The organism is Microbispora sp. H10836 (assembly GCF_012999525.1).
Lineage (GTDB): Bacteria > Actinomycetota > Actinomycetes > Streptosporangiales > Streptosporangiaceae > Microbispora.
Genome location: NZ_JABBWU010000006.1, coordinates 57,672 through 173,014, shown reverse-complemented (window position 1 = coordinate 173,014; position 115,343 = coordinate 57,672). Strand labels below are relative to the sequence as shown.

Genomic DNA, 115,343 nt, shown 5'->3' with positions numbered 1-115,343 from the left:
GGTCGTCCACGAAGACGAGGTCTCCGGGGGCGACCCCGAGCCAGGCCACGGTCTCGTGGAAGATCTCCGGCTCCGGCTTCACCAGGCCCATCCTGCCGCTGTAGAAACGCGGGCCGATCGGCCGCATGAACGGCAGCCCGTCGATCCCCTCGGCGACGCAGACCGGCATGTTGGACAGCAGCGCCATGGGCACGCCGACCCCGGCCAGCTCGTCGACGATCGCCACGGTCTCCTCGTTGGGCCGCGACCAGCTCGCCACGTCGAGGGCGACGACCGCGTCCAGGTCGGCACCGGCCATCGGCCTGCCGTACACGTGGGACCAGTACGCGGCCGGGTCGAGCGAACCCCGGTCGAAGTCGAGCCGCACCTCCCAGTAGCGGTCCTCGAACCCCGGATCACCTCCCGCCATGCGCGCGACGTCCTCGGGGGCCTGGGGAAGCGACACGACGTTGCCGTAGTCGAAAAGCACAGTCTTCATGGTCGTACGATCATAACCGGTGTTCGGAAGTCAGGCCACGTAGGTCTTGAGGTACTCGTTGGCGCTTCCGCAGCGCAGGTAGTTGCGCACGGTGTGGAAGTCGAGCCAGTCGATGTCGCAGGAGACGTCCCGGTCGACGCCGTCGAAGCACGACGCCAGCACGGCCGGGATGGCGGCGATGTCGTCCTTGTCGGCGATGTTGACCCAGCGGCGCACCCCCGGCGGACGCGCCCCCCTGCCCCGCACCGGGACCGGCGCGAGCCGCTCGAAGACCACGTCGCGCATGCCGAGCGGGCTGCCCAGCGTCACGAGCAGGTCGACCGAGAGATCGGGATGCGCCCACAGCGCCTCGTACGCCACGACGCTGCCGAGAGAATGGGCGACGACCACCCGGGGACGGCGCCTGCGCACGACGCCGGCCACCGCGTCGCGGGCCCGCACGCGCGGGTCGCCGCCGCCCAGGTAGGCGGCCACCTCCGGGCAGAAGTCCTGCGCGAAACGCACCGCCTGCGGGCCCATTCTCGTCAGCAGCCACTCGGCCAGCCGGTGGGCGATACCCGTGAGAGACTCCCCCGCCAGGTCCCGGAAGGGCCCGCCGAGCTGGGCCGCCCAGTCGGCGAGCACCAGCTTGGCCGGCGCCTCCATCTGCCGGGGCGGCTTCGGCGGCCCGCTGTGCAGATGATGGGCGTAGTAGGCGATCTCGGCGAAGTACTCTCCGGTGCCGTCCTCGCGCCCCGTGAGGCCCTGGTGCAGATAGGCGTTCCACTTGGCCCGCATGGCCTCGGCGGCGCCGCCCGCCGACCGGCCCGCCTCCTCGTAGTAGTGGTACTTGCCGATGCCGTGGACGCCCACGATCGAGGTCATGCTCCCGCCATCCCTTCGCCGGAATACCGTGGGTCACTGTGCACGACCCGATGGACCGCGACAAGCGCAGGCGATGTTCACGGTGATAAATGGCGAGCGGTGGTGATATTCACGGAGATAGGTTGGTCATCCCGATCGAGGAAGGAACGTCATGACAGGCCCCTTGCACGTGCGCGGCTCGGTCGTCGTGCCCGAGGCTGAGCTCGCCTGGCGTTTCTCCCGGTCCTCGGGCCCCGGCGGCCAGGGCGTCAACACCACCGACAGCCGGGTCGAGCTGAGCTTCGACCTCGCGCGCACGACCGCCCTCGGTCCGGCGTTGAAGGCCCGTGCGGCCGAACGGCTCGCCGCCCGCCTCGTGGACGGCGTGATCACGGTTACGGCCTCGGAACATCGCTCGCAGCTGCGCAACCGTGAGGCGGCGCGGGAACGGCTCGCCGCCCTGCTCCGCGACGCGGTCGCGCCGCCGCCGAAGCGGCGCCGCCCGACCAAGCCGTCCAAGGGCGCGGTCGAGCGCCGCCTGGCGGCCAAGAAGCACCGGTCCGACCTCAAGCGCCTGCGCCGCACCGAGGGCTGAGCCCGGCCCTGGAGTACCGCTCCTGGCGGCGAAAACGGCCATATCAAACGGCGTCATCAATGAAGCGACAATCGGTGGGATAAGAGCTCGCCGAGGTTCGTTTGCCGCTCCGGCCGCCGAGGAAATTCGGCGTACATCGATCCGTCCACGGATTGCAGAGCGGACATTCTCGCCACCAGGAAGAACTCGGGCAGTCTGGCGAGAATTGATTAAAGGGGTGCAATTGCCCACAGTCAGCGACTTCGTCAGAGCCTTCGCGATAGGTGCCGCGTTGACCGTCATCTCCCCCCTGCTCGACGGCGCCGCCACGGCCGCCGTGGCAGTGGATTCCGGCGGCACCGCCGCTTTCTCTCCCGCGCCGCCGTACGGCGGGCCCGGCGGCACTTCGCATGGCGGGGGGAACAGGAACAAGAACAAGAAGAGGCAGCGGCAGTATTCGCACCAGAAGAACGCGCAGCGGCAACACGCGCTGCGCGATCTCACGCAGATCCTGGCACCGCTCCAGAAGGCCGGCACGGACACCCGGGCGCTGCCCTACAACTGGCAGGCCGCGGACGCGAAGACGGCTCCGTGGACCAGCCTGAACGGCGTTCACAGCGTGGACAACAGGTCACGGGACACGCAGGTCGTCCGCGACCCGGCGGCGGGGACCGCCACGGACGCGGCGGCGGGCCCGGCGGCGGACTCCGCCACGGATCCGGCCGTGGACCCGCCCGCGAACCCGCCCGCGGACCCGGTGGTGGGGGCTCAACCGGTCCCGACCCCGGTCCCGATGCGCACCACGGGCACCGGCGACTACACCCTGAGCTGGAACGACCGCAACGCGCAGGGGAACACGTACGGCGACCTCATCCGGCAACTTCGCCAGGATCTCCAGTTTTCGCCGCCTGGCTACAGCTACACGAAGGTGTCGGAACTGCTGGCCGGCTCCCTGCCGGGCGGCCCCTTCGCCAACCGGAGATGCCCTGCCCCGATGCAGGACAGCGGGGCACTGGTCACTCCCCAGGGTGAGCGGGTCCGCAACGTCGTCGACTGGTTCTGCCTGGCCCCCGACGACGCCACAGGCATGTGGACGCCGCAGGGGATCAGCGGCACCTGGGACTCGACCGCGCAGGGAACGGCCTATGAGGACACCGCGCAGGCGTTCGTCTTCTCATGGCACGGGCCCGCCAACAACGCGTCGCGTGTGACCTTCCTGAACGAAGTGGGTGTCGGGCCGTTCAACCACTACCAGCACGTCCTTCTGGTGAATCCGTTCAAGGACGCGAGCGGCCCCGTCTCCTTCGATCCCATGCGGATCCACGCCGGCGGAGTGGTCTGGTATCACCAATATCTGCTCATCGCCGACGACAACAGGGAACATCCGGAGAACAACGGGATTCTCGTCTTCGACCTGCGCGACCTCTTCGATCTGGGATTGAGCGCCGTCAGCGACATCACCAACACCGGAAGGCCCATCGGCCTTCACAACGGCACCTACTATTCGCAGGGATACCGGTACATCCTGCCCCTGCGAGGCATATGGCGGCCGCAGGTCACCGGCGTGCGGTGCGCATCGATGAGCAGCCCGCCGTGCTTCGGATATCTCGGTCTCGACCGCAGCACGAGTCCGCCGAGCGTGCTCACCGGTGAATGGTGCGACCCCCGTCAGCCCACGCCCACCTGCAGGCCGGCCACGCCGCAGGCGGCGGCCCCGACAGGCCGCGTCGCGCGGTACAGGATGGCGCCCGACACCAGCGCATGTGACCGCGGTTGCCTCGCGTACGGCACGGACAACAGGGCACGCGCGACCGCGGCGTACACGCAGCCGACCCCCTGGACGCAGGGCGGCATCTCGTGGAACGGCCTCTACCAGTTCACGATGAGCAACAACAGGACGGCCACCCTGGGCCGGCGGTACGAAGCCGTCCCGGGCGGGCAGCCGGTGGCGCACTTCGCGGCCAGGGGGGTGCAGGAGCTCTACTGGCACCGATCCGGGGGTCCGGCCCAGCCTCCGATCCTGTGGTCGATCACCGAAGGGGAAGGGGTGAAGAACCGGGTGTTGTACGGAGTCAATCCCTGGATCCCGTAGGCCGGCGCGGCTAGTCGCGACGGCGGCCGCTCTCCCCGGAGGCTCCGTCTCCGGGGAGAGCGCCCGCCGCCCGCGCGAGATGGGCGGCGATGGCGTCCTCCCAGGAGCGCAGGAACGCGGGGTACCCGGCCGCGAATCCGGCCAGTTCGGCCTCCGCCGCGGCGGTCAGCGGGGTGAGGTCGTAGGTGACCGTCACGTCGCTGTGGCCCTGCGGGACGGGCGCGAGCGTCACGCCGACGGTCCCCGCGTGGGCCCCCTCGCGAACGCGGGCGTAGGAGACCGACCGGCCGGGCTCGCGGCGCAGGACGATCCACGTGGTGTTCGCACCGTCCGCATGGGTCTGGAACACCGTCCCGGGCGCGGTGTCGTCCTCAGCCGCCTCGGGGAACAGCGGCTCCCATCCCTCCACCCAGTCCCGTTCGCCGTACGGGGTGAACAGCCGGAACGCCTCGGCGGGCGGGAGCGCGACCCGCAGCCGGCCGGTCAGGCGGCGACGCCGCGGCCCGGCGCTCACCTCTCCTCCAGCCGGTGCGCGTCTGCCGCGGTGAGCGTCAGGCCGTAGACCTCCTTGAGCTGCCCGATCTTCGCGAGGGTCTCCGGCCCGAACGGCGCCTTGCCCTCGAAGGCGTGCAGGACGATCCCCTCGACCAGGTCGCCGAGGGACATGTCCAGGTATTCGGCCAGGCCCTTGAGCACCTTCAACGTGTTGCGCTCGATGCGCAGACCGGTCTGCGAACGCTCGACTGTTACCATGTTACCAAGTTACCAATATTCACATTCGCCGGTCCTCCATCTCCCAGATGTGGTCGGCCACGTGCCAGATGACACGGCGGGCGGCGTACCGGACCGGCCATCCCTCGCCGCCGGGAGGAAATGCGTCCGAAGGCTGCGAGAGCACCCGCGTGATGTCCGCGCGCAGGGCGGCCAGGCCGGCCTCGTCCGTGAAGCGCTTGTGCCGCACGCCGATCTTCCGGGCGTACGCGCGCTCGGCCTCCACGACGTGGGCGACCATCTTGTCCCGGTCCCTGCCCCCGCCCCTCGGGCCCTTGCGCAATTCCTCGGGGGACGCGGCGGCCACCTCGGCGAACACCGCCCACGCCGCGCGGGCGAGGGCGGCCGTACGCGCGGCCTCCGGCGCGTCCACCGGCTCCCGGTCGAAGTCCGGGACGGCGGAGATCGCGCCGAAGTCCGTCGTGCTGTCGCCCTTCACGCGCTCGACGACGGCCGGGTCCCCCGGCGCGAAGTCCAGCCCGGCCCGCTCGGCGATCACCCGGTAGCGCGGCGCGTATTCCGCGAGGGCGTCGAGCGCGGCCTCCTCGGTCTTGGCGCTCCTGCACCAGCCGGGCCAGTCGACCGAGCAGGCGAAGACCTTCTTGGCCCCGATTTCGAAATAGACGCGGTGGTTCATTCCACCAGACTGGCAGCCATACCTGACAGGCTCCGGCAGGTTCAGACCAGGTCGATGAGGTCGGCCACGGAGTTGACCACCTGGGTGGGCCGGAACGGATACCGGTCGATCTGGTCCTTCTGGGTGACGCCGGTGAGCACGAGGATCGTGTGCAGGCCGGCCTCGATGCCGCAGACCACGTCGGTGTCCATGCGGTCGCCGATCATGGCGGTGGTCTCGCTGTGCGCGTCGATCTGGTTGAGCGCGCTGCGCATCATCATCGGGTTCGGCTTCCCGACGAAGTACGGCTCCACCCCGGTCGCCTTGGTGATCATCGCGGCCACCGCGCCGCAGGCCGGCAGCGAGCCCTCCGTCGAGGGGCCGATGGGGTCGGGGTTGGTCGCGATGAATCGGGCACCGTTGTCGATCAGCCGGATCGCCCGCGTTATCGACGTGAAGCTGTAGGTGCGGGTCTCGCCCAGCACGACGTAGTCAGGGTCGAGGTCGGTCAGCACGTAGCCGACCTCGTGCAGGGCCGTGGTCAGCCCCGCCTCGCCGATCACGTACGCCGAGCCCTCGGGCCGCTGGTCGGCGAGGAACTTGGCCGTGGCCAGCGCCGAGGTCCAGATCGACTCGGGCGGCACGTCCAGCCCGGCCGCGCGCAGCCGTACGGACAGGTCACGGGCGGTGTAGATCGAGTTGTTGGTGAGGACGAGGAACCGCTTCCCCGACTCCTTCAGCCGCCTGATGAACTCGTCGGCACCCGGCACCGGCTGGCCCTCGTGGACCAGCACCCCGTCCATATCGGACAACCACGACTCGATGGGCTTACGCTCGCTCATGCGTCCAAGCATGGCAGGTGGCGGAGGGGTGAAGCACATCACGCGCCGCATCCGGAAATATCCGGATCCGACCTCAGGTTGGGCCGAGCATGAGCGATGACAACATCCGTGGGGTGCCGCGCGGGACGGCCGAGGTGCCACTGTCGATCCTGGAGCTCGCGACCGTCGGGGAGGGCTCGACCCCCGGCGAGGCGCTGCGCGACGCCACCGGACTGGCCCGGCGGGCCGAAGAGTGGGGCTACCACCGCATCTGGGTCGCCGAGCACCACGGCATGCCCGGAGTGGCCAGCTCCTCCCCGGCCGTGCTCATCGCGCACCTCGCGGCGGCGACCCGGTCGATCCGGATCGGTTCCGGCGGCGTGATGCTGCCCAACCACGCCCCGCTGGTGATCGCCGAGCAGTTCGGCACGCTGCACGCCCTGCACCCCGGCCGGATCGACCTCGGCCTCGGCCGCGCCCCCGGCACCGACATGGCGACGGCGAACGCCCTGCGCCGCTCGGCCGAGGTGGACCCGGACGAGTTTCCCCAGCAGGTGGCCGAGCTGACCGGCTTCCTCGACGGCGCCTTCCCGCCCGGCCACCCGTACGAGAAGATCCGGGCGGTGCCGCGCGGTGACGACCGGCCGCCGATCTGGCTGCTCGGCTCCAGCGGGTTCAGCGCCAGGCTGGCCGGGCTGCTCGGGCTGCCGTTCGCCTTCGCCCACCACTTCAGCGCCGCCAACACCGAGCCCGCGCTCGACCTCTACCGCTCCTCGTTCCGGCCCTCGGCGGTGCTCGACCGGCCGTACGCGCTGATCGGCGTGGCGGCCGTCGCGGCCGACACCGAGGAGGAGGCGCTGCGCCAGACCATGCCGGGCGCGCTGTCGTGGCTGCGCCTGCGGCACGGCAGGCCCGGCCGCACCCCCACCCCGGAGGAGGCGGAGGCGTACCCGTACACCCCTATGGAGCGGGAGTTCGTCCGCGAACGGCTGTCGACCGTGGTGCACGGCGATCCGCAGACCGTGCGGGCCGGGCTGGAGGAGCTGCGCAAGCGCACCGGGGCCGACGAGCTGATGATCACCACGCAGGTCCACGGCGGCGCGACACGCCTGCGCTCCTACGAGCTGATCGCCCAGGCGTACGGAATGATCTAGTCGATCCTGCCGGTCATGCCCTCAGCGTGCGTTGATCCAGGCCCTGATCTGCTGTGAAGACACGTCGCTCAAGCAGACGGAGATCGGTCAGCTGAAGCGGGAGGTCCGCTCCGGTACGGTCATCGCCGCGCTGTCGCCTACCCGGTTGCCTGCTGACACCCCTGCACGTCAAGAACGCGGGGGCTCATCGAGCCCCCGCGCCTTTTCCTACGGCGAGTTGCCAACCAATTGCTCCCGGTTATCATGCTTCCGGCTGAACGGGAGGACCTCCGCCTACATGCAGCAGCCGCCCATCTCCATCAACGTGCGAATGGCTCGCCGCCACCATTAGAGGGGGGCGCCGATTCGCCAGCCGCCTCGTGAGGCGAACCGATGACTACCGGTTGGAGTTTGACCTGAAGGCGCCGAAGCGTGCCCGGTCGTCACTTATTTCTACTTGGGGAGGCCGGTCAACTCCTCCGCGTCCGCCTCCGGCAACCCGTATGCCGACGCCACGAATCAGAAGTCTTCGGCGATCGCCTCTCGTGCGGAAGTCTCGATCTCACTGCCGGCCGCCTCGAACCGTTGAACTCCTCCGTCGCGGTCTCCGTGAGCACGTACAGCGCCGCCAGGTGCGGCCATGAGCCGGATCCTTTTGCGGTTGTGCCGACATATGCCGATACGCCAGAGTCTTCCCGATCACTGTTGTGGATCTACGTCGACACGGGAGGAAACGGGATGGCGGGTCGCCCGTACGCGCGGCTGAAGAGTCCGGTCCGGCGGACGCGGGGACCCCTGGCGCTGTTCTCGGCGGCGCTGGCGTCGTCCCTCATCGTCGCGGTCCCCGCGGCGGCCGCCCCGGCGACCGGTGCCGGGACGGTCCTGGCGAAGTCCGCGGCTTCCACGGCCGGGATCGCCGAGGACGACCTCCTGGCGCGGCTCAGGGCCGTCCCCGGTCTCCGGGTGGTGTCGGTGAAGAAGGGGCGGGCGAAGGGCTACAAGGACTACACCCTCACCTTCACCCAGCCGGTGGACCACCGGAACCCGCGCGGCGGCACGTTCCAGCAACGGCTCACCCTTTCGCACCGGTCGGTGGACCGGCCCGTGGTCCTCTACACCAGCGGATACTTCATGCCGGAGAAGGTGTGGCTCCAGGAGCCCGCCTACGCGCTCGACGCCAACCAGCTCTCCGTCGAGCACCGTTTCTTCGGCGCCTCACTTCCGAAGCGGAAGGACTGGGCGAAGCTCGACATCTGGCAGGAGGCGAGCGACGAACACGCGATCGTCGAGGCGCTCAAGCAGGTCTACGGCGGCGCCTGGATCGGCACCGGGGCCAGCAAGGGCGGCATGACCGCCGTCTACCACCACCGGTTCTATCCGGGCGACCTCGACGGAGTCGTGGCCTATGTCGCGCCCAACGACGCGGTCAACGCCGACGACCGCGTCTACGAGCGGTTCTTCACGACCGTGGGCACGTCGTCGTGCCGGGCCGCCCTGCGTACCGTGCAGCGGGAGGCGCTCAAGCGTCGCAAGAGCCTGGTCCCCCGGCTTACGGCCATGGCCAGGCGCGAGGGCCTCACCTTCCGCCGCACCATCGGCACGGCCGACCGCTCCTTCGAGCTGAGCGTGCTCGACTCCGCCTGGACGTTCTGGCAGTACTTCCGGCAGCAGGACTGCAAGGACATCCCCGGTGAGAAGGCTTCCGACGCCGCCATCTTCCGATGGGTGGACAAGATCCAGACCTGGGAGCTGTACACCGACCAGGGTCTAGAGCCGTACCTGCCCTACTACTACCAGGCGGCCACCCAGCTCGGCTGGGCGTCCCTGAGCTTCGCCCACCTCAAGGGCCTGACCCGGTATCCGGGGCTCTACCAGCCGAACTCGGTGCTGCCCGCGTCCCTCCGCTCCGGCTTCGACGGCAGGGCCATGCGGGACGTGGACGCCTGGGTGACCCGGCAGGCGAGCCGGATGATGTTCGTCTACGGCGGGCGGGATCCCTGGAGTGCCGAGCGGTTCACGCCGAAGGGGACGGACTGCCATGTGTTCGTCGCCCCGCACGCGAACCACGGCGCGAGCATCAGCCGCCTGTCCTCTCGCGACTTCGCCGAGGCCACGGACACCCTCAGGCGGTGGGCCCGGCTCACCTGAGCGCCTCCGGACACGGACGGATCGGAGGCCTGGCCGATTCCCAGCGCGTGCACAGCAGCTGTGAGCGGCGGGTGTGCGACAGCGCGGCCGGCGACCAGGAGACGGTGCTCCACCTGCAGGTACGGCGGTTTCGGTGCGGCAACGACGCCTGCGCCGCGGAGACTTTCGCCGAGCAGGTGCCCGGGCTGACCGTCCGCTACGGCCGCTACACGTCCCGCTCCGCACGCTGCCGCAGACGATCGCCCCGGCCTTGGCGCCCGGGGCAACCCCGACCTCCTGCGCGAACGCGTCCTCCTCGCCCGCTGAGGCGGGTCAACGCACGGAATCAGTGCCAGAGCCGTTTCCGAGCGTCGTTGACAAAAACGTGCCCAGCGGACGGCCAGGCCAAGGTGACCTGGCGTACGAGCAGGTAAGCGCCCCACTCGTTGCCGGCGATCCCATCCCCAGGCCCCCCGGGCCAGGCGTACTTCGCGGTCCGGACGCGAGGTGCCTGCTGAGTACTGACAAGAGGCCTTTATCCAGGCCCTGCGTAGCTTTCATCGGTCCACTGACAAAGTTTACTCATGTTAGCGCTATCTTTCGGTGGGGCTGGAGGTTAGTGTCTGCATCCAAGACCCGGACACCTGCGACATATAGCCCCATCCCCCAGTTCACGCCGCCCCCCACATCTCACAGCGAGGTGAACCTTTGTCTGTGCTGCCCTCGTCTCGTCCGAGCGCTCAGCGAGGCCTGATCACGCCGGGCCTCGCCGGCACGCTGACCACCCTTTCGGGCTTCGCCTCACCCGCGCGTGCGGTCGGCCCCGCCCCGAACGGGGCCGTGCCCCACGTGCCCACAGCGACCGGATCAAGGAGGATCAATTGAGATTGCGACAGCAAGGGTCACGTCACAGGCTGAGTCGCAAGGGTAGAGGTGTCGCGGGCCTGGCCCTGGGTGCGCTTCTCTCGGTCTCGTTAGCAGCGACGCCCTCGCACGCTGCCGAGGAGAATCTCAACGAGGGTCTGGTGCATCACTTCGCCCTCGACGAGACCGGTGGGACGACGCTGGTCAACACGGGTAGCGCGGGCTCGGCGGCGAACGCCACGCTCGTGAATCCGGGGAAGGCGACCTTGACCGGCGATGGAGTCAGGTTCAACCCCGACTCCTACGAGAGCGCCCTCGACGGTGCGTACGTGGCGCTGCCGAAGAACATCACCGCCGGCATGTCGAACCTCACCGTCGACTACGACGTGTGGATCGACCCGGCGAACGTCGGCGAGCACCAGATGTGGGGCTTCGGCGCGAAGTCCGGCTCGTGCGACGTCGACACCGGCGCCCAGGGCTCCATCTTCGCCTCGAACACCCAGCGGTTCCGCGTCGCGGTGGGTTCGGCGAACCTCCAGCAGAACCGGGTCCGCATGCCCGAGGGAGCGTGGACGCACGTCACCTACACCCAGTCGCAGAACCCGAACGGTACGAGCTGGACCGGCAGGCTTTACCTCGACGGCGTGCTGCACGCGACGTCAACGAACCTGACCACGCCGCCGTCGGTGAACGCCGCGGGGACCAACTGCAACTTCCTCGCTCGCTCGCAGACGTCGGGCCACTACTCATTCCGCGGAACGATCCGGGACTTCCGGGTCTACGACCGGGCAGTGAGCCTCGACGAGACACTCGCCCTGGCGGAAAAGACCGTCTCCAATGGCGTTCACGCCGACGCCGCCGCCATCGACCTCGGCCTGACCAGTGCGATCGTACGTGACATCGTTCTGCCCAAGGTGGGCTCCGTGGCGGGCTCGACCATCACGTGGACGAGTTCGGACCCGTCGGTCGTCGAGGTCTACACCCCGCCAGCCGTCGCCAGCGCACGCAAGGTCGCGGTGACCGGCAAGATCACCCGCCCCGCGCAGGGGCAGCCCGACGCGACAGCCACGCTCACGGCGACTGTCCGCAAGGGCGCCCAAGAGGTCACCACACGGGAGATCCCCATTGTGGTGAAGGCCAAGTTCGACGACGCGCAGGCGGTCGACCGTGACACGTTCGACCTGACCCTGTACGCCACCGACGACGTGCGCGGAAACATCAACCTTCCTGCCACCGGCGAGTTCGGATCCACGATCACCTGGAAGTCGACCAGCGACCTCGTCACCCCGACGGGTGAGGTGACCCGCCCGGCCTTCGGCCATGCGGATGTCACCGCCACCCTGACGGCGACCATCACCAAGGGTTCGGCCTCGAAGACGAAGTCGTTCCCGGTGACCATCACCGCCAAGCCCCGTTCCGAGAAGCACGAGCGGTACTTCATGGGGTACTTCAAGGGCGAGAACCTCGCCGACGGCGAGCAGATCATGTTCGCCACGTCCAACGGAAACACCGCTCTGGACTGGACCGGTCTGACCGGAGGCCGGCCGTCGCTCATCTCCCAGCTGGGCGACCAGGGCCTTCGTGACCCGCACATCGTCCGCTCACCCGACGGCGACACGTTCTACATGATCGCCACCGACCTGAACTGGTACGACCAGGGCGGATACGCCATCAACGACACCCAGTACATCGAGGTGTTCGAGTCGCACGACCTGGTGAACTGGACTCCTCAGCGGCACGTGAAGGTCGCGCCCGACAACGCGGGCAACGCCTTCGCGCCCGAGTCGCTGTGGGTCGAGGAGATCGGCGCCTACGCCGTGTTCTGGGCGCAGTCGATGTGGAACGACCCCGTGAACCGCACCGGTCAGGGGAACGCGCAGATGTGGTACACCACGACGCGCGACTTCCAGACGTTCTCCGCTCCCAAGGTCTGGCAGAACCCGGCCCCGCTGTCGCGGATCGACACGACCGCGATCCGGGTCGGTGACCACTACTACCGCGTGACCAAGAACGAGGCCGGCAACCAGGGCTCGGACATCTTCTCGGAGAAGCACACCGACTTCCTGGACAGCAACATCAACAACTGGACGTTGCTGGCTCCGGCTCTGGGGCGCACGACGTGGGTCGCCAACCAGGGGTACGAGGGGCCGGTCATCTTCAAGGCCAACCCTGGTGACACCTCCTGCCCCGGCCAGTTCTACCTCTGGGGTGACCGGTACACGAACGGTGGTGGATACCAGGCCGCGTGCCACGAGAACATCGAGGCTCCGACCTGGAACGCCAAGGCGATCACGATGACCAACGCGGGCGTCGTCCGTCCGCGTCACGGCACCGTGATCCCGCTCACCCTCCGCGAGTGGAACGACATCCGCAAGATCCCGAACAGCGACGTCGCGACCACCACTGAGGTGGCTGTCGAGCCGTACGCGAGCGGGGCCCAGACGACCACGGCCACCGCCACAGTCGAGGCAGCCGACGGGTTCGAGACCGGCGGTCAGGTGCGGTTCAGCATCGGCTCGTGGTCGAAGCTCGCCCACGTGAAGGACGGCGCGGCCACGGTCACGCTGCCGGCGGATCTGCCCGCGGGGACCCGGACCGTCAAGGCCGAGTACCTCGGCTTCGACTACCTGAAGGCGTCGGAAGGTACGGCGTCGTTCGAGGTGCCCTCCGGCCCGGACGCCGTCAAGGTCCATGCGAAGACCGCGCCGGCGTCGGTTGTCCGCGGGGACACGTTCGAGCTGAACGTGACTGTTGGGCCGGCGGGCGGGCAGAAGAAGAACGCTCCGACCCCGACCGGCGAGGTCACCGTCACCTTCGGCGGCACCGAGCAGGTCGTGCCACTGGCGGACGGCGAGGCCGTCGTCACACTGCAGACTGCCGATCTGCAGCGCGGGAACTACACGGTCCACGTTGCCTACTCCGGCAACCCGACCTACCAGCCCTACGCCGCCAACTACCAGAACTTGACGGTGCGGTAGCCGGCAGGTGGCGGGCCGGCGAGGTCATCCTCGTCGGCCCGCCACGAGCGGCATAGAGCGTTTCGGCGCAGGTGGCGGCGGTTCCAGCACCACCCACTGCGCATCGGGCAGGTGGAACCGCCTCGTCACCGCCAAGGTGGCCAGTTGCCGATCTCCTACGCGCACACGAGCGTCAGAGCGGCGGGACCGCCGCAGCGGACTTCGATACAGGCCCCAGTGCCTCCAAAGCCTCCTCCGCGCGGCGCATGGAGTCGCGGGGGTCGGCCTCGGGGTTGCCGATCTCCGGGTCGAAGTTGAGGTCGTGGAAGACCTCGGTGACGCCCTTGGCCGCGAGGTCCTCCACGTCCCTCCGGATCTTGTCGTAGGACCCGGTCAGCGGGCCCTCGTCCCGCGCGCGGACGCGGGTGACGCCGCGGACGACGAACCGCAGCGCGTCCGGATCGCGGCCAGCCTGCCTGGCCGCCTCCTTCACGATGGCGATCTGCTGGTCGATCGTGCCCAGGTCGGCGCGGCTGGAGCTGATCCAGCCGTCGGCGATCCGCCCGGCGCGCTCCAGCGCCACCCGGGCGGTGCCGCCCAGCATGACGCTCGGCGGCGTGGCCGGTCTGGGGGCCTGATGGGATGGCGGCACCTCGTAGAACTCGCCCTTGTGCTCGACGACGTCCTCGGTCCAGAGCCGCCGCAGCAGGCCGACGTACTCCTCCGCGCGTCTGCCGCGCCGCTCCATCGGCACGCCGGAGGCGGCGAACTCCTCGGGCAGCCAGCCGAGCCCCAGGCCCACGTCGAGCCTGCCGCCGGACACCTCCTGCAGGGAGGCGAGCTGCTTGGCCATCAGGACCGGGGAGACGAACGGCAGGTTGAGCACGGCCACCCCGAGGCGTACCCGCTCGGTGACGGCCGCCACGTACGCGAGCGCGACGACGGGGTCGTGCACGCTCCGGTAGACCGGCCCCATCGGGTTGCCGACGGGGTAGAGCAGCCGTTGGAACGCCCAGACGCCGTGATAGCCGAGTTCGTCGGCGCGGCGCGCGATCCGCTTCATGTTCTCCGGCGTCGCCCACGAACCCGACACCGGTACGGAAAACCCAATCCTCATAGCCGCACCCTAAGGGTGCCCCCCTTCGATCTTCCGCCTACTGCGGTCACCCAGGTCGATCCTCGCTACGGCGAGATCGGCGGGGCACACCCTAGGGTGTCCCCCGTGATCGAGGAACTGGCGCGGCTGGCGCGCCGCGACGGGCCGGTGACGGTGCTCAAGCAGGGCCGCGTGCTCGTGGTCAGGGCCGGGGACGTCGTCGTCAAGGCCCACCCCCCGGACACCGACGAGCACGCCCTGCGCGCCCGCCTGGAGGCGGCGGGAAACCTGCCCGGCGTCATGCTGGCCCCTCTCGGCCTCGAACGGCTCGACGGCAGGCTCGTCACGATCTGGCCGGCGGGCGAGGCGCTGACCATCGCCGACGTGGACGCGGGGACCACCCCGTGGGAGGAGGGCGGCCGGCTGCTCGCCCTGTTACACGCCCGGCCGGCGCCTCCCGGCCTCCCGCCCGCCGGCGGGCCGTCGCGGCTGCCGCGCGCCATGGCCGATCTGAGGGCCGCCGGCGTTCCGGACGCCGTCGCCGCCCCCGTCCTGGCGGCGTACGCGACGCTGCCGCCCGCCCGGGACGGCGGCACGCTGACGCACGGCGACTGGCACCTCGGCCAGATCGTCCGGCACGACGGCGCGTGGCTGCTGATCGACCCCGACGACCTGGGCGGCGGGGACCCCGCCTGGGACCTGGCCCGCCCGGCCGCGTGGTACGCCGCCGGCCTGCTCGATCCCCGGGACTGGGAGCGGCTCCTGACCGCCTATCTCGCCGCGGGCGGGACGGCCGTGTCCGCCGACGATCCGTGGCGGGAACTCGACGCGCCCGCCCGGGCGTTGACCGTCCAACTGGCCGCGACGGCGGTGGCCACGGCGGCGAGAGCGGGGGACCCGCCCGACGACGCCGCCATGGCCCTGGTGTCCGCCTGCGGGAGGATCGTCGCGGCCGCGAAGGCCGAGACCTGACATAGGGAGAGTTGTCGGATGCAGTGCCCCAAGTGCCGTGGCAACATGCGGACGTTCGACCGCAACGGCGTTCACATCGAGCAGTGCGACAACTGCCGCGGCATCTTCCTCGACTACGGCGAGCTGGAGACGCTGACCCGGATGGAGTCCCAGTGGGCCCAGCAGCACTACGCTCCCCCGCCGCCCGCGCACGGTGGGCCCGCCTGGGGCGGCCACCACGGCGGCGGCCACTACGGCCACCGCCGCAACAGCTGGGTCGGCATGCTGTTCTCCAGCTGAAAGCCTTTCCGCGGAGGCCGCGGCCCGGATCGGGCCGCGGCCTCCCGCGTGCTCAGCGCGCGGGTTCCAGACCCTCCGGGCCCAGCGTGAGCCACCTGGTGATCCCGATCGACTCCAGGAACGGCAGGTCGTGGGAGACCACCACGAGCGCTCCCCGGTAGGCCGACAGCGCCTGCGCGAGCTGGCGGACGCTGGCCAGGTCGAGGTTGTTGGTCGGCTCGTCCAGCAGCAGGAGCCGCGGCGCGGGCTCGGCCAGCAGCAGCGAGGCCAGCACGGCGCGGAACCGCTCGCCGCCCGACAGCGTCCCCGCCGGCCGCTCGGCCCGCCCGCCCCGGAACAGGAACCGGGCGAGCCCGGCCCTGACGGCGTTCACCGACGCGGCGGGCGCGACCGCCCGCACGTTGTCCACGAGGCTGAGCGCGTCGTCGAGCACGTCGAGCCGCTGCGGCAGGTACCGCACCGGAGCGTTCAGCCGGACCGAGCCCTCGTCCGGTGCGAGGTCCCCGAGGATCGTGCGCAGCAGCGTCGTCTTGCCCGAGCCGTTCGCCCCCAGCAGGGCGACGCGCTCCGGGCCGCGCACGACCAGGTCGCCGATCGGCCCGGCGGCCGTGCGCAGGCCGTCCACTTCGAGCACGGTGCGCCCGGCCGGCACCTCGGTCGCGGGCAGCTCCACCCGGATCTCGGCGTCGTCGCGCACCGCCTCCTCCGCCTCGGACAGCCGCTCGCGGGCCGCGGCCACCCTGTCCTCGTGCATGAGCCGGTGCTTGCCCGCCGACACCTGGGCCTGGCGCTTGCGCTCCTGCATGATGATCTTCGGCTCGCGCTTCTGCTCGTACATCTTGTTGCCGTAGCGCACCCGCCGGGCCAGCTTGGTCTGCGCCTCGGCCAGCTCGCGCCGCTGACGGCGCAGGTCGCCCTCGGCCGCGCGGACCATCCGCTCGGCGGCCTCCCGCTCGACCGCGAGCACCTCCTCGTACTCGCTGAGCGTGCCGCCGAAGGTACGGCGGGCGGGCAGGTCGGCGATCTGGTCCACCAGGTCGAGCAGCGTACGGTCGTGGCTGACGACGACCATCGTCCTCGTCCACGAGGAGACGGCGTCGTACAGGCGCCGCCGCGCGTCGAGGTCGAGGTTGTTGGTCGGCTCGTCGAGCAGCAGCACGTCGGGCTCGGCGAGGAACCGCGCGGCGAGCCCGACCATGACGGTCTCGCCGCCCGAGAGCGTCGCGACGGTCCGGTCGAGGTCGACTCCCGCGAGCCCGAGACGGGCGAGCTCGGCCCGGGCGCGCTCCTCGACGTCCCAGACCACCGCGTCGTAGTTCGCCTCGCTCAGGTCGCCCCGCTCGATCGCGTGCAGCGCCTCGCGCGCGGGGGTGATCCCCAGCAGGTCGGACACCGTACGGCTCGCGCCGAGCGGGAGGTTCTGCGGCAGGTAGCCCAGCCGGCCGGTGACCGACACCGAGCCGCTCGCCGGGGTCAGCTCTCCGGCGATCAGCTTGAGCAGGGTCGACTTTCCGCTGCCGTTGACGCCGACGAGCCCGGTCCGGCCGGCGCCGAACGTGAAGTCGAGCTCCTCGAAGACGGGCGTCCCGTCGGGCCAGGAGAACGACAGATCCGTGCAGACGATGGAATAAGACATGAGGCGGCTCCGGGTATCCCAAGGGCGAGATGAGAACGTACGCGTGGGACACCGCGGGCACGGGCCGCGAGAGGACACCGGAGAGAGCTCCGCCGAGGTCGCTGCGCCGGACCACCGATGGCGGCCGTGGGCGCGGTGTCGAGACCTCAGAGCTCCAAGTGACCCTCCGGGGGTGCGGCGGCAGGACGTCCGACACGGTAACCGGAGGCCGGGGACGGACGCCACCGAATTAATCCGCCGGGGGCTCGGGCGGGGCCGTAGTCCCAGGCGTCCCCGAAGGTGACAAAGGGCCTACCCCGCTCCACGTGTCGCGCGTCTTGTCGCTAAGGTGAACCTGTCCTAACTTAGGTAAGGCTTACCGTCCGCCCGGAGGGCGATGTGTTCGCAAGTTATCTCATCGGCCTTCGAGAGGGTCTGGAGGCGAGCCTCGTCGTCTCCATCCTGGTGGCCTTTCTCGTCAAGAGCGACCGCCGCGAGCGGCTGCCCCTGGTCTGGGCCGGCGTCGGCGTCGCCGTCGCGCTCTCCGTGGGGTTCGGGGCGCTGCTGACCTTCACCGCGGCCCACCTCGGCACGCAGCAGCAGGAGCTCTTCGACGCCGTCACGTCCCTCGCCGCGACCGTCTTCGTCACCTTCATGATCTTCTGGATGCGCACGGCCGCCCGGAAGATGTCGGGTGAGCTGCGCCAGAAGATGGGCGATGCCCTGGAGCTCGGCGCCACCGCCGTCGTCGTGGTGGCGTTCCTGGCGGTCGCGCGGGAGGGGCTGGAGACGGCGCTGCTGTGGTTCGCCGCCGTCCAGGGCGCGACCAGCAGCGCGAGCCCGCTGATCGGCATCACGCTCGGACTTCTCACCTCGGTGGCGCTGGGCTGGGGGCTGTACCGCAGCGCCCTGCGGATCAACCTCACGAAGTTCTTCACCTGGACGGGCCTGCTGCTGATCCTGGTCGCGGCCGGGATCTTCAAGTACGGCGTGCACGACCTGCAGGAGTCGGGGCTGGTGCCCGGCCTGAACACCCACGCCTTCGACATCAGCGGCGTGCTCGACCCCAGCGCCTGGTACTCCACGCTGCTGAGCGGGATGTTCAACATCACCCCGCAGCCCAGCGTGCTGGAGGCCGTCGCCTGGCTCGTCTACCTGGTTCCCGTCCTGGTCCTGTTCCTGCGGCGGCCCTCGGCGAAGGCGCCCGCCAGCCCCGCCCCCAAGTCCGCCCAGCCCGCTTCCTGACCGGAGTCGACCCAATGCGCACCCCCATCGTCCTGGCCACCGCGGCACTGGCCCTCGCCGGCCTCACCGCCTGCTCGTCCACGGAGTCGGGTTCCGGCGGCACGACCGAGGCGACCGCGGCCGGAGACGGGAAGATCGCCGTGGCCGCCACCGACACCGAGTGCAAGGTGGCGAAGTCCGATCTGGCCGCCGGCACCTCGACCTTCTCGATCACCAACAACGGCTCGAAGGTGACCGAGTTCTACGTGTACGCGGCGGGCGACCGCATCATGGGCGAGGTCGAGAACATCGTCCCCGGGCTGACCCGCGACGTCGTGATGGAGCTGCCGGCGGGCATGTACGAGACCGCCTGCAAGCCCGGCATGACCGGCAAGGGCATCCGCGGCGCCCTCAAGGTCAGCGGCGAGAGCAAGCCGCTGACCAGCGACGCGAAGCTCGCCGAGGCCGTGGCCAGCTACAAGCGCTACATCAAGAGCCAGTCGGACACGCTGCTCGGCAAGACCAGGGAGTTCACCGAGGCGGTCAAGGCCGGCGAGGTGGACAAGGCCAAGGAGCTCTACCCGGTCGCGCGTACGTACTGGGAGCGCATCGAGCCGGTGGCCGAGGTCTTCGGCGACCTGGACCCGGCCATCGACGCCCGTGAGAACGACGTGGCGGACGGCGAGGAGTGGACCGGCTTCCACCGCCTCGAGAAGGACCTGTGGGTCAAGAAGGACGTCAAGGGCGACGGCCCGATCGCCGACAAGCTCATGACCGACGTGACCACGATCGTGGAGAAGTCCGCGGCGCTGGAGCTGTCTCCCGTGCAGCTCGCCAACGGCGCCAAGGGTCTGCTCGACGAGGTCGCCACCGGCAAGATCACCGGTGAGGAGGACCGCTACTCGCACACCGACCTGTGGGACTTCGACGCCAACCTGCAGGGCTCGAAGGCCGCCGTCCAGGCGCTGCGCCCGGTGCTCGAGGAGCGCGACCCCGACCTCGTGAAGACGCTCGACGCGAAGTTCTCCGACGCCGAGACCACGCTCGGCGCGCACCGCAGCGGCGACGGGTGGAAGCTCCACACCGAGCTGTCCAAGGACGACCTGAAGGCGCTGTCGGACGCGATCAACGCCCTGGCCGAGCCGATCAGCAAGGTGGCCTCGGTGGTGGCCCGGTGACTCGGAAGAGCACAGCGAGCGGAGGCATCAGCCGCAGACGCCTGTTCGGCCTCGGCGCGGCCGGTGTGGCCGCCGTCGGGGCCGGGGCGGTCGCCGGCCGGTCCCTGACGCAGGAGCCGGTCGCCCATGCCGCCTCCTCCTCCGACCCCGTGGCCTTCTACGGCCCGCACCAGGCGGGCATCACCACTCCCGCCCAGGACCGGCTGCACTTCGTGGCGTTCGACGTCATCACGAAGAAGAAGGCCGAGCTGGTGGAGCTGCTCCAGGAGTGGACCGCCGCCGCGGTCCGGATGACCCGGGGCGAGGACGCCGGCACCTTCGGGGCCGTGGGCGGGTCGCCCGAGGCGCCGCCGGACGACACCGGCGAGGCGCTCGGCCTGCCCGCCTCCGGGCTGACGCTGACCATCGGCTTCGGCCCGTCGCTGTTCGACGAGCGGTTCGGCCTCGCCGACCGCAGGCCGCCCGCGCTGGCCGACCTGCCCGCCTTCCCCGGCGAGGACCTGCAGCCCGAGATCTCCGGCGGGGACATCTGCGTGCAGGCCTGCGCCCACGACCCGCAGGTGGCGGTGCACGCCATCCGCAACCTCGCCAGGATCGGCTTCGGCAAGGTCTCCGTCCGCTACTCGCAGCTCGGTTTCGGGCGCACCTCGTCCACCTCACGCTCCCAGGCGACGCCGCGCAACCTGATGGGCTTCAAGGACGGCACCAACAACCTGAAGCTCGAGGACACCGCCATGCTGCGCGACCACCTGTGGGCCGCGCCGGGCGACGGCCCGGCCTGGATGGACGGCGGCACCTACCTGGTCACCCGCAAGATCCGGATGCACATCGAGACCTGGGACCGCGCCCCGCTGTCGGAGCAGGAGGCCATCTTCGGCCGCGACAAGGGCGAAGGCGCGCCGCTCACCGGGCACAAGGAGTTCGACACGCCGGACTTCGCCAAGAAGGGCCCGGACGGGCAGCCCGTGATCGCCGGCGACGCCCACGTACGGCTCGCGCACCCCGACGCTCACGGCGGCGCGCGGCTGCTGCGGCGCGGATACAACTTCGTGGACGGCTCCGACGGCCTCGGGCGGCTCGACGCCGGCCTGTTCTTCATCGCCTACCAGCGCGACCCCCGCAAGCAGTTCGTCCCCATCCAGCGGATGCTGTCCCAGAAGGACTTGCTGAACGAGTACATCAAGCACGTCTCCAGCGGCCTGTTCGCCTGCCCGCCGGGCGTGGTCGACGGCGGCGACTACTGGGGCCGCACGCTGTTCGCCTGACCGTTCGCGCATTTCGCGCGCGGCTTCGCTGGCACTGGGCGCCGCCGTCGTCCTCGCGCTCGTGCTGGGCAACGGCGGGGGCGGCGGCGGCGGTGAACGGCCGGCGGTCACCGCGATCCGGGGTGTGATCGGCTCTGAGAAGAAGCCCTTCTTCGACGATCCCGCGGTGAAGGCGGCGTTCGCCAGACACGGACTGCGGGTCGAGGTCGACACCGCGGGGTCCCGCGAAATCGCGACCACGGTGGACCTGCGCCCGTACGACTTCGCCTTCCCCTCCAGCGTCCCCGCCGCGGAGAAGATACGGCAGGCACACAGGATCGCCCGGACGTACTCGCCGTCCTACTCGCCGATGGCGGTCGCGACGTTCCAGCCGATCGCGGACGTGCTCGCGAAGGCCGGCGTGGTCCACGACTCGGGTGCCGGCCGCCATGTACCTGGCGGCGACCAGCTACGTGGCCAACGGCGACGACGTCGTGACCTCGCGGGCGCAGGTCGCCGAGGTGGCGCGGACGGTCGCCCCGCTGTTCCTCGACCAGGGCTACTCGGAGTCCTGACCTGGTGCTGACTCCGCCCACCCCGGTGGCGGCGGTGCCGGTGGAGAAGGCGGCCGGCATGCTGCCGCTCCCCGGCGAGCGCGGCGCCGAGCTCGCCCGCAAGGCGTCCGGCTTCGCCGAACAGCTCGCCACGCTCGACCACCGGTCGCCGGACTTCACCAGGAAGGTGCACGACATCACCTCGATGGGCGACTCGGAGATCCGCGCCTCCTCCCGGGTGGCCAACCGAATGCTCAAGCGCCCGGTCGCGGCGCTGGCCTCGGCCAAGGGCGAGGGCGCCGACGGCCAGGCCCGGTCGCCGGTCAGCTCGTGGCGCTGCGCCGCGCGATCGTCGACCTCGACCCCAAGCAGGCGGCCGCGGGCACCCGGCGGCTGCTCGGGATCATCCCGTTCGGCGACCGGCTGCGCGACTACTTCGCCAAGTACCGCAGCGCGCAGAAGCACATCGACGACATCATCCGGGCGTTGAAGTCCGGGCAGGACGAACTGCGCAAGGACAACGCCGCCATCGAGGGCAAGAAGGCGAACCTCTGGGAGTCGATGACGAAGCTCCAGGAGTACGCCACGCTGGCGGCGGCGCTGGACGCGGAGCTGCAGGCGCGGATCGACCTGGTCGAGCTCACGGACCCGGACAAGGCGAACGCGCTGCGGTCAGACGCGTTGTTCGGGGTGCGCCAGAAGCACCAGGACCTGCTGACCCAGCTCGCCGTGTCGGCCCAGGGCTACCTCGCGCTCGACCTGGTCCGCAAGAACAACCTGTCAAGGAGATCCGTGGCTACCAGTGAGCGGATCCTCGCCTACCTCGGCTCGCTGAAGAACATCGTCGGCTCGGCCCTCGCGCTCGGCGGCCTCGGGCTGCACTTCCTCGGCCTCGCCGGGTCGTTCTGGCCCGTGGTCGTCGCCGGGTTGTACGGCGTGGGCTCTCTGCTCACCCCGCCCGACCGGGTGCGACTGACGATCTCCCACGCCGAGGTCGAGGCACGGGCGCTGCGAACCGATCTGGACACCCTGGTGGCCAACGTGTCGCCGCCCCGCTTCCCCGAGGACGTCGTGGCCAAGGTCGGGATCCTCGCCGCGATCCTGCGCGACGTGCTGGCGAGGGCGGAGGCGCTCACCTCCGCCCCCGACCACCTGCACGTCGTCTCGCAGGCAGTCCGCGACTACCTGCCCACGAGTTTGGAGGCGTACGCCAACCTGCCCAGGTCGTACGCGCTGACGCGGCGAGGGCCCCGCGAGCGCAGCGCGCACGAGGAGCTGATGGCCCAGCTCGGCCTGCTGGAGTCGGGGCTGTCGGCGATCGCCGAAGCCGTCTACCAGGGCGACGAGCAGGCCCTCAGAGACCAGGGCCGGTTCCTGCGGGATCGCTTCGGCGGGTCGTCACTCGACCTGTAGTCACACGCGGGACTCGTACACGGCCCTGGCCTTCTCGACCAGGTCGAGGTGGTCGCGGAGCTGGGCGCGGGTCCGCAGGCGGGCCCTGGCCCTGACCAGTTCGTCGAGCAGGTCCAGCCACCGCAGGCACCAGCGCACGTCCTCCTCCCTGGCCACGTGCCGTCCGCGCACGTCGAGGTAGACCGGGCTGGTGTGGGCGTACGCCCGCCCGCGCGGGGACCGCGGATGGGGGCCGCCGCGGACCACCGCGACCACGTAGTCGGCGTCGTCCACGGGCAGAGACGCGGTGATCTCGGGGCCCGGCCCCTCGGCGAGCACGCCGGCGGCGGTCCTGATCTCGATGTGCTCCACTTCGGTCCCGACGGCCCGCGCCCGGACCGCCACCGTCTCGCCTCCGTCGAGGTCGAGCGTCTCCCCCGGCCCCAGGCCGTTCACCGTGAGCTCCAGCCAGGGGCCGGTGGTGGCGAACGTACGCCCCCGCCGTACGGCCTCGGCGAACGACTCGGCGCCGAGCGGCCCGGCCACCCGGGCGTAGACGCGCTCCCAGCCCGGCGGGCTGGAAACCGTGTCCTGGCGGGTGAACGACAGCATGGTGTCGGTCCCCGCGAGGGCGGCGAGCCGGTTGCCCGCGCCGACCAGCCTCCGGTAGACCTCGGCGGTGCCCGGCACCGGCGACAGGTCGCTGAAATGGAGCACCTCCACTCCGTCGACCAGACCGAGCGCGGCGTCCACGACCAGGGCGCGGCCGGTGCAGTTCCTGGTTCCCTCACCCACGACGTCCTCAGGGGAGGAGATCGGGCCGTGGAAGGGATGCGCGTACCCGAGCACGGCCCGCGGCTCCCGCAGGTCGCCGCAGATCGCGGCGTTGGGCGGCCAGTCGGCGTCGGCGCCGAAGCCCGTGTGGTAGACGGCGGGCGGTACGGCCACCCCGAAGACGTGGACGTGCCCGAACAGGTCGTTGCGATACTCCACGCCCATCCGGGCCACGTGTCCGGCGTCCGACCACGGCAGGTCGCGCCCGGCCCAGTGCTGGAGCGCCTCCCGGTCGTAGACGCGCTCTCCCGCGATGTTGCCCGCGACGAGGTTGAGCACGTGCAGGTCCTCGCCGAGCTGCGCGGCGGCCGCCGCCGCCGGGGCGGCGACCAGGTCCCCCGCCCAGTTCATGTGGACGTGCAGGTCGGCGCCGTACCAGCCGAGGGCGGCCGCGTCGTACAGCCGCTGCGGCGCGAGCCCGACCAGGGTCTCCTCCCCCGTCCTGGGCACGACCGTCGTCTGCGCGACGCCGTACTCCATGCCGCGCGTGACCCGGATCGTCACCGGCTCGGCGGGCACGGTCAGCACGACGTCGTCGCCGTGGAAGAACGGCACGTCGTCGTTGTCGCGCCGTTCCGGCACTCCCTCCGGATACCACCCATGGCCGCCCGGGGAGGTGACGCTCCACCGGCACGGGAAGCCGGCGCGCAACCGCAGCCTCGCGGCCGGCGCGGGCCGGGCCAGCCCCGACAGGTCCACCGCCGCGCCGTCCACGGTGAGGACGGTCGCGGTCGTCACGTCGAGGAGTCTGGCCCCGCCCGCCGCGATCCCGTACGGCACGCCGTCGGCGGTCACCTCCACCGGGTGCGGCAGCGCGGAGTCGACCAGCAGCGTCACGGGCACCGGCCCCGGCGACAGCAGCGGCCTGGCCGGGCCGTGCTCCAAGCGGTGCTCCAGGCGGTGCTCCGGGCGGTGGCCGTCCGTGGTCAGCCGCAGCGCCACCAGACCCCGGGGGACCTCGCCGTCCAGGGCGTCGCGGAACTCCGCGTCGAGGTCGGGCCGGATGCTCATCCGGTCGGCCTCCTCGGGAAATCGGAGGAACGGCATCATCCGGACGTATCCCAGCGGCGGCTCTCCCCAGGTCATGCCGTGCGCGGACAGCAACGCCCGGTACTCCCGCAGAGCGCGCTCCACCTGCGGCGGCATCATCGGATCGTGGTTCATCGCACCTCCCCGTAATCGAAAGCGCGCACATCGTGGCACGGTTTCGGCCGGGGAAAACACGCAACAGTGCATTCCCGGTTACAGGGGTAGCGATCTTTCTCACTCGGGAGGAAAGGTGATCTCCCGAGTGTCAATCGCGCCGCCGGCGGACAGGAAGGCCGCCAGGATCCGGTCGGCCGCCAGCGCCGGGGTGAGGGTGCCGTCCAGGACCTGCCGCTCGATCTCGGGGGCGATCCCCGCGGTCGTGGCGCGGAGCATGGCCAGCAGCCGGTCGCGCACCAGCGCCCACGTCCACTCGACCTGCTGACGGCTGCGCCTGGCGGCGAGGTCGGCGCCCTCCTGGTGGCGCACGACGTGCCGCCACAGGTCCTCCAGCCCGGCGCCGGTGAGGCCGCTGCAGGTGAGCACGGGCGTGGCCGCGCGCAGCAGCCGCAGCGCCCCGGACAGCTCGCGCGCCGCCTTGCGCGCGGCCATCTCGTGCTCGCCGTCGGCCTTGTTGACCGCGATGACGTCGGCCAGCTCCAGCACGCCCTTCTTGATCCCCTGGAGCTGGTCTCCGGTGCGGGCGAGGGTGAGCAGGAGGAACGTGTCCACCATGTCGGCGACCGCGGTCTCCGACTGGCCGACCCCGACCGTCTCGACGAGCACGATGTCGTAGCCCGCCGCCTCCACGACGACGATGGCCTCCCGGGTGGCCTTCGCCACGCCGCCGAGCGTCCCGGCCGTGGGGGACGGCCGGATGAAGGCGTTCGGATCGGCCGACAGCCCGGCCATCCGGGTCTTGTCCCCCAGGATGCTGCCGCCCGAGCGCCGCGACGAGGGATCGACGGCCAGCACGGCCACCCGGTGGCCCTGCCCGGTGAGGTAGGTGCCGAGCGCCTCGATGAAGGTCGACTTGCCGACTCCGGGCACCCCGGACACGCCCACCCTGCGGGCCTTGCCGGAGTGCGGGGTGAGCTCGACCAGCAGCCGCTGCGCCATCTCCCGATGATCGGCCCTTGTCGACTCCACCAGCGTGATCGCCCGGGCGGTCCACCGCCGGTCGCCCGACAGCACGCCCTTGACGTAGTCCTCGATCGCCGGTGCGGTCACTGCTGGCCCAGCCGGGCGGACAGCTCGCGCAGCAGCTCCAGGGCCGCGTCGGCGATCACCGTGCCGGGCAGGAAGATCGCCGAGGCGCCCGCGTCCCGCAGCTCCTCGACGTCGCCCGGCGGGATCACGCCACCGACCACGATCATGATGTCGTCCGCGCCGAGGCAGGCGAGCGCCCGCCGCAGCGCGGGCACCAGCGTCAGGTGCCCGGCCGCCAGCGAGGAGACCCCCACCACGTGCACGTCTGCCTCGACGGCCTGCCGCGCGACCTCCTCGGGCGTCTGGAACAGCGGGCCGACGTCGACGTCGAAGCCGAGGTCGGCGAAGCCGCTCGCGATCACCTTCTGGCCCCGGTCGTGACCGTCCTGGCCCATCTTCGCGACAAGGATCCGGGGCCGGCGGCCCTCGGCCTTCTCGAACTGCGCGCACGCATCGCGGACCCGGTCCGCGGCGTCGCCCACCTCCGCGCGGTACACGCCCGATATCGTACGGATCTGCGCGGAGTGCCGTCCGAAGACCTTCTCCAGCGCGGCGGAGATCTCCCCGACCGTCGCCTTGGCCCGGGCCGCGTTCACGGCGAGGTCCAGCAGGTTCTCCCCGCCGGCCGCGCCCTTCGTCAGCGCCTCCAGCGCCCCGGCCACGGCATCGGCCGAACGCTCCTCGCGCAGCCTGCGGAGCTTGTCGATCTGCTGGTCGCGGACGGCTGTGTTGTCGACCTTGAGCACCTCGATCGGCTCGTCCGCCTCGGGGCGGTACTTGTTGACGCCGATCACCGGCTGCCTGCCGGAGTCGATGCGGGCCTGGGTGCGGGCCGCCGCCTCCTCGATGCGCATCTTGGGCAGCCCCTGGTCGATGGCCCGCGCCATGCCGCCGGCCCGCTCGACCTCCTGGATGTGACCCCAGGCCGCCCGCGCCAGCTCGCGGGTCAGCCGCTCGACGTAGTAGGAGCCGCCCCACGGGTCGATCACCCGCGTCGTTCCCGACTCCTGCTGGAGCAACAGCTGGGTGTTGCGGGCGATCCGCGCCGAGAAGTCGGTCGGCAGCGCGAGCGCCTCGTCCAGGGCGTTGGTGTGCAGCGACTGCGTGTGGCCCTGGGTGGCCGCCATCGCCTCGACGCAGGTCCGTACGACGTTGTTGAACACGTCCTGCGCGGTCAGCGACCATCCGGAGGTCTGGCTGTGCGTGCGCAGCGACAGCGATTTGGGGTTGGCCGGGCCGAAGCCCTTGACCAGGCGGGCCCACAGCAGCCGGGCGGCGCGGAGCTTGGCGACCTCCATGAAGAAGTTCATGCCGATGCACCAGAAGAACGACAGCCGCGGCGCGAACTCGTCGATGCCCAGCCCCGCCTGGACGCCCGCGCGCAGGTACTCCAGCCCGTCGGCCAGCGTGTAGGCGAGCTCCAGGTCACAGGTCGCCCCGGCCTCCTGGATGTGGTAGCCCGAGATCGAGATGGAGTTGAACTTCGGCATCCTCCTGGAGGTGTACTCGAAGATGTCGGAGATGATCCGCATCGACGGGCCCGGCGGGTAGATGTAGGTGTTGCGGACCATGAACTCCTTGAGGATGTCGTTCTGGATGGTCCCCGCCAGTTTGTCGGGCGTGACGCCCTGCTCCTCGGCCGCGACGATGTAGAGCGCCAGGATCGGCAGCACCGCGCCGTTCATGGTCATCGACACGCTCATCCGGTCGAGCGGGATCCCGTCGAACAGCTGCCGCATGTCGTAGATCGAGTCGATCGCCACGCCCGCCATGCCGACGTCGCCGGCGACGCGGGGATGATCGGAGTCGTAGCCCCGGTGGGTCGCGAGGTCGAAGGCCACCGACAGGCCCTTCTGGCCGGCCGCCAGGTTCCGCCGGTAGAACGCGTTGGACTCCTCCGCCGTGGAGAACCCGGCGTACTGCCTGATGGTCCACGGCTGGGTGACGTACATCGTCGGGTAGGGGCCGCGCAGGAAGGGCGCGATGCCCGGGTACGTCCCGAGGGACGGACCGTCCGCGAGGTCGGCGGCCGTGTAGAACGGCTTGACCGCGATGCCCTCGGGGGTCTCCCACACCTCGTCACCGGAGTGGACGTCCGGCGCCGCGACGCTCGACCCCAGGTCAATTTCCGAGAAATCCGGAATCATCGGTTCACTCCCAGGTCGTCGAACGTCGTGCGCAGCACCTCGATCGCGTCGCATCCGGCGTACAAGGTGGCGTCCACCCCCTCATACTCTCCCTTGCCGGCCAGCCAGACCGTGCGCGCCCCGGCCTCCCGCAGCGCCGCGGCGACGGGCGCCGCGTGCTCGCCGTACAGCCGGTCGCTGGAGCACAGGCAGGCCACGGGGGTGCCGCAGTCGCGGAAGGCGGCCGCGATCGCGGCCGGGTCGGTGCCCGGGCCGCCGGCGACGGTCGCGACGCCGCCCGCCGCGAACAGGTTGGCGGCGAACGCCGCCCTCGCAGTGTGCGCGGCGACCGGCCCGATCGTGGCGAGGAACACCGTGGGCCGGTCCGGCCGGGCGTCGGCGAGGTCGCGCAGCGCCTCGAACTCCTCGGCGTAGCGCATCACCGGCAGCCCCTCACCGGAGGTGACGGCGAGCCCGGGGCCGGGCCGCCGGGACACCGGCCTCTCCTTCAGGTCGGGGAACTCGCTGACCCCGGTGACCGGGTCGCGCCGGTGGGCGAGGTTGTCCGCGCGCCTGGCCCTGGTCGCCGCCAGCCGCTCGGGGACCAGCCGCTCGAGCGCGGCCGCCATGCCACCGGCCCGCTCGATCTCCTGGAACCACTCCCAGGCCCGGGCGGCGAGGTCGTCGGTGAGCCGCTCCACGTACCACGAGCCGCCGGCCGGGTCGGCCACCCGGGCGACGTTGGCCTCCTCCACCAGCAGCGACTGGGTGTTGCGCGCGATGCGCCGCGCGAACGCGTCGGGCAGGCCGAGGCCGGCGTCGAACGGCTGGACGGTCACCGCGTCCGCCCCGCCCACCCCGGCCGCGAAGCAGGCGAGGGTCGTGCGGAGCATGTTCACCCACGGATCGCGGACCGTCATCATCGCCGACGAGGTGACCGCGTGCTGGAGTTGGGCTCCCGGTCCGCCGACCACCTCGGCGACCCGCGCCCACATCCGCCGGGCGGCCCGGAGCTTGGCGATGGTGAGGAACTGGTCGGCGGTCGCGGCGTACCGGAACTCGAGCTGCCCGAACGCCTGCTCGGCCGTCAGGCCCGCGCCGGTCAGCGCCCGCAGATAGGCGACGCCGGTCGCGATCGAACAGCCCAGCTCCTCGGCGTCGGCGCCGCCCGCGTCGTGGTACGGCAGGGCGTCGACGATGATCGCCCGCAGGCCGGGGTGATCCGCGGCGCAGCGGCCGGCGAGCGCGGCCGCGGCACCCGCGTCCACGCCGGCACCGGTGCGGGCGGCCAGCCCTATCGGGTCGGCGCCCAGGTTGCCCCCGGGCAGCGCGACTCCCCCGGCGGTCTTCTCGACATGGCGCAGGAACGCCTCCGCCGCCTCCGCCGTACGCGGGCCGGCGTCGAGGACGACCGGGGCGAGGTCGAGCAGGACGCCGTCCAGCACGGCCGGCAACGCGGCCGGGTCGATCGCTTTCAGGTCGAGCCACAGGGACGTGACGCCGTTCTCCAGGTCGGCGTGGATCGCCTCCCGGGTCGCGGCCGGATCGGGGTCGGCGTGCCGCTGCCGCACGTCCCAGGGGCCGGGGCCGCGCACCACGCGGGGCGTCCGCGGCAGGTCGGCGGCGTCGTACAGCGGCGCCACGGCGACGGCGTCGTAGGTCGTGGTGGACAGGGCGTCCTCGACCGCGTCCGGCGGGCCGTCCCAGCCGGATCTGCGCAGCACGTCGGCCGCGAGCGCCCGCCACTGCTCGCGTGTGGCCTGCGGGAACCCCGCTGCGGGATCGGCGAGATCGTCGAGTTCAACAGGCGGCACCGTCATGCACCGGATGCTAGATGCACCGGAGCGGCTCAGGGCTCCCGGGGTCCCGGTCTGTGGACAACGCGGACCGAGTGACTACTCGCGCGCGAAGGCGGCGTTCCAGGTGTCGGGGCCGACGACGCCGTCCACGTCGAGGTGCCGGTCCTTCTGGAACCTGCGGCACACCTCCTGGGAGTCCGGCCCGTACGCGCCGTCGACGGCGATGTCGTAGCCGAGCTCCTTCATCCGGGCCTGCCACGTGCGCACGTCGTCGCCGCGCATGACGGGCGGATACCTCAGCAGGCGGCCGGGCCACTTCGTGGCGGGCCCCGGCTCGGGCTGGGGCTCCGGCTGGGTGGCGCCGGGGCGCGGCGCGCCCTTCTTGATCCAGGCGTAAAGGGGGTCGCCCGGGCAGTCGGTGGAGTAGCCGTCGCGGTGGCCCTTGATCTCCTTGCCCGCGCCGCCCTTGGCGCGCAGGTATTCCACCGCGTCCAGAATCGCGTGCAGGATGCCGTCGGTCGGCTGGACCAGCCCGGCGTTTCCGACGAGACCGAGCACGGCGTAGTGGCCGGAGTTCAGGCCGGGGCCGTTGGCGGCCGGCAGGTGCCCCGGCCCACGACCGACGAAAACCTTCCGATGCGGACAAGCCACCATGGAGTATCCGATATCGATCCAGCCATTGCCGTCGATGTGGAAGTCCTGAATCGACTTCACCATGGCCACGCACTTGGCGTGGTCGCCGACGATGCCCGCATCCACGCGGCCGCCGGTGTAGTGGACCTTCACGCCGCGCGTGGATGCCAGCGACGAGTACGAGCCCCTGGGAGGACGCGCGCCCCAGTCAGCGCGGGACACGAGATCGATGGCCACAGTGCTCTCCGTTGCAAACCGTATGACTGGACACCGAGCGTAGCGGTAACGCCCCAGCAGGTACTGCCTTTTGCCCATATGAAACCGGTTAAACGGCAAGCAACCCGAATAGCACATAAATCCATTCGACAGAGCGAGATGTTCGTCGAGATCATGGCTATATGTCCGTTGTCAAGGAGGTCGATTTCACTCCTCACTCCACGCCCACGCCGTCGGTGCCGATGCGGATCTGGCTCGACGACTCCGACAGCCCGGCCGACGTGATCGACGCCATGGCTCTGTCGCCGTTCGCCACCGGGGAGCAGCCCTGGTCGCGCACGGCCAACCTCACGCGGGTCCGCGCCGGCGCCCCGCTGGCCCCCGAGGGCGGCCGGCTGCTGCGCGTCGCGCAGCACACCGACGGGTACGAGACACGGCTCATGGCGGGCGAGGGATGGACACTGCGGGTGGTGCGCAACTCCAACCGGTCGGCGACGCTGACCGCCACGGCCGTCAGCGAGGAGCTGGCCGGATCGGTCCTTGAGCAGGCGACCAGGGACGCGGAGGAGGCGGCCCCCGACTCCGACCACGTGCGGATGGGCTTCTGGTGGCGGTCGAGCCACGGCCCCCACCGCTCCGCCAAGCCCATCACCACCTCGTCCTGGCAGGAGATCAGGCGGAACTACCCCCTGGCCGCCGCCGGCCGCCTGGACGCCCTCATGGCGACCACCGCGGCCGACGTGACGGGCCGGCTGGTCCTCCTGCACGGCCCGCCCGGGACCGGCAAGACGACGCTGCTGCGCACGCTCGCCCGCGAGTGGGCGTCCTGGTGCCAGGTCGACTGCGTGCTCGACCCCGAGCTGCTGTTCAACGACCCCGGCTATCTCATGGACGTCGCCGTCGGCTGGGACGGCCCGGGCGAGGACGACGAGCCGCGCTGGCGGCTGCTGGTCCTGGAGGACTGCGACGAACTGATCCGCGCCGAGGCCAAGCAGTCCACGGGCCAGGGCCTGTCGCGCCTGCTCAACCTGACCGACGGTCTCCTCGGCCAGGGCAGGGACGTGCTCGTCGCGATCACGACGAACGAGGACCTCAGCCGGCTCCACCCGGCCGTCGTACGGCCCGGGCGGTGCCTGGCCCAGGTCGAGGTCGGCCGCTTCGAGGCGGACCAGGCGGCCCGCTGGCTGGGCCGGGCGGACGGCGTGAGCCCCGGCGGGATGACGCTCGCCGAGCTGTTCGCCCAGCGCGACGGCCGCCCGGCCACCGCCGCAGAACCCACCCCCGCGATCGGCCTCTATCTCTGACCGGACCACGGCGGCCGATGCCGTACTGTCCCCTGTGTCGGATACGTAAACCATCCGATGTGCCAGGTCGGGGCGGTAACAACAATCGGCGAGGTGGTCACCCTGCTGTCGGCCGGACCGAGCCCCCAGGCTAGCCCCGTCGTCCTCCACCGGTGGTCCGTCGAGGCCCGGGAGACGGGGACGGCGAAATACCTGGACCCGTTCGCGCCCGGCGGCGAGCGGGAGTGGCCCTACACGCGCTGGACGTCCCCGGAGCGGGAGATCGGCTTCGCGGCCACCGAGCTGGTGCCCTCGTGGACGGCCGCCGCGCCGCCCGGCGCCTGGCTGGAGATCGAGATCCAGGCGCGCACCGTCACCGGCGCCCTGACGAAGTGGTACGTCATGGGCCGGTGGGCCGAGACCGACGCCGACATCCACCGCACGTCGCTGCCCGGCCAGGGGGACGCCGACGGGGACGTCGCCGTGGACACCTTCCTCGCCGCCCGCCCCGTCACGTCGTACCGCGTGCGCGCCACCCTGTACGGCAGCGGCGGCGGCGTGCGCTCGCTGACCGTGATGGCCTCGGCGGTGGGGCAGGCCGGCAGAGGCGGCCGGCCGGGGCCGCGGGCGGTCGAGCTCGACGTGCCGCGCCGTTCGCAGAAGGCCCACGCGGGGCACTATCCGCAGTGGGACGGCGGCGGGGAGTCCTGGTGCAGCCCCGCGTCGTTCACGATGGTGCTGGACTACTGGGGGTGCGGGCCCGCCCCGGCGGACCTCGCCTGGGTCGCTCCCGGCGACCCGTGCCCGGCGGTCGACCACGCCGCGCGCGATATGTACGACCACAGTTACCAGGGGACCGGCAACTGGCCCTTCGGCGTCGCGTACGCCGGGCGGTACGGGCTGGACGGCTTCGTCACGCGGCTGCGCTCGCTGACCGAGCTGGAGCGGTTCATCGCCGCCGGGATCCCGGTGATCACCTCGCAGGCGTTCCGCGAGCACGAGCTGCCGGGTGCCGGATACTCCACCAGCGGGCACATCATGGTCGTCACGGGATTCACGGCCGGCGGTGACGTGATCGCGAACGACCCGGCCGCGCCGGACGACGACGACGTGCGGCGGGTGTACCCGCGCGCGGCGTTCGAGAGCGTCTGGCTGCGCGCCACGAGCAGCGGGGGGATCGCGCACATCGTGCATCCCCCCGGCACTCCGCTTCCAGACTCCGGGGGGAACTGGTGACCATTCGGGCCGTCGACGTCGCACGGGTGGACGACCGCCCGCTGTGGGTGGAGATCTCGGGAGACGAGGTCTGGTGGGACGAGCCGCGCCCGCGGGAGGGCGGCCGGCGTTGCGTGGTGCGGTGCAGGGCCGACCGTGTGATCGAGGACGTGCTCCCGCAGGGCTGGAACGCCAGGAACCGGGTCATGGAGTACGGCGGGCGCTCCTGGCGCGCGCACGAGGGCCGTCTGGTGTTCACCAACTGGGCGGACGGGCGGATCTACCTGTGCTCCCCCGGCGGGGAGCCGGTCCCGCTCACGCCCGGCGGCTCCGCCCGCTACGCCGACCTGGTCGTCCACGGCGGCGAGGTGTGGTGCGTGCGGGAGCGGGGCGACGCGCGCAGCGGCGAGCGCGACATCGTCGCGGTGCCGCTCGACGGCTCCCCCCTGCGCAGCGTGGTGAAGACCCATCATTTCCTGATGAACCCGCGCGTCTCGCCGGACGGGCGGTCGCTCGCCTGGATCGGCTGGAACCACCCGGACATGCCCTGGGACGCCACCGAGCTCTGCGTCGGGCCGGTGGAGGGCGGCCCCCACCGCGTCCTGCTGTCCGGCGCGTCCACCTGCCAGGCCGAGTGGCGCGACGACGACAGCCTGTACGCCGTCGCCGACCCCACCGGCTGGTGGAACATCCACCTCGTCGGACTGGACGGCACGGCACGCGACCTGACCCCGGTGCCGCTGGAGTTCGGCGACGCCACCTGGAAGATCGGCGGGACGTTCTTCGCCGTCGCCGGCGGCCGCATCGCCGCCGTGTACGGCACGGCCGACGAGCGGCGGCTCGGGGTCGTCGACGACCCCGCCGGAGCCAATCCCATCCGGGACGTGGGCGGCGACTACACCCACTGGGTGCCCGCCCTGTCGGCCCGAGGCTCCCACGTCGTGGGCGTGGCGGCCTCGCCCCACCGGCCGTACGAGGTGGTGCGGGTCGACCTGGACACCGGGGCGCACGAGGTGCTGTCCCCCGGCAAGCCGGTGCCCGGGGACGCCGAGCTGCCCACACCCGAGGCCGTGGCCGTCGAGGGAGTGCACGCGCACCTGTACGCCCCGGCCGGCGGCGAGCCCGCGCCGTACGTGGTGTTCGTGCACGGCGGGCCGACCAGTTCGGCCGCGCCGGTGCTCGACCTGGAGATCGCGTACTTCACCAGCAGGGGGATCGGCGTCGCCGAGGTCAACTACGGCGGCTCCACCGGCTACGGCCGGGCCTACCGCGAGCGGCTGCGGCACAACTGGGGCGTGGTCGACGTCCGCGACTGCGAGACGGTGGCGCGGTGGCTGCTGGACACCGGGCGGGCGGAGAAGGTGGCGATCAGGGGCGGCAGCGCGGGCGGCTGGACGTCGATGGCCGCGCTCGTCCACAGCGACGTCTTCTGCGGCGCGGTGTCCCACTACGGCATCTCCGACCCCGAGCACTGGGCGGCCGAGACGCACGACTTCGAGTCGCGCTACCTCGACGGGCTGATCGGCCCGCTGCCCGAGACCCGGCAGCGCTACCTGGACAGGTCGCCCGAGCTGCACGCCGGACGGGCGTCCGGCCCGGCATTGCTCCTGCACGGTCTGGAGGACAAGGTGGTCGATCCGGCGCAGTCGGAGCGCTTCGCCGCCGCGCTGGCCCGCCACGGGCACCGGTGGGCGTACCTCACCTTCGAGGGGGAACAGCACGGGTGGCGGCGTGAGGAGACCATCGTCCGGGCCCTGGAGGCCGAGCTGGCCTTCTACGGGATCGTCTTCGGCTTTCCGACGCCCGAGGTCCCGCCCCTGAAGCTGGAAGGTGGGATGTTGTGAGTGAGGTCGCGGCGATCTGCTCGGAACTGCTGCGGATCGACACCACCAACGACGGGTCCGGCGACGGGCCGGGCGAGCGGCGGGCCGCCGAATACGTGGCGTCCCTGCTCGCCGAGGTCGGCATCGAGCCGGTGGTGTTCGAGTCGGCGCCGCGCCGCACCAGCGTGGTGGCGCGCATCCCCGGCGACAGCCCCGACGCGCTGCTCCTGCACGGGCACCTCGACGTCGTGCCCGCCGACCCCGCCGAATGGCGTACGCACCCGTTCTCCGGGGAGATCGAGGACGGCTGCGTACACGGCCGGGGCGCGGTCGACATGAAGGGCACGCTCGCCATGACCCTCGCATGGGCCCGCGAGAACGCGCGCAGGGGCGTGCGCCCCCGGCGCGACCTCGTGCTGGCGTTCCTCGCCGACGAGGAGTCCACCGGCGAGTACGGCGCGGGCCACGCGGTCGAGCGGCACCGCGACCTGTTCGAGGGCTGCACGGAGGCGATCAGCGAGTCCGGCGGCTTCTCCTGGTACGAGGGCGACGTTCGCATCTACCCGGTGGCCGTCGGGGAGCGCGGCACCGCCTGGATGCGCCTGACCGCCCGCGGCGTGCCCGGTCACGGGTCCAAGCCCGCCGTGGACAACCCCGTCGCCGAGCTCGCCCGGGCCCTCGCCCGCCTCGCCGACCACACCTGGCCGGTACAGCTGACGCCCGAGGTGGCCCGGCTGATCGAGGAGCTGTCGCGGGCGCTCGGCCGGCCGATCGACGCCGACCGGCTGGAGGAGGAGATCGAGCGGATCCCGCGCGCGGCCGCGCTGTTCAAGGGCGTGCTGCGCAACTCGGCGAACCCGACCATGCTCGACGCGGGATACAAGGTCAACGTCATCCCCGGCACGGCCGAGGCCCACGTGGACGGCCGGTTCCTGCCCGGGCAGCGCGAGGAGTTCCTGGAGACCGTCGACCGGCTGCTCGGCCCGAAGGTCACCCGCGAGTTCGTCAGCTTCGAGGAGGCCGTCTCCTCCCCCGCCGAAGGGCTGTTCGACGAGCTGACCGCCGCCCTGCTCGCCGAGGACCCCGCCGGCAGGCCCGTGCCGTACGTCATGACCGGCGGCACCGACGCCAAGTGGTTCGCCAGGATCGGCATCAGGGGCTACGGTTTCGCGCCGCTGCTCCTGCCGCCGGACCTCGACTACTTCGGCATGTTCCACGGCCTCGACGAGCGGGTGCCCGTCGAGGGCCTGGAGTTCGGCGTACGCGTCCTCGACCGGCTGCTCGTCGCGGCCGCGTAGGAACGCTCAGCCCTGGTAGAAGGTCATGTCGACGCCGGAGACGGCGAGCCGACGGCTCAGCCTGGTCAGCCCGGCCGAGTCGGAGACCACGCTGTACCCGGTCGTGACGTGCGCGCACGTTAGCTCGCCCTCCGTCCCATCTTCGTCACTTCTCGTGACAAAGCTGGGGTCTCAGCGCAGGCGGGGGTCGAGGGCGTCGCGCACCACGTCGCCGAGCATGAGGAAGCTCAGCACGGTCGCGGTGAGGAACAGCGCGGGGAAGACCAGCAGGTGCGGGTGCTCGGCGAAGAACGTCTGGGCGATGTTCAGCTGCAGGCCCCACGACACGTCGGGGTACTGCAGGCCGACGCCGAGATAGTCGAGGGTGGCCTCGCCCGCGATGACGTTCCCGACGTTCAGCATGGCCACCACGATGACCGGTGCGATCGCGTTGGGCAGGATGTGCCGGAACATCAGCCTGCGATCGCTCGCGCCCAGCATGCGGGCGGCGGCGACGAAGTCCATGTCCTTGACGGCGATGACCTGGCCGCGCATCAGCCGGGTCATGGTCGTCCAGCCGAGCAGCACGAGCACGAGCGTCATCGCCCATATCCCGTGGTCGGGGAAGGCCACCAGCACGACGGTCGCGCCCAGCACGAACGGGATGCCGAAGAACACGTCGGTGATCCGGGAGATGAGCGCGTCGGCGACGCCCCCGTAATAGCCGCCGATCAGCCCGAGCACGATGGAGATCAGCAGGGCGAAGACGGTGACCGCGACGCCGACCACGATGGACGCCCGGGTGCCGTGCACGATCTGCGACCAGTAGTCGCAGCCCTGCAGGTCGTACCCGAACAGCGCGCCGTCGGCCGGGCCGCGTTTGGACATGCGCAGGTCGCAGGCCTCGTTGGGGCCGAGTCGGGCGAACAGCCCGGGGAAGGCCGCCATCGCCAGGGCCACCAGCAGGACGGCGGTGGAGAACCAGAAGACCGCGCGGCCGCGCAGTTCCGCCCATGCGTCACGCGCGAGCACGGCGGATCCTCGGGTCGAGCACGCCGTACAGCAGGTCGACGGCCAGGTTGGCGAGAATGAAGATCATGACGAGCAGGGTGACGACGCCGACGACGACCGGACCCTCCTGGAGCTGGATGGACTGGAACACCTGCTGGCCGATGCCGGGCAGGTTGAAGATGCCCTCGGTGACGACCGCCCCGGCCATGAGGTTGCCGAAGTCGACGCCGAGGTAGGTCACGACCGGGATGAGCGAGTTGCGCAGCGCGTGCAACCCGATGACCCGCCGCCGGGCGAGGCCCTTCGCGGTCGCCGTACGGACGTAGTCGGCGCGCAGGTTCTCCACGAGGGAGGTACGGGTGAGCCGGGCCACGTACGCCAGCCCGAACGAGCCGAGGACCATCCCGGGCAGCAGGTAGCTGCCCGGCCAGCCCTCGTCGGTCCCGGCGGTCGGGAACAGCCCCAGATTGAGGCCCAGCACGATCTGGGCCGTGTATCCGACCACGAACACCGGGACCGCGATGACGAACGTGGTGCCGGCGAGGACCGCCGTGTCGGCGGCCCCGCCGCGGCGCAGCCCGGCCAGGACGCCGAGCCCGACGCCGACGGCGAGTTCGAAGACCCAGGCGGTCAGGGCGAGCTGCGCGGTGACCGCCCACCGGTCCTGGAGGAGCTCGCTCACCGGCTGGCCGGTGAAGGTCTCCCCCAGGTCGCCCTGGAACACCCCGAGCATGTAGCGGCCGTACTGCACGAGCAGCGGCTCGTCGAGGTGGTAGCGCGCCCGCATCACGGCGAGCACCTGCTCGGGCACCGGCTTGTCGCCCGCGAGCGCCAGGATCGGGTCGCCCGGCAGCGCGAACACCATCGTGTAGATCAGGAAGGTGGTCGCGAAGAACACCGGGATCGCCTGGGCCAGGCGCTGCGCGGCGTACCTCACCCTCGGGTCACCCCTGCTTGACGCTGATCGCGTCGAGGTTGGCGCTGTACGGCGTGACGTTCACGCCGCTGAGCCGGTTGGAGTAGCCGATCTGGTCCTGCCAGTTCCACAGCGGGATCATCGGCATCTCGGCGAGCGCGATGTCCTCGGCCTTCTGGTAGAGCGGGAGGCTGTCGTCGAAGGTCGGGGCGGAGTTGGCCTGGCCGATGAGGTCGAGGAACTCCTTGTTCTCCCAGCCCATCCGGTTGCCCTCGCCCCACATGGACTCCAGGTAGTTCTGCGGGCTCGGGTAGTCCATGACCCAGTTGTTGCGGTACGGCCCGTCCTGCTTGTGGGCGCGAAGCGTCGACAGGTAGTCGGACGCCGGGATCTTGCGGAACTTGATGTCGGAGATGCCGAGGTTCTGCTTGAGCTGGTTGGCGACGGCCGTCATCCACTGCTCGTAGCTGGGGTCGGCGTTGGAGAACCACAGGTTCAGCGTGCCGCTGAAGCCGCCGGCCTGGTCGAACAGCGCCTTGGCCTTGGCCGGGTCGTACGTGCACGCCTCGCCGCAGGCGTTCTCGCGGTAGCCGGGCACCAGCGGCGCCAGCAGCGACCCCATCGGCTTGAACGTGCCGTTGTAGACCGCGTCCACGATGGCCTGCCGGTCGATCGCCATGGAGATGGCCTTGCGCAGGTCGGCGCTGGCGAACCGCTTGTCGAAGACCGGGAGGCCGAGGTAGTCCATCGTGCCGCCGGCCGTCGCCACGAACCGGTCGCCGAGCAGCTTCTTGGCCTCGGGCGCGCTCGCCGGGGGAATCGTGAGCTGCAGGTCCACCCGGCCGGCCCGCAGGTCGGTGTACGCGGTGTCGCGGCTGGCGTAGATCTTGAAGGTCACCGCGTCGGCCTTGGCCGCGCGCTCGCCGCTGTAGGCGGGCGACCGCTTCACCTTGATCTGCTTGTTGTGCTCCCAGGCGCCGTCGAGGACGAACGGCCCGTTGCCGATCGGCGCCTGGTCGTACGCCTTGAGGTCGCCGAAGGCGGCCTTCGGCATCGGCGCGAACGCGATCCACGCCAGCGTGATCGGGAACTGGCTGAACGGCGCGGTGAGCGTGACCTCGAGGGTGGTGTCGTCGACGACCTTGAGACCGCTCAGCTTGTCGGTGGAGGGCTCCCCGCTCTCGGGGTTGAGCTTGTCGTAGCCCTCGATCTTGTCGAAGTAGTAGTTGTTGGTCCACGCGTTCGGCCCGTACGCGGCCGCGTTCCACGCGTCGGCGAAGCTCTGCGCGGTCACCGGCTCGCCGTTGCTGAACTTGCGCCCCGGCTTGATCTTGATCGTCCAGACCTTCTGGTCGGTGCTGGTGACCGACTCCGCCGCCCGCATCTGCGGCTTGCCGGTGGCGGGATCGATCGCGACCGGTGTGTCGAACAGCGCGTCGAGCACGGTGAGCGAGTAGCTGCTCGAGGTGTTGCCTGGAGTGAGATGGTCGGGTTCGGTCAGCGCGACCGAGAACGCGTTCGCGCCCTTGCCGCCGCCGCCGTCGGACGACGATCCTCCCCCGCATGCGCCGCTCAGCATGATGGCCGCCACAGCGAGGGCGGCCGCCCGGCTTCTCGTGACCCTCACTGGTCCTCCGCCTCTCCGTCGTGTTGCGGGTGAGGGTAGGTAACAGGGCCGCCGTCTGCATCGGAGACTTTACGTATTCCTTGCGGAACCTTTACCGGGCAGGCTGAGCATGGAGGATCCATGGACGCAATCAGCCTCAGCGCGCGGAGCCTGCACGCCGTCGCCGAACTCGGCTTCCAGGTGGCCCGGCAGGGGGCGCACGGGGCGATGACCGCATTGGGCGAGGTCATCCCCGTGGAGGCCTACGAGTTCGTCGCGTTCGACCCGGCGACCGGCCGCCACCGCTCGCTGGTCTCCGCCGGCTACACCCGGGTGGACGACGACGCCGCTGAGGAGTACGCCCGGCTCGACGCCTACCGCCGGGCCATGTCCCGGCGCACGCCCGTCGTCATGGGCTCCCCCGGCACCGAGCGCTACTTCCGCCGCCACCTGGAGCCGTACGGCTGGCGCGCCGGGATCACCACGCCGCTGTTCCTGACCGGCGGGCGCTACACCGGGCTGCTGCACGTCGGCTCCCGCGCGGAGCTGCCGCCGGAGGCGCCCGCGGTGATCAGCGCGGTCTCCCCCGCCCTGGCCCATCTCACCGACGTGACCCGCTGCGTCATCGACCCGCTCGGCCTGCCGCCCGGTTTCCACGCCGTCGCGTACGAACGGGGCGGGCGGCGCAGGGACGTGGCCGGATGGCCCCCGTCGGAGGCGCTCGCGGCCGAACCGGCGATGGCCGAGCTGGCCAGGGCGTTCATCGACTCCCGCGAGCTGTCGCGGCGGGGGCTGTGGCTGGACGGCGCCGGCCAGTGGCGCGAGCTGCGCCTCCACCGGGCCGGCGTGGGCTTCCACGGCTCCATCCAGGGCGCCGTCATCGCCGAGCGTCCATGCGCCCTGCCGTACGATCTGACCGCGCGGGAGATCGAGGTGCTCACCCGGGTCGCGCAGGGCGACTCCAACCCGCAGATCGCGGCCGCGCTCGTCCTGAGCGTGCGCACCGTGACCACTCACCTGGAGCACATCTTCGCCAAGCTGGGCTGCGACAGCCGGACGCGCCTGACGACGAAGGTCCTCGCCGAGGGACTGTGCCGGCTCGACATTCCGTGATTCCCGTAATGATCGCCCTCGCGGGACGTGCCGAGGCCGGTTCCGACATTATTGGCGCATGTCGGTTCACGAGCGTCGGCGGCTCCCCACGGGTCTGGAGCTGCTGTTCGGTGACGGCGGCGACGGGCGGGTGCTGTCCGTCGACCTGCCGTCCGGGTCCCTCGTGTGGCCGGACCCCGACTACGACAAACTGCGCACCCATCACCGTCCCTCGTTCTGGCTGAGCGACGAGCCGGTGCCGGCCGGCCTGTGGGCCCGGCTGCGCGCCGAGCACCCCCGGTCGGGCCTGTGGCCGGTGCTGCTGGAGGACGGTGTGCAGCCCTGGTCCGCCGGGCAGATCGCGCCGGACTCGCCCGACCATGTCGACTACTACAGCGCCGCCGGGTTCATGGCCGAGGCGTGGCAGGACCTGCTGCTGGGCCACGACGCGTACCTCGCGCCTTTCGGGGCCGAGTGCCCGGGGATCGCACCGCCCGCCGCGCTCGTGGCCGACCCCGATGTGGTCGCCGACTGGTACGCCGACGTGGTGGCCGAGCGGATGACGCCGCTCGGGCTCGCCGCGGTGAACCGCGGCGCCGACGCGATGGTGGCCATGGGCTGGCAGGGGGCGCTGCACCACAACGAGTGGACCGTGCCCCTGGCGGCCGTCGTGCGCAGCTGGGAGGAGCGGTTCGGGGCGCGGGTGGTCGGCATGGGATTCAACACCCTGGAGCTCAGCGTCGCCGCGCCGCCCGCCACGCCCGCGCACGCGCTGCACGTCGCGGCCGAGCACTGGACGTTCTGCCCCGACAGCATCCTCCAGGGCCCGGGCACGCTGGTTGACTACGCCGAGCAGATCGTTGGTCAGAATGCCTGGTCGTTCTGGTGGGATTAGGGCGATAATAACCGGCGGACAATTGTGAGCGAGGGAGACGGCTTGGGCGGCACGGAGCTGGACGGGGGCGAGCGGCCCGCCAAGGTGGCGGGCCTCAGCACCGGCACCGCGAACATCGCCAGGATGAGCGACTACCTGCTGGGAGGCAAGGACAACTTCGCCGCCGACCGGGCGTTCGCCGAGCGGCTGATGACCATCGCGCCCGAGGTCAAGACGATGGCCGTGGACACCCGCGAGTTCCTCGAGCGGGTCGTGCGCTTCCTCGTCGGGCAGGGCGTGCGGCAGTTCCTCAACGTGGCGTCCGGGCTGCCGACCCGGCGCAACACGCACGAGGTCGCCCAGGAGCTCGCGCCCGACGCCCGGGTGGTGTACGTCGACGACGACCCGGTGGTGCTCACGCACGCGCGGGCCATGCTCGCCCGCGACCGCGGCACCGGAGTGGTGGACGGCTCCATCCTGCGCCCGGCGGAGATGCTGGCCCACCCCGAGATGCTGCGGCTCATCGACTTCGAGCAGCCGGTGGGGGTGCTGATCCCGGCCCGGCTGCAGTACCTCCCCGACGGCGCCGAGCCGTACAAGTGCGTGGCCCATGTGCGCGACCACCTCGCCCCGGGCAGCTACCTGGCCATCGGCCACGCCGTCTTCGACAGCCGTCCCGAGCTGGCCGCGCGGATCGTCGAGCTGTTCCGGCAGATCGTGCCGCAGGCCGACGACGTGCCGCGGAGCCGGGAGAAGGTGATGCGCTTCTTCGACGGCACCGAACTCGTCGACCCCGGCCTCGTCTACATCCGCCAGTGGCGGCCGGAGGCCCCGCAGAGCGCCGGCCAGGCGCAGCGGGTGTGGATCGTCGGGGGCGTCGGCCGGGTCACCGGATGAGCACGCAGGACGGAGTGCCCACCGCCAGCGCCTGTTCGGCGGGCCCGGGCAGCCCGTCCTTCAGCGCCAGCACCGCGACCGCGTCCGAGCGCTGGTTGGCGACGTAGAGGCGGTCGCCGTCGACGGCGAAATGGCGTGGCCAGCTTCCGCCCGCCGGCGCCTCGGCCGCCATCGTGAGCCGGGGCCCGTCGACCTCGAACGCGCTGATGGTGTCCGGCCCGCGGTTGGCGACGTACAGGTGGCGGCCGTCGGCGGACAGCGCGATGTGGGAGGGCAGATTATCGCCCTCGGCGCCGCTCGCCCGCACCACGCCCGCCTCCCGCCACTCGCCGTCGTAGACGCGCACGGTCCCGTCCAGCTCGCCGGTGACGTACCAGTGCCCCTCGTGGTGCAGGAAGTGCCGGGGGCCGCTGCCGGAGGCCAGCCGTACGGGACCGCCGGGGTGCGGGCGCATGCCGGGCAGGAAGCGGCGCACCTCGTCGGTGCCGAGGTCGGTCACGTACAGCACGCCGTCGGGCCCGAAGACCGCCTGGTGCGCGTGCGGGCCCTCCTGCCGGTCGGGGTGGGGGCCGCGCCCCTCGTGGGGGAACGTCAGCGGGCCGGGCTCGGGCATCCCGTCCTCACCCAGCCGGTAGGCCGTGACGGTCCCGTCGCCGTAGTTGGCGATCGCCAGCCACCGCGCCTCCGCGTCGAGCGCCAGGTGGCACGGTAGCGACCCGCCGCTCGGGTGCTCGGCCAGCGGCCGCGGAGCGGGCTCGTCGGCGAAGACCGCGAGACCGCCGTCCCCGGCGCGTTCGAGCACGGCGTACAGCAGCGGCAGCCGCGGGTGGGCGACGACGAACGACGGCCCTGACCCGGCCGCCTCTGCCACCGCCTCCAGCCGCCCGTCCGCCTGCGCCCGGGCGACCGTCAGGCCGGGGCCCGATCCCTCCGTGTCCGGGGTGTATCCGCCGATCACCAGACCGGGACGGGGCATTGTCACTCCAAGGATCAGATCGTCGGGACACCGAATGGTATCGGCCAGACGGGAGCCGGGTGGACGACCGCGACCGGGCAGGCGGCGCGCCACAGCAGGCCCTGCCCGACCGAGCCGAGCAGCCGGGCCCGGCCGCCCGCCCCGCGAGCCCCGACGACCAGCAGCGGGGCGTTCCCTGCGCATGACAGCAGGGCGGGCAGCGGCGGCGCCTCGACGACCCTGGTCTCGATCGTGACCCCCGCCCGGCAGCGCAGCCGCCACGGCTCGACGATCCGCGTCAGCGCCCGCTCGCCCTCCGGCTCGCCCCCCCGCGTCGCGTAGACCGCGGTCAGCGGCAGCGACCGGTTGCGCGCGACCTCCACGGCGAAGCGCATGGCGCACTCCGCCTCCGGTCCGTCCGGCCGCGCCACATCGATCCCCACCACCACCCCGCCGGCGGGCGGCGCGGGCGCCGGCGCGCCGACCACGACGACCGGGCAGGCGGCGTGCGCCGCGGCGTACGCGCTGACCGAGCCGAGCAGCAGCCCGGTCAGCCGCCCGTGCCTCCGATGCCCCACGACCAGCATCGCGGCCTCCCGGCTGAGGGCGACCAGCGTGTCCTTGGGATCTCCCCGCACGAGCACGGGACGGACCTCCCGGCCGGGCAGCAGGCGTTCGGCCAGCCGTACCCCCTCGAACAGCCGCAGCGCCGCCAGGCGGCGTTCCTCGGCGGCGACGGCCTCGGCGCGCTCCGGGTAGGGGCCGTCCCACACCTCGCAGACCGTGACGCCCGCGCGGCGCCGGACCCGGCACTCCGCCGCGGCCCACTCGACGGCGGCGCGGCTCTGCCGCGTGCCGTCGTAGGCGACCACGATCTCCTGCCTCATCTCACTCACGTCCCGGTGTGGCGCGGCGCAGCGCGTCGCACAGCGTCACGGTGAGCACGGCCGCGCCGAGGGCCATCGCCCAGCCGAGCGGCGGCAGCGGCACGAGGGCCAGCGGCGCGCCCAGGAAGGGCACGGCGGTGACGAGGGTCTGCAGGACCAGCGTGGCCGCCACCGCCACGAGCACCGAGCGGCCCCGCCACCAGCCGCGCTCGAAGGTCATCCGGCGCGCCCGGGTCACGTACGCCAGGGTCAGCCGGGCGAAGACCAGGGCGAGCACGGCCTGGGCGCGGACCTGTTCGTCGCTCCAGCCGAGCCGCCGCGCCGTCTCCACGGCGGCGAAGACGAGCACCGCGACGACCACCGCACGCAGCCCGATGCGGGTCAGCGCCGTCCACGCCATCAGCCTCTCGCGCCGCCGCAGCGTGAGGGGGTCACCCGCCGGGCGGTCGACACCGAGCGCGATCGCGGGGATCCCGTCCAGGGCCAGGTTGATCCAGAGCAGGTGCACCGGGAGCAGCGGCACGACCAGGTCCGGCCAGACGATCAGCCCGGCCAGAACGATGAGGATCTCCGCGAGGTTGCCGGCGAGCAGGTAGCCGATCATGGAGGCGACGTTGTGGCGCAGCCGCCGGCCCTCCCGCACGCCGGTCACGATCGTGCCGAGTTCGCCGTTCGTCACGACGACGGCGGCGGCCTCGCGGGCCACGTCGGTGCCCTCGTCACCGGCCATGGCGACGCCGACGTCCGCGTGCCGCAGGGCCGGGGCGTCGTTCACGCCGTCGCCGGTCATCGCCACCACCTCGCCGCGCTCCTTCAGCTCACGTACGAGGCCGAGCTTGGTGGCGGGATCCACCCGGGCCACCACGGCGTCGGCGTCGATGCCGACCTCCGCGGCGACCGAGCGCGCGGTCTCCGCGTGGTCGCCGGTCACCATCACGACCCGGATGCCCGCGGCCCGGCAGTCGCCCACGGCGCGGCGCGCGGAGGGCCGGATCTCGTCCTGCAGCGCGACCAGGCCGAGCGGGCGCAGCCCGGAGGCGTCCAGATCGTCGGTCTCCCCCTCGGCGAGCGCGAGCACCCGCAGCCCCCGCTGGGCCAGCCCGGACACGGCCTCCGCGAGCCGGTCGGTCCGCTCATCGGGCGCACAGCGGGCCAGCACCGCCTCGGGGGCGCCCTTGACCGTCAGCAGCGGGCGCGCGCCGTCCACGGCGGTGACCACCGCCATCGAGCGGGTCTCGGCGTCGAAGGGACGCGTGCCGATCCGGGTCTCCCCGGCCGGCAGCCGTGCGTCCTCGCGGGCGGCGGCCGCGGCCAGCGCGACGTCCACCGCGTCGCCCAGCCCGTCTTTGGCGTCGTTGCAGCGCAGCGCGGCCCGCCACAGATCGGTGCCGGAGACGGCGAGATGGTCGGCCACGGTGAGGTGGCCGGTGGTCAGCGTGCCGGTCTTGTCGGCCGCGATGACGGTCGTGGCGCCCAAGGCCTCGATGGCGGGCAGCCGGCGTACGATCACCCCGAGCCGGGCCATGCGCTGGGCGCACAGCGCCAGCGCGGTGGTGACGGCCGCGGCCATGCTCTCGGGCACCGCGGCGATGGCGAGCGCCACCCCCGCGAGGATGATGTCGACCAGCGACGCCTCGCCCCGGCTGACCCGGGTGAGGCCGATGAGGATCATCAGGGCGCCCGCCGCGACAGCGAGCAGGCCGATCCGCCGCGACACCTGGGCGAGCTCGGCCTCCAGCGGTCCCCTGCCGCCGCCGCGCAGGGCCGAGGCGATGCGGCCGACCTCGGTCGCGGCGCCGGTACGCAGCACTTCGGCCGTTCCGCGGCCGTGCACGACGAGCGTGCCGGAGAAGATCTCCCCCGCGCGGTCGCCCAGCGGCACGTCCGGCCCGCCGGGGCCACCCGCCCGTTTGGCCGCGGACAGCGACTCCCCCGTCAGCGGCGCCTCGTCCACCGCCAGCGCCTCGGCCTCGACCAGCCGGGCGTCGGCGGGCACCCGGTCCCCGGCCGCGACGACGACGAGGTCGCCGGGGACCACCTCGGCCGCGGGCACCCGTCGTACGGCGTCGCCCCGCACGACCGTGGCCATCGGCGCGGTGAGCGCCCGCAGCGCACGCACGGCCTTGTCGGCCCTGGCCTCCTGGCCGGTCCCGATCAGCACGTTCACCAGCAGGATGGCCAGGATCGCGATGCCCTCGGGCACCTCGGCGAGGACGACGAGCGTGACCAGGCCGGCCACCAGCAGCAGGACCGACAGCGGATCCGCCAGCTGACGCGCGGCCCGGACCGGCAGGGCCGGCGGCCGGGGCTGGGGGATCTCGTTGGGCCCGTGCTCGGCGAGCAGGCGCGCGGCCTCCTCCTCGGGCAGTCCACGCAGCGTGCGCACAGCGGATGTCATGTCACCAGCAGATCATCCGGCCTCCGGCGGCTGCGCCGGGCGAAAGCCATCGGCCGCCGGGACCTTCGGCCCGCACCAGGCAGGGTAATCATCCGTGCCGGAATCCCCCAGGACGCAGGCCCGGCCACAGCGATACGGGCATATGCCCTATGTCGCTTATATCCACAGCTGAACGGGCAGGTGGGTGCCAGGTGTCTCGTCACTGCGCGGACGTTCCCGGGAGGGGTCTCGTCACGACGGTGCGGCGGCTCGCGGTGGCCGCGCTCGTCGTCTCGCTGGCGAGCCTCGCCGTTCCGGATGCGGCGGACGCGGCCTCCGCGCCGCTGCGCCGCAAGCCTCACGCGGCCGCGGCGGCCAAAGCAAAGGCCAAGGCGGCGAAGGCGGCGAAGGCTGCGAAGGCGAGAGCGAGGGCCAAGCCCAGGCCCGGCCCGCAGAGTTACCAGATCGCCCGGGACTCGCGGACCAGTGCCACGCAGTACAGTTCGGGCAACGGCCGGGACGTCCAGAACCTCAACGGCGTCAGCACACCCTCGCTCCTGAGCGGCCCGCAGTCGACCACCGTCACGTCCGCCGGGAAAATCACCAGTCAGGGCGCGTACTGCGCCCCCGGCAGTCCCTCCTGCAACATCTCCCAGAACATGAGGTGATCAGCGCGGATGGCGGTCAGATGTGATGGCGGCGCCACCTCCGGTCGGCCGCCGCCCAGGCCGCCTCCCACTCGCGGTAGCGCCTGCGGTCCAGTCGATGACGCCCCAGAACGAAGCTGGCCCAGGCCAGGACGGCGGCCGCCGACACGACGCCGAAGGCGGCCAGCCACGCCCTGGTCACCGTCTCAGCCCGCTGCTGCGGCGCCACGGCCGGCCTGCCCTCGGCGTCGACCCACAACCGCGCGTTCGCCGGGCCGTCCCGCAGGAGGAGAGCCACCGGGACCATGCCCTCCCGGACCTCGCCGCCCGGCAGCGTCCACCGCACCGGACTCGCCCCCAGCAGCCCGCGGCCGTCAACCGCGACAGCCGACGTGTCCTGGATCAGGGTGGCCTCGACCAGCTGCCGCGCTCCCGGCCCCATCCGCTCGGCCCTGACGCCGCCGTCGTACACCGTACGAGCGATCAGCGAGGCGGGCCACGCGGCGAGCAGGACGACGGCCAGCGCCGCCACCACGAGCGCCGCCTCGATCCGGTCGGAACGGCGGCGCAGCGGGTTGCGATCAGGCCGGTAGCGGCGTAGCCACGACACGACCCAGCGGGCGACCGATCTCATGGGCACACCTCCTGACGACCACAGGAGATCCCACTTCCCCCGGCGCGCCCGTCCACGCGCGTTCCGGCTGCCCGAGATCGGCCTACCTCACTCCATGACCTCGGAGGGGGCGCGTCGCATGCTCTCGCTCTCGTCGATGACGAACCCCAGCCGCATGATCATCTGCGGCGGCTCTCCCGAGCACAGATGCGTGCGGATGAACTCGCGCAACTCGGGCATCTCAAGTGCCTGTGTGTGGAAGGCGACGCTCACTCCGTACGCGGAGGCGTGCAGCAGCATCCGCTGCAGCGCCTCGCCCGCGCGCAGCCAGTCCTCGCGGCCGTCGCCGTCGGTGCTCAGCAGCGCCACGAGACCCGTCGACGCGGACACCCGCTCGTCCGGCGCCATCCCCCACTCGTGCCCCCGGGCGTAGTCCCGCTGCGCGAAGTGCTGGGGGTGCATACGCCGGGGATCGGTCGGATAGCCGGCCGCCGGTACCCCGTCCCGGCGCGAGCTGCCGGGCGGCCGGGCCCAGCGCATGAGTTCCAGGACGAACAACCGGTCCTGTGACTGCACGTCCTGGGCCGCGCCGGTGAGCGCGGCGAGCACCCGGGCGGCGGCGTCCGACGTGATGGGCATCATGTGGCCGCCCTCGGGCGCCGCTTCCGATACGAGGGCGTCGACCAGACGGTCCGGCACCGGCAGAGCCGTGAACCCGGACCGGTGGGTGCGGCGGCGCTCGATCTCGGCGTGCAGCAGGCGGATGTGCTCGCCCGGCTCACGCCCGGGCCGCACCCGTATCCTGGCCAGCAGCAGCGGACGCTCCGGGTCCGGGAAACGGCGGACCTCGGGCTCGTAGCCGAGCGCCAGCAGGGTGATACGCACATTGAACAGCGCGGCGCCGCAACTTATCGTCATCTGCCGGCCGGTGGGATCGGAGACCCGCAGCTTCCTGTCGGGGTCGGCGCGCAGGCAGATCTCGTCGCCGGAGACGCCGAACGACCAGGGCTGGGTGTTGTGGATCGAGGGCGCCCACAGAGCCGCCTCCACCGCGGCCTGTGCGGCCTGCGCGATCCCCTCGGAAGTACGAGTGTTCACGATCTCCTCCCCTGGCTCGGCTACAGCAACGGCGGGGCGATGAGCAGGTCGTCCACGAGGAAGGCGACGTCGGCTTCCACCTCGACGACCCCCTCGACCCGGCGTACGGCGTGCAGCAGCGGCTTGACGTCCGACCTGCGGGGCACCTGTCCGCTGATCCCGACCACGCCGCCGGAGACGGTGATCCGCAGGTCGTCGGGGCCGAGGTTCAGCCGGGCGGCGATTTCCTCGATCTCGGCCAGGATGTCCTCCGCCGGGCGGACGAACACGCGCAGCAGGTCTCCCTGGTGCACCGTGCCCATGATGCGGCCGGTCATGGCGTCGATCACGGGCAGCTGCTTGATGCGGTTGCGGTGCATCAGCCGGGCCGCGTCCCGCACCGACGTGCCACCGGTCACCGTGATCGCGGGGCGCGACATGATCTGGCCGGCCTTCGTGCCCACCGCCTTACGGTGCTCCTCACGCCTGCGGGGACCGTCGAACACGCTCTCGTCCAGGACGAACTCCTTCAGGAGGATGTCGTCCTCCGACACCACACCCACCGGGCGCCGGTCGGCGTCGATCACTGTGACCGCGCCCACCTTGAACCGCTGCATGGTGGCGACAAGGTCCGCGAACGACGCGTCCATCGGCACCGCGATGGCGACCTTGCCCATGACATCCTTCACCTTCGTCGTCATGACGACGCCTCCCATCTCCTCATTGCCAGCGTGCCTCGCCGCGTCCTTCCGGGTCAGCGGTGAAGGTCCTGACCACCTGGGACTTTCGGCCACCCGTCGCGTCTGCGTTCCTCCCGTGGCGAAGGACCCGGTCAACAGGGCCCTCAGTCCCTTCGCAGGCCGCCCGATCGGCGGTGCGATGGAAGCGAAGGCCACGGCCCGGAAAGGAGCCGATCATGCACATGAAGGTGCGAGACGTCATGACCAGCGAGGTCGCCTCCGTCAACGGCAGTACGCCGTTCAGGGACGTAGCCGAGGTGCTCATCGCGCACGAGGTCAGCGCGGTGCCCGTGGTCGACGGCGAGGGCCATGTCATCGGCGTGGTATCCGAGGCCGACCTGCTGCGGAAGGAGGAGTTCCGCGAGCAGTTCTACCGCGAGGGCTACCGGCCGCCGCTGCGGGCCCGCCTGCGTGAGGCCGTGGGGCACGGGGCCTCCAGGACCCAGGAGCGGGCCCACGGTGTGACCGCCGCCGAACTCATGTCCGCCCCCGCGGTCACCACCTGGCCCTACACCAGCGTGGTCAGCGCCGCGCGCCAGATGAGCCGGCACGGGGTCAAACGCCTGCCCGTGGTGGACGACGAGGGCGTGCTCGTGGGCATCATCAGCCGCCACGACCTGCTCAAGGTCCTCGCCCGCGCGGACGCCGACATCGCGAGGGAGATACGCGAGGACGTCATCGGCAACTGCCTGTGGGCCGACCTGTCGGGCGTCGAGGTGTCGGTGTCGGAAGGCGTCGTGACGCTCACCGGCGCACTGGAGCGCCGCTCCCAGGCACGCGTGCTCACGCGGATGGTCGAGCGGACCAACGGCGTGATCGGGGTCGTCGACCGCCTGGAGTGGAAGGATGACGACGCCGGCCCCTGGGAGGGCGCCTGATCGGCCCTGCGGGGTGTGATCATGTCTGCGCTCGCCGGGCTCTGGGGTGGTAGGTGAAGACCCAGCGGTCTTCGCCGACCCTCCGGCGGGTGTAGCGGTCGGGGTGCTGGTAGCGGTCGCGGTTGTGGAACTGGCAGGCCGGGCCCAGCAGTTTGAGGTCGGTCAGGCCGCCGCTGCTCCAGTTGTCGGCGTGGTCGATCTGGCACCGGGTGGCGGGCAGGGGGCAGCCGTCGATCCAGCAGGTGGCGTAGCGGGCGTAGATCGCCCGCCGCTGGGCCGGGGTGGCCAATCTGACCTTGCGGCCCATGTCCAGAACCTGCCCGTCGGCGTCCATCACCAGGCGCACCAGGGTGGAGGTGCGGGCCAGCCGGTGCACGCCGGAGACGGGCAGCACCTGCCCGGTCGCCGGCAACAACCCCGGCGCCGTCCCCAACACCGCCCCCGCCAGCCCTCCGGCCGACGCTCCCGGTGGCGACCCCGGCTCTCCTCCCGGTGGCCTCTCCGGTTCTGGTCCCAGCACGCCCTGCGGCGTCCCCTGCTCTGGTCCAGGCTCTGGCCCCAGCACGCCCTGCGGCGGCCCCGGCTCTGGTCCCGGTGGTGGCCCCGGCTCCGTTCCGGACGTGCCGGACGTCCTCGGCGCTGCGGACGAGCACCGCGCCCTACTGCCGCACCCGCACCCGCACCCGCACGCGCCCTCGCCATGCCGCTGGCGCTCGTGGCCGTCGCCCTCACGCGTGGCCTGCGCATCGCGGCAGTCCCCCGCAGGCAGGTCGGCGCTGTTGATGGCGCTCTCGGCGGTGCTCTCAACGGCGGCCTCTGCGGCTACATCGGCAGCGGCGCCTACTCCGGAAACGGCTTCCTCGGCCGCCTCGGCGTCCTGAGTGTTCTCGGGCTCTTCGGTGTCCTCAGGGCCTTCCGGGCCTTCGGAGGACTCGGCGCTCTCGGAGTGGTCGGTGGCAGGGCCCGGGTCGGGGGTGGGGTCGGCAGGGAGGGATTCGACGTTGACCAGCACCAGGAGCTCTGCGGCGATCTTCTCCTCCAGCAGCGCCATGAACGCATCCGCCTGACGCACCCTCAGCGGCCGGTCATCACCCTCCGCCTTCGGCCTGGCATACGCATCCAGCAACGCCTGCAACCGGGCGGCATGCTCACGCGGGAGATAGAACTCCCCCTCCAAACCGCCGCCCTTACCGGGGCGCACCCGCAGGAACCGCCGCCCGTAATCGGCCCGCTCATCGCGGTCCTCACCATCGGGGTCCAGCACCGCCCGCAGATAACGGCCCGCCCTGGCCACCTCCGCCGCCCCCGCCCTCCCCGCCAACTCCAGCAGAATCGGCTCAGCCACCGCAGCGTGCTCATCGGACAGGCCGGCAACGGCGGTGCAGATGGCCTCCACCACCCCCGCCGCCAACCCACCCACCGCGAACTTCTCCCGCACCCGCGGCAGGCGCGCCAACTCGATCCCCAGGGTCAGCAGCCGGCTTGCTCCGGCGACGCTCATTCCTCCGGCGGTGCGCAGCCAACTGCGGGTGGAGGCATGCCCATGCCGCCGAGCCTGCCCCGCCCGATGCACCCGCCCCACCCGATCCGCCAGAGCACACGTGATCCGATCCCGCGCGAACACCAACTCCTCAGCCTCAGCCAGACAAACATCCACATCATCCGGAACCGGCGCCAACGCCAACGCCCGCGCCGACTCACGAACAGAACCCACCAGCACCCACGACGACCGACCCCGGCGATCACCCGCGCCGGCCCCATCCGCCCCGGCAGAACCCGCCCCCGCATCATCGGCAGCACCAGACGCACCAGTGGCACTGCCAGCGGTGGCACTGTCAGCAGCCGCACTTGGACGCGGGGGCATTTGCCCAAGGAGGAATTTCCACCTTCGCGCGACACGAGGATCACGGGCCGGGTCGCCAGGGATATTTGTTTGGCTTATTCCCCAGATTCGCCCATCGCCGGTTCGCGCGCCTTCCGATGACCAGAGAGGCGAGCAGGCAGTGAGTCGCTCCCACCAGGTCTCATCCGGCATGTTCGAACGGCCGAAGCGGTCAGGGTCGATAAGTGACGACGCCATGACACTCCCTCCAGCTCATTCGAATACTTGTATGAATTCTTTCACGCGGTTCTCGCCCGCTACAAGCGCGAAGCCGAATTAGATGGGGTCACAGGCAGCCGGATAATTCCGGCCAATATCAGCCAAAAACGATTCTTATCGGCTCGCTCCACGTTTCCGCTGCCCGGCGGCCCGAGGCCGGGCGGTTCCGCCGGCAGGTGGCCGCCCCTCCCGCCGGAACCCCCGCAGCCCGCCAGAACGCCGCAGACCACCGGAGCGCCCTCGGCCCGGCCGATCGTGACGACGATTTTCGCGACGGCGGCTGGCGCCGCGCTCACGGTGCCCACCTGCGGCGATGCCGAGGCAGCGGTGCCATCGCACCCACCGCGGCAGCGGCGATTTTCCGGAGAGGTGGTTTTCGTTCTCCCATCGGCGGTAGCCCAGAAAGGGACCGACCAAGCGAGAGACAAGGAGAAGCACGTGATCACTCACGAGCAGATCCCCATGATGCTCGACAACCCGGTCCACGACCTCAACGGCGACAAGATCGGCGAGGTCGCGCAGGTCTTCCTGGACGACGCGACGGGACGGCCGAAGTGGGTCTGCGTCAAGACGGGACTCCTCCACACCAAGGAGACCTTCATCCCGCTGCACGACGCGAACCTGACGGCCGGTCATGTCGAGGTCCCGTACGCCAAGGAGCACGTCAAGAACGCTCCCGACGTGAAGCTGGACGCCGACGGGCACCTGTCCGCGGAGCAGGAGCGTGAGCTCTACCGTCACTACGACATGAGCTGGGACGCCGCCTGGGAACGCGCGAACCGGTCCGACAACATCACCGGCTGGGCCGACAGCGGCGGGCGGCGCGAGCGCGAACGCCTGGGGGCCGGCCCCGAGGACCCTGCGGACTACAGAGACCCCGCGGACTACAGGGACTACGCCGTGACCCGCGGCGGGGAGCGGTACGGCACCGACGATCCCGCGCTCGGCTCCGGGGACCGGCTGGACGCCGAGATTCCCGGTACGCATCCGGGTGAGCCTCTGGCGCCTCGCGACCCCGCGACCCGGTCCGGTGAGCTGTTCGGCGGCGGCGATCCCTCGATCACGTCGAGCGAGCGGTACGGCACCGAGGATCCGGCGGCCCGGTCGCAGGAGCGGTTCGGCACCGGCGACCCGTTGACGCGGTCCGGCGACCGGTTCGTCACCGACCCGGACGCCCGTGACCGGGACATCCGCCGCCGGGACGTCCCCGGCGAGGACGAGCCGCGCCTGTAGACCGCGCTTCGTCCTTCACCAGCCCCGTTGCCCCGGTGCGCCTCCGCCGCCGGGGCAACGGCGTGCCCGGCCGCTATCAGTCGTCGTCGACGATCTCGCCGTGCACCACGCGGCCACGGCTCGCCCCGGCGGGCCCACCGAAGCCCTCCGCCCCGTCGAAGCCCGCCCCGCCGAATCCCGCGGTCCGGTCGAAGAGCGGCGCGTACGGCGAGCGGGCGGCGAGTGAGCGCACCCGGCGGCCGAGGAACCACGACAGCCAGCGGCGGGCGATCGGCCGGGTCAACGGCAGGATCATGAAGAATCCGAACACATCGCTCAGGAAGCCGGGGGTCATCAGGAGGGCGCCACCGGCGACGATCAACGCGCCGTCGGCGAGTTCCCTGTCCGGCATGCGCCCCGATTCGATGGTCGTGCGCAGCGCCGCCCAGGCCCGCCGTCCCTCCCGGCGCACCAGCCAGGCGCCGAGGATGCTGTCGGCGATGAGCAGAGCGACCGTCTCCCACCCGCCGATCACGGACCCCACCCGGATCAGAAACCAGATCTCCAGGACGGGAACCAGGAGGAACCCGAGGAACAGCCCGATCCGCATGTCTTGCCCCACTCACCCCGGCACTCGTACGTCTGCGTCAACGTCCCCGCGGCCGCTGGGGTTCCTGTGGATCGCGCCTATCGCCGCGGGCGAAACCGGTCGGCGAACCCCGTGACCCCCCAGACGGCCACGCGCCAGAAGGCCTCGATGATGATCCTCCGGCTCATCTTGCTGCTGCCCACGGTGCGCTCGACGAACGTGATCGGCATCTCCCTGACCCGCAGGCCCTGCCGTACGGTGCGGAGCGTGAGGTCCACCTGGAAGCAGTAGCCCTGCGACTCGACGTCGTCCAGCCCGATCTTCTCCAGCGTGGCCGCCCGGTAGGCACGGAAGCCGGCGGTGGCGTCGCGGACCGGGATGCCGAGCACCAGCCGGACGTAGGTGTTGGCGCCCCGGGACAGCAGCTCACGCGAGAACGGCCAGTTGACGGTCTTGCCGCCGGGCACCCACCGGGACCCGATGGCCAGGTCGGCGCCGTCGGTCACCGCGTCGAGCAGCTTGTGCAGTTCCTCGGGCTGGTGGGACCCGTCGGCGTCCATCTCCACCAGCACGTCGTAGCCCTCGGCCAGGCCCCACCGGAACCCGGCGATGTAGGCGGCGCCCAGCCCCTGCTTGCTCGTCCGGTGCAGGACGTGGACTTGGTCGTCGGCCTCGGCCAGTTCGTCGGCGATCCGGCCGGTGCCGTCGGGGCTGTTGTCGTCGGCCACGAGCAGGTGAACGTCGGGCAGCGCCTCACGCAGCCGCCGCGTGATCATCGGGAGGTTCTCCCGCTCGTTGTACGTGGGGACGATCACGAGCACCCGCCCTGGGGTCCGCTCCATCAGCTTTTCCTCCGCCCAGAGATGGCCGCCACCGTCGCTCCGGCTCCCATGAGTATCAAAACCCACTCCGGCAGCGCACCTACCCCTGCCGCCACCGTGTTCTTCGTCCTGACGGGGACGTCCAGGACGTTCATCCCCGCCACCAGCTCGCCCGTACGCCAGCCGACCCGCCCGTCCGGGCCGACGTACGCGGAGATGCCGGTGGTCGCCGCGGTGACCACCGCGCGGTTGAACTCCACCGCGCGCAGCTGCGACATCGCGAGCTGCTGCGGCGGCAGGTTGGTGAGCGCGTAGCTGGCGTTGTTGGTCTGCACGACCAGCGGGGTGCCGCCCGCCAGCACGGTTTCACGCACCGTGCTGTCGAACGCCACCTCGTAGCACTCGACGGTCCCGATGGTCACCGGGCCCATCCGCAGCGCCCCCGGCCTGTTTCCCGGAACCGACTGGCGGCCGACCAGGTTGGCCCGCGACGACAGCGCGAGGAACAGGTCCTTCATGGGGGTGTACTCGCCGAATGGCACGAGCCGCTGCTTGTCGTAGTACGCGCCGGGGCCGGTGACGGGGTCCCAGACCACGCCGCGGGTGGCCCGCTCCTCGGTGCCGATCTTGACCACCGCGCCGACGAGGACCGGCACGCCGATGTCCTTCACGGCGGAGTCGATCACCTGCCGGGCGAACTCGCTGCTGTAGGGGTCGATGTCGGTCGAGTTCTCCGGCCACACCACGATGTCGGGCCGCGGGAGCTTCCCGGCGCGTACGGCCTCGGCCATCCGGTGCGTCTCGTCGGCGTGGTTGCGCAGCACGACGGCGGGCTCGTCGCCGAGGAAGTACATCCCCCGCCCAGGGACGTTGCCCTGGATGACACCGATCCGCACTGTCCTGCCCTCGTCGCCGGGCCGGGGCACGACCAGCCCCAGCACCGGTACGGCTATCGCGGCGAGGAGCGTTCCGGCAACCACCCGGTCGGCCCGCCACCTCGGCGGACGCCGTGTGACCAGCGCGGCGAGCAGCATCCCCGTGAGTGCGACCGTGAAACTTACAAGTGGGGCGCCGCCCAGCGCGGCGAAGCCGGTGTACGGCGACTCGCCCTGGCTGAAGGCCAGCCGCGCCCAGGGAAAGCCCCCGACGGGGAACAGTCCCCGGGCCCACTCCTGTGCCACCCACAGGCAGGCCACCCAGAGCGGCCACAGGCGCAGCCGCATGACGAGGGCGGCGAGACAGGCCAGCGCCGCCCAGAACAGGCTCTCGATGCCCGTCAGGGCCAGCCAGGCGTCGTCCCCGATGGGGCGGACCCAGGCCAGCGTCGGCAGGAGGAACGCCAGCCCCCCGGCGTATCCGATCCAGGCGGCCCGGCGCGGCCTGGTGCCGCGGACGGCGAGGGCGAGCAGCGCCAGGCCCACGGGCGCGCAGAACCACCACCCGAGGGGCGGGAAGGCGAGGTAGAGCACCAGGCCGCCCGCGACGGACGCGACGAGGCGGATCAGCGCGCCCGGCACTCGCGCCCGGGGCGCCGCGGCGGCGGCCGGCTCCGTGTCCTGTGCCGTCTTCAGTGCCACGGGACAGTTTCTCCTCGCGTGTCGATGGGCCCGCGTCCTGGTGCGGAAAATCACCCCAGGTCAGGGTCGCAGACGGCGGCGGGAGCCGCCAAACCGGCCCTCGGCAACTCTACGAGGAAGTGAAGGGGGCCCGGGCGGCCCTTCGGACCGGTTCCGTCCCGTCGGCGGCGGGCGCGGAGCTCCGTTGTCTACTGGGTGCCCGGGCCCCTCCTGGGTCCAACCCCCCGGCCGGCTGGGGTGCCCCGCCTCGGCGGAACGCCGCCCTGCGCCTGGTGTGCTGACGGGATCACGCTCCGTCATCGACGCAGAGGCCAGCGGCGCCATAGAACGGCCAACCGGTCAGTCCCGTGCTGGACTTTGCAGCAAACTACCGACCTCAGCGCAGATGTCAACCGCGTCCCGATCAGCGGAAACACCACGTTTCCGCAGGTGGGAGCGGTGTCGGTTCAGCGCCGTTCCAGGCCGGTCAGAGCCCCCGGCAGATCGCCGGTGTGGACGACCCCGAGGCGGCTCGTGGCCCGGGTGAGGGCCACGTAGAGGTCGCTCGGGCCGCGCGGCGACTCGCGCAGGATCCGGCCGGGCTCGACCACGATCACCGAGTCGAACTCCAGCCCCTTGGCCTCGGTCACCGACAGCACCGCCACGGGCGCGTCCAGCGCGGCCGGGCCGGGCCCGGTGGCGGCATCGGGCACGACGGCCCGGACCATCCGCCCGGTCTCCCCGACCATCCCCGCAGGGGCGATGACCACGAGGCGGCCCCCCTCGACGACCTCGGCCGCGACCGCGGGACCCGCCTCCACCAGGGACGCGACCCGCAGGGCCCACGGCCGCTCGCCGGTCTCCCGCACCGACTCCGGCGCCTTCAGGTCGGGGCCGACCAGTTCGAGCACGCGGGCGGCGACCTCCATCAGCTCGGCGGGGGTGCGGTAGTTGACGCTGAGCCGCTCCTCGCGCCAGCGGCCCGCGACGTACGGGTCGAGGACCCGCGCCCAGCTCGCCGCGCCGGCGGCCGACCCGGTCTGGGCGATGTCGCCGACGATCGTCATGGAGCGGCTCGGGACGCGGCGCATGATCACCCGCCAGGCCATCTCCGACAGCTCCTGGGCCTCGTCCACGATCACGTGACCGAAGGCCCACGTGCGGTCTCTGGCGGCCCGCTCGGCCGTGGTGAGATATGTCTCCTCGGCCTGCTGCCGTTCGGCGAAGCGCTCGGCGTCCATGATGTCGGCCAGGCCGGTCAGTTCCAGCACCTCACGGGCGTAGGCGATGCGCTCCTCACGCTCCTGCTCGGCCCGGCGGGCCGCCCGCAGCACGCCCTCGTCGATGTCCCCCAGCAGCTCGGCGGCCTCGTCGAGCAGCGGCACGTCGGCCACGCTCCACCAGTTCTCGCCCGGCTTCTCCCCCGCTTTGGGCGGCTCGCGCAGCAGCAGGTCGCACTCCCGCGCGCCCAGCCCGGCCGCCGCCATCCGCTCGCGGTCGGTGAACAGCCCGATCAGCAGCTGCTGTGGGGTCAGGTACGGCCACAGCCGGTTGAGCGCCACCCGCACCGGCTCCTCGGTGCGCAGGTCCTCGCGCAGGTCGGCGAAGTCGGCGTCGTCGAGCGCGCCGCGCCCCAGGTGCCTGGCCGCCTGCCGGGTGAGCGCGGTCAGCAGGTGCCGTACGAACACGGCCCTGGCCTGGTTGTGCGGCCGGCGCGAGCGGTGGGCCTTCGACCTGGCCGACTCCAGCGTCTGCCGGTCGAGCTTCAGCGTGAACTTGTCGAGCCGGATCTCCACGGGCGTGCGCGGCATCCGCTGGCGCTCCCGTACGGCCCGCGCGATCACGTCGGCCATCCCGATCCGGCCCTTGACCGCGGCGGCCTCGGGCGGATCCTCCCGGGTCGCGGTCAGACCGGGGTACAGCTCGCCCACGGTGGACAGCAGCACGTCGGTCTCGCCGAGGGACGGCAGCACCTGCTCGATGTAGCGCATGAACGTCGGGTTGGGCCCGAGGATCAGCACGCCCCGGCGTTCCAGCCGCTCGCGGTAGGTGTACAGGAGGTAGGCGGCGCGGTGCAGGGCCACCACGGTCTTGCCGGTGCCCGGCCCGCCCTGGACGACGAGCACGCCGTTCAGGTCGCTTCTGATGATCTTGTCCTGCTCGGCCTGGATGGTCGCCACGATGTCGCGCATGCGGCCGGTGCGCTTCTCGCCGAGCGCGGCCAGCAGGGCAGCCTCGCCGTTGAGCGAGGCCCGGTCGGCGTCGGTGAGGCCGTCGAGGTCGAGCAGGTCGTCGTCGATCGCGGTGACCCTGCGGCCCCGCGTGTGCAGGTGCCGCCGCCGGGTGACGCCCATCGGGGCGGCCGGGGTGGCCCGGTAGAACGGCTGCGCCACCGGGGCCCGCCAGTCGATCAGCAGCCGGTGCTGGTCGTCGTCCGACAGGCCGATGCGGCCGATGTACAGCCGGCTCGCGTCGGCGTGATCCAGCCGGCCGAAGCACAGGCCGTTCTCCACCGCCCACAGGCGGGCCAGCCGCTGGGTGTACATGACGGCGAAGCTGTCGCGCTCCGAGCGGTTCTGGTGGGTGCCGAAGGCCCCCTGGGCCAGCACGGCGTCGAGCTGCCCGCGCGTGCGCTCCCGCAGCACGTCGAGGCGCTCGTACAGCGCGGCGACGTACTTCTGCTCCCGGGCCAGCTCGCCCGTCGAAGACTGTGGCATAGGCCGCCAGATTCTACGTGCCGTCCCGCTCTTTGCCCGCATCGGGCACGAGGGGGTCACAGGTGGATCTCGGCGTCCAGCGCGCTCTTGACGGCGTCCGGGCCCGTTCGTACGGTCGCGTCCATAGTTAGGAAACTTTCCTAACGCATGGCGGTAGGAGAACGCATGACCCGGCCCATCGCGGGGACGCCGAGCCTGCTGCGCGCGATCAACGACCGCGCCGCGCTGATGGTGCTGCTGGAACGCGGTCCGCTGACCCGGCCCGAGCTGGGGGCGCTGACCGGCCTGTCCAAACCGACCGCCTCCCAGCTGCTGGCCCGGCTCCAGGAGGCCGGCCTGGTCGTCCTGGACGGCATCCGCGAGGGCCTGCCGGGCCGTACGGCGGAGCTCTACCGGATCAACCCCCGCGCGGCGCACGTGGCGGCGCTGGACGTCACCCCGGCGCGCATCGCGGTCGCGGTCGCGGACGTCACCGGCGCGGTCGTCGCCGAGCACCGCCTGGCCACGCCCGGGCGCACCGGCGGCGACGTGGTGGAGCGGGTCAGAGCCGCGCTCACGGGGGCGTGCGGCCCGGCCGGCCTCGACCCGACGGAGCTGAGCCGGGTGGTCGTCGGCATCGGCGGCGCCGTCGACCCCTCGACCGGCAGGCTCGGCTACGCCGCCCACATCCCCGGCTGGCACATCCCCGACCTGATCGGGACCCTCCGCGACGGGATCGGCGTGCCGATCGACGTGGAGAACGACGTCAACCTCGTCGCGCAGGCCGAACGGTCCCGGGGCAGCGCCCGCGGCCACCAGGACTACGTGCTGCTGTGGGCCGACGAGGGCATCGGCGCCGCCCTCGTCATCGGCGGCCGCCTGCACCGCGGGGCGACGGGCGGCGCGGGCGAGGTCGGCTACATGCCCGTGGTCGGCGCCCCCACCGCGCGGGACGTCGGCAGGCGGGCCAACCACGGGTTCCAGGCGCTGTCGGGCGGCCCGGCCGTGCTCGCCCTCCTGCGCGCGCACGGCGTGCGCGGCTCCACCCCGGCGCGCGCCGTACGCAACGCGGTCGCCGCCGCGGGGCGCGGCGGCCCGGCCGGCGAGAGCGCGCGCGAGGCCCTGCGCGACCTCGCCGGCCGTCTCGCGCTGGGGCTGGCCGCGATCACCGCCGTGGTCGACCCCGAGATCGTCGTGCTGTCCGGCGGCGTGCTGCTGGCGGGCGGCGAGGTCCTGCGGGAGACGGTCGAGCGCGAACTGCACGCGCTGACCATCCCCCGGCCCCGCGTGCTGCTGTCCACCCTGGAGGGCAACCCCGTCCTCGCCGGGGCCCTCGACCTCGCGCTCGGCGCCGTACACGAGGAGCTGTTCGGCGCGGTGAACACATCCCCTTCTATGCGCTAGGGAGGCACCCCCCATGAAACGCCTTCTCCTCGTCTCCGCTGTGACCGGGCTGGCCGCGCTCACCGCCTGTACGGCCGGCACCGAGAGCGGGCCGCCCAAGGTGGCCCAGAGCAGGGCGAGCCACGACCCGGTCACCATCGAGTTCTGGCACGGCTTCAGCGCCGACAACGAGCTCAAGGCCTTCGACGAGACCCTCGCCGGCTTTCGGAAGAAGTTCCCCTGGATCACGGTCAAGCCGACCAAGGCCGTCCAGGACTCCCAGATCCTCCAGTCCGTGCGCGGCGGCAACCCGCCCGACGTGGCCCTGTCGTTCACCACCGACAGCGTCGCCGAGTTCTGCAAGGCCGGGATCTTCCAGGACCTCAACCCGTACCTGAAGGCGAGCGGCATCGACCCGGCGGCGCTGTTCCCGAAGGTGATCGCCGAATACACGCGGTATCAGGGCAAGCGCTGCGTGATGCCCATGCTCGCCGACGCGTACGGCCTCTACTACAACAAGGCGCTCATGAAGGGCCACGAGCCCCCGAAGACGATGAGCGAGCTGGCCGACCTCGCCAAGAAGCTGACGGTCAAGGACGACAAGGGCGACATCAAGGTCGCCGGGTTCGTCCCGACCAGCCAGATGTACGAGAACGCGCCGATCCACACCGGTGTGATGGTCGGCGCGAAGTGGACCAACCCCGACGGCACCTCGGCCATCGGCTCCGACCCCCAGTGGAAGAAGCTGATGACCTGGCAGAAGGACCTCACCGACTGGTACGGCTACGACAGGCTCGAGAAGTTCCGCAAGAGCTTCGGCGACGAGTGGTCGGCCGAGAACCCGTTCACCACGGGCAAGGTCGCCATGGCCGTCGACGGCGAGTGGCGCACGGCCATGCTCGCCGCCGACGCCCCGGACCTCGGCTACGGCACCGCGCCGCTGCCGGTGGCCGACGACCAGCCCCAGCGGTACGGCGCGGGCTTCATCACCGGCACCGTCATCGGCATCCCGCGCGGCGCCGGGCACCCGGAGGCCGCCTGGGAGCTGGTGAGATACCTCACCACCGACACCGGCACACTCGTCACGCTGTCGAACGCGATCAGGAACGTGCCGAGCACGCTGCCCGCGCTCCAGTCGCCCGATCTCAAGAAGGACCCGAACTTCCAGACCTTCCTCGACGTCTTCGCCAACCCGAACAGCACCACGCTGCCGGCCCACGTCAACTCCGTCTTCAACCAGCAGACGCTGCAGGAGGCGCAGATCAAGTGGGAGTCGGGCCGCGCCTCCGACCTGGACGCGCTGCTCGCCGAGGTCGACAAGAAGATCGACGAGAAGCTCAAGCTGACGGCGGGCGGCTGAGCCGATGCGTGGGAACCTGCGCGCCCTGCTCTACCTGTCCCCCTGGCTCGCCGGGTTCGCGATCTTCTTCGTCTACCCGCTGCTGTCCACGGTCTACTTCTCCTTCCAGCGGTACGACCTGTTCACGCTGGAACCGGTCGGGCTGCTCAACTGGGAGTACTTCCTCAAGGACCAGGCGGCCTGGACGGCGATCCGCAACACCCTGTGGCTCGTCGTGGTGATGGTCCCGCTGCGGGTGCTGTTCGGCCTCGGCGTCGCCCAGCTGGTGACCCGGCTGAAGGCCGGCGTGGGGGTCTACCGCACGATCTTCTACCTGCCCGCCCTGGTGCCGCTGGTGGCCGGGACGCTCGGGTTCGTGTTCCTGCTCAACCCCGGCACCGGGCCGGTGCAGGCGATCCTGTCGGCCGTCGGGCTGCCCGCGCCGGACTGGTTCGGCGACCCTGCGTGGTCGAAGTGGGGGCTGACCCTGCTCGGCCTGTGGTCGGTCGGCGACCTGATGGTCATCTTCATGGCCGCCCTGCTCGACGTGCCCAAACAGCTCTACGAGGCCGCCGCCATCGACGGCGCGAACGGCTGGCGGCAGTTCACGTCGATCACGCTGCCGGTGATCCGGCCGGTGCTGATGTTCGCCCTCGTCACCGGGGTGATCCAGACGCTGCAGTACTTCACCCAGGCCGAGGTGGCCGCGCGGGTGGCGTCCGGGGCGACCGACTCGGCCGGGTCGGTCTTCACCCCCGGCTACCCCGACCAGTCCACGCTGACGTTCCCGCAGTGGCTGTTCCAGCAGGGCTTCCGCGACTACGCGATGGGCTACGCCTGCGTGCTCGCGCTGGTGCTGTTCGCGGTGGCGATGGCGTTCACGCTCATCCTGCTGCGGCAGTTCCGCTTCACGGAGGAGGAGTCGTGACCCGGACCGCGCTGCTGTGGGTCGCCCGGCACGCGCTGGCCATCGCGCTCGCGCTGGTGTTCCTCGGCCCGCTGGTGTTCATCGCGCTCACGGCCCTGATGAGCGACCGGCAGGCGCTCACCTCCGACCTGTGGCCGCACACCTGGAACTGGGGCAACTTCGCCGAGATTTTCGCGAAGGCGCCGCTGCTGACCTGGATCCGCAACACGCTGCTCTACTCGCTGCTCGCCACCGCGTTCATGCTGGTGTCGTCGATCCCCGTGGCGTACGCGCTGGCGCGGTTCCGCTTCCGCGGGCGGCGGCTGGCGTTCCTGCTGGTGATCACCACGATGATGCTGCCGCCGCAGGTCGTGGCGGTGCCGATCTACCTGATCTGGGCCCGCTTCCACCTGACCGGCACGCTGTGGCCGCTGATCCTGCCGATGCTGCTCGGCGACGCGTTCTCGATCTTCCTGCTGCGCCAGTTCCTCGTCACGATCCCGCGCGACTACTCCGACGCGGCGAAGGTCGACGGCTGCGGCGAGTTCCGCACGCTCGTGCGGGTGATCCTGCCGATGGCCCGCCCGGCCATCGCCGCCGTGGCGCTCTTCCAGTTCTTCTACTGCTGGAACGACTACTACGGGCCCCTGCTGTACGCGGGGACCGACCTGGACAACTGGACGCTGTCGCTGGGGCTGGCGGCGTTCCGGTCGGTGCACCGCGTGCAGTGGAACCTCACGATGGCCGCCACGCTGCTGGCCATGGCCCCGGTGATCGTCGTGTTCTTCTTCGCCCAGAAGGTCTTCATCGAGGGCGTCAAGCTGACGGGAGTCAAATGAAACTGGCCGTTGTCGGGGGCGGTTCCACGTACACGCCGGAGCTGATCGACGGTTTCGCCCGCCTGCGCGGCGAACTGCCGCTGTCGGAGATCGCGCTCGTCGACCCCGACGAGCACCGGCTCGCGACGGTCGCCGGGATGGCCCGGCGGATGCTCGCCCGCGCCGGGCACCCGGCCGCGCTGACCACAGCCACCCGCGTGGAGGACGGCGTCGCCGGGGCCGGGGCGGTGCTGCTGCAGTTGCGCGTCGGCGGCCAGACCGCCAGGAACGTCGACGAGACCCTGCCGCTGGAGTGCGGCTGCGTCGGGCAGGAGACCACCGGGGCCGGGGGCCTCGCCAAGGCCCTGCGGACCGTGCCGGTGGTGCTCGACATCGCCGAGAAGGTGCGCGCCCTCGCGCCCGGCGCGTGGATCGTCGATTTCACCAACCCCGTCGGCGTCGTCACCCGGGCGCTGCTCGACGCCGGCCACCGGGCGATCGGGCTGTGCAACGTGGCCATCGGGTTCCAGCGCCGCTTCGCCGCCCTTCTCGGCGTGGCCCCCGGGCGGATCACGCTCGGCCACGTCGGGCTCAACCACCTCACCTGGGAACGGTCCGTCCTGCTCGACGGCGTCGACGTCCTGCCCCGCCTGCTGGACGACCACGGAGAGGAGATCGCCGAGTCCGTCGGCCTGCCGGTGGAGCTGGTCCGCCACCTGCGCGCCGTGCCGTCGTACTACCTGCGGTACTTCTACGAGCACGACCGCGTGGTGGCCGAGCAGCGGACCTCGCCGTCGCGCGCGGCCGAGGTGGCCGCGATGGAGGCGGAACTGCTGGAGATGTACGCGGACCCGGCGGTGGACACCAAGCCCGGCCTGCTGGACAGGCGCGGCGGCGCGTTCTACTCCGAGGCCGCCGTGGCCCTGGTCGCCTCGCTCGCCGGCGACCGCGGGGACGTCCAGGTCGTCAACACCCGCAACAACGGCACGCTGCCGTTCCTCGACGACGACGCGGTGATCGAGGTCCCGGCCGCCGTCACGGCCGCGGGCGCCGTCCCGCTGCCCGCCGATCCCGTGGAGCCGCTCCACCGGGGCCTGATCGCCCACGTGTCGGCGTACGAGTCGCTCGCCCTGGAGGCGGCGCTGCACGGCGGCGCGGACCGCGTCAGGGACGCCCTGCTGGCCCATCCGCTGGTCGGCCAGGCGTCCCTCGCGGACGGCCTCGCCGCGCGCCTGGTGGAGGCCAACCGCGCCTTCCTGCCTTGGGCGGTGTCGAGGTGACCCTGCCGCGCACCGTGCTGGCGGTGGACGGCGGCAACAGCAAGACCGACGTCGCCCTCGTCCGCGAGGACGGCACGGTGCTGGCCGCCGCGCGCGGGCCCGCGTTCCTGCCGCAGAGCGCCGGGACCGGCGCCGCCGTCGAAGTGATCGGCCGGACCGTACGGCGCGCCCTCGCCGGCGAGACCGCCGCGCCGCCGTACGCCGACCACGTCGCGGCGTACGTCGCGGGGGCGGACCTGCCGGTCGAGGAGGAGCGGCTGCGGGCCGAGCTGCTGGCGCGCGGGTACGCCGCGAGCGTGGTCGTCGGCAACGACACCTTCGCCCTGCTGCGGGCCGGGTCGTCCACCGGATGGGGCGTCGCCGTCGTCTGCGGCGCCGGCATCAACGCCGTGGGGGTCTCCCCCACTGGGCGGGTCGCCAGGTTCCCGGCGCTCGGCCGCCTCAGCGGCGACTGGGGCGGCGGGCACCACCTGGGCGAGGAGGCCCTCTGGCACGCCGTACGCGCCGAGGACGGCCGCGGCCCCGCGACCGCGCTGACCGAGGCCGTGCGTGCCTGTTTCGGCACCGCCACGGTCGAGGAGGCCGTCGTCGGGCTGCACTTCGGGGACCTGCCGGGCGACCGGCTACACGCGCTCGTGCCGCCCCTGCTGGCCGCCGCCGCGGACGGCGACGCGGTCGCCGGGTCGCTGGTGGAACGACAGGCCGAGGAGATCGCGCTGCTCGGCGTCGTCGCCATGCGGCGGCTCGGCCTGCTCGCCGCGCCCTGCGAGATCGTGCTAGGCGGCGGCGTGCTGACCGCCCGCCACGCCCTGCTGACGTCGCTGGTCGAGCGGCACTACGCCGAGCGAGCGCCGCTCGCCCGGCTCGTCGTGGCCGGCGTGCCGCCGATCGTGGGCGCCGCGCTGCTCGGCCTCGACCGCCTCGGCGCGCCCCCCGAGGCGTACGCCCGGCTGCGGGCGCACTTCGCCCAGGAGGGGGACGGCGCTCAGCCGGTCACGTCGCCGTCCAGCTCCTTCTCGATCACCGGGGACCGGTAGTCGTACGGCGTGCTGAGGACGACGGTCGTGCGCGTGCTCACGTTGGCCGACGCGCGGATCTGCTGGAGGAGCTCCTCCAGGGCGAGCGGAGAGGCGACGCGGACCTTGAGGATGTAACTTTCATCGCCCGCGACGCTGTGGCACGCCTCGATGGCGGTCAGATGGCTCAGCCGTTCCGGCGCGTCGTCCGGCGCGGAGGGGTCGATCGGCTTGATCGAGACGAACGCGGTCAGCGGAAGGCCGATCTCGTCGTAGTCCACGAGAGCGGCGTATCCGCGGATGACACCACGCTTCTCCAGCCTGCGTACCCGCTGGTGAACCGCGGAGACCGACAGTCCGGTCTCCTTGGCCAGATCGGTGAAGCTCATCCGGCCGTCAGTCGCCAGCAGAGTGACGATTCGGCGATCGATCTCCTCCACCCGAGCAACGGTAGCGGCGGCGGGACCTTCCCGGGGAATCGCCACCGGACGGCCGCCCCGCGAACGGCCCCGCCCCGTCCGCGGCGGCCGATTCCGTGAACGCGCGGAACCGCCGTTTCCCGAGAGCACGCGACGCGGCAGGCCCGCGCACCCTGATGACAACGCCGGTGCCGTGACCTACGCTGAAAAAGCTCCTCTCCGGTACCCCTCCGGCGTCCGCCCGATACCCAGGAGGAAACGGTCGTGAATGACGGTCGAATAGGAATCCCCGATTTGCGGGACGTGTCGCTCGCGGAATTGACCGCGGACGCGGACGGCGCCGTGAACCGCCTGGTGACGCATGTGCTCGGGGAGACGGAAACGACCGGGACGGCGGTGTTCAATTCGGCCATCTGACGGCGCCGCGCCGCCTTTGGTCACCGAATACGTCCTCAAGATTCACAACCGGTGCGACCTGGCCTGCGATCACTGCTACGTCTATGAGCACGCGGACCAGAGCTGGCGCCGCAAGCCGCGGGCGATCGGCGGGGCGACGGTACGGTGGGCGGCCCGGCGGATCGCCGAGCACGCGGCCGCGCACGGTCTCGGCGAGATACGCGTGGTGTTGCACGGCGGCGAGCCCCTGCTGCTCGGGGCCGCGGGGCTGCGCGAGGTCCTGGCCGTGCTCCGCTCCCGCGTCGATCCCGTGTGCCGGCTGGATCTACGCCTGCACACCAACGGCGTGCTGCTCGACGAGACGCTGTGCGCGCTCTTCGACGAGTACGCGGTGCGCGTGGGGGTGTCCCTCGACGGCGACCGCGCGGCCAACGACCGGCATCGCCGGTTCGCCGACGGGCGGAGCAGTCATCCCCACGTCCGCCGTGCCCTCGAGCTGCTGAGGCGGCCGGAGTACCGGCACCTCTACGCCGGGCTGCTGTGCACGGTCGATCCGGCCAACGACCCGATCGCGGTCTACGAGGCACTGCTCGCCGAGTCGCCGCCCAGCCTCGACCTGCTCCTCCCCCACGCGACCTGGGACCACCCGCCGCCCCGGCCCGATGGGGGCACGCCGTACGCGGACTGGCTGGGCCGCGTCCACGCCCGGTGGACCTCCGACGGCCGTCCGGTCGCCATCCGCCTGTTCGACTCGATGCTGTCCGCCGCGTCCGGAGGGCCCAGCCTGGGCGAGTCCGTGGGCCTCGACCCGGTGAACCTGCTGGTCATCGAGACCGACGGCGGCTGGGAGCAGGCCGACTCGCTGAAGACCGCCTTCGACGGAGCCCCTGAAACCGGGCTGAACGTCCGCACGCACGCGGTCGACGCGGTGGCGGCCCTTCCCGGCCCGGCGGCCCGCCGCGGCGGCCTGGCCGCGCTGTGCGAGACATGCCGATCGTGCGAGGTGGTCCGCGTGTGCGGCGGCGGCCTGTACGCGCACCGTTACCGCACGGGGAGCGGCTTCTCCAATCCCTCCGTCTACTGCCCGGACCTCAAGGCGCTCGCCGGTCTCGTCGTCCCGGCCGCGAAAGCCGCCCCCACCCCGGACGCCGGCTCCACGGGGACAGCCGCTCACACGCTGTCCCCGGCCGCCTTCGACTCGCTCGCGCGGGGCCCGGGCGATCCCGCGGCGGTGGCGGCGCTCGCGCAGGCCGGGCTGTCGCTGACCCGGGCGCTGGTCGCCCGCGTCGCCTCCGGCCTGCCGGACGGAGCAGGCGAACTGGAGCAGGCGGCCCGGGAGGGGCTGGCCCTGCTCTCCCGGGTGGACCTCGAACGGCCGGCGGCCGTGGCGGAGGTCCTCGCCCATCCGTGTACGGCCGTGTGGGCGTCACGCTGCCTGCGTCCGCCGCGCGCGGCCTGCGCCACGCTGGACCTCGCCCACCTGGCGGGGATCGCCGCCTCGGCCGCGCTGCACGCCGGAATGGAGGCCGAGCTGCCGCTCCCCGTCCGCGACGGCTCCCTGCACCTGCCGGCTCTGGGCGTGCTCCGGCTGGGGCGGCAGGCGGGCCGTACGATCCGCGTCTCGGTCTCCTCCCGGGGGCTGTATGCGGCCGGACGGCGGGTCACCGGGCAGGACCCGCGCTGGCTGCCCGTACGGTCGGCCAGGTTCGGTGATCGCACGGTTCTCGTGGACGACCTCGACGCCTTCCGCGGCCGGTCCGGATGGCGTCCGGCGGGCCGTCTCACAGGCAGCCGCTGGGAGGGCTGGAGGACCTGCCTGGACGGCGCGGGCAAGCGCCTGGAACAGGACGCTCCCGCCTACGCCCGCGCGCTCGGGGCGGGACTGCGGGCCGTGGTGCCGCTGCGCCCCGGGCCGCCCCGCGGGCACCGCGCGGGCGGCCTCCGGCATCCGCTGGGTGCGGTCGGGCTGCCGCCGCCGGGCTCCGGCGATCTCGAGGTCGCACTGCTCCGCGAGTTCCAGATCGCCAAGCTGGACGCGCTGACGACCCTGCACGGCCTCGTCGAGGTCACCCCCCAGGCCCCCGGCCGAATCCTCCGGGAGGCCTACGCGCGGCTGGCGCAGGCGGAGCTGTGGCGGGTCACGCCCGGCGCGGACGCCCGAGACAGGTTCGGCAGGCTCAGCGCGCGGATCCACGAGGCGATCGACGTCCTGACCGCCTCCGGATCCCTGACACCGCACGGCGTCCGGTTCGTCGCGGGCATGCGGGCGACCGTCGGCGCGTGGGCCGGGGACTGACCTCGCGAACCCCGGAAGTTCTCCGTGAGAAATGGTTACCATCAAAGCGATATAAGAAAGCGGGGTGTGCGGGTTGGGCGATCGGGCTTTCGCCGATCTTGATCCGCGGGCGCCGCTGTTCTTTATGAGTTACGCGCACACGGAGAAGAACACACCGCCGGGCCCCAACGAGCTCGCCATGCGATTCTTCAATGATTTGTGCGTGGACCTGGCGGTATTGGTGCCCCGCATCCCGGGCGCGCCGTACGGCTTCATCGACAGGTCCATGGGCGGCGGCGAACGCTGGGAGGGCGAGCTGCTCGACGCGCTCGGAACCTGCCAGGTGTTCATCCCCCTGCTGATGGCGCCGTACATGCGGAGCAAGTGGTGCGCGATGGAGTGGCACGGCTTCTCCCGCCGGCGCGTCGTGCGGCTGGACGACTCCGCCTCGGTTCACCAGACCTGCATCCTGCCGGTCATCTGGGCGCCGGCGCCGGACGGCTTTCCCGAGATCGTCGGGTCGGTCGAGCGGTTCGCGGGAGAGAACCTGCACATCTTCGCCGAGGAGATCGCTCTGTACGAGGCCCACGGCATTTTCGGACTGCGCCGCCTCGGCAGGTCGAACGAGTACCACACCGTGGTCTGGCTCCTGGCGCAGCGCATCCAGAAGATCCTCATGCACCATCGCGTCGAGCCGCTCGCGCTCGACGTGAGGACACTCGGCACCAGCTTCGAGGAGCCGCGATGACCGACACCACCCGGAACGCCCCCTGGGAACGGCATGGCGGCTACTTCTTCCTCAGCTACGCCCACTCGCCTCCCCTGCCGGGCAGTTCCGGCGCCGATCCCGACCAATGGGTCCGGCCGTTCTTCCGCGACCTCAACACGGCCGTGCGGGCACTCGCCCGCCGCGACCTCGGCGTCTCCCCGGGCTCCTTCGACCAGGACGTCCGCGCCGGCACGGACTGGAAGGCGTGGCTCTCCCGCGCCCTCGGCTCCGCGGAGGTCTTCGTCGCGCTGTACTCCCCCGGGTACTTCGCCAGGTCCTGGCCCGGACGTGAGTGGGCCTGCTACCGGCAGCGGATGGTCGACGCCGGGGTGGCGGATCCGCTCACCCGGATCGTCCCCGTGCTGTGGGCGCCGCTGCCCGACGGCGCGGACCGGCCGGAGCTGCTCCAGATCGACGCCGGCTCCGTGCCCGGCTACGCGGAGCACGGCCTGCGCGCGCTACTCAAGATCGCTCCGATGCGCGGTTCCTACCACGCGGTGCTCGACCGGCTGGCCCGGCGGATCGTCGAGCTCGCCGAGGGATCGCCCGTCGGACCCTCGGAGATCGCGGACATCACGACGGCCGACAGCCCGTTTCCCTCCGCCGAGGCCCACCCGGTCTTCGAGGTGACCGTGGCCGCGCCGGCCCTCGCCGCCCTCCCGGCGGGCGCCGATCCCCACCGGTACGGGACCAGCCCGTGGCTCTGGCGGCCGTTCCTGGACGAGCAGGAGCTCTCCCTGGCCGAGTACGCGGCCGGCGTCGCCGAGCGGCTGGAGTTCGCGGCCGTGGTCAGGGACGTCCTGAGGCCCGATGCGGAGCGGCTGCCCGGGGTGGCGCTCATCGATCCCTGGTTCGTCGCGGACGAAGACGCCGCGGGCCGGCTGGACGCCTTCGTCCGGGGTCTACCGCCCTGGGTGGTTCCTCTCCTGGTGCCCGATCCCCGTGGGGGTGAGCGTGCGGACCGGCTCGCGGAGCGGACCAGGGGGCTTCTCGAACAGGCCGGAGCGCTCCGTACGGAGTCGGCCCGCGAGGCCGTCGCCGGCGTCCGCTCCCTGAAACATTTCGCCTCGATCATGCCGCGCCTGGTGGTGGAGGCCGAGCGGCAGTACTTCCGGCACGGTCCCAAGCCCGACCCGGACGATGTCGCGTCGCCGCGGCACCGGCTGGCGGGCGGGCCCGGGCCGAGCACCCTCACTCCGCCACCGGACACCCTCGGCGAGGAGACACATGGCTGACATGGACGACAGCAGGCAGCCGCGCACCCGCGACGGCCAGATCGTCACTTTCTATTCGTACAAGGGCGGCACCGGGCGCACGATGGCGCTGGCCAACGTCGCGTGGATCCTCGCGTCCAACGGCAAGCGCGTCCTCGTCGCCGACTGGGACCTCGACTCCCCCGGCCTCTACCGGTTCTACCAGCCGTTCATCGACATCTCCGTCGCGGGCGAGCCCGGCATCGTGGACCTGATCCGCAGCTACGAGTGGGCGGCGCGGCGCGCCCTGCCGGCCGAGGGGAAGCCGGCCGACGCCCGGGCCCGCCTCCGCAGGGTGATCCAGGAGCAGGCCCAGGTGCGGCCGTACGTCTTCTCCCTCGACTGGTCCTTCCCCGACGGCGGCGTCCTGGACTACCTGCCCCGCGGACGGCAGAACCTGGACTACACCCGCACGGTCAGCGCCATGGACTGGGACCTGTTCTTCGACGTGCTGCACGGCGCCGACTTCTTCGACGAGCTCCGCGCGGACATGAGGCGCGACTACGACTACGTCCTCATCGACAGCCGCACGGGGCTGAGCGACGTCGCCGACATCTGCACCATGCACCTGCCGGACGTGCTCGTCGACTGCTTCACGCTGAGCAACCAGGGCATCCTGGGAGGCGCCCAGGTCGCCAGGACCGTCCAGGAGCGCATGCTGTCCAGGGACATCCGGATCCTGCCCGTCCCCATGCGGGTGGACCAGGCGGAGATGGACAAGATGGAGGTCGGCCGCGCGTTCGCCTTCCACGCCTTCCGCGGCCTGCCCGCCGGTCTGAACGACGCCGGCCGGCAGGAGTACTGGTCCGCCGTCGAGGTGCCCTACCAGGCGTTCTACGCCTACGAGGAGATCCTGGCCGTCTTCGGCGACCCTCCGGGCAAACCCGGATCCCTGCGGTCGGCGTACGAGCGGCTCACGGCCAGGCTCACCGACGGTGCGGTATCCGCGATGCCCTACCTGGACGAGGCGGTGCGCCTGCGCACCCGGCAGCGGTTCATCCGCAAGCCTCCCAACGAGATCCTGCTGGACTACCTCCCCGAGGACCAGGCGTGGGCGGAGTGGATCGGCGGTGTCCTCACCGCGGCCGGCCTCACGGTCCGCGACCCGCTGGACGAGGCCGACAACGACCAGTGGAGCGAAAGCCTGGCATCCGTCCTCGCCGTCGTCACTCCGGCGTACATCAAGAAGGTCCGCGGCATCCTGTCCCCCCGGCAGCCCGCGTACGCCGTGTACACCGCGAGCGCACGGCCCGTGGCCCCGCTGTCGTCCGCCACCGCGGCCTTCCTCGCCGACCTGCCGGAAAGCGAGGCGGTCGCACAGCTTCTCGAGATGGTGGACATGGGCGCCCCGCCACCCGCCCGGACGCTCGGCGCCCGTTACCCCGGCACCTCACCGCGGATCTTCGAGGCCCCCGCCAAGAACAAGCTGTTCACCGGGCGGGAGGACATCCTCCGCCACATCCGCGACGAACTCCGCGAGAACGGCACCGCCGTGATGCGCCCGCTCACGATCCTGGGCAGCGGCGGCATGGGCAAGACCCAGATCGCGATGGAGTACGCCCACCGCTTCGCCGGGGCGTACGACCTGGTGTGGTGGGTGGACTGTGAGCAGCCCCAGTTCGTCGACGCGTCGCTGGCCGACCTGGTCGCCCGGATGCGCGGCCCCGCCGCGGACGGTCTCGCGCCGACCACCGCCGAGGTCGTTCCCGCGGTCAGGCAGGCGCTGGGCCAGGGGGAGTTCGCCCGGCGGTGGCTGCTGGTGTTCGACAACGCCGACGACGTGGAGAGCGTCACCCCGTTCCTGCCCGGGGGCAGTGGTCACGTGCTGATCACCTCACGCAACCGGGAGTGGGAACACCAGTCCCACCCGGTCCAGGTCGACGTGTTCAGCCGTGAGGAGAGCATCTCGCATCTGCTCCGCCGGGTGGGCGAGACCCCTGTCAGCGCGGCCGAGGCGGGCAACGTCGCGGAGGCTCTCGGTGACCTTCCCCTGGCGGTCGCCGCCGCCGGCGCCTGGCTCGCGGAGACCAACATCTCCGTAGACGCCTATTTGGATCAGCTGAGGGCACAGCCCCTCCGGGCGATCTCGCAGAGCAGGCTCGCCGACTATCCCGAATCACTGTCCCAGGCATGGGACCTCTCCCTGGACAAACTGCGGGACAGGTCCGCCGCCGCCGCCCGGCTGTTCGAGCTCTGTTCGGTGATGGCTCCCAACATCGCCGTCGACCTGCTCTACTCCCGGGCCATGGTGGAGCTGCTGCGGCCCCTTGACCCGACGCTCGCGGAGTCGCAGGACATCACGAGGCTGGTGCGGGAGCTCAACCGGCTGGCCCTGATCAAGAACGACACCCGCGCGCGGCGCATCCATGTCCACCTCATGCTCCAGGCTGTCGCGCAGGAGCGGATGACGGAGGAGGAACGCGCGGCGGCCCGCCGGGACGTGCAGGGGGTGCTGGCGGCCGCCCGGCCGGAGAAGGACGTCGACGACCCGGCGAACTGGCCCAGGTACCGGATGATCTGGCCGCACCTGGAGCCCGTACGCGCCGCCCACTCCGATCAGGAGTCGGTCCGCACGCTGCTCATCGACCGCCTCCGCTACGTGTGGCTGCGCGGCGACCTGCTGCAGGCCGAGGAGTTCGGCAGGAGGACCGCCACGGTGTGGGAGGACATGCTGGCGGCCGAGACCGACCGGCACGCCGCGATCCGGCTCGAGCGGCAGTTGCTGCACCTCAGGTTCAATCTCGGGAACGTCATCCGCGGCCTGGGCCGTTTCGAGGAGGCCCGGGCGATGAACGAGAGCACCCTCGCCGAGCAGCGGCGTGTCCTGGGGAACCATCGCCATACCCTGCTGACCGCCGGCAGCCTCGCGGCGGACCTGCGGGCCCTGGGCGACTACGCCGGCTCGCTGGCCATCGAGGAGGAGACCTACCGGGTCTGGCGCGCGATCCATGGCGTCGACGAGCCGGGCACCCTGTCCTCCGGGAACAACCTCGCCGTCTCCCACCGGGTCAACGGCAGGTTCCGTGAGGCGCTGCAGCTCGACGAGGAGACGCTGGCCCAGCGCCGCTCGGTGCTCGGCACGGCGCATCCCTTCACCTTGTTCAGCGCGGTCAACCTGTGCCGCGACCTGCTGGAGGCCGGTGACTACGACGATGCCGCCGCGCGCATGGCGAAGACCGTCGCCGAGTGCACCGAGCATCTGGGCACCGGCTCGCCCGTCAGCATGAACGCCCAGGTGGTGTACGCGATGGCGCTGCGGGCCACGGGAGCCCTGGAAAGCTCGGAGGAGAGGTTCCGGGAGGCATGGGCGCTGCTGCGCCGGCGCTTCGGGGACGACAACCTCGACACCCTCACCTGCCGCCTGGGCCGGGCGGTGACCTTGCTGGGCCTCGACCGGGCCGACGACGCGGAGAGGGAGATCGAGGAGGTCCTGGAGATATACCGGAGCCGGCTCGGCGAGGACCATCCCCACACGCTCGTCTGCAGGCTCAACCTCGCGAGCGCACTCCACCAGAGGGGCGACCAGGAGAAGGCGCTGGCGGAGGCCGGAGCCGCGGCCGCCGGCTTCTCGGCCAAGCTCGGCTCCGGCCACCCCTATCACCTTGCCGCGAAGGCGGCCGAGGCGGCGATGCTGGCCGACGCCGGCCGGCTGGAGCACGCCGCCGCGATACTGCAGGACACCCTGGACCGGATGAGCGGATCTCTGGGCCCGCGGCACCCGGACACGATGCGGTGCCAGGCGAACCTGCTGCTGGTGCGCGAACGCCTGGGGTCGACGGACGGCACCGCCGAGCGCGAGACGCTCCTCGGCCAACTCGCCTCGGTGCTGGGTGACGACCATCCGACCGTGACGACGCTGCGGGCAGGGCGGCTGGTAAGCCGCACACTGGACCCGCAGCCATTCTGATCAGCGCGCGAAACCCGTCCCGGCCGACGCGAACCGCGATCGCGCGGCCGGGTCCACCATCCAGGCGAGAACCTGCGGAAGCACCTCCACGGCGCCGAAGTGCGCCACCCCCGGCTCGACTTTGAGCGTGACGTGCGCGATCTGGTCGGCCAGCCACCGCGTGTGCTCGACCGGAGAGAACATGTCGTCCGCCCCATGCCAGAGCAGGACGGGCACGGAGATGTCGGACAGCTCGAACTTCCAGGGCCGGCGCGCGCCCAGCACGTCGTCGATCCAGCCGTCGGGCCCGCGCCGCAACGCCTCCGCGTAGGTGTCGATCAGTAGCCGCCGGATGCCCACATCCTCGATGACCCGGCGGTCGGAGCTGGTCAGCTCGGGCAGCAGGAACCTGAGCAGATACTCCGGATCATGCAGGATGTGGTCCGTGCGCTCGGCCAGGTCGGCCTCGACCGCCGAGGCGTCCACGTCGGCCGAGGTGTACTCCTCGACATTCGACCTGGTCATCCCGGCGAACCAGTCGAGATCCGGCGCGTCCGCCGGTGCCAGGCCGACGAGGACGGCGGCCCGCTCCACCCGGCCGGGCAGCAGGGCGGCGCAGGCCAGCGCGTGCGGTCCGCCCCCGGATCGGCCGACGACGCCGAAGGCGCCGAGGCCCAGCGCGTCCGCGATCGCGCTGACGTCGTCGGCGCTGTCGGACACCGTGCGTCCCGGTCTCCGGCTGGATCCTCCGTACCCTGGCCTGTCGTAACAGATCAGCCGGACGCCGAGTCGTTGCAGGACGACTCCTCGGGGGCGGGGACCGTGACGGCTGCCCGGTGTGCCGTGCAGCAGGAAGACCGGTTTGCCGTCGGGCGCCCCGATGGAGTCCACCGCCAGGGCACGGCCGTCGGCAGCAGTGACCACCTGCGTCAACTCAAGCCTCCACAACGGACGGGCCCGCCTGGCACTGCACTGCCCCCACGCGCAGCCTAGACCGCCGAGGACGAAGCGACTATAGCTCGAATCGCCACTCCGACGATCGGAGCGACAGGCAGTGAGAGACGACCCTTGCCGAGGGGCGGCCGCATCAGTCCACGACGACCAGGTCCCTGGTGGTGTGGTTCATCCGCTCGCCGGCGGTCTCGCCGCAGACGACGATGTCCTCGATCCGGGCGCCATGCCGTCCGGGCAGGTAGATGCCCGGCTCCACGGAGAACGCGAACCCCGGCCGCATCTCCTCGGCGTTGCCCGTGACGATGTACGGCTCCTCGTGCGTCTCCAGGCCGATGCCGTGGCCGGTGCGGTGGATGAAGTACTCGCCGTACCCCGCCTCCGCGATCACCTCGCGGGCGGCGGCGTCCACCGACTCGCAGCTCACGCCCGGCCTCACGTGGGCGCAGGCGGCCTCCTGAGCGCGCTTGAGCACCTCGTAGTACGCCGTGAACTCCGCCGGGGGCTCGCCCACGCAGTAGACCCGGGTGGAGTCCGAGCAGTAGCCGCTCGGCATCGTGCCGCCGATGTCCACCACCACGGGCTCACCGGGCCGGATCACCCGGTCGCTCACCTCGGCGTGCGGGCTGGCGCCGTTCGGTCCCGAGCCCACGATCACGAAGTCGACCCGCGCGTGCCCCGCGTCGATGATCGCCTCCGCGATGTCCTTGCCGACCTCGCGCTCGGTGCGGCCGGCCTTGAGCAACTGGGGCACCAGGTTGTGCACGGCGTCGATGGCCGCCCCCGCCTCCGCCAGCGCCGCGGCCTCGGCCGGCGACTTGCGCATGCGCAACTCGCGCAGGACGCTCCCGGCCAGCACCTGCTCGGCCCCGGGCATGGCGGCCCGGAACCGCAGCGACTGCATCGCCCACATCCGGTCGGCGAGCCCGACCCTGGCGACCGGGCCCAGGCGGCGGGTCACCTCGGCGAACGGGTCGTCGGTCTCGTCCCACGCCACGAACTCGACGCCGAGCCGGGAGGCCGGCGAGTGCTCGGCGGCCGGCAGTTCCAGGCGCGGCACCATGAGGAACGGCTCGCCGGACGCGGGCACGACGAGGCAGGTCAGGCGTTCCAGCGGCAGGGCGTCGTAGCCGGTCACGTAACGCAGGTCCGGGCCGGGTGTCAGCAGCAGCGCGTCGAGACCGGCGCGGCCGACGGCCTCCCGTACGGCTGCCGGGCGGGTCGTGGGATACAGGTCGGAGGGTTCCTGGGACATCGTCGTCACGCGACCTAATCTAACGAGCGCGGACTCCGGCGACACACTCAGGTGCTTGTACCACAGGCGCCACGCGGGCGAGCTTCGCGGGGCTCTGGCTTATTCCACGGCATAGAAGAAAACCAACCCCTGGGTAATGCAGGACTGCTACGCTCCGCGTCAGGGCGGTCACGGAACGTCCCAACGGCAGTGCACGAGCAACATCGAGAGCGAGACAAATGGTCGGCGTAGTGGGCGGCACGAGGCCGGCCCTTCCCCCCGCGGACGACCGCGACCCGGGCGCGACGCCCGGTGCCGCCCCCGTCGGCATCCTTCCGGGCAAGAACATCGGCGGACGGCGCTGGGCGGAGCGGCGGGAACGGGCCGTCGAGGAGCGCCGCGTCACGCTGGCACTGCGGGAGGCGATCCTGCCCGAGCCCGGCGCGTCGATCGACCTGCCCTACGCCCGGATCGCCGTACGGTACGTCCCGGCGGGCCGCGCGTCGAGCCTCGGGGGCGACTGGTACGACGCCGCTCCGCTGCCCGACGGCCGCATGTTCCTCGCGGTGGGCGACGTGTCCGGGCACGGCCTGCCCGCGATCGCCGAGATGGCGCAGCTGCGGCACGCGCTGCTCGGCCTGAGCATGACCGGAGCCTGCCCCGGCATGCTGCTGACGTGGCTGAACACCCTGGTGCTCACCCGGCTGGACGACACCACCGCGACCGCGGTGTGCGGCCACTTCGACCCGGCGACCCGCCTTTTCACGTGGGCACAGGCGGGTCACCCCGCCCCGATACTGGTGCGCCGCGGGGGCGCGCGCCAGCTCGGGGCGCCCCGGGGGGTCGTGCTCGGGGCGACGTCGAGCCTGCCGTACGGGGTGGCCGACGTCCGCCTCGAGCCCGGCGACCTGCTGCTGATGTTCACCGACGGCCTGGTCGAGCGCCGCTCGCGCGACATCGGCGCGGGGGTGTCCCTCATCGTGGAGGCGGCCGTGGCGACCGGCCTCGGCGCGGCCGGAGCGGATCTCGACGCGGGCCTCGACGGCCTGGTGGAGGCGATCGGCGGCCCCAACCCCGAGGACGACACCTGCCTGCTGGCCGTCGCGGTGACCGGATAGGGCCCACCGCACTCCTGACAGGCGTGACAATGGCAGGGTGCTGATGCTTCTCGACACTCCGTCGCTGTACTTCCGCGCCTTCTACGGGGTCCCGGAGTCGGTGACCTCGCCGGACGGCATGCCGGTCAACGCGGTGCGCGGGCTCCTCGACATGATCGCCACGCTGGTGCGGCAGCACTCCCCCACCCAGATCGTGGCCTGCATGGACGCCGACTGGCGGCCGGCGTTCCGGGTGGCCGCGATCCCGTCGTACAAGGCGCACCGGGTGGCGAGCGGCGACGAGGAACAGGTGCCGGACACGCTGGCCCCGCAGGTCCCGGTGATCGAGGAGGTCCTGGACGCGCTCGGCGTCGCCCGCGTCGGCGTCGCGGGCTACGAGGCCGACGACGTGATCGGCACCTACGCGACCGCCGCGACCTCCGCCGTGGACATCGTGACCGGCGACCGTGACCTGTTCCAGCTCGTGGACGACGAGAAGCCGTGCCGGGCCCTTTACACAGTACGGGGCATTCGTAACCTTCAGATCATCGACGAGGCGTTCGTCCGCGAGAAGTACGGCATCCCGGGCCGGGCGTACGCCGACTTCGCGACGCTGCGCGGCGACCCGAGCGACGGCCTGCCCGGCGTCGCCGGCATCGGCGAGAAGACGGCGGCGGCCCTCGTCACGCGCTTCGGGTCGCTGTCCGCGCTGCTCGCCGCGCTGGACGACGGCGGCGCCGACGGCTTCCCCGCGGGCGCCCGCAACAAGCTCGCCGCCGCCCGCGACTACCTGGAGGTCGCCCCCCTCGTCGTCCGGGTGGCCCGCGACGTCCCGGTCCCGGACGTCGACGTCACCCTGCCCGCCGCGCCGCGCGATCCCGAGCGGCTGGTCGCGCTGTCGGAGAAGTACGGCCTGGACAGCCCGCTCAACCGCCTGCTCGCCACGCTGGCCTGAGCCCCGCCGCGCGGGAGGCTCTCATCGGTGACCGCGGTGGGCGGTCTCCGGGCCCACGACACGCAGGAGCTCCAAAGCCTCGATGCTCCTGGAACCGGGCGGCGGCGTGAACAGACGGAGGCGCTGATCCGCGGCCTGCGTCTGCAGCAGCTCGTAGTCGAACTCGATGGGCCCGACGGACGGATGCATGACACGCAGCCGGCTGGCGCGGCGCACGGCGACCTCGTGCCGCTGCCAGAGGGCGGCGAACTCCTCGCTCGCCGCCCCGATCCGGTCGACCAGCGAGCTCGAAGGCCGATCGTAGCCACGACGTGTCGCGGCGGCGCGCAGGTCCGCGACGTGCAGTCGGCTGAGACGGTCGTGCTCCTCGGTGGGGTACGGCTCGCGCACGGACGGGTCGGTGAACCAGCGCCACACGATGTTCCGGTCCGGTTCCGCGATCGTGCACACGCATCCGAACAGGGCCTCGGCCAGGGCGTTCTGCGCGAGCAGATCCCCGAGGTCGTTGAGGAGCTGGGCCGGCGTCTCGCCCAGCCGGTCGAGGAGATAGAGCAGACCGGGACGGACGTGATCTCCGGCGCGCGCCCCTTCGGGCGGGCGGTGACCCGCCAGCAGGTAGAGGTGATCCCTTTCGTCCTCGGTCAGCCGCAGAGCCCGGGCGAGTGCGGTCAGCAGCTGGGCCGACGGCTGGGAGCCGCGCGCCTGCTCGAGCCGCATCACGTAGTCGGCCGACACCCCGGCCAGCTGGGCCACCTCTTCACGGCGCAGACCCGGCGTGCGGCGCCGGGGTCCGGCGGCCAGTCCGACCTCCTGCGGCCGGAGCCGCTCGCGGGAACGGCGGAGGAAGTCGGCCAGCTTGGTCCGGTCCATCTTCATGTCATCCATCCTGAGCGTCCCGGCCCCTTCCCGTCCCGCGCACGCTAGGAGAGCCGGTCCTAGGCAATCCCCTCCTCTCCTCATCGCCGCACGCTCCTGGCAGCGTCTCCGGCATCGGCGACGAGAACGGGAGACGGACATGAGGGAAATCACGGTGGGTACCGCGCGGGTGCCGTACCGGGTGATGGGCGAGGGCCGCCCGCTCGTACTGGTGCACGGGGGCAGTCCGGGCTCGACGGCCTGGGACGGCGTGGCCGGGGCGTTCGCGGAGGCCGCCATGGTGGTGCTGCCGGATCTTTCGGGCAGCGACGCGGCGCGGGACGACGGGGGCGAGCTCACGGTCGAGCTGCTCGCCGAGCAGCTCGCCGCGGTGATCTCCGATCTGGGACAGGGACCCGCCGACGTGGTCGGGCACTCCTTGGGCGCCGCGGTGGCCGCCGCGCTCGCCGCCGTCCGGCCCGACCTGGTCCGCGGCCTCGTGTCGGTCGCGGGCTTCGCCGGACTCGGCGACGAGTACCTGCGCAACGCGTTGACCGTCTGGCGCGATCTCGCCGGTGATGCCGGCACTTTCCCGCGGTACACGATGCTGCTCGCATTCAGCCGCGCGCATCTGAATTCCATCGGCCGGGCGGCCGTGGAGGAGCTCGCCGCGGCCTATCGGGCCAATGCGGGCAGGCTCCGGCAGATCGATCTCGCCCTGCGACTGGACGTCCACGATCTGCTGCCGCGGGTCCAGGCGCCGACACTGGTGATCGGATGCGCCCGCGACGCGCTGGTCCCTGTGGAGAACTGCCACGAGCTGGCCGCCGCCATCCCGGGGGCCTCGTACGAGGAGTTGGACAGCGGGCACATCGTGATGGCCGAGCGGCCGAAGGAGCTCGTGGCGCTCGTCCAGGACTTCATCGGCTGACAGCCTGGAATGTCCGCACTCGGGTAGGTTGATCGCGTGCCGCGCACGATGATCCGCTTAGACGACACGGCGAACGGGCTCCGCGACGGATTCGCCCGCATTCGCAGCGATTTCGACCTGCCGGATGGTTTCCCCGCCCCGGTACTGGAGGAAGCCGAGCGGGCCGCCGCGTCCCCCGTCACGGACGGGGAGGATCGGACCGATCTGCCGCTGGTGACCATCGATCCGCCCGGCTCGATGGACCTCGACCAGGCGCTGTGCGTCGAGCGGCGCGGGGCGGGCTACCGCGTCTGGTACGCGATCGCCGACGTCGGGGCGTTCGTCCGGCCCGGCGGGGCGATCGACGGTGAGGCCAGGGTGCGCGCGCAGACGATCTACATGGCCGGCGAGCGGGTGCCGCTGCACCCGCCGCTCCTGTCGGAGGGCGCGGCCAGCCTGCTGCCCGGGCAGGTCCGTCCGGCGGCTCTGTGGCGGCTCGATCTCGGCTCCGACGGTGAGATCGAGGCGGTGGACCTGCGCCGGGCCCTGGTACGCAGCCGCGAGCGGCTCGACTACGACACCGTCCAGGCGGCCGTGGACACCGGCCGGGCGGAGGGGACGCTCGCGCTGCTCGCCGAGGTGGGCCCGCTGCGGCTGGAGCGGGAGCGGGCCAGGGGCGGACTGTCCCTGCCGGCCCCGGAGCAGCAGGTGGTCCCCGACGGGGACGGCGGCTACCGGGTGGAGTTCCGCACCAACCATCCCTGCGAGGCGTGGAACGCCCAGATCTCGCTGCTCACCGGCATGGCGGCGGCCCGGATGATGCTGGACGCGGGTGTCGGCGTGCTCCGGGTCCTGCCCGAAGCGGGCCCGGAGGACGTCGGCAAGGTCCGCAGGGTCGCCGCCGCGCTCGGCGTGCCCTGGCCCGCCGGCGTGTCGTACGCCGAGGTCGTGCACGGGATCGATCCCAAGATTCCGGGCCATGCCGCCTTCCTGCACGAGTCGACGGTGCTGCTGCGCGGCGCGGCCTACGTCTCCTTCGACGGCGCCCCTCCGGCGCGGGCGCTGCACGCCGCCATGGGCGCGCCGTACGCGCACGTCACCGCGCCGCTGCGGCGGCTGGTCGACCGGTACGCCACCGAGGTCTGCCTGGCCGTGGCCGCGGGCGGCCCGGTCGCCGAGGAGGTCACGCGGGCGCTGCCCGAGCTTCCTGAGCAGATGGCCGCGGGCGGCAGGCGGGCCGGCGGGGTGGAGCGGGCCTGCGTGGACCTGGTCGAGGCGGCCGTGCTGCGGCCCCGGATCGGACAGGTCTTCGAGGCCGTCGTCATCGACGTCACCGACGGGAAACCGGGCGGGCAGGTGCAGGTCGCCGAGCCCGCCGTGATCGCCCGTTGCGACGGCGACCGGCTGCCGCTCGGCGAGCGCGTCCCCGTACGGCTCACGCGCGCCGACCCCGCCACCCGCGAGGTCCGCTTCGCGGCCGTCTGAGCCCGCGGGTCAGCTGACGGAGGAGTAGGCGACGACCCCGCGGCGCATGGCGTCGATGGCCTTGGCGGCGTTGTCGGCGACCTTGCTCCCCTTGGGCGCGGCGTCCCTCAGCTGGCCGAGCAGGTCGAGCAGCTGCTTGATCCAGCGGACGAAGTCGCCCGCCGCGAGGTCGCAGTCGGTCAGCACGGCGTCGAGGCTGTGGCCCTTGGCCCAGCGGAAGGCCGCCCAGGCGAAGCCGACGTCGGGCTCGCGCACGAACGACAGGCCGTGGTCCTCCTCGATGCCCTCCAGCTCGCCCCACAGCCGCACCATCTCCCCGAGGGCGTCGCGGGTGGCGCCGGCCGGGATCTTGGGGCTGCGGACGTCGTCGGCCTGCCGCGACTCGTACACCAGCGAGGACACGCACGCGGCCAGCTCGGCGGGGTCGAGGCGGTTCCAGATCCCGGCGCGCAGGCACTCGGCCGTGAGCAGGTCCAGCTCGGTGTACAGCGAGGCGAGCCTGCGGCCCTGCTCCGTGACGGTCTCGCCGTCCAGGTAGCCGAGCTGGTCCAGCACGCCGCAGACCCGGTCGAAGGTGCGGGCGATGACATGGGAGCGCCCCTCGACCCGGCGGCGCAGCCCCTCGGTCTCCCGGAGCAGCTTGTGGTAGCGCTCGGCCCAGCGGGCGTGGTCCTCACGCTCGTCGCAGCCGTGGCAGGGGTGCTGGCGCAGCTCCCGCCGCAGGCGCGTGATCTCCTCGTCCTCCTGGGCGTGGTCGCGCGCCCGCGGCGGCTTGCCGAGGTCGCGGTCGCCCAGCTTCGCGTGCACGGTCGAGACCAGGTTGGCCCGTTCCTTCGGTGAGCGCGGGTTGAAGCCCTTCGGAATCCTGATCTTGTCGACCGGCTCGACCGGCACCGGGAAGTCTGCCGCCGACAGGCGCTTGACCTGCTTGCCGATCGTCAGCACGAGCGGCGCGGGACCGTCGTGCCCCCGGCCGTTGACGCCCGGGTCGAGCACGACCGCGATGCCCGCGCGACGCCCGCCCGGCACCCGGATGACGTCGCCGGGCTTGAGGACCTCCAGCGACTGCACGGCCTGGGCCCGGCGGGCCGCCCCCCGCTGGCGCGACAGCTCGGCCTCGCGGTCCGACAGCCGCCTGCGCATCGCCGCGTACTCCTCGAAGTCGCCGAGGTGGCAGGTCATGGCCTCGGCGTAGCCCTCCAGGGCCTGCTCCGCCTTGCGGAGCTGGCGGGCCAGCCCGACCACGGCGCGGTCGGCCTGGAACTGGGCGAAGGAGTCCTCCAGCAGCGTCCGCGCCCGCTCCCTGCCGACCTGCCCGACGAGGTTGACCGCCATGTTGTACGACGGCTGGAAGCTGGAGCGCAGCGGATAGGTGCGGGTGCTGGCGAGACCGGCGACCGCGAGGGGGTCCATCCCCGGCTGCCAGACCACCACCGCGTGGCCCTCGATGTCGATGCCGCGCCGCCCGGCCCGGCCGGTGAGCTGGGTGTACTCCCCCGGGGTCAGGTCGGCGTGGGTCTCGCCGTTCCACTTGTCGAGCTTCTCGATGACCACGGACCTCGCCGGCATGTTGATGCCGAGCGCCAGCGTCTCGGTCGCGAAGACCGCCTTCACCAGGCCCTTGGTGAACAGCTCCTCGACGACCTCCTTGAACGCGGGGAGCATACCCGCGTGGTGGGCGGCCAGACCGCGCTCCAGGCAGTCGCGCCATTCGAGGTAGCCGAGCACCGCGAGGTCCTCGTCGGGCAGGTGCGCGGTCCGCTCGTCGACGATCTGGCGGATCTCGTGGCTCTCGGCCTCGGTGGTGAGGCGCAGCCCCGAGTAGAGGCACTGCATGACGGCGGCGTCGCAGCCGTTCCTGGAGAAGATGAAGGTGATCGCCGGCAGCAGCCCCTCGGCGTCGAGCTTCTCGATCACATCCGAGCGGCCCGGCGTCGTCCCCCGGCCCGGCCGCGAGTAGCCCCGCCTGCCCCTGGCCTGGGCCAGCCGCATCTCGTCGCGGGCGATGCGCATGAGCGACGGGTTGACCCGCAGGGTGCCGTCGCCCTCGTCGACGAACAGGTCGAACATCTTGTTGCCGACCAGCATGTGCTGCCACAGCGGGACCGGGCGGTGCTCGTCCACGATCACCGTGGTGTCGCCGCGCACCTCCCCCAGCCACTCGCCGAACTCCTCGGCGTTGCTGACCGTGGCCGACAGGGCCACCACCCGCACCGACTCCGGCAGGTGGATGATGACCTCCTCCCAGACCGCGCCGCGGAACCGGTCGGCCAGGTAGTGGACCTCGTCCATCACCACGTACGCGAGGCCGGTCAGCGTGTTGGAGCCGGCGTACAGCATGTTGCGCAGGACCTCGGTCGTCATGATGACGATCGGGGCCTCGCCGTTGACGCTGTTGTCGCCGGTCAGCAGGCCGACGTTGCGCGCGCCGTACCGCCTGACCAGGTCGTTGTACTTCTGGTTGGACAACGCCTTGATCGGCGTCGTGTAGAAGCACTTGCGGCCCTGCTGCAGGGCCAGGTGGACGGCGAACTCCCCCACCACCGTCTTGCCCGACCCGGTCGGCGCGGCCACCAGCACGCCGTCTCCGGCCTCCAGCGCCTGACAGGCGTCGAGCTGGAAGTCGTCGAGCTCGAAGTCGTATAGTTCGCGGAACGAGGCGAGCGCGGGTCCGGTTCCGGACTGCCCCTCACGGAAGGCGGCATAGCGTTCCGCTGGCGTACTCATACCGTCAACCCTACCGATAACGGGATTCCGGGTGTCCGCCATCGGTGATCCTTTTACGCGGGCCGCCTCACGCCGTGGATCCCGGAACCAGGACTCGCAGCGCGCCCGGCTCGACGACACAGGTCAGCGGGGCCGGCCCGGCCCGCTCGCCGTCGGCGTACGCGACCACGTCCCCGTCCAGGGCCTCGATCTCGACCCGCCGGGCCCGTCGCAGGGTCACGGCGGGGTGAGCGGTGTGGCTGCCCCGGTAGACGCGCGGGAACGTGCGCAGGAACTCGCCCTTGGGCACCGCGCCCAGCACGAGCACGTCGAGCAGGCCGTCGTCGGGCCGGGCGTCCGGGCATACGCGCATCCCGGCGCCGTACGAGCGGGTGTTGGCCACGGCCACCAGCATCGCCTCGTGCTCGGCGGCCTCCCCGTCGAGAGTGATCCGGAACGGGATCGGCGTGAACGACCGCAACTCGCGCACGAGCGCGACCAGGTATTTCGCCATTCCGGGCGGCCGGGTCATGGCGTTGGCCCGCTCGTTGACCCGGGAGTCGAACCCGCAGGCGAGGACGCCGGCGAACCACTCGCCCGTGCCCAGCCTCGCGGCGTCGATCGTCCGGCAGGCGGCCGCCGTCACGATGTCCGCGGCGGCGAGCGGATCCTTGCGAGGGATGCCGAGGGCGTCAGCGATGTCGTTGCCGGTCCCCGCGGGCACGATCCCGAGCGGCACGGTCGTCCCCGCCACGGCCTGCACGGCCAGATGGACCAGGCCGTCACCGCCGAAGGCGACGAGCGCGGCCGGCCCGTCGGCGGCGGCCGTGCGGGCCCGGGCGAGCGCGTCGGCGGCCGAGGTGCCGACGATCACCGACACCGAGCGGCCGCCCGCCCGCAGCCGCCGCAGCACCGGGTCGAGCAGGCGCAGCGTACGACCGCCGCGGGCGGCGGGATTGACCAGGACGACGATCTCATCGGCCATGAGCGGAACCTACCGCCACCCGGCCGGCGACACCAGAGGGATGTTCTGTCAGTCCCTGGCCTCGACCGAGTCCGCCGTGCCCTCCGCGGCAGACGGCCCGTCGAGCTCCTCCTCGATGGCCCGCGCGTGCTCCGCGTCGGCGATGTCGCGCCTCTTGTCGTGGAAGTACATGAACGCCATCGCGACGAAGAACAGGCCGACCATCGGGAGCGCCAGGGCCAGCATGGTGACGGGGTCCTGGCTCGGCGTCGCGACGGCCGCGAAGACGAACATCAGGAACACGACCATGCGGGTGTGCTTGGACACCGTCTTGAACCGGAGCACCCCGATGACGTTGAGGAACACCAACAGCAACGGCATCAGGAAGGAGATGCCGAAGATGATCAGCATCGCGAGCGCGAAGCTGAGGTACTCGTTGATGCTCACCAGCGTCAGCGTGCCCTCGGGGGCGAAGCTCAGCAGCAGCGACAGGCCCTTGTCCATAGTGACGTAGGCCAGGGCCGAGCCGGCGGCGAACAGCGGGACGGACAGGCCGAGGAACGCGAACGTGTAGCGGCGCTCGTTCTGGTACAGGCCCGGCGTCACGAACGCCCAGATCTGGTAGATCCAGAAGATGGCCGAGACCACTACGCCGAAGATCACGGCGACCTTGAGGTTCACGAAGAAGGAGTCGAAGACTCCGTTCACGACGAGCGTGCACTGGTCCTTGTTGAGCTGGTGGGCCTGGGGCAGCCGGCAGTACGGCTGCTTCAGGAAGTTCCAGATGGGCTCGAAGTAGACGAACCCGACGGCGGTCCCTACGACCACCGCCAGAATGGCCTTGAGCAGCCGGTTACGCAGCTCGCGGATGTGCTCCATGAGCGTCATCCGCCCGTCCTCCGGCGTGACGGGCGGCGTGGCGGGAGTCGACCGTTTCAACAGGGCCATCTAGCTCGTCCTGGGATCAGTGGGGTGTGAGGCGGCGGGGAGCCCTAGTTGGAGCGCTGCTCGTTCTGCGAGCTCACCGGCTGCTGGCTCTCGCGCAGCTTCCGGTTCTCCTCCTCAAGCGTACGCAGCCGCTCCTCGACGGACGGGGTGACCGGCGGGATCTGCGCCGCCGGCGGGGTGACGGGCTCGGCCTGCGCCTTGACGGTCTGCCGCGCCTCGTCCTCCTCGCTCATCTTGCTGGTTTCCTTCTTGAACATGCGCAGCGACTGCCCCAGGGCCTTGGCGGTGTCCGGGAGCTTCTTGGCGCCGAAAAGAAGGATCAGAACCAGGAGGATCAGAATCCATTCCATGGGTCCGAGGTTGGGCATGTCGTGTCCTTACCGCGAGGGCCGTGGGTACTACTCCTCGATCGTACGCGCACCACACGCCTAAGTTCACCTGTCTCGGGGCTTCAGAATCACATCAATCCCGGGCAAAATCCCGCTATTCGGACATTTCGAGCCGCCCCTTGGCGCGGTCGACCTCGGCGCGCAGCTCCCGCGCCGCGGTGAGCACCCGGGCCGCCGGCCATGCGAGGACGGCGAGCCCGGCCACGGCCACCACCGGCGCGACGAAGATCCAGGTCATACCGGCCATGCTAACGGCCACGACGGCGAGGTGATTGCGGCGCGCTCAATCCACGGCCCCGGCCCGGCGGGCAGCGGCGAGTACGGCAGAGCCCTCGCCCATCAGACGGCGGTCTCGTAGTTGGCCAGCGCCTGCCTGGCGGTGGCCGTCACCCGCTCGGCGAGCGACGACGGGGACAGCACGCGGCCGCTGTCACCCAGCCGGAGCGCGAGCCGCACCAGCCAGGACTGGTCGCGGGCCCGCAGCGAGACGCGCAGGCGCCCCTCGCCCAGCTCGGCGACCTCCTCGCAGGGGTAGTACTCGGCCACCCAGCGGCCCGCCGGGGTCAGCTCCAGCTCCACCAGTTCGTCGCTGTCCGACGGCCGGAACACGCCCTGGGCCACGTCCATCGGCTCGGCCCCGGCGGGCGGGTCCACGGGCACGTCGAGGACCTCGACGTCCAGGATCCGGTCGACGCGGAACATCCGCATCGCCTCCGCGCGGTAGCACCAGCCCTCCAGGTAGTGCCGGCCGTCCACCAGCACGACCCGCAGCGGGTCGACCTCCCTGGGGGTGATCTCGTCGCGCCCCGGGACGTAGTAGCGCAGCGACAGCCTGCGGCCCCTCCGGGCGGCGTCGGTGATCACCGCGTGGGCGTCCGGGGCCGCGCCGATCTCCACCTGGACCTGGCTGCTCACGGTGGCCGCGCCCTCGCCCGCCGCCTGCTCCAGCTTCGCGATGACCCGGCCGAGCACGTCGCGGCCCTGGAACTCGGGCAGCTCGTCGAGCATGCGCAGCGCGACCAGCAGCGCGCTCGCCTCGTCCACGCCGAGCTTGAGCGGCCGGGCGATCGCCTCGGCGTTGTCGATGAGGATCTCGCCGCCGTCCCAGGAGACGTCGATGAGGTCACCGGGGGTGTGCCCGGGAAGCCCGCACATCCAGACGAGCTGGAGGTCGTCGACGAGCTGCTTCTCCGACAGGCCGAACAGCCGCGCGACCTCGGGCACCTGCGCGCCCGGGTGCGACATGAGGTACGGCACCAGCGCGAGCAGCCGCGGCAGCCGGTCCGAGCTCACTGCAACGCCCCCTTCAGACGGCGGATCACGGCCTCACGCGCGTCCGGCGGGTCCACCACGACGGCGTCGGGGCCGAGGCTGGCGAGCCACCCGGCCAGCCGTTCTGGGTCGGCGAAGGTCACCTCGGCCTCGTCCCACTCGCCCTCGCCCGTCCGTACGGCCTGGGCGGCGTGCCGCAGGCCGAGGCAGGTGCCCTTGCGCACGCGCACCAGGGCGACCCGCTCGTTCGGCAGCTCCTGATAGCCCACCATCGCGCGCAGGTCCAGCCCCTCGGGCACGGTGAACGCCCCCGGCCGCCCGAGTGTGGACACGGCCCCGGTGATCCGGCTGAGCCGGAAGACCCGGGCGGCGCCGCGGTCGCGGTCGTGCCCGGCCAGGTACCACCGGCCGCGCCGGCTGACGACCCCCCACGGCTCGACGGTCCGCCGCAGCACCGACTCGCTGCCGGCCGAGCGGTAGCCGAAGGCGACCACGCGCCGGTCCCGCACCGCCTCCCACAGCGCGGGGAACGCGGGGTCGCGGGTGTCCACCCGCAGCTCCAGGGGGCTTTCCGCGAGGTCGGCGTGCACGCCTCCCGCGGTCAGCTTCAGCAGCGCCCCGCCGGCCGCCTCCGCGAGGCTCGCCCGCTGCCACACCTGCGCGGCCAGGCCGATGACGGCGGCCTCGTCCGGCTCCAGGGTGATCTCGGGCAGCTCGTAGGCCTCGCGCACGATCCGGTAGCCGGGGTCGTCCTCCCAGGGGTCCTTGTGGACCTCGATGGGGATGCCGATCTCGCGCAGCTCGTTCTTGTCGCGCTCGAACATGCGCTGGAAGGCCTCGTCGTTGTCCGGGTCGTACCCGGGCACGGCCTGCCGGATCTGCTCCGCGCTCAACGGCCGCCGCGTCGCGAGCAGGCAGATAACCAGATTGAGCAGCCGCTCGGTCTTCCGCCGCGACATCGGGCCTCCCTTCCAGTCGAGAACGCTACCCTTTTCGGCGTGATCAGATGGCGTAAGGGCGAGGTGGTGCGGGTCCGGCGCGAGTGGCCGGGGGCGGTGGAACTCGACGTCGCCGTCGCCGAGGGCGAGTGCCGGGCGCTCGCCTATCCCCCGCTGGTGGGACGCCCTGAAGTGGGCGACACCGTGCTGCTCAACACGACCGCCCTCGCCATGGGTCTCGGTACGGGAGGGTACGCCATGGTGGTCGCCGTCCCGGACCGTTTACCGCAAGATCCTTCCGGCCCCGGCCACCTGGTGAAAGCACGCTACACCCCGTTGCAGGCCACCGTGCTCGGCGCGGACGAGCAGGGGTCCCCGCACCACGAGGCGTTGCGGGAGGCGGACTCGGTCGGCGGGATGCCCGTGGTCGTCGCGGATCTGCACTCCGCCCTGCCCGCGATCCTGTGCGGCCTGTACGCGGACTCCCCGGGCACCAGGGTGGCGTACGTGATGCAGGACGGCGGGGCGCTGCCGGCCTGGTTCTCGATGTCGTGCGCGACCCTGCGCGAGCGCGACTGGCTGTGCGGGGTGGTGACGACCGGCCAGTCCTTCGGCGGGGACGTCGAGGCGGTCACGCTGCACACCGGCCTGCTGGCCGCCCGTCACGTGCTCGGCGCCGACGTCGCCGTGGTCGCGCAGGGGCCGGGCAACCTCGGCACCGGCACCCGCTGGGGGTTCTCCGGCGTCGCCGCGGGCGAGGCGGTCAACGCCGCCGCCGTGCTGGGCGGGCGGCCCGTGGCCGCGCTGCGGGTCAGCGAGGGCGACCGGCGCGAGCGGCACGTCGGGGTGTCGCACCACTCGCTCACCGCGTACGGCCGGGTCGCGCTGGCCCCGGCCCGGGTCGTCGTGCCGGATCTGCCCGGCGCGTTCGGGGCGGCGGTGCGCGAGCAGGCCGCGGCCCTGGCCACGCGCCACGAGATCGTGACCGTGCCGGTGGACGGCCTGCACGACGCGCTGAAGGCGTCACCCGTGCGGCTGTCCACCATGGGCCGCGGTCTGGAGGAGGACCTGGCCTACTTCCTGACCTCCGCCGCCGCCGGGAGGTACGCGGCGTCGCTGCTCTCGTAGAAGTCCTTGAACGTGAACGCCTCCGGGCCCGGTCCCTGCGCCCGGAGCAGTTCCAGGCGCGCCATGGCCTCGTCGAGCGACGGCCGGTAGCCCCCCGGCACCCACCACATCACCGTGTACGACTCGGCCGCCCGGTGGAACCACTCGCGGCGGCGGCGCATGACGTCCAGGTGGGCGCTGCGGTAGACGAAGTTCCACAGCGCCTCGCGTGACTCCCAGACCGAGAAGTTGACCAGCAGAAGATCGCCGTACTCGTGCTGGATGGTGTCCGTGGGGTCCTCGCCCCCCTTCATGCGCCACACGAAGCCGGGGGCGGCGTCGGACAACGCGTTGATCGGTTCCAGTGCGGCGACGAAGTCCGCCAGCGCCGGGGAGTCGAGGGGCGCGCGGAGATGGGCGACGTTGAACTGGGCGAGATGCATGCCCCGAGTCTATGTCAATCTTCGTTGTTTTTAGAAGATGTGAAGGCCACACAACACTCCCCCGGTCTCGGATCGAGCGTCGCGGCGACCCCTGTCTCGCCAAGACCGGCCAGCATCCCCTCGCAGAGCGCGAGGTTCATCGAGCACACGAGCAGCGGGTGACTTTCGGCCAGCACATGGAAGGGGCAGTTGCGCAACCGCACCCGCCCCTCCTCCTCGTACGGCTCGTAGCCGCGCCCGCGCAGCACCTCCACGAGACCGGCGGCCCCGCCGGCACCGGAGGAGCCGGCGGCCAGGCGCTCCCCCGCCCGCCGGGCGGCCTCCTCGGCCTTCTCCTCGCCGCCCAGCAGGTCGACGGTCTCCGCCAGCACGAGCGCCAGCGTGCGGTAGTCCCGCGGCGGCAGGCTCACGGACCGCTCCTCGCGCACCCGCCGGTAGACCTTCGCGGGGCGGCCACCGCCGGGGCCCGCCCTGCCGCTCAGCCGCTTGAATCCCGCCTCGAGCAGGCCCGCCTCCACCAGTTTGTCCAGATGGTGGGCGGCCAGCGTGCGCTGGACGCCGGCCGCCTCGGCCGCCTCGTTGCGGCCCACGTCCCGCCCCTGCTCGGCCACGAACCGGTACAGCGCCCGCCGCACGGGATCGCCGAGCACGCTCATCGACTCCAGGTCGTCGCTCGTCACAGCCGGAGTCTAGGTCGTGCCGCCGGCGGGACCGTTGACACCGTCGCGAGCATGCTGCTTTCATTAGGAAACCTTCCTAACTAATCCCCCTCATGGAGGGCTCATCCCCGCCCGCCTCCCCCGCCGCAGGCCGGTCGCGGGCGGAGAACGGAGCGACGCACGTGAAAGATCCGCTGATCAGGCGCACTCCCCGGCGCGCGGCTCTGCTGCTCCTGGCCGCCGCCGCGGCCGCACTCCCCACGGGAGCGGCGGGAGCCGCCACCGGCGGCCCGGCCGCCGCCGGGGAGCCCCTGAAGGTCACGGTCATGGCCGCCCCGGCCGACCTCACCGACCCGAAGAAGAAGGAGATCGCGATGGAGCTCGTCTCCAGCGCGGAGAACTCCTCCCTCGACTGGAAGGCCCAGTACAAGTACATCGAGGACATCGACGACGGGCGCGGCTACACCGCCGGCATCATCGGCTTCTGCTCGGGCACCGGCGACATGCTCGACCTGGTCGAGCTCTACACCAGGCGCAAGCCCGGCAACGTGCTGGCCAAGTATCTGCCCGCCCTGCGGAAGGTGAACGGCACCGACTCGCACCGGGGGCTCGACCCGGGCTTCCCCGGGGACTGGCGCGCCGCCGCCACGGATCCGGTGTTCCGGCAGGCGCAGAACGACGAGCGCGACCGGGTCTACTTCGACCCGGCCGTGGCCCGGGCCAAGGCCGACGGCCTGCGCGCGCTCGGGCAGTTCGTCTACTACGACGCCATCGTCATGCACGGCCCGGGCGACGACGCGGTCAGCTTCGGCGGCATCCGCAAGACGGCCATGAAGAAGGCGAAGACCCCGGCACAGGGCGGGGACGAGGTCGCCTACCTCAACGCGTTCCTCGACGCCCGCAAGGCGGCGATGAAGACGGAGGAGGCGCACAGCGACACCAGCCGGGTCGACACAGCCCAGCGGGTGTTCCTGAGGAACGGCAACCTCGACCTCGATCCGCCGCTGCGCTGGAAGGTCTACGGCGACGCCTACGAGATCCGGAGCTGACGCCCGCACGACGACGGGGCCCCTCCCGCCGGGCGGCGGGAGGGGCCCCGTTGTCGTATGCGGGTGTCAGGCGGCGCCGAGGACGTCCACGACGAAGACGAGCGTGTCCGTGCCCTTGATGCCGCCCTGGGCGTTGCCCTCCTTGCCGTAGCCGAGGTCCGGCGGGATCGTGATGAGGACGCGGCTGCCGACGGGCACTCCGGTGAGCCCCTGCGACCAGCCCTTGACGACCTGGTTGAGAGCGAAGGTCGCGGGCTGGCCGCGTTCCCAGCTGGAGTCGAACTGCTTGTCGGTGCCCCAGATCTTGCCGACGTAGTGGGCGAGGACCGTCTGGTCGGCCTTCACCTCCGGGCCGGCGCCCTTGATCACGGTCTTGACGACGAGCTTCTTGGGCGCCTTCTCGCTGGTCTTGGTGGTCAGCGCCGGGGCCTTGTCACCGCCGGGGTTGCCGATCTTCACCCCGTCGACGCCCGGGTCGACGGCGGTGCCCTCGATGGACTTCAGCGTGGCCGACATGACGTCGATGACCAGCACCTGGGACGTGTTGTTGAAGTCCTGGCCCTGCTGCTTGGCCTGGTCGAGCTGCTCGGCGCTCAGGTTGTCCTTGGCGACGACGGCCATCACCCGGCCGCCGGGCTTGGCGCCGACGAGCGCCTCGTGCAGCGCCTTGGGCAGCTGCGGACTGACCGAGACGAACTCCGACTTGCCCTGGTCGTAGTCGGAGCCCGCCGACTTGTTCTCCTTGCCGTCCCAGTTGTAGACCGTGACGTTGGCGGTGAGGACGTCGCCGTCCTTGGCGGGGGTGCCCTGGCCCTCGACGACCTTGATGGAGGCGGACGTGAGCGAGGGCTGGCCCGACGGGAAGGTCAGGGTGGGCTTCTTGCCGACCTCTCCCGTCACCTTGATGGCCGTGGCCGCGGCCCGGGCCCCGGAAGCGGCGGGGCTCGCGCTGGAGGCGGTCTTCTGCGCGGTTCCGCACGCGGCGGCGAGCAGCAGGGGCAGGGCGGCGACGAGTGCCGTACTACGGCGCATGTAGGTAATCCTCAAACAGACAGCGGGTCCGGGCCAGGCTACCCGAACCCGCCGTCAGAGCGGTGTAAGAGATCACATACCGGCGATCAGCTTGTCGACCCTCTCGTCCACGCTGCGGAACGGGTCCTTGCACAGCACCGTCCGCTGGGCCTGGTCGTTGAGCTTCAGGTGGACCCAGTCGACGGTGAAGTCGCGCCGCTTCTCCTGGGCCTTGCGGATGAACTCCCCGCGCAGCTTGGCCCGCGTGGTCTGCGGCGGAACCGACTTGGCCTCGAAGATCTTGACGTCGTCGGCCACCCTCTCGACGGCCCCCCGCTTCTGCAGGAGGTAGAACAGGCCCCGCTTGCGGTGGACGTCGTGGTAGGCCAGGTCGAGCTGCGCCACGCGCGGCGACGACAGCGGCAGGTCGTACTTCTGCCTGTAACGTTCAATCATCTGGTACTTGGTGACCCAGTCGATCTCCCGCGAGACGAGGTCGAGGTCGCCCGTCTCGACCGCGCGCAGCGTGCGCTCCCACAGCTCCAGCACCCGCTTGGCGATGGCGTCCCCGCCGCGCCGTTCGACGAAGTCCTGCGCCTTGGTCAGGTACTCCTGCTGGATCTCCAGCGACGAGGCCTCGCGGCCGTTGGCCAGGCGCACCCTGCGGCGGCCCGTCATGTCGTGGGACACCTCCCGGATCGCCCTGATCGGGTTCTCCAGGGACAGGTCGCGCATCACCACGCCCGCCTCGATCATGCGCAGCACCAGGTCGGTGGCGCCGACCTTGAGCAGCATCGTGGTCTCGCTCATGTTCGAGTCGCCCACGATGACGTGCAGCCGGCGGAACCGCTCGGCGTCCGCGTGCGGCTCGTCACGGGTGTTGATGATCGGCCGGGACCGGGTGGTCGCGGAGGACACGCCCTCCCAGATGTGCTCGGCCCGCTGGGAGACGCAGTAGACGGCTCCGCGCGGGGTCTGCAGCACCTTGCCCGCGCCGCAGATGATCTGCCGCGTCACCAGGTAGGGGATCAGGACGTCGGCCAGCCGTCCGAACTCCCCGTGCCGGCCCACGAGATAGTTCTCGTGGCAGCCGTAGGAGTTGCCGGCCGAGTCGGTGTTGTTCTTGAACAGGTAGATGTCTCCCGCGATGCCCTCCTCGCGGAGCCGCTTCTCGGCGTCCACGAGGAGACCCTCCAGGATCCGCTCCCCTGCCTTGTCGTGGGTGACAAGCTCCACGACGTTGTCGCACTCAGGGGTGGCGTACTCGGGATGGCTGCCCACGTCCAGATACAGACGTGCGCCGTTGCGCAGGAATACGTTGCTCGATCGGCCCCAGGACACCACTCGCCGGAACAGGTACCGCGCCACCTCGTCCGGCGACAGCCTCCGCTGCCCGCGGAACGTGCAGGTGACGCCGTACTCGTTCTCCAGCCCGAATATGCGTCGATCCATCACCTCACCCTATTCCCCGAAACCGGCGGCCGAACAGTGATCAGGCGGTGGAATGAAGAGAAGGAGCCGTCAGGCGACGTAAATCTCCGTCACCTTGACGATCTGCCCTCCGTCGACGGTGATGAGCGCCCGCAGGTCGCCCTTGTCGGCGCGCAGGACCAGCTTGTCCCTGGAGCAGCGCTGGGTGCCGAGGTACCGGCCGTCGATGGTCTGGTCCTTGCCGTCGCAGCCGACCGCGCTGAGGAACACCACGTCCTTCGCGAGGGGCGCGGCGAAGGCCGTCACGTCGCCCTCCGGCGGCCCCTCGAAGTGACCGGTCGTGCTGCCGCCGTACTCCTTGACGTACTTGATCGGCCGGTACTCCGCCACGTTCTCGTCGTGCATGGCGACCAGCTGCCCGCGCACGACACCGTCCCTGCTGGGGCTGAGTCCCTTGGTGAAGTCGTGCCCTGGGTCCGACTGGAGGGTCCCCCCGAAGGGAGCCGGCGTCTTGTCCGTGATCGGCGGCCCGGCCGGCTTCCGCGGGGCCGCGGGCGTGGCCGAGGCGGTCGGGGTTTCCGCCGCCGGGGTGCCGGAGTCCTCCGGGGCGGGGGACGGCTCCGCGGGCGACGCGGGGGCGGTCACGGTCACGGTGGCCGTCACGGTGGGCGAGGCCGTGCCGCCGGAGGACCCGGAGCAGGCGGTCAGCGACAGGAGGGCGACGGCGGCGGCCGGAACGCCCGCTCGCCGGAAAAGATCAAAAGTCATCACAACAGGATGAGAGTAGCGAAATCGAGGTTTGGTTGAGCCGTAAGTCCCTGATCCGGCCCCACCGCGGGACGGCGCCGCGCCCCCGGAGAGGGACGCGGCGCCGCGATGGTAGGGACGGAAGTGCGGACTACTCGCCGGAGCCCGTGTCGATCTCACCCTCCGGGGCGATCGGCGGGGTGGCGCCGGGAGCCTGCTCGGCCTGCGCCTCCTCGGACGAGGTCTGCTCGGCGGCGGGCCGCCGCGCGCTCTCCCGGCCCTCCCCGGCGGTCTCCAGGAGCTTGTCCAGGCGGGGCCCGGTCAGGCGCAGGAACTTGCGGTGCTCCCGGCCGCGGTCGAGCACGGCGACCTCGAGCTGGGTCGCCGGGGGACGCTCGCCACCCGGCTCGGTCAAGGCGGCCAGCGCGGCGTCGAGGGCCTGCGGCAGCGGCAGTCCCTCGCTGTAGCGCTCCTTCAGGCGTCCGCCGACGGCCTCGGCCTGGCCGCCGATCACGGCCATGCCCTGCTCGTCGAAGACGGAGCCGTCGAAGGTGATCCGGTAGATCTGGTCGTCCTCGGGGGCGTCGCCGACCTCCGCGACGACGATCTCCACCTCGAACGACTTGATCGACTCGGTGAAGATCATGCCGAGGTGCTGGGCGTACAGGTTCGCCAGGCCCCGGCCGGTGACGTCGTTGCGGTTGAACGTGTAGCCGTTGATGTCGGCGTAGCGGATGCCGGCCAGGCGAAGCGACTCGAACTCGTTGTAGCGCCCGACCGCGGCGAAACCGATGCGGTCGTAGATCTCACTGATCTTGTGCAGCGCCTTCGACGGGTTGGGCGCCACGAACAGGATGCCGTCGGCGTACTGCATGACGACCACGCTGCGACCGCGAGCGATGCCCTTGCGGGCATACTCCGCCCTGTCCCGCATGATCTGCTCGGGCGAGGCATATCCTCCGAAGGGGATGGACACCGGGGGTGATCCTCTCTTGGGTTAGCGCAGCGGCGCGGTCGGGCCTTCGGGGGCGGCCATCCGCCTCTCCAGCATGGACTCCACGAACTCGGCGACCTCGTCGTCGGGGAGGCGGCGGAAGCCGTCCGCGGTGATGACGGCCACGACCGGCCAGATCTTCCGCATCACGTCGGGGCCGCCGGTGGCCGAGTCGTCGTCGGCGGCGTCGTACAGGGCGTGCAGGCAGGTCAGGGCGGTGTCCTGCGGGCTTGCGTTCTCCCGGTACAGCTTCTTCAGCGACCCCCGCGCGAAGATCGAACCCGAGCCGATGGAGTGGAACTCCTTCTGCTCGTACGGCCCGCCGCCCACGTCGTAGCTGAAGATCCGCCCGGCGTCGCGGCCCGGGTCGTAGGCCGCGAACAGCGGCACGACCACGAGGCCCTGCATGGCCATGGGCAGGTTGCCGCGGATCATGGTGGCCAGGCGGTGCGCCTTGCCCTCGGTGGACAGCGAGCGGCCTTCGGTCTTCTCGTAGTGCTCCAGCTCGACCCGGTACAGCCGGGCCAACTCCAGGCCGGTGCTCGCGGTGCCCGCGATGCCCATGCAGGAGTAGTCGTCGGTGCGGAACACCTTCTCGATGTCCCGCTGCGAGATTATGTTCCCGGAGGTCGCACGCCTGTCGCCCGCCATCACCACGCCGCCGGCGCAGGTCGCCGCGACGATGGTGGTCGCGTGCGGGATCTCGTCGCCCACCGGCGCCGCCAGCGACTCGTTGCGGGCGGGCAGCAGGTTCGGCGCGTGCACGCCGACGAACTCCGAGAACGACGACGATCCCGTATATGTGAAGAGGCTGTTCATCCAGGCTGGCTGAGATGCCACGCGACTCCCTCCAAGCATGCGTTGTTACGCCCGACCATACTCAGGTCTCAGCTCTGGTTGCACTCTTCCCGATCAGCTCAGCGCGAACCAGACATCCCATAAGACGCCGGGCACTCGTCCCTCACTCGTCCGCCGAGCCGCTTCTTTACTCGCGGGTAATCGCGTGCGAGGGTCGAGGATGGAGCCGGATTCCTCAGGTCGTGCGGGTCGCGGTGGGTGACGATGGCGGCGAGACGATGACCACCAGGGCCGTGGTCGGCGGGACGTGGACGTTGGACGACCGGCTGGCCGGGCCGGTGGCGGAGGTGCCGGTGGAGGTGCGGCCCGGCACGGCCGCCCTCACGGTGCGCCTGTCCTACGACCGGTCGGCCGGCGTGCTCGACCTCGGCTGCGCCGGGCCCGCCGGCTTCCGCGGCTGGTCGGGCGGCGCGCGCTCCGAGTACACCGTCGCGCCCTCCTGGGCCACCCCCGGCTACCTGCCCGGCGAGATCGAGCCGGGCGTGTGGCGGGTGCTGGTCGGCCTGCACCGCGTGCCCCTCGGCGGGCTGCCGTACGAGATCCGGGTGATCAGGCACGTGCGGCCGCCCGCCCGGCCGCGTCGGCGCCGCACCCGCATCTCCCGCGTGCCCGGGCCGCTCCCGCCCGAGCCCGCCGCCGTGCGCCGCCGCCTGCCGTCGCCGCCCGGACACCGCTGGCTCGCCGGGGACCTGCACGCGCACACCGACCACTCCGACGGGACGCTGAGCGTCTACGAACTGGCCTGCGTCGCGGCCGCGGCCGGGCTGGACTTCCTCGCGGTGACCGACCACAACACCGTCAGCCACCACGCGGAGCTGGCCGCGGCCTCGGCGCTCGCCGGGATCGTCCTCGTGCCCGGGCAGGAGGTGACCACCGACCTCGGGCACGCGGGCGCCCTCGGGGACGTCGGCTGGATCGACTTCCGGCTGCCCCCGGACGAGTGGGTGAAGGCCGTACGGGACCGGGGCGGGGTGCTGTCGGTCAACCACCCGGTGGCGGCCGACTGCGCGTGGCGGCACCCGATGGCCGACCGGCCGCGGACCGTGGAGCTGTGGCACCGGAGCTGGCACGACCGCACCTGGGGCGCGCCGCTGGCCTGGGCGCAGGCCTGGGCCGCGGGCCTGACCGGCGGCCTGGTCGTGGTGGGCGGCGGCGACTACCACCGGCCGGAGGAGGGGCACCCGCCCGGCGCGCCGGCGACGTGGGTGCTCGCCGAGGGCGACGGCCGGGGCCCCGAGGCCGCGGGGGCCGTCGTACGCGCCGTCGCGGAGGGGCGGACCGCGGTGTCGGCCTCCCTGAACGGCCCGCTGCTGCTGCGGCTGGAGGACGAGTTCCTGGCCGTGGACGCCGACGGCCTGGTGCTGTGGGGGCCGCGGACCCGTCGCGTGATTCGCGGGGACCTCGCGCTCCTGCCGGCCCGGCCGGGGACGCACCGCCTGGAGACGCCCGTCAACGAGCTCATGGCCGTGTGCAGCTGACGAGGTTGCGCCACGCCGCCGATGGGGAGGTGCAGGGCAGGTCGCCGAGCGGAGGAGGCTGAGGACGTGGAGACGGTGAAGGTGGGGATCGCCGGGCTCGGCGTGGTCGCGCAGGTCGTCTACCTGCCCCTGCTGGCGCGGCGGCGCGACCTGTTCCGGGTGGCGGCCGTGTGCGACCTCGACCGCGGGCACGCGGAGACGGTGGGCCGGGAGGCGGGCGTCCCGGGGTACGACGACCCGCGGGCGATGCTGGACGAGGGCGGGCTCGACGCGCTGATCGTGCTCACGCCGGGCTCCCACGGGCCGCTGGTGCGGGCCGCGCTCGAACGCGGCCTGTGGGTGCTGTGCGAGAAGCCCCTCGCCTACAGCCGGGCCGAGCTGAGCGGCCTTTCCGGCGAGCGGCTGATGACCGGCTACATGAAGCAGTACGACCCGGCCTCCCAGCGGCTGCTGGAGGCGCTGCACGAGGCCGGCGGGCCGGACGTCGTCCGCCACCTGGACGCCACCGTGCTGCACCCGTCGCAGGAGTCCCAGCTGCTGTTCGCCCGCGCGCGGCCCGGACGGCCCTCCCCCGAGCGGACGGCCCCCTACGCGGAGGCCGACGACCGGGCGCTCACCGCCGCGCTCGGCACCTCCTCCGAGCGGCTGCGGCGGCTGTACGCCGAGGTCCTGCTGAGCAGCCTCTGCCACGAGCTGTCGCTGATACGGCTGTTCACCGGATCTCCGGACACGGTGGACCACGTGGCCGTGTGGCCGGTGGAGGCCTTCCCGCCGTCGCTGGAGGTGAGCGGGACACTGCCCGTGGAGGGCTCCGGCCGGTACGGCCTGCGGTGGCACTACCTGCCGAGCTACCCGGCGTACCACGAGGTCATGACCCTGCACCACGAGCACGGATCGCTGGAGCTGCGCTTCCCCTCGCCGTACATGCTGAACACGCCCACCCGGCTGACGGTCACCTGCCGCGTCGGCACCACCGAGCGGACGGTCGTCAGCGAGGACGTCGCCGAGGCGTTCGAGCGGCAGCTACGCGCCTTCCACCGTTTCGTCACCCAGGACGAACCGCCGCTCACCGGACTCGACGGGGCCCTGGAGGATATCGTCACGGCGCAGCGGATCGTGCACCGGTACGCGCGCTGGGCCGGCGTCCCCATCGGCGGGGAGTGCGCCCAGGAGGTCACCGGCGCCCCCCGGGAGGCGACCGCCGGGGCCGACGTCAGCAGCTACGCCGAGGAGGGCGCGAGTGGAGCCATCGGTCACGCCGAGCAGGGCGTCCGCGGATAGCGGCGAGATCGTGGTGGTCCCGCACACGCACTGGGACCGCGAGTGGTACCTGCCCTTCCAGCGGTTCCGCGTCGGCCTGGTGCGGGTGCTCGACGAGGTCCTGGACGCCATGGCCGCCGACCCCGCCTACCGCTTCACGATGGACGGCCAGCTCGCGGCGGTCGAGGACTACCTGGAGATCCGCCCCGGACGCCGCGACGACGTCGCCCGGTTCGTCGCCGAGGGGCGGCTCGCCGTGGGGCCCTGGCTGATCCTCGCCGACGAGTTCCTGTGCTCGGGCGAGACCCTGCTGCGCAACCTGGAGTACGGCATGCGGGGGGCGGCCGCGCTCGGCGGCGCCATGCCGGTCGGGTACCTGCCCGACCAGTTCGGCCACTGCGCCCAGATGCCGCAGATCCTGTCGCTGGCGGGGCTGCGCCTGGCCTGCCTGTGGCGGGGCGTGCCCGCGCACGTGGACCGCGACACCTTCGACTGGACCGGCGCCGACGGCACGACGATCAGGACGAGATACCTGCCCGGCGGGTACGGCAACGCCTCCGGCCTGTTCGCCGGCCCGGCCGAGCGCATGCCCGACCGCGTGGCGGCCTTCGTCCGTGCGGCTGGGGACTGGGCGACCGGGGACTGGGCGACCGGTGGGACCCTGCTGGCGATGTACGGCGCCGACCACTCGGCCCCCGCCCGCGAGATCACCGCGTCGGGACTGCGCGTCGCCACCCTCGCCGAGGCCCTGACCGGCCTCCACGGGCCCGGCGACGGGCTGCCCCGGGCGGTGGGCGAGCTGCGCTCGCACGCGCGGGCCAACCTCCTGCCCGGCGTGATCTCGGCCCGGGTGCCGCTGAAGCAGGCCATGGCGCGGGCCGAGCGGCTCCTCACCCGCTACGCCGAGCCGATGTCCGCGCTGTGGCTCACCGACCGTTCGGCGTGCGGGCGCCTGATCGACATGGCCTGGCGGTCGGTCATCGCCTGCGGCGGGCACGACTCGGTCACCGGGTGCGGCTCCGACGAGACCGCCCAGCAGGTGGCCGCGAGGATCGCCGAGGCCGGGCAGACGGCCCAGGCGGTCGTGGACCTGGTCGCCGCATCCCTCGCCGGGGCCGCGCCGAAGGACGCGCTCGTCGTCGTCAACCCGTCCCCCTTCGAGCGGACCGGCCTGGTGCTCGCCGACCTGCCGGAGGACCGCGCGTCGCTGGCCGACGGCCGCGGGCGTGCGGTCCCCGTCAACGTTCCCGTGCAGCGGCTCGAACACGCCGCGACCCTGCTCGACGAGACCGTCATGGACGACCTCTCCCTGCTCCTCGGGCGCGTGCACGAGCGGGAGCTGTACGGCCACGAGATCGTCTCCTGGGCCGCCGCGGACGGCGTGTTCACCGTCACCGTGAGCCGCCACGCGTCCGGCGCGTACGCGTACGAGGACCTGCGCAGGGCCGTCCTCGACGCCGGGCCGGGGCCGTGGGCCGTCCGCACGGTGGCCGAGCCCGTGGTCACCGTGGCCGCGCTGGTCACCGTGCCGCCGCTGGGCCGCGCCGTCCTCACCGCACGTCCGGTCGCGCCCGCCGAACCCGCCCCCGTCCCGGGCGCCCTGCGGACCGACCCGTACGGGTTCGAGCCGGTGCTGGACAACGGCCTGCTGCGGGTGCGCGTGGCGGACGACGGGACGCTGTCCCTGCGCGGGGCGGACGGAGTGGAGGTCCACGGCGTCGGGCGGATCGTCCACGGCGGGGACGCCGGGGACACCTACAACCACGCGCCGCCGCCCGGCGACCGGCTCCTCGACCGGCCCTCCCGCGTCACCGTCGAGGAGATCTGCTCGGGACCGCTGACCGGCGCGTACGAGATCACCCGCGGGTACGACTGGCCGGCCGGCGCGGGTGACGCCGCGACCGTGCCGGCGGTCGTCACGACCCGGGTGGAGCTCAGGGCGGGCGAGCCGTTCGCCCGGTGTGAGATCACCATGGACGTGCGCTGCCGCGACCATCGCATCCGCTGGCACGCGCCGCTGCCCCGGGCGGCGGCCGAGTCGTACGCGGAGGGACAGTTCGCCGTGGTGCGGCGCGGCCTGACCGCCGAGGGCGGGGGCGGCGAACGGCCGATCCCGACCTTCCCCGCCGAGTCCTTCGCCGCCGCCGGCGGCCTCGCCGTGCTGCTCGACCACGTCACCGAGTACGAGATCATCGGGGACGAGATCAGCGGGGCCGGGACCGAGATGGCGCTCACGCTCGTGCGGTCCGTCGGGTACCTGTCCCGGAACCGCAATCCCTACCGCGACGAGCCCGCGGGACCCGAGGTGCCGACCCCGGCCGCCCAGTGCCAGGGGCCGCTGACCGTGCGATTCGCCGTCCTGCCGTACGCGGGCGGGTGGCACGACGCGGGGCTGCCGCGGCTCGCGGAGGAGTTCCGCCACGACCTGCTCGCCGTGCCGGGCGCCGGCGGGGGCGGTGCGGCCGGGACGGGCCGGGACGGCCGTCTCTCGATCGGCGGGGACGGCGTCGTGATGACCGCTCTGCGCGAGCGGGACGGACGGCTGGAGGTCCGCCTGGTGGCCGAGCATCCCACGGCCACCGAGGCGGTCGTACGGGGAGATTTCACCGCGGCCTGGACGGCCGACGTTCAGGGCTCTCCCCTGGGCCCTCTGGAGGTGTCCCGCGACGAGGGGACCTCATGGCGGACGGTACGCGTCCCGCTCAGGCCCTTCGAGATCGCGACCGTTCATCTCGCCGGGGCGTGACGGCGCCCGGCGGCGGCCCTGCCGGAGGGGTCGGTTCCCCCGGAGCGCCGCCACCGGGCCGGACGCCTCCGTCGGGTTACTGTCCGCCCTTCTGCACGTAGGAACGGACGAACTCCTCCGCGTTCTCCTCGAGGACCTCGTCGATCTCGTCCAGGATCGCGTCGACGTCGTCGGTGAGCTTCTCCTGACGCTCCTGGACGTCCGGGGACGCCTGCGCCTCGGTCTCCTCGACTTCGTGCTCCTGACGCCCAGTCTGCTTCTGGCCGCCGGTCTCCTTGGTCGCCATCCCTGACACCTCCGCTGCTCGGGGGGACGCCTCTCCCCATATCTTCCCCGAACCGACCGACAATGCGCGCGAAAGGGCGTGCGATCTTCGGCGGGGGTGCGAGGCCGGCCCACCCGGTGCCCGCAGGCAAGGCGAACACGGAGAATTCCCCGCGCTCATAGACCGGATCGTTATCGACGTCACACTCCCCGTGGCCGCCTTTCGGCGCGGTGCGACCGCATCCGGGACGACAATTGATGGATCACGGATCTGGGGCTAGCGCACGGGTGGTCGATGGCATCGCACGCACGGCAACTGCTGGCGGATCGGTACAAGCTGCTGACGCCCTTCCGTCGGGACTCCGGGGGGATCATGTGGCAGGCCCATGATCTCCGCCTGAAGCGCGATGTCGCGATCAAGGAAGTGCAGCCGCCGTACCGCGTGGACGTGGCCGACCTGGCCGCCGCACGCCGGCAGGCGCTGCGGGAGGCCCGTTCCGCGGCCCGGCTCAGCCACCCGGCCGTCATCACGGTGCACGACCTGCTGGAGGACAAGGGCCGGCTCTGGATCGTCACCGAGCTCCTGCAGGGCCTCACGCTGGCCGACACCGTGCGCCACCTCGGCCGGCTCCCGGTCCACTGGGCCGCCTGGGTGGGTTTCCAGCTCCTGTCGGGCGTACGGCACGCGCACTCGCTGGGCGTCGTCCACGGGGACATCCGGCCGGCAAACGTGATGCTGACCGAGGACCGGGTGGTGCTGACCGACTTCGGCATCGCCGCCTTCGACCGGGACCCGGCCGGGTCGTCGACCGTGCCGGTGGCGCGGTCCGGCGCCTACCTCGCCCCCGAGCGGCTGCGCGGGAAGTCCCTGGCTCCCTCCGCCGACCTGTGGTCGTTCGGCGCCACGCTCTATCGCGGGGTCGAGGGACGGCCGCCGTACCCGCCCACGGGCCCGCTGCCGGCCGAGGTGCTGCTCGGCCACAGGCCCGAGCCCCCGCGCCGGGCGGGCCCGTTGCGGCCGCTGCTGGAGGGCCTGCTGCGGCCCGACCCGGACGAACGACTCACCGTCGACCAGGCGATGCACGTGCTGGTGGACGTGTTGCGGCGGCAGGGCATCCCGGCGGCGACGCCGGGCCGGACGGCCGGCGAGCTGCCGAGCCGTACCGCGCCCAGGCAGAGCAGGGAGCATCCCTACGGCCGCGCCCCCGCGCACGGATCGCCGCGGGCGCCCGGGGAGCTCACGGCCGGGCGCCTTTACGACGTAGATCAGCCACAGGGGGACTCGCCCTACTGGCCCGCTCCCACGACCCGCCCCCGCCGGCACCGCAACGGCCCCCCGGCGCCCTGAGCCCGCCTGCCGGTGACGGCTCTCCCGCGTCCTTCGCCGAAGAGCCGTCGCCCACCGTCCCGTCGTACGGTCAGTCGTCGTGACCGCGGCCGTGGTGCCCCTGGTCGTGGTGCCCCCGGTCGTCGTGGCCCCGGTCGTCGTGTCCCCTGCCGTGGTGACCCCGGTCGTCGTGCCGTCGGCCGTCGTCCTCGACCCGGAACCTGACGATCCTCCCGCTCGCGACGGAGACGTACACCCGGTACTCCCGATGGCCCTTGCGGAGCTCGACCTTCCACACGCGGCGGCCGTGCTCCCACTCGCGCTCCACCTTGGTGACCCGGGCGCCGGGCACCCGCCTCTTGGCGATCGCGATCGCCCGGCTCCGGCTGACGGCGGTGGAGGCCGAGGCGGTGGCGGTCGAAGCGGTGGAGGCGGTGGAGGCGGTGGCCGGCGCCGCGACGGAGGCGGAGGCGACGGCCGTTCCACCGGCGGTCAGGGCGGCGAGGGTCGTGGCGGCCGCGAGAGCGATCTTCGTTGTCTGTCTCATGACCCAACCGTCGCAGCGATCATGCTAGGGCCGCGCTAAGCGATCCCTAAAACCAGGCGTACCTCCGCACCGCCCAGATCGGACTCGCCGAGAGCCAGGAAGCCGCCCGACTCCTGGGCCACACGACGGGCGATGTCGAGGCCGAGGCCGGTCGACCCGGCCCCGCTCTCCCCCCGCCTCAGCGGGTCGCCCGGGCCGAAGCCCGGACCCGCGTCCGACACCGTGAGGACCACCGGGCCGCCCTCCCCGCCGACGCCGTCCGGGCCGGCGTCACCGGCGGTGAGGCGGACGCGGAACGACGCGCCGTCGGGGGTGTGCGCGAAGACGTTGCCCAGGAGGGCGTCGACGCAGGCGGCGAGGTCCTCGGCGGAGACCGCCACCGGCAGCGGGCCGGGGGCCAGGTCGAGCACGACCGCCCTGGACTGGTCTTCGGCGAGCACGGACCAGAACGCCACCCTGTCGCGCACGACCGGGACGGCGTCGCACGAGGCCCGTTCCCGCGACCGCCGCCGGACGTCGTTGATCACCGCGGTGACCGCGCGCTCCAGCGCGTCCACGCGCGCCTCGATCCTCGCCGCCTCTCCGGGGTCCGACAGCGACTCCGCCTCCAGCCTGAGGCCGGTGAGGGGTGTGCGCAGCCGGTGGGAAACGTCCGCCACGATCTCCCGCTCCTCGGCGAGGAGGTCCGAGATGCGTCCCGCCAGGTGGTTGAGGGCCAGGCCGGCCGTACGCACCTCGGGCGGGCCGAGTGGCGTCGCCCTGGCGGTCAGGTCGCCCGTGGCGAGGCGGTGGGAGACCTCGGCGAGCGCCGTGGTGGGCCGGACGACCGCGCGGGCGAGCCGGTCGGCGACGAGGATGCCGACCCCGACCAGGGCGACCCCGAGGATCAGCAGCGCGAGCCACGTCTGACGTACGCCGCGCATCAGATCGTCGTCGCTGAGGAAGGCGCGGACGACGGCGGTGCCGCCCGGCGCCCCCTCGACCGCCACCAGGATCTCCCGGCCGCCCGGCGCCGCCGCCGACAGGCTGCGGCCCCGCGCCGCGAGGTCCACCGCGGCCGAGCGGGCCGCGGCGGTTCCCAGCACCCGGCCGTCGGCGAGGAAGACCGTCACCGGGTGGCCGCTCGACGCGCTCGCCTGCTCCGCGGTCAGCCGGAGCGTCTCCTCGTCCACGGTGCCGACCGCGACCGCGACCGACTCGGCGGCCCGGGTCGCCGAGTCGACGGCCTCGCTCTGCGCCACAGAACGGACCAGCAGCGCCAGCGGCACGAGCAGCGACACGAGCACGAGTGACGTCGTCGCCGCGACGAGGGCCGCGAGCCAGCGCCTCACCGGCGCTCTCCCGGGCCCGCGCCGGCGCGGGCCGCCGTACCGGTCACGAGGGGGCGGTGAGGCGGACGCCGACGCCTCGGACGGTCTGGAGGTAGCGCGGCTGCTGGGCGGTCTCGCCGAGCTTGCGGCGCAGCCAGGAGAGGTGGACGTCGACCGTCTTGTCGGTGCCTCCGTAGGGGATCTGCCAGACCTCGGTGAGCAGCTCGCGCTTGGTGACCACCTGTCCGGCCCGCGCCGCCAGATAGTGCAGCAGGTCGAACTCGCGCGGCGTCAGGTCCAGCGGGGCGCCGTCGAGCGTCGCCTCCCGGGTCCGCGGGTCCACGCGCAGCGCCCCGACGGTCAGCGAGGTGTCCTCGGGGGCCGTGTCCACGCGGCGCAGCACGGCCCGGATGCGGGCGTCGAGCTGCGCGGCGCTGTACGGCTTGACCACATAGTCGTCCGCGCCCGCGTCGAGCAGGCGGATCATCTCGGCCTCCCCGTCCCTGGCGGTGGCCACGATGACCGGGACCCGGCTCACGGCGCGGAGCATGCGCAGCAGGTCGGCGCCGTCCATGTCGGGCAGGCCGAGGTCGAGCACGATGAGGTCCGGCCGGTCCTCCACCACCGACCGCAGGCCGTCGAGTGCGGTGGGGGCGGAGGAGACGGCGTGGCCGCGCTCGCGCAGGCTCCGGGTGAGGGAGCCGCGGATGGGGGCGTCGTCTTCGATGAGGAGCACGCTTGGCATTTGGCCGCTACGTTAGCCTTTCGCCGGTCTGCGGCATAAGTCCGTTATCCGGGCCTTAGCGATCCCTTAGCTTTCGCGGTGGGAGAGTGGGCGCGTGAACACCCGCCTCGTCCTCGCCGTCGCCGGATGGCTGCTGGCCGCCGCGCTCGCCACCGGAGCGGGGGTCGCGGTGCTCGGCCTGCTCGGCCGGCCGCTCGCCGGAACCGCCGGGCGGCCCATGTCGGCCGAGGAGATCCGCGTCGCGCTGGCCCGGGACACCCCTGCCGCGCCGTCCTCCGGCCCCGCCTCAGCAGCCGTACCGGCGCGGTCCCCCGCCGCCGTACCGGCACGCTCCCCGGGGCAGGCCACGCCGGGCGCCGGGCCCGTCACCGGCCGGAAGCTGATCTCGACCGGCGCGGGCAGCGTGATCGCCCGGTGCGACGGCGGCCTGGCGCGGCTCCAGTCGTGGACGCCCGGTCAGGGTTACGAGGTCCACGACGTCGATCCGGGGCCGGACGACCACGCCCGCGTGCGGTTCGAGTCGGACGAGGGCAGGGTCGAGATCGAGGTGCGCTGCGCCGGCGACGTCCCCGTTCCCCGAATCACCCACCACGACTGATCATCCGCCGTGGCCGACGCGGTGGTCAGCCCTCGCCGGTGAGCGCGGCGACGAGGTCGGCGGCCGTGCGGCAGCGGTCGAGCAGGTCGCCCACGTGCGCCTTGGTGCCGCGCAGCGGCTCCAGGGTCGGCACGCGCTGGAGCGACTCGCGGCCCGGGATGTCGAAGATCACCGAGTCCCAGGAGGCGGCGGCGACCGACTCGCTGTACTGCCGCAGGCACCGGCCCCGGAAGTAGGCCCGGGTGTCGGTGGGGGGCGTCTCCACCGCGCGGTCGATGTCCTCCTCGGTCACCAGGCGCTGCATCCGGCCCCTGGCGACGAGCCGGTTGTACAGGCCGCGGTCGGGGCGGATGTCGGAGTACTGCAGGTCGACCAACTGCAGCCGGGGGTGGTTCCAGGGCAGGTTGTCGCGGGTGCGGTAGCCCTCCAGGATCTCCAGCTTGGCGACCCAGTCGAGCTCACGGGACAGCTGCATCGGGTCCTCGGCGAGCCGGGTGAGCACCGACTCCCAGCGGTTGAGCACGTCCTTGGTGAGCTCGTCCACGCCCGAGCCGAAGCGGTCCTCGACGTACTTGCGGGCCTGCTCCAGGTATTCCATCTGCAGCTGCACGGCGGTCATCTTCCGCCCGTTGCGCAGCGCGATCTCGTACTTGCAGGTCGGGTCGTGGGACACCGCGCGCAGCGCCGCGACCGGCGACTCGGGGGTCAGGTCGATGGTGAGGAACCCCTCCTCGATCATCGCCAGCACCAGGGCCGTCGTACCGAGCTTCAAATATGTCGAAATTTCCGACATATTTGCGTCGCCGATGATCACGTGCAGCCGCCGGTACTTCTCCGGATCGGCGTGCGGCTCGTCGCGGGTGTTGATGATCGGCCGCTTGAGCGTGGTCTCCAGCCCGACCTCGACCTCGAAGAAGTCGGCCCGCTGGCTGATCTGGAAGCCTTCGGTACGCGAGTCCTGGCCGATGCCGACCTTGCCCGCGCCGCACACCACCTGCCGCGACACGAAGAACGGCGTCAGGTGCCTGACGATGTCGGCGAACGGCGTCGCGCGGCGCATGAGGTAGTTCTCGTGGCAGCCGTACGACGCGCCCTTGGCGTCGGTGTTGTTCTTGTAAAGCTGGATGGGGGCGTTGCCGGGCGTGGAGGACGCCCGCACGGCGGCGTCGTACATCACCCGCTCGCCCGCCTTGTCCCAGATCACCGCGGCCCGGGGGTTGGTGCACTCGGGCGTCGAGTACTCCGGGTGGGCGTGGTCGACGTACAGGCGCGCGCCGTTGGTGAGGATCACGTTGGCGAGCCCGAGGTCCTCATCCGTGAGCTGGCTCTGGTCGGCCACCTCACGGGCCAGGTCGAACCCCCGGGCGTCGCGGAGCGGGTTCTCCTCCTCGAAGTCCCACCGGGCCCGGCGAGCCCGGGCGGCCGACGCCGCCAGGTACGCGTTGACGACCTGTGAGGAGGTCACCATCGCGTTCGCTCCCGGTTGACCGGGCACGGCGATGCCGTACTCGGTCTCGATGCCCATCACCCGCCGAACCGTCATTCGCACCCCGCCTGCTTCAGGCCGTCGTAGTCATATCCGAGCCTAGCCCTTTCTCTATGCCCTGCTACCGAACAGTTACGGCACAGATGCCTCGGGACTTTGCACCGGAATGGTCGTCGCGGTCCGGGAGGCGGGGCCGCGGCCACGCTGGCGGGGCCTGCGGGAGCGGCCGAGCAGGGCCCCCAGCCTGGCCCGAAGCCATCGCTGACCCGGCTTGTCCACCAGCCGGTAGATCAGGTACGCGAGCACGATCGAGACCGCCATCGTGATCCCGGCGAGCGGCCACGGGTCCACCACGTCGCGGTACGCGGGGATCAGGACGGCCGAAACCGTCTGGTGCAGAAGATAGAGCGGATACGTCAGCGCCCCCAGAGCGACCAGGCGGCGCCAGCGCACCCACCGCAGCCAGCCGAGGGCGACCGCGGCCATCAGGAGGTAGACGAGCGTGATCGCGACGACGACGGCCTCCGGAGGCGCCGGGTACCGGGCGATGCCGACCAGGCGCACCCGCTCCCCCACGCGCTCCATGGCGGCGTACAGGGACATCCCGTAGCCGGCGGCGACCATCAGCCACGGAACCAGGGCCCCCGAGCGCGCCCCGAAGCGGTGGATCAGGAAGAAGGCCATGCCGGCGATGAAGTACGGCGCCTGCCGGGGCATGAAGACGAAGACGAGCGTCTCGTTCTGGGTGAACTCGGCCAGCAGCGCCAGGCCGGTCCAGGCCGCCAGGAACACCAGGCAGCGCCGCAGCGTGATCCCCACGAGGGAGAACAGCGCCACGAGGACGTAGAACCGCAGTTCCACCCAGAGGGACCAGAAGACGCCGCCGGCGTGGCCCACGCCGAACGCGCCCTGGAACATGGTCAGGTTGAGCAGGTACTCACCGTCGCTGAGCTTGGGGTCGAAACCGCCGACCCCGCTGAAGCGGTACATGATGAAGATCACGAGCACGGAGAACCAGTACGCCGGGTACAGCCGGGACACCCGGGAGACGGCGAACTCGCCGACGGTGTGCCCCCAGACGCTCATCAGGATGACGAAACCGCTGATGAGGAAGAACAGCTCCACGCCGAGGATGCCCAGCGTGGTCAGCCGGGCGACCGGCTCGAACAGCTTGGTGGGGAACTCGTCCCACAGCGATCTGCTGGCCGCCATGAAGTGGAAGGCCATGACGGCGAACGCGGCCACGAAGCGCAGGACGTCGAGCTCGACCAGGCGGCGGCTCCCGGCCGGTGCGGCCGCCTGCGGCGCCGAAACCGCGGCCGAAACCGGAGCGCTCTGCCGCATGGGCTGTCTGACGGGCTGTCTCACGGGAGTCACCCGCGCGAGCCAAGGACGATCATGCCATCTTTGACGTGATCACTCCCGGCTTCGGTTCCCTCGGACCGCGAACGTCACGGCAGACGACGCGCGTTCCGCCCCCGCCGGCGGTCCGGGCGAGGGGCCGGAAAAGCCGGAGGAGCGGCGCGATCTGATCGCGCCGCTCCTCGATGGCACCGGCCCGGCCGGGTGCCGGGTGCTACAGGTACTGACCGGTGTTGGCGACCGTGTCGATCGACCGTCCGGCCTCGGTGCCCTGCTTGCCCTGCACGAGCGTGCGGATGTAGACGATCCGCTCGCCCTTCTTGCCGGAGATGCGGGCCCAGTCGTCGGGGTTGGTGGTGTTGGGCAGGTCCTCGTTCTCGGAGAACTCGTCCACGCAGGCGGCCAGCAGGTGCGAGATCCGCAGGCCCTTCTGCCCGGTGTCCAGGAACTCCTTGATGGCCATCTTCTTGCCGCGGTCCACGATGTTCTGGATCATGGCGCCGGAGTTGAAGTCCTTGAAGTACAGGACTTCCTTGTCGCCGTTGGCGTAGGTCACCTCGAGGAAGCGGTTCTCCTCGCTCTCGGCGTACATCCGCTCGACCACCCGCTGGATCATCGCGGCGATCGTGCCCTCGCGGCTGTCGCCGTGCTCGGTGAGGTCGTCCGGGTGCAGCGGCAGGTCGTTGACGATGTACTTCGAGAAGATGTCCTTGGCCGCCTCGGCGTCCGGCCGCTCGATCTTGATCTTGACGTCCAGGCGGCCGGGCCGCAGGATCGCCGGGTCGATCATGTCCTCGCGGTTGGAGGCGCCGATGACGATGACGTTCTCCAGGCCCTCGACACCGTCGATCTCCGACAGGAGCTGAGGAACGATGGTGTTCTCGACGTCGGAGGAGACGCCCGAGCCGCGGGTCCGGAAGATCGAGTCCATCTCGTCGAAGAACACGATCACCGGGGTGCCCTCGGAGGCCTTCTCACGGGCCCGCTGGAAGACCAGGCGGATGTGCCGCTCGGTCTCGCCGACGTACTTGTTGAGAAGCTCGGGGCCCTTGATGTTGAGGAAGAAGCTCTTGCCGGACTGACCGGTCTTCTCCGCGACCTGCTTGGCCAGGGAGTTGGCGACGGCCTTCGCGATCAGCGTCTTGCCGCAGCCGGGCGGGCCGTACAGCAGCACGCCCTTCGGCGGGCGCAGCTTGTGCTCGCGGAACAGGTCGGCGTGCAGGTAGGGCAGCTCGATGGCGTCCCTGATCTGCTCGATCTGCCTGCTGAGGCCGCCGATCTCCTCGTAGGAGATGTCGGGGACCTCCTCGAGGACGAGCTCCTCGACCTCGGACTTGGGGATGCGTTCGTAGACGTAGTTGGAGCGGGGTTCGAGCAGGAGTGAGTCGCCGGCCCGCAGCGGCTGGTCCAGCAGCGAGTGGGCGAGCTTGACGACCCGCTCCTCGTCCGCGTGCGAGATGACGAGGGCGCGGCCGCCCTCCTCCAGCAACTCCTTGAGCATCACGATCTCGCCGACGTCCTCGTAGCCGAGGGCCTCGACGACGTTGAGCGCCTCGTTGAGCATGACCTCCTGGCCACGCTTGAGCGAGTCGACGTCCACGGCCGGACTGACGTTCACCCGGAGCTTGCGCCCGCCGGTGAACACCTCGATCGTGCCGTCTTCCCTCGCCTCGAGGAAGACACCGAATCCGGACGGCGGCTGCGCCAGCCGGTCGACCTCCTCCTTGAGGGCGACGATCTGGTCTCTGGCCTCCTTGAGGGTGGCGACCAGACGCTCGTTCTGGCCTGTGAGGGCGGCCACCTGCGCCTGCGCCTCGTGGAGACGCTCCTCGATGACCCTGGCCTGCCGGGGAGACTCGGCCAGCTTCCGGCGCAACGCGGTGATCTCCTCCTGCAGGAAGGAGACCTGTGTTGTGAGATCGGCGACCTCCCGTTCGCGCTGCGCGGCCCGAGCCTCAGCGTCGTCGCGAGCTGCCACGCCCCGTCACCTCCTTCCCCGTCGAGAACGACTACTCAAGACCCTACCTATCTTGGCGCTGTACGTAACCTGGCCGGGCAGTGTTCGTGTAGTTACGTTGGGTGTTCGGCGTTTGATACCTTATGGACCGATTGTTCGGGTCACCATTAGGAACACACCCAAATGTTCCCGTGTCACGTGGCTTTGCCGGGTTGTGGCCGAATCGTCACCCTTGTTCGATCCCCTCTCCGTACGCCCCCTTGGCGGGGCGCCTGCGCCGCGGCGGGGGCGTGACGCCGTCCGCCATGCGCCGGGCCGTGACGAGGAATCCCGTGTGGCCGACCATCCGGTGGTCGGGCCGTACCGCGAGGCCCTCGACATGCCAGTCGCGAACCAGGGTCTCCCACGCGTGAGGCTCGGTGAAACTCCCGTGCTCCCGCAGGGTTTCCACCGTTCTGGACAACTGGGTCGTTGTCGCCACATAGCAGCAAATAACTCCCCCAGGAGTAAGGGACTTCGCCGCCGCGTCAACGCACTCCCAAGGAGCGAGCATGTCCAGGATGACGCGATCCACGTCCGCCTCGTCGAGCGCGTCGACGAAGTCGCCGACCACCAGGCGCCACTGCCCCACGGGGCCGCCGAAGAACTTCTCCACGTTCTTCGTGGCGACCTCCGCGAAGTCCGCGCGCCGCTCGTAGGAGGTCACCTTCCCCTCCGGGCCGACCGCACGCAGCAGGAAGCAGGTGAGCGCGCCGGACCCCACGCCGGCCTCCACCACCCGGGCGCCGGGGAAGATGTCGGCCATGGCGACGATCTGGGCCGCGTCCTTCGGGTAGACCACCGCGGCGCCGCGCGGCATCGACACCGCGTAGTCGGCGAGCAGGTGCCGGAACGCCAGGTACGCCGTGCCGCCCGAGGACCGCACCACGGACCCCTCGGGCTGCCCGATCAGGTCGTCGTGCGGGATCGACCCCTTGTGCGTGTGGAAGACGCCGCCCTCTTTCAGCGTCACCGTGTGCCGCTTGTTCTTGGGGTCGGTGAGCTGGACCTGATCTCCGGCCCGGAACGGGCCGTGCCTGCGAAAACCCATGCGGAAAAGGCTAGTGCCGCGACCGACGAGATTTGCCCGACGCGACGGGGCAAAGATCGGCGGGAGGGGCACGGGGTGCCGCGACCGACGAGATTTGCCGCGACGGGGCGGAGATCGGCGGGAGGGGTGCCGGGCGGGAAACCACTGGCCGCCGCCGTGTCACTGCTGCTAACAATGGGACATGTTGCCCCAAGAGGCGATTCCCGCCGGACCGGCCGTTCTGCGCCTGCCGGTCGAGGGGGACGCCGACCAGATCGCCCGTGCCTGCTCCGACCCCGACATCGCGCGCTTCATCCCCTTCGTCCCGTCTCCGTACACACGTGACGACGCGCTGGCCTGGATCACCAAGGCCGTCCCGGCCACCTGGGAGAACGGCGGAGCCGACTTCCTCGTCGCCGACCCCGGGACGGGCGAGGTCCTCGGGACGGCCGGGCTGAAGCCGCCGGACCGGTTCGGCGTGACCGAGGTGGGCTACTGGCTCGCCCCGTGGGCCCGGGGCCGCGGCGTCGCCACGGCCGCCGTGCGGGCGCTCGCCGAGCGGGCCTTCGCCCGGGGCGTCCCCCGCATCGGGCTGATCGCGGAGGTCGACAACATCCCGAGCCAGCAGGTCGCC

98 protein-coding genes (2 of these 98 cut by a window edge) are annotated in these 115,343 nt (G+C 71.9%); 45 read left to right on the top strand and 53 right to left on the bottom strand.

The window, feature by feature from the left end; genetic code table 11:
• On the bottom strand, window positions 1-478 hold the 5' portion of the coding sequence (locus tag HHX30_RS13970) for an HAD-IA family hydrolase (protein WP_169982346.1). 101 nt of this gene lie to the left of the window's left edge; the window shows 478 of its 579 coding nt (coding positions 1-478); it begins with the start codon at window positions 476-478; its stop codon lies off the left edge, out of view.
• Between the two features lie 30 nt (window positions 479-508).
• Window positions 509-1,342 (bottom strand): hypothetical protein, encoded by an 834-nt coding sequence (locus HHX30_RS13965; RefSeq protein WP_169982345.1) that lies wholly within the window; start codon window positions 1,340-1,342, stop codon window positions 509-511.
• Between the two features lie 151 nt (window positions 1,343-1,493).
• Here HHX30_RS13965 and arfB point away from each other — a divergent pair, with 151 nt between their 5' ends.
• Together arfB and HHX30_RS13955 are read left to right on the top strand one after the other, a co-directional pair.
• Entirely contained in the window at window positions 1,494-1,916 is a 423-nt protein-coding gene (arfB, locus tag HHX30_RS13960; protein ID WP_169982344.1) for an alternative ribosome rescue aminoacyl-tRNA hydrolase ArfB, read from the top strand.
• Between the two features lie 223 nt (window positions 1,917-2,139).
• Window positions 2,140-3,987: a hypothetical protein gene (locus HHX30_RS13955; protein ID WP_169982343.1), complete on the top strand. Its 1,848-nt coding sequence runs from the start codon at window positions 2,140-2,142 to the stop codon at window positions 3,985-3,987.
• Between the two features lie 10 nt (window positions 3,988-3,997).
• Here the strand turns inward: HHX30_RS13955 and HHX30_RS13950 are convergent, their stop codons facing one another.
• Genes HHX30_RS13950 through HHX30_RS13935 form a run of 4 tightly spaced genes read right to left on the bottom strand, consistent with a single transcriptional unit; the run spans window position 3,998 to window position 6,216 of the window.
• The gene (locus HHX30_RS13950) at window positions 3,998-4,501 is read right to left on the bottom strand and encodes an SRPBCC family protein (RefSeq protein ID WP_211591987.1); all 504 of its coding nucleotides are present in this window, start codon (window positions 4,499-4,501) and stop codon (window positions 3,998-4,000) included.
• Window positions 4,498-4,740, bottom strand: a complete 243-nt coding sequence (locus HHX30_RS13945; RefSeq protein WP_169982342.1) for a hypothetical protein — start codon at window positions 4,738-4,740, stop codon at window positions 4,498-4,500. Before HHX30_RS13945 ends, HHX30_RS13950 begins: the two co-directional genes overlap by 4 nt.
• A gap of 19 nt (window positions 4,741-4,759) precedes the next feature.
• Entirely contained in the window at window positions 4,760-5,395 is a 636-nt protein-coding gene (locus tag HHX30_RS13940) for a hypothetical protein (protein ID WP_169982341.1), read from the bottom strand.
• A gap of 41 nt (window positions 5,396-5,436) precedes the next feature.
• Window positions 5,437-6,216 carry an HAD-IIA family hydrolase gene (locus HHX30_RS13935; protein WP_169982340.1) on the bottom strand — a complete coding sequence of 260 codons (780 nt, stop codon included), beginning with the start codon at window positions 6,214-6,216 and terminating at the stop codon, window positions 5,437-5,439.
• Between the two features lie 89 nt (window positions 6,217-6,305).
• Here HHX30_RS13935 and HHX30_RS13930 point away from each other — a divergent pair, with 89 nt between their 5' ends.
• From HHX30_RS13930 to HHX30_RS13920, 3 genes are all read left to right on the top strand, one after another.
• Window positions 6,306-7,349 (top strand): LLM class flavin-dependent oxidoreductase, encoded by a 1,044-nt coding sequence (locus HHX30_RS13930; RefSeq protein ID WP_169982339.1) that lies wholly within the window; start codon window positions 6,306-6,308, stop codon window positions 7,347-7,349.
• A gap of 717 nt (window positions 7,350-8,066) precedes the next feature.
• Window positions 8,067-9,476 carry a S28 family serine protease gene (locus tag HHX30_RS13925; RefSeq protein ID WP_169982338.1) on the top strand — a complete coding sequence of 470 codons (1,410 nt, stop codon included), beginning with the start codon at window positions 8,067-8,069 and terminating at the stop codon, window positions 9,474-9,476.
• 1,004 nt (window positions 9,477-10,480) lie between these two features.
• On the top strand, window positions 10,481-13,297 hold the full coding sequence (locus HHX30_RS13920; protein ID WP_169982337.1) for an immunoglobulin-like domain-containing protein: 2,817 nt from the start codon (window positions 10,481-10,483) through the stop codon (window positions 13,295-13,297).
• A gap of 172 nt (window positions 13,298-13,469) precedes the next feature.
• Here HHX30_RS13920 and HHX30_RS13915 read toward each other — a convergent pair whose 3' ends face one another.
• Window positions 13,470-14,393: a TIGR03619 family F420-dependent LLM class oxidoreductase gene (locus HHX30_RS13915; protein WP_169982336.1), complete on the bottom strand. Its 924-nt coding sequence runs from the start codon at window positions 14,391-14,393 to the stop codon at window positions 13,470-13,472.
• A 105-nt stretch (window positions 14,394-14,498) separates the two neighbouring features.
• Here HHX30_RS13915 and HHX30_RS13910 point away from each other — a divergent pair, with 105 nt between their 5' ends.
• Together HHX30_RS13910 and HHX30_RS13905 are read left to right on the top strand one after the other, a co-directional pair.
• The gene (locus HHX30_RS13910; RefSeq protein WP_169982335.1) at window positions 14,499-15,344 is read left to right on the top strand and encodes a phosphotransferase; all 846 of its coding nucleotides are present in this window, start codon (window positions 14,499-14,501) and stop codon (window positions 15,342-15,344) included.
• Between the two features lie 18 nt (window positions 15,345-15,362).
• Window positions 15,363-15,623, top strand: a complete 261-nt coding sequence (locus HHX30_RS13905; RefSeq protein ID WP_169982334.1) for a zf-TFIIB domain-containing protein — start codon at window positions 15,363-15,365, stop codon at window positions 15,621-15,623.
• Window positions 15,624-15,675: 52 nt separating this feature from the next.
• On the opposite strand, the gene HHX30_RS13900 is transcribed toward HHX30_RS13905, so the two are convergent.
• Window positions 15,676-17,259 (bottom strand): ABC-F family ATP-binding cassette domain-containing protein, encoded by a 1,584-nt coding sequence (locus HHX30_RS13900; RefSeq protein ID WP_169982333.1) that lies wholly within the window; start codon window positions 17,257-17,259, stop codon window positions 15,676-15,678.
• 378 nt (window positions 17,260-17,637) lie between these two features.
• Between HHX30_RS13900 and efeU the strand changes: the two genes are divergently transcribed.
• The 5 genes from efeU to HHX30_RS13875 all read left to right on the top strand — a co-directional run bounded on the left by efeU (window position 17,638) and on the right by HHX30_RS13875 (window position 22,851).
• Window positions 17,638-18,483 carry an iron uptake transporter permease EfeU gene (gene efeU, locus HHX30_RS13895; RefSeq protein WP_169982332.1) on the top strand — a complete coding sequence of 282 codons (846 nt, stop codon included), beginning with the start codon at window positions 17,638-17,640 and terminating at the stop codon, window positions 18,481-18,483.
• Window positions 18,484-18,497: 14 nt separating this feature from the next.
• Window positions 18,498-19,640 (top strand): iron uptake system protein EfeO, encoded by a 1,143-nt coding sequence (gene efeO, locus HHX30_RS13890; RefSeq protein ID WP_169982331.1) that lies wholly within the window; start codon window positions 18,498-18,500, stop codon window positions 19,638-19,640.
• Window positions 19,637-20,905, top strand: a complete 1,269-nt coding sequence (efeB, locus tag HHX30_RS13885; RefSeq protein WP_311922367.1) for an iron uptake transporter deferrochelatase/peroxidase subunit — start codon at window positions 19,637-19,639, stop codon at window positions 20,903-20,905. The genes efeO and efeB overlap by 4 nt, the downstream gene beginning before the upstream one ends.
• A 416-nt stretch (window positions 20,906-21,321) precedes the next feature.
• A complete protein-coding gene (locus tag HHX30_RS40610) occupies window positions 21,322-21,459 on the top strand; it encodes a hypothetical protein (RefSeq protein WP_211591986.1) in 138 nt (45 codons plus the stop codon).
• Between the two features lie 309 nt (window positions 21,460-21,768).
• Window positions 21,769-22,851: a toxic anion resistance protein gene (locus HHX30_RS13875; RefSeq protein ID WP_211591985.1), complete on the top strand. Its 1,083-nt coding sequence runs from the start codon at window positions 21,769-21,771 to the stop codon at window positions 22,849-22,851.
• Here HHX30_RS13875 and HHX30_RS13870 read toward each other — a convergent pair whose 3' ends face one another.
• From HHX30_RS13870 to HHX30_RS43240, 5 genes are all read right to left on the bottom strand, one after another.
• Complete coding sequence (locus tag HHX30_RS13870; RefSeq protein ID WP_169982330.1) at window positions 22,852-24,828, bottom strand: CehA/McbA family metallohydrolase; 1,977 nt, start codon at window positions 24,826-24,828, stop codon at window positions 22,852-22,854. It abuts the gene before it with no gap.
• A gap of 99 nt (window positions 24,829-24,927) precedes the next feature.
• Window positions 24,928-25,920: a methylmalonyl Co-A mutase-associated GTPase MeaB gene (gene meaB / locus HHX30_RS13865; protein ID WP_169982329.1), complete on the bottom strand. Its 993-nt coding sequence runs from the start codon at window positions 25,918-25,920 to the stop codon at window positions 24,928-24,930.
• Window positions 25,917-28,046, bottom strand: a complete 2,130-nt coding sequence (gene scpA / locus HHX30_RS13860) for a methylmalonyl-CoA mutase (protein ID WP_169982328.1) — start codon at window positions 28,044-28,046, stop codon at window positions 25,917-25,919. Before scpA ends, meaB begins: the two co-directional genes overlap by 4 nt.
• Window positions 28,043-29,845: a methylmalonyl-CoA mutase subunit beta gene (locus HHX30_RS13855; RefSeq protein WP_169982327.1), complete on the bottom strand. Its 1,803-nt coding sequence runs from the start codon at window positions 29,843-29,845 to the stop codon at window positions 28,043-28,045. Before HHX30_RS13855 ends, scpA begins: the two co-directional genes overlap by 4 nt.
• Before the next feature lie 75 nt (window positions 29,846-29,920).
• Window positions 29,921-30,694 (bottom strand): N-acetylmuramoyl-L-alanine amidase, encoded by a 774-nt coding sequence (locus tag HHX30_RS43240; protein WP_169982326.1) that lies wholly within the window; start codon window positions 30,692-30,694, stop codon window positions 29,921-29,923.
• A 161-nt stretch (window positions 30,695-30,855) separates the two neighbouring features.
• Between HHX30_RS43240 and HHX30_RS13845 the strand changes: the two genes are divergently transcribed.
• The 4 genes from HHX30_RS13845 to HHX30_RS13830 all read left to right on the top strand — a co-directional run bounded on the left by HHX30_RS13845 (window position 30,856) and on the right by HHX30_RS13830 (window position 36,292).
• Complete coding sequence (locus HHX30_RS13845) at window positions 30,856-31,977, top strand: DUF5925 domain-containing protein (protein ID WP_169982325.1); 1,122 nt, start codon at window positions 30,856-30,858, stop codon at window positions 31,975-31,977.
• 93 nt (window positions 31,978-32,070) lie between these two features.
• Entirely contained in the window at window positions 32,071-33,192 is a 1,122-nt protein-coding gene (locus HHX30_RS13840; RefSeq protein ID WP_311922365.1) for a C39 family peptidase, read from the top strand.
• Window positions 33,189-35,015: a prolyl oligopeptidase family serine peptidase gene (locus HHX30_RS13835; RefSeq protein ID WP_311922364.1), complete on the top strand. Its 1,827-nt coding sequence runs from the start codon at window positions 33,189-33,191 to the stop codon at window positions 35,013-35,015. The genes HHX30_RS13840 and HHX30_RS13835 overlap by 4 nt, the downstream gene beginning before the upstream one ends.
• The gene (locus tag HHX30_RS13830) at window positions 35,012-36,292 is read left to right on the top strand and encodes a M20/M25/M40 family metallo-hydrolase (RefSeq protein ID WP_169982323.1); all 1,281 of its coding nucleotides are present in this window, start codon (window positions 35,012-35,014) and stop codon (window positions 36,290-36,292) included. Before HHX30_RS13835 ends, HHX30_RS13830 begins: the two co-directional genes overlap by 4 nt.
• Window positions 36,293-36,463: 171 nt before the next feature.
• Here the strand turns inward: HHX30_RS13830 and HHX30_RS13825 are convergent, their stop codons facing one another.
• From HHX30_RS13825 to HHX30_RS13815, 3 genes are read right to left on the bottom strand one after another with little or no spacing between them, the layout of a single operon-like run.
• On the bottom strand, window positions 36,464-37,303 hold the full coding sequence (locus HHX30_RS13825) for an ABC transporter permease (RefSeq protein ID WP_169982322.1): 840 nt from the start codon (window positions 37,301-37,303) through the stop codon (window positions 36,464-36,466).
• On the bottom strand, window positions 37,290-38,219 hold the full coding sequence (locus HHX30_RS13820) for an ABC transporter permease (protein WP_169982321.1): 930 nt from the start codon (window positions 38,217-38,219) through the stop codon (window positions 37,290-37,292). The genes HHX30_RS13825 and HHX30_RS13820 overlap by 14 nt, the downstream gene beginning before the upstream one ends.
• Window positions 38,220-38,226: 7 nt before the next feature.
• Window positions 38,227-39,825, bottom strand: coding sequence for an ABC transporter substrate-binding protein (locus HHX30_RS13815; RefSeq protein ID WP_169982320.1), 1,599 nt, complete (start codon window positions 39,823-39,825; stop codon window positions 38,227-38,229).
• A gap of 120 nt (window positions 39,826-39,945) precedes the next feature.
• On the opposite strand from HHX30_RS13815, the gene HHX30_RS13810 reads away from it, so the two are divergent.
• The 3 genes from HHX30_RS13810 to HHX30_RS13800 are packed head-to-tail and all read left to right on the top strand — an operon-like array spanning window position 39,946 to window position 42,667.
• The gene (locus tag HHX30_RS13810) at window positions 39,946-40,917 is read left to right on the top strand and encodes a LuxR C-terminal-related transcriptional regulator (RefSeq protein WP_169982319.1); all 972 of its coding nucleotides are present in this window, start codon (window positions 39,946-39,948) and stop codon (window positions 40,915-40,917) included.
• 58 nt (window positions 40,918-40,975) lie between these two features.
• Window positions 40,976-41,791, top strand: coding sequence for a DUF4253 domain-containing protein (locus tag HHX30_RS13805; protein WP_169982318.1), 816 nt, complete (start codon window positions 40,976-40,978; stop codon window positions 41,789-41,791).
• 42 nt (window positions 41,792-41,833) lie between these two features.
• The gene (locus tag HHX30_RS13800; protein ID WP_249350006.1) at window positions 41,834-42,667 is read left to right on the top strand and encodes an SAM-dependent methyltransferase; all 834 of its coding nucleotides are present in this window, start codon (window positions 41,834-41,836) and stop codon (window positions 42,665-42,667) included.
• On the opposite strand, the gene HHX30_RS13795 is transcribed toward HHX30_RS13800, so the two are convergent.
• The 3 genes from HHX30_RS13795 to HHX30_RS13785 are packed head-to-tail and all read right to left on the bottom strand — an operon-like array spanning window position 42,657 to window position 46,907.
• Window positions 42,657-43,643 (bottom strand): lactonase family protein, encoded by a 987-nt coding sequence (locus HHX30_RS13795; RefSeq protein ID WP_169982317.1) that lies wholly within the window; start codon window positions 43,641-43,643, stop codon window positions 42,657-42,659. The two genes, HHX30_RS13800 and HHX30_RS13795, sit on opposite strands and share 11 nt — an antisense overlap.
• Window positions 43,644-43,657: 14 nt before the next feature.
• Window positions 43,658-44,509 (bottom strand): universal stress protein, encoded by an 852-nt coding sequence (locus tag HHX30_RS13790; RefSeq protein ID WP_169982316.1) that lies wholly within the window; start codon window positions 44,507-44,509, stop codon window positions 43,658-43,660.
• A 1-nt stretch (window position 44,510) separates the two neighbouring features.
• Entirely contained in the window at window positions 44,511-46,907 is a 2,397-nt protein-coding gene (locus tag HHX30_RS13785) for a cation-translocating P-type ATPase (RefSeq protein ID WP_169982315.1), read from the bottom strand.
• Window positions 46,908-47,146: 239 nt separating this feature from the next.
• On the opposite strand from HHX30_RS13785, the gene HHX30_RS13780 reads away from it, so the two are divergent.
• Entirely contained in the window at window positions 47,147-47,554 is a 408-nt protein-coding gene (locus tag HHX30_RS13780) for a hypothetical protein (protein WP_169982314.1), read from the top strand.
• 16 nt (window positions 47,555-47,570) lie between these two features.
• Here the strand turns inward: HHX30_RS13780 and HHX30_RS13775 are convergent, their stop codons facing one another.
• The 3 genes from HHX30_RS13775 to HHX30_RS13765 all read right to left on the bottom strand — a co-directional run bounded on the left by HHX30_RS13775 (window position 47,571) and on the right by HHX30_RS13765 (window position 49,924).
• Window positions 47,571-48,167 (bottom strand): hypothetical protein, encoded by a 597-nt coding sequence (locus HHX30_RS13775; protein ID WP_169982313.1) that lies wholly within the window; start codon window positions 48,165-48,167, stop codon window positions 47,571-47,573.
• Window positions 48,168-48,254: 87 nt separating this feature from the next.
• Complete coding sequence (locus HHX30_RS13770) at window positions 48,255-49,244, bottom strand: Acg family FMN-binding oxidoreductase (RefSeq protein ID WP_169982312.1); 990 nt, start codon at window positions 49,242-49,244, stop codon at window positions 48,255-48,257.
• Between the two features lie 20 nt (window positions 49,245-49,264).
• Window positions 49,265-49,924, bottom strand: coding sequence for a CBS domain-containing protein (locus HHX30_RS13765; RefSeq protein ID WP_169982311.1), 660 nt, complete (start codon window positions 49,922-49,924; stop codon window positions 49,265-49,267).
• Window positions 49,925-50,139: 215 nt separating this feature from the next.
• Between HHX30_RS13765 and HHX30_RS13760 the strand changes: the two genes are divergently transcribed.
• A complete protein-coding gene (locus HHX30_RS13760; protein WP_169982310.1) occupies window positions 50,140-50,841 on the top strand; it encodes a CBS domain-containing protein in 702 nt (233 codons plus the stop codon).
• Window positions 50,842-50,860: 19 nt separating this feature from the next.
• Here HHX30_RS13760 and HHX30_RS13755 read toward each other — a convergent pair whose 3' ends face one another.
• Entirely contained in the window at window positions 50,861-52,705 is a 1,845-nt protein-coding gene (locus tag HHX30_RS13755; protein ID WP_249350004.1) for an HNH endonuclease signature motif containing protein, read from the bottom strand.
• 675 nt (window positions 52,706-53,380) lie between these two features.
• Here HHX30_RS13755 and HHX30_RS13750 point away from each other — a divergent pair.
• Window positions 53,381-54,175, top strand: a complete 795-nt coding sequence (locus HHX30_RS13750) for a PRC-barrel domain-containing protein (RefSeq protein ID WP_169982308.1) — start codon at window positions 53,381-53,383, stop codon at window positions 54,173-54,175.
• 76 nt (window positions 54,176-54,251) lie between these two features.
• Here HHX30_RS13750 and HHX30_RS13745 read toward each other — a convergent pair whose 3' ends face one another.
• The 4 genes from HHX30_RS13745 to HHX30_RS13730 all read right to left on the bottom strand — a co-directional run bounded on the left by HHX30_RS13745 (window position 54,252) and on the right by HHX30_RS13730 (window position 59,837).
• Window positions 54,252-54,764 (bottom strand): FxsA family protein, encoded by a 513-nt coding sequence (locus HHX30_RS13745; protein WP_169982307.1) that lies wholly within the window; start codon window positions 54,762-54,764, stop codon window positions 54,252-54,254.
• Between the two features lie 77 nt (window positions 54,765-54,841).
• Window positions 54,842-55,585 (bottom strand): polyprenol monophosphomannose synthase, encoded by a 744-nt coding sequence (locus HHX30_RS13740; protein WP_169982306.1) that lies wholly within the window; start codon window positions 55,583-55,585, stop codon window positions 54,842-54,844.
• Complete coding sequence (gene lnt, locus HHX30_RS13735) at window positions 55,585-57,141, bottom strand: apolipoprotein N-acyltransferase (protein ID WP_311922361.1); 1,557 nt, start codon at window positions 57,139-57,141, stop codon at window positions 55,585-55,587. Before lnt ends, HHX30_RS13740 begins: the two co-directional genes overlap by 1 nt.
• 446 nt (window positions 57,142-57,587) lie before the next feature.
• A complete protein-coding gene (locus HHX30_RS13730; RefSeq protein WP_169982305.1) occupies window positions 57,588-59,837 on the bottom strand; it encodes an AAA family ATPase in 2,250 nt (749 codons plus the stop codon).
• A gap of 165 nt (window positions 59,838-60,002) precedes the next feature.
• Here HHX30_RS13730 and HHX30_RS13725 point away from each other — a divergent pair, with 165 nt between their 5' ends.
• From HHX30_RS13725 to HHX30_RS13700, 6 genes are read left to right on the top strand one after another with little or no spacing between them, the layout of a single operon-like run.
• Window positions 60,003-61,220, top strand: coding sequence for an ROK family transcriptional regulator (locus HHX30_RS13725; RefSeq protein WP_169982304.1), 1,218 nt, complete (start codon window positions 60,003-60,005; stop codon window positions 61,218-61,220).
• 13 nt (window positions 61,221-61,233) lie between these two features.
• Window positions 61,234-62,559 carry an ABC transporter substrate-binding protein gene (locus HHX30_RS13720; RefSeq protein WP_169982303.1) on the top strand — a complete coding sequence of 442 codons (1,326 nt, stop codon included), beginning with the start codon at window positions 61,234-61,236 and terminating at the stop codon, window positions 62,557-62,559.
• Window positions 62,560-62,563: 4 nt separating this feature from the next.
• A complete protein-coding gene (locus HHX30_RS13715; RefSeq protein WP_169982302.1) occupies window positions 62,564-63,466 on the top strand; it encodes a carbohydrate ABC transporter permease in 903 nt (300 codons plus the stop codon).
• Window positions 63,463-64,284 (top strand): carbohydrate ABC transporter permease, encoded by an 822-nt coding sequence (locus tag HHX30_RS13710; RefSeq protein WP_169982301.1) that lies wholly within the window; start codon window positions 63,463-63,465, stop codon window positions 64,282-64,284. Before HHX30_RS13715 ends, HHX30_RS13710 begins: the two co-directional genes overlap by 4 nt.
• Complete coding sequence (locus tag HHX30_RS13705) at window positions 64,281-65,543, top strand: 6-phospho-beta-glucosidase (RefSeq protein WP_169982300.1); 1,263 nt, start codon at window positions 64,281-64,283, stop codon at window positions 65,541-65,543. Before HHX30_RS13710 ends, HHX30_RS13705 begins: the two co-directional genes overlap by 4 nt.
• Window positions 65,540-66,580, top strand: coding sequence for a BadF/BadG/BcrA/BcrD ATPase family protein (locus HHX30_RS13700; protein WP_311922359.1), 1,041 nt, complete (start codon window positions 65,540-65,542; stop codon window positions 66,578-66,580). Before HHX30_RS13705 ends, HHX30_RS13700 begins: the two co-directional genes overlap by 4 nt.
• Here HHX30_RS13700 and HHX30_RS13695 read toward each other — a convergent pair.
• On the bottom strand, window positions 66,529-66,999 hold the full coding sequence (locus HHX30_RS13695; protein ID WP_169982299.1) for an Lrp/AsnC family transcriptional regulator: 471 nt from the start codon (window positions 66,997-66,999) through the stop codon (window positions 66,529-66,531). The two genes, HHX30_RS13700 and HHX30_RS13695, sit on opposite strands and share 52 nt — an antisense overlap.
• Window positions 67,000-67,272: 273 nt before the next feature.
• On the opposite strand from HHX30_RS13695, the gene HHX30_RS42670 reads away from it, so the two are divergent.
• From HHX30_RS42670 to fxsT, 5 genes are all read left to right on the top strand, one after another.
• Entirely contained in the window at window positions 67,273-67,395 is a 123-nt protein-coding gene (locus HHX30_RS42670; RefSeq protein WP_283246767.1) for a hypothetical protein, read from the top strand.
• A gap of 16 nt (window positions 67,396-67,411) precedes the next feature.
• Window positions 67,412-69,670: an FxsB family cyclophane-forming radical SAM/SPASM peptide maturase gene (locus HHX30_RS13690; RefSeq protein WP_211591982.1), complete on the top strand. Its 2,259-nt coding sequence runs from the start codon at window positions 67,412-67,414 to the stop codon at window positions 69,668-69,670.
• A gap of 124 nt (window positions 69,671-69,794) precedes the next feature.
• Entirely contained in the window at window positions 69,795-70,397 is a 603-nt protein-coding gene (locus HHX30_RS13685; RefSeq protein WP_249350002.1) for a hypothetical protein, read from the top strand.
• Entirely contained in the window at window positions 70,394-71,653 is a 1,260-nt protein-coding gene (locus tag HHX30_RS13680; RefSeq protein WP_169982296.1) for a TIR-like protein FxsC, read from the top strand. The genes HHX30_RS13685 and HHX30_RS13680 overlap by 4 nt, the downstream gene beginning before the upstream one ends.
• On the top strand, window positions 71,646-75,578 hold the full coding sequence (gene fxsT / locus HHX30_RS13675; RefSeq protein ID WP_169982295.1) for an FxSxx-COOH system tetratricopeptide repeat protein: 3,933 nt from the start codon (window positions 71,646-71,648) through the stop codon (window positions 75,576-75,578). The genes HHX30_RS13680 and fxsT overlap by 8 nt, the downstream gene beginning before the upstream one ends.
• On the opposite strand, the gene HHX30_RS13670 is transcribed toward fxsT, so the two are convergent.
• Both HHX30_RS13670 and HHX30_RS13665 read right to left on the bottom strand, forming a co-directional pair.
• On the bottom strand, window positions 75,579-76,481 hold the full coding sequence (locus HHX30_RS13670) for an alpha/beta hydrolase (RefSeq protein WP_311922397.1): 903 nt from the start codon (window positions 76,479-76,481) through the stop codon (window positions 75,579-75,581).
• A 163-nt stretch (window positions 76,482-76,644) separates the two neighbouring features.
• Window positions 76,645-77,763, bottom strand: a complete 1,119-nt coding sequence (locus HHX30_RS13665) for a Xaa-Pro peptidase family protein (RefSeq protein WP_169982480.1) — start codon at window positions 77,761-77,763, stop codon at window positions 76,645-76,647.
• Window positions 77,764-77,981: 218 nt separating this feature from the next.
• Here HHX30_RS13665 and HHX30_RS13660 point away from each other — a divergent pair, with 218 nt between their 5' ends.
• On the top strand, window positions 77,982-78,860 hold the full coding sequence (locus tag HHX30_RS13660) for a PP2C family protein-serine/threonine phosphatase (protein WP_169982293.1): 879 nt from the start codon (window positions 77,982-77,984) through the stop codon (window positions 78,858-78,860).
• 43 nt (window positions 78,861-78,903) lie between these two features.
• Window positions 78,904-79,794, top strand: coding sequence for a 5'-3' exonuclease (locus tag HHX30_RS13655; RefSeq protein WP_169982479.1), 891 nt, complete (start codon window positions 78,904-78,906; stop codon window positions 79,792-79,794).
• Between the two features lie 21 nt (window positions 79,795-79,815).
• Here the strand turns inward: HHX30_RS13655 and HHX30_RS13650 are convergent, their stop codons facing one another.
• A complete protein-coding gene (locus HHX30_RS13650) occupies window positions 79,816-80,670 on the bottom strand; it encodes a helix-turn-helix transcriptional regulator (protein WP_249350001.1) in 855 nt (284 codons plus the stop codon).
• A 139-nt stretch (window positions 80,671-80,809) separates the two neighbouring features.
• Here HHX30_RS13650 and HHX30_RS13645 point away from each other — a divergent pair, with 139 nt between their 5' ends.
• Together HHX30_RS13645 and HHX30_RS13640 are read left to right on the top strand one after the other, a co-directional pair.
• On the top strand, window positions 80,810-81,580 hold the full coding sequence (locus HHX30_RS13645) for an alpha/beta fold hydrolase (RefSeq protein WP_169982292.1): 771 nt from the start codon (window positions 80,810-80,812) through the stop codon (window positions 81,578-81,580).
• 36 nt (window positions 81,581-81,616) lie between these two features.
• Entirely contained in the window at window positions 81,617-83,044 is a 1,428-nt protein-coding gene (locus tag HHX30_RS13640; RefSeq protein WP_311922358.1) for an RNB domain-containing ribonuclease, read from the top strand.
• A gap of 9 nt (window positions 83,045-83,053) precedes the next feature.
• On the opposite strand, the gene HHX30_RS13635 is transcribed toward HHX30_RS13640, so the two are convergent.
• The 7 genes from HHX30_RS13635 to HHX30_RS13605 form a co-directional block, all read right to left on the bottom strand.
• On the bottom strand, window positions 83,054-85,771 hold the full coding sequence (locus tag HHX30_RS13635) for an RNA helicase (protein ID WP_169982291.1): 2,718 nt from the start codon (window positions 85,769-85,771) through the stop codon (window positions 83,054-83,056).
• A 67-nt stretch (window positions 85,772-85,838) separates the two neighbouring features.
• On the bottom strand, window positions 85,839-86,735 hold the full coding sequence (locus HHX30_RS13630; protein WP_169982290.1) for a diacylglycerol kinase family protein: 897 nt from the start codon (window positions 86,733-86,735) through the stop codon (window positions 85,839-85,841).
• A gap of 48 nt (window positions 86,736-86,783) precedes the next feature.
• Window positions 86,784-87,662, bottom strand: coding sequence for a twin-arginine translocase subunit TatC (tatC, locus tag HHX30_RS13625; protein WP_169982289.1), 879 nt, complete (start codon window positions 87,660-87,662; stop codon window positions 86,784-86,786).
• A gap of 44 nt (window positions 87,663-87,706) precedes the next feature.
• A complete protein-coding gene (tatA, locus tag HHX30_RS13620; RefSeq protein ID WP_169982288.1) occupies window positions 87,707-88,030 on the bottom strand; it encodes a Sec-independent protein translocase subunit TatA in 324 nt (107 codons plus the stop codon).
• Between the two features lie 115 nt (window positions 88,031-88,145).
• Window positions 88,146-88,289 (bottom strand): hypothetical protein, encoded by a 144-nt coding sequence (locus tag HHX30_RS13615; protein ID WP_169982287.1) that lies wholly within the window; start codon window positions 88,287-88,289, stop codon window positions 88,146-88,148.
• Window positions 88,290-88,390: 101 nt separating this feature from the next.
• The gene (locus tag HHX30_RS13610) at window positions 88,391-89,344 is read right to left on the bottom strand and encodes a WYL domain-containing protein (protein ID WP_310741851.1); all 954 of its coding nucleotides are present in this window, start codon (window positions 89,342-89,344) and stop codon (window positions 88,391-88,393) included.
• Window positions 89,341-90,282 carry a YafY family protein gene (locus HHX30_RS13605; protein ID WP_169982286.1) on the bottom strand — a complete coding sequence of 314 codons (942 nt, stop codon included), beginning with the start codon at window positions 90,280-90,282 and terminating at the stop codon, window positions 89,341-89,343. The genes HHX30_RS13610 and HHX30_RS13605 overlap by 4 nt, the downstream gene beginning before the upstream one ends.
• A gap of 39 nt (window positions 90,283-90,321) precedes the next feature.
• Between HHX30_RS13605 and HHX30_RS13600 the strand changes: the two genes are divergently transcribed.
• On the top strand, window positions 90,322-91,389 hold the full coding sequence (locus tag HHX30_RS13600) for a DUF3866 family protein (RefSeq protein WP_169982285.1): 1,068 nt from the start codon (window positions 90,322-90,324) through the stop codon (window positions 91,387-91,389).
• Here the strand turns inward: HHX30_RS13600 and HHX30_RS13595 are convergent.
• Window positions 91,335-91,811 (bottom strand): DUF3291 domain-containing protein, encoded by a 477-nt coding sequence (locus HHX30_RS13595; protein WP_169982284.1) that lies wholly within the window; start codon window positions 91,809-91,811, stop codon window positions 91,335-91,337. The genes HHX30_RS13600 and HHX30_RS13595 overlap by 55 nt on opposite strands.
• Window positions 91,812-91,825: 14 nt before the next feature.
• Window positions 91,826-92,491, bottom strand: coding sequence for a transcriptional regulator (locus HHX30_RS13590; RefSeq protein ID WP_311922357.1), 666 nt, complete (start codon window positions 92,489-92,491; stop codon window positions 91,826-91,828).
• A gap of 161 nt (window positions 92,492-92,652) precedes the next feature.
• Between HHX30_RS13590 and HHX30_RS13585 the strand changes: the two genes are divergently transcribed.
• Window positions 92,653-93,519, top strand: coding sequence for a chitosanase (locus HHX30_RS13585; protein ID WP_311922356.1), 867 nt, complete (start codon window positions 92,653-92,655; stop codon window positions 93,517-93,519).
• 66 nt (window positions 93,520-93,585) lie between these two features.
• On the opposite strand, the gene HHX30_RS13580 is transcribed toward HHX30_RS13585, so the two are convergent.
• The 5 genes from HHX30_RS13580 to prcB form a co-directional block, all read right to left on the bottom strand.
• Entirely contained in the window at window positions 93,586-94,551 is a 966-nt protein-coding gene (locus HHX30_RS13580) for an FKBP-type peptidyl-prolyl cis-trans isomerase (RefSeq protein ID WP_169982283.1), read from the bottom strand.
• Between the two features lie 72 nt (window positions 94,552-94,623).
• Entirely contained in the window at window positions 94,624-95,982 is a 1,359-nt protein-coding gene (gene pafA / locus HHX30_RS13575; RefSeq protein ID WP_169982282.1) for a Pup--protein ligase, read from the bottom strand.
• Between the two features lie 69 nt (window positions 95,983-96,051).
• The gene (locus HHX30_RS13570) at window positions 96,052-96,729 is read right to left on the bottom strand and encodes a hypothetical protein (RefSeq protein WP_169982281.1); all 678 of its coding nucleotides are present in this window, start codon (window positions 96,727-96,729) and stop codon (window positions 96,052-96,054) included.
• A 130-nt stretch (window positions 96,730-96,859) separates the two neighbouring features.
• Window positions 96,860-97,684 carry a proteasome subunit alpha gene (gene prcA / locus HHX30_RS13565; RefSeq protein ID WP_169982280.1) on the bottom strand — a complete coding sequence of 275 codons (825 nt, stop codon included), beginning with the start codon at window positions 97,682-97,684 and terminating at the stop codon, window positions 96,860-96,862.
• A 21-nt stretch (window positions 97,685-97,705) separates the two neighbouring features.
• Window positions 97,706-98,521 carry a proteasome subunit beta gene (gene prcB, locus HHX30_RS13560; protein ID WP_169982473.1) on the bottom strand — a complete coding sequence of 272 codons (816 nt, stop codon included), beginning with the start codon at window positions 98,519-98,521 and terminating at the stop codon, window positions 97,706-97,708.
• 257 nt (window positions 98,522-98,778) lie between these two features.
• On the opposite strand from prcB, the gene HHX30_RS13555 reads away from it, so the two are divergent.
• From HHX30_RS13555 to HHX30_RS43235, 3 genes are all read left to right on the top strand, one after another.
• A complete protein-coding gene (locus HHX30_RS13555) occupies window positions 98,779-100,038 on the top strand; it encodes a CehA/McbA family metallohydrolase (protein WP_169982472.1) in 1,260 nt (419 codons plus the stop codon).
• A gap of 66 nt (window positions 100,039-100,104) precedes the next feature.
• Complete coding sequence (locus HHX30_RS13550) at window positions 100,105-101,319, top strand: Gfo/Idh/MocA family oxidoreductase (RefSeq protein ID WP_311922355.1); 1,215 nt, start codon at window positions 100,105-100,107, stop codon at window positions 101,317-101,319.
• Entirely contained in the window at window positions 101,279-104,044 is a 2,766-nt protein-coding gene (locus HHX30_RS43235; protein ID WP_169982279.1) for a glycoside hydrolase family 38 C-terminal domain-containing protein, read from the top strand. Before HHX30_RS13550 ends, HHX30_RS43235 begins: the two co-directional genes overlap by 41 nt.
• A gap of 76 nt (window positions 104,045-104,120) precedes the next feature.
• Here HHX30_RS43235 and HHX30_RS13540 read toward each other — a convergent pair whose 3' ends face one another.
• Window positions 104,121-104,330, bottom strand: a complete 210-nt coding sequence (locus HHX30_RS13540; RefSeq protein WP_142572552.1) for a ubiquitin-like protein Pup — start codon at window positions 104,328-104,330, stop codon at window positions 104,121-104,123.
• A 273-nt stretch (window positions 104,331-104,603) separates the two neighbouring features.
• Between HHX30_RS13540 and HHX30_RS13535 the strand changes: the two genes are divergently transcribed.
• The gene (locus tag HHX30_RS13535; protein WP_169982278.1) at window positions 104,604-105,656 is read left to right on the top strand and encodes a serine/threonine-protein kinase; all 1,053 of its coding nucleotides are present in this window, start codon (window positions 104,604-104,606) and stop codon (window positions 105,654-105,656) included.
• A gap of 70 nt (window positions 105,657-105,726) precedes the next feature.
• Here the strand turns inward: HHX30_RS13535 and HHX30_RS13530 are convergent, their stop codons facing one another.
• The 3 genes from HHX30_RS13530 to HHX30_RS13520 are packed head-to-tail and all read right to left on the bottom strand — an operon-like array spanning window position 105,727 to window position 108,237.
• Window positions 105,727-106,182 carry a PepSY domain-containing protein gene (locus HHX30_RS13530; protein ID WP_169982277.1) on the bottom strand — a complete coding sequence of 152 codons (456 nt, stop codon included), beginning with the start codon at window positions 106,180-106,182 and terminating at the stop codon, window positions 105,727-105,729.
• 35 nt (window positions 106,183-106,217) lie between these two features.
• Window positions 106,218-107,513 carry a HAMP domain-containing sensor histidine kinase gene (locus tag HHX30_RS13525; RefSeq protein ID WP_169982276.1) on the bottom strand — a complete coding sequence of 432 codons (1,296 nt, stop codon included), beginning with the start codon at window positions 107,511-107,513 and terminating at the stop codon, window positions 106,218-106,220.
• Between the two features lie 43 nt (window positions 107,514-107,556).
• On the bottom strand, window positions 107,557-108,237 hold the full coding sequence (locus tag HHX30_RS13520; RefSeq protein ID WP_169982275.1) for a response regulator transcription factor: 681 nt from the start codon (window positions 108,235-108,237) through the stop codon (window positions 107,557-107,559).
• Window positions 108,238-108,331: 94 nt separating this feature from the next.
• Here HHX30_RS13520 and HHX30_RS13515 point away from each other — a divergent pair, with 94 nt between their 5' ends.
• Window positions 108,332-108,835: a septum formation initiator gene (locus HHX30_RS13515; protein ID WP_169982274.1), complete on the top strand. Its 504-nt coding sequence runs from the start codon at window positions 108,332-108,334 to the stop codon at window positions 108,833-108,835.
• 25 nt (window positions 108,836-108,860) lie between these two features.
• Here the strand turns inward: HHX30_RS13515 and dop are convergent, their stop codons facing one another.
• From dop to HHX30_RS13495, 4 genes are all read right to left on the bottom strand, one after another.
• Entirely contained in the window at window positions 108,861-110,378 is a 1,518-nt protein-coding gene (dop, locus tag HHX30_RS13510; protein ID WP_169982470.1) for a depupylase/deamidase Dop, read from the bottom strand.
• Between the two features lie 75 nt (window positions 110,379-110,453).
• Window positions 110,454-111,689 carry an acyltransferase gene (locus HHX30_RS13505; RefSeq protein ID WP_311922354.1) on the bottom strand — a complete coding sequence of 412 codons (1,236 nt, stop codon included), beginning with the start codon at window positions 111,687-111,689 and terminating at the stop codon, window positions 110,454-110,456.
• 208 nt (window positions 111,690-111,897) lie between these two features.
• Window positions 111,898-113,661, bottom strand: a complete 1,764-nt coding sequence (arc, locus tag HHX30_RS13500; protein ID WP_169982273.1) for a proteasome ATPase — start codon at window positions 113,659-113,661, stop codon at window positions 111,898-111,900.
• Between the two features lie 205 nt (window positions 113,662-113,866).
• Window positions 113,867-114,730, bottom strand: coding sequence for a tRNA (adenine-N1)-methyltransferase (locus HHX30_RS13495; RefSeq protein WP_169982272.1), 864 nt, complete (start codon window positions 114,728-114,730; stop codon window positions 113,867-113,869).
• A gap of 181 nt (window positions 114,731-114,911) precedes the next feature.
• On the opposite strand from HHX30_RS13495, the gene HHX30_RS13490 reads away from it, so the two are divergent.
• Window positions 114,912-115,343, top strand: partial view of a GNAT family N-acetyltransferase gene (locus HHX30_RS13490; RefSeq protein WP_169982271.1) — the 5' end (the start) only. 681 nt of this gene lie beyond the right edge of the window; the window shows 432 of its 1,113 coding nt (coding positions 1-432); it begins with the start codon at window positions 114,912-114,914; its stop codon lies beyond the right edge, outside the window.

Coding starts and splice junctions, on each gene's coding strand:
- HHX30_RS13965 (WP_169982345.1), bottom strand. CDS start 1,342: ATGACCTCGATCGTGGGCGTCCACGGCATCGGCAAGTACCACTACTAC.
- arfB (WP_169982344.1), top strand. CDS start 1,494: ATGACAGGCCCCTTGCACGTGCGCGGCTCGGTCGTCGTGCCCGAGGCT.
- HHX30_RS13945 (WP_169982342.1), bottom strand. CDS start 4,740: ATGGTAACAGTCGAGCGTTCGCAGACCGGTCTGCGCATCGAGCGCAAC.
- HHX30_RS13940 (WP_169982341.1), bottom strand. CDS start 5,395: ATGAACCACCGCGTCTATTTCGAAATCGGGGCCAAGAAGGTCTTCGCC.
- HHX30_RS13935 (WP_169982340.1), bottom strand. CDS start 6,216: ATGAGCGAGCGTAAGCCCATCGAGTCGTGGTTGTCCGATATGGACGGG.
- HHX30_RS13930 (WP_169982339.1), top strand. CDS start 6,306: ATGAGCGATGACAACATCCGTGGGGTGCCGCGCGGGACGGCCGAGGTG.
- HHX30_RS13925 (WP_169982338.1), top strand. CDS start 8,067: ATGGCGGGTCGCCCGTACGCGCGGCTGAAGAGTCCGGTCCGGCGGACG.
- HHX30_RS13915 (WP_169982336.1), bottom strand. CDS start 14,393: ATGAGGATTGGGTTTTCCGTACCGGTGTCGGGTTCGTGGGCGACGCCG.
- HHX30_RS13905 (WP_169982334.1), top strand. CDS start 15,363: ATGCAGTGCCCCAAGTGCCGTGGCAACATGCGGACGTTCGACCGCAAC.
- HHX30_RS13900 (WP_169982333.1), bottom strand. CDS start 17,259: ATGTCTTATTCCATCGTCTGCACGGATCTGTCGTTCTCCTGGCCCGAC.
- efeO (WP_169982331.1), top strand. CDS start 18,498: ATGCGCACCCCCATCGTCCTGGCCACCGCGGCACTGGCCCTCGCCGGC.
- HHX30_RS13870 (WP_169982330.1), bottom strand. CDS start 24,828: ATGAACCACGATCCGATGATGCCGCCGCAGGTGGAGCGCGCTCTGCGG.
- scpA (WP_169982328.1), bottom strand. CDS start 28,046: ATGATTCCGGATTTCTCGGAAATTGACCTGGGGTCGAGCGTCGCGGCG.
- HHX30_RS13855 (WP_169982327.1), bottom strand. CDS start 29,845: ATGACGGTGCCGCCTGTTGAACTCGACGATCTCGCCGATCCCGCAGCG.
- HHX30_RS13845 (WP_169982325.1), top strand. CDS start 30,856: ATGTCCGTTGTCAAGGAGGTCGATTTCACTCCTCACTCCACGCCCACG.
- HHX30_RS13810 (WP_169982319.1), top strand. CDS start 39,946: ATGGACGCAATCAGCCTCAGCGCGCGGAGCCTGCACGCCGTCGCCGAA.
- HHX30_RS13805 (WP_169982318.1), top strand. CDS start 40,976: ATGTCGGTTCACGAGCGTCGGCGGCTCCCCACGGGTCTGGAGCTGCTG.
- HHX30_RS13795 (WP_169982317.1), bottom strand. CDS start 43,643: ATGCCCCGTCCCGGTCTGGTGATCGGCGGATACACCCCGGACACGGAG.
- HHX30_RS13790 (WP_169982316.1), bottom strand. CDS start 44,509: ATGAGGCAGGAGATCGTGGTCGCCTACGACGGCACGCGGCAGAGCCGC.
- HHX30_RS13785 (WP_169982315.1), bottom strand. CDS start 46,907: ATGACATCCGCTGTGCGCACGCTGCGTGGACTGCCCGAGGAGGAGGCC.
- HHX30_RS13775 (WP_169982313.1), bottom strand. CDS start 48,167: ATGAGATCGGTCGCCCGCTGGGTCGTGTCGTGGCTACGCCGCTACCGG.
- HHX30_RS13765 (WP_169982311.1), bottom strand. CDS start 49,924: ATGACGACGAAGGTGAAGGATGTCATGGGCAAGGTCGCCATCGCGGTG.
- HHX30_RS13760 (WP_169982310.1), top strand. CDS start 50,140: ATGCACATGAAGGTGCGAGACGTCATGACCAGCGAGGTCGCCTCCGTC.
- HHX30_RS13755 (WP_249350004.1), bottom strand. CDS start 52,705: ATGCCCCCGCGTCCAAGTGCGGCTGCTGACAGTGCCACCGCTGGCAGT.
- HHX30_RS13745 (WP_169982307.1), bottom strand. CDS start 54,764: ATGCGGATCGGGCTGTTCCTCGGGTTCCTCCTGGTTCCCGTCCTGGAG.
- HHX30_RS13740 (WP_169982306.1), bottom strand. CDS start 55,585: ATGGAGCGGACCCCAGGGCGGGTGCTCGTGATCGTCCCCACGTACAAC.
- HHX30_RS13730 (WP_169982305.1), bottom strand. CDS start 59,837: ATGCCACAGTCTTCGACGGGCGAGCTGGCCCGGGAGCAGAAGTACGTC.
- HHX30_RS13725 (WP_169982304.1), top strand. CDS start 60,003: ATGACCCGGCCCATCGCGGGGACGCCGAGCCTGCTGCGCGCGATCAAC.
- HHX30_RS13720 (WP_169982303.1), top strand. CDS start 61,234: ATGAAACGCCTTCTCCTCGTCTCCGCTGTGACCGGGCTGGCCGCGCTC.
- HHX30_RS13715 (WP_169982302.1), top strand. CDS start 62,564: ATGCGTGGGAACCTGCGCGCCCTGCTCTACCTGTCCCCCTGGCTCGCC.
- HHX30_RS13705 (WP_169982300.1), top strand. CDS start 64,281: ATGAAACTGGCCGTTGTCGGGGGCGGTTCCACGTACACGCCGGAGCTG.
- HHX30_RS13685 (WP_249350002.1), top strand. CDS start 69,795: ATGAGTTACGCGCACACGGAGAAGAACACACCGCCGGGCCCCAACGAG.
- HHX30_RS13680 (WP_169982296.1), top strand. CDS start 70,394: ATGACCGACACCACCCGGAACGCCCCCTGGGAACGGCATGGCGGCTAC.
- fxsT (WP_169982295.1), top strand. CDS start 71,646: ATGGCTGACATGGACGACAGCAGGCAGCCGCGCACCCGCGACGGCCAG.
- HHX30_RS13665 (WP_169982480.1), bottom strand. CDS start 77,763: ATGTCCCAGGAACCCTCCGACCTGTATCCCACGACCCGCCCGGCAGCC.
- HHX30_RS13660 (WP_169982293.1), top strand. CDS start 77,982: ATGGTCGGCGTAGTGGGCGGCACGAGGCCGGCCCTTCCCCCCGCGGAC.
- HHX30_RS13655 (WP_169982479.1), top strand. CDS start 78,904: ATGCTTCTCGACACTCCGTCGCTGTACTTCCGCGCCTTCTACGGGGTC.
- HHX30_RS13650 (WP_249350001.1), bottom strand. CDS start 80,670: ATGAAGATGGACCGGACCAAGCTGGCCGACTTCCTCCGCCGTTCCCGC.
- HHX30_RS13645 (WP_169982292.1), top strand. CDS start 80,810: ATGAGGGAAATCACGGTGGGTACCGCGCGGGTGCCGTACCGGGTGATG.
- HHX30_RS13635 (WP_169982291.1), bottom strand. CDS start 85,771: ATGAGTACGCCAGCGGAACGCTATGCCGCCTTCCGTGAGGGGCAGTCC.
- HHX30_RS13630 (WP_169982290.1), bottom strand. CDS start 86,735: ATGGCCGATGAGATCGTCGTCCTGGTCAATCCCGCCGCCCGCGGCGGT.
- tatC (WP_169982289.1), bottom strand. CDS start 87,662: ATGGCCCTGTTGAAACGGTCGACTCCCGCCACGCCGCCCGTCACGCCG.
- tatA (WP_169982288.1), bottom strand. CDS start 88,030: ATGCCCAACCTCGGACCCATGGAATGGATTCTGATCCTCCTGGTTCTG.
- HHX30_RS13615 (WP_169982287.1), bottom strand. CDS start 88,289: ATGACCTGGATCTTCGTCGCGCCGGTGGTGGCCGTGGCCGGGCTCGCC.
- HHX30_RS13605 (WP_169982286.1), bottom strand. CDS start 90,282: ATGTCGCGGCGGAAGACCGAGCGGCTGCTCAATCTGGTTATCTGCCTG.
- HHX30_RS13595 (WP_169982284.1), bottom strand. CDS start 91,811: ATGCATCTCGCCCAGTTCAACGTCGCCCATCTCCGCGCGCCCCTCGAC.
- HHX30_RS13580 (WP_169982283.1), bottom strand. CDS start 94,551: ATGCGCCGTAGTACGGCACTCGTCGCCGCCCTGCCCCTGCTGCTCGCC.
- pafA (WP_169982282.1), bottom strand. CDS start 95,982: ATGGATCGACGCATATTCGGGCTGGAGAACGAGTACGGCGTCACCTGC.
- HHX30_RS13570 (WP_169982281.1), bottom strand. CDS start 96,729: ATGACTTTTGATCTTTTCCGGCGAGCGGGCGTTCCGGCCGCCGCCGTC.
- prcB (WP_169982473.1), bottom strand. CDS start 98,521: ATGAACAGCCTCTTCACATATACGGGATCGTCGTCGTTCTCGGAGTTC.
- HHX30_RS13555 (WP_169982472.1), top strand. CDS start 98,779: ATGACCACCAGGGCCGTGGTCGGCGGGACGTGGACGTTGGACGACCGG.
- HHX30_RS13540 (WP_142572552.1), bottom strand. CDS start 104,330: ATGGCGACCAAGGAGACCGGCGGCCAGAAGCAGACTGGGCGTCAGGAG.
- HHX30_RS13535 (WP_169982278.1), top strand. CDS start 104,604: ATGGCATCGCACGCACGGCAACTGCTGGCGGATCGGTACAAGCTGCTG.
- HHX30_RS13530 (WP_169982277.1), bottom strand. CDS start 106,182: ATGAGACAGACAACGAAGATCGCTCTCGCGGCCGCCACGACCCTCGCC.
- HHX30_RS13520 (WP_169982275.1), bottom strand. CDS start 108,237: ATGCCAAGCGTGCTCCTCATCGAAGACGACGCCCCCATCCGCGGCTCC.
- dop (WP_169982470.1), bottom strand. CDS start 110,378: ATGACGGTTCGGCGGGTGATGGGCATCGAGACCGAGTACGGCATCGCC.
- HHX30_RS13495 (WP_169982272.1), bottom strand. CDS start 114,730: ATGGGTTTTCGCAGGCACGGCCCGTTCCGGGCCGGAGATCAGGTCCAG.